Here is a 115,343-nt window from a genome sequence, read left to right as displayed (position 1 = left end):
GCGTAGGCATTGCCGAGATCGGCGAGGGACTGGATGTCGGCGGCGCCCAGCAGGGCTTCGCCATCCCGGTCTTGACTGCGCAGCCAGCGACGCTCGAAATCGCGGGTGTATTCGGCCGCCAGGGCGCCGTATTCACGCATCCCCTGGCGTTTGGTGCGCATGATCTGACCTGCGAAAACGGTGAGCGGGGCGAGTACCAGCAACAGCCCCACGACCACCAGCAGGGCAATTTCCGGCTTGTAGGCGGTGAGCACGGCGCCATCGTGCAGGATGCGGTTGGCCACATAACCGGCCAGCTGGGCTCCGAAGGCGGTCAACAGTGGCGAGTAGGCATAGGCCGAGGCCCCGAGAAAGCCGAGGCCGGCATTGCGATCGGGATGGGTCGGGATCAGCGCGAGGGGCAGGCAGGAGAGCTGCCACAACAGCCGGCTCCAGATCAGGATGCGGTAGAGCCAGCGCAGCACCAGAAACTGGGTGATGGGGATGCTGATCCAGAAAAACCAGATGCCGGCGAAGGAGAGCTGATCCTGACCGCCACTCTGGGTGACGTACCAGGTGGATGCATCGAGTACGAAGGTGCTGGTGCGAATGAAGTAGCCGCTGGAGAAGACAAACAGCAGCAGGGCGAGCTCGACGGCCACCGAGTTGCGCCATGCCATGGCGCTGCCTATGGCCTGATTGAAGCGTGGCAGCGAAGCGTCTGGCACCAGCCGGCGCTCCAGAAACTGGGCGATGATGCCCCGGATCCGCTGATGGACGATCAGCTCGGCAAAGACCAGCAGGGGCACGCAGATCAGAAAGCGGGCCTGGGACTCGATGTCCAGCAGGAAAGGGACGGCGACCCCTTCAAGCAGGGTGCCTTCCCAGGCGCTGAGCAGCAGCAAGGGCAGCCAGCACAGGGCACTCAGGGTGACGATGCGCAGCCTCAGGTGGGATGACACATTGCCGAGATGGGCGCGGCTCCACAGCTGGTAGAGCGGGCCGCCCAGCACCAGAGAGAAGTTCTCCAGCGGCAGTGGGGAGGTGCTTTTGCCCCCGGTGGGTTGGTGTGATGACATGATGGCTCACCTTGCAGCAGAGACGGCGGGCGGGGCCGTGATCCTCCCTGCGCGGACGGCAAGCCGGGGCAGAGATGCCTGTGCGGGGTCTCGCCGGCCTCGCACTGTTAGGTATAGTGCCGGCGCCGCTGAAGGGGCAATGTGCCTTAAGCAAGGGGCTGCCGCCGGTCATGGGCTGCGCGAGAGGGGGCGGTTTGGCTCAGGATTGCCGCGGGGGCGTGATACCCATGCTGGCCAATACCCGGGCGGCGTTCTCTTCACACGGCATCTCGTCGGGTTTGGATTCCACCAGCCGGATCAGGGCCTGCAATTGCTGCTTGCTGTGGGCAAGCCTTGCCTCCAGCGCCTCGATGTCGCTCACCTTGGCCTTGAGCGCCGCCAGCAGCGGGGCATGTTGCCAGGTGCTGATATCCGTCGGCACCAGCTGCTTGATCTCGTCGAGGGAGAAGCCTGCCTGCTGCGCCTGGCCGATGATGGTCAGCAAGGGTACTGTCTCGAGCGGGTAGTCGCGATAGCCGTTGGTACCCCGCCGTACCTTGCTGAGCAGGCCTCTGGCTTCGTAGAAACGGATGGCCGAGGCCGCCATGCCGGTCTGTCTGGCCAGTTCACCGATCTTCATCTTGCCTCCTGGGCTGTGGGTTGGCGGCTCCGCCCACTGTCATGGACGAAGGGCGGGATCAAGGGGGATTCTAAGATTAAAGCCGACTTGAATGTCAACGGCCCTGAGCAAGGGGGGTCGGGTGGATAGCATTTCCCCTATCGCAACGGCATCCCGACAAAGGGGCTTGACCTTCAAGTCAGCTTCAAACTTATGGTGGGGCCCTCACTATGAGGAGATCGCCATGAATCCATTTACTCCCCTGACCCTGCCCAATGGCAGCCAGCTTATCAACCGCCTCGCCAAGGCGGCCATGGAAGAGAACATGGCCGACCATGACCATGCCCCCTCAGAGGCGCTGATCCGGCTCTATCGTACCTGGGCAGAGGGTGGCGCCGGCCTGCTCATCACCGGCAATGTGATGGTGGACGGCCACGCCATGACGGGGCCGGGGGGCGTGGTACTCGACTCCCACTATCTCTCCCCGGCGCTGGCCGGGCGTTTCAGTGCCTGGGCCGAGGCGGCCAAGAGCGGTGGCGCCCAGACCTGGATGCAGATCAACCACCCCGGTCGCCAGATGCCGGCGGCGCTGGGGAAGCCCACCCTGGCCCCTTCCGCCGTACCCATGGCGCTCGGCAGTTTCTCGAGGCAGTTCTCTCCGCCCAGAGCCATGAGCGAGGCCGACATTGCCGAGGTGAAGGCGCGCTTCATCAACACGGCGCTGCTGGCACAGCGTGTCGGTTTTGACGGGGTACAGATCCATGCCGCGCACGGCTATCTGCTGAGCCAGTTCCTCTCGCCACTCACCAACCTGCGCCGCGATCGTTGGGGTGGTAGCCTTGAGAATCGCACCCGCTTGCTGCTGGAGATAGTTGAAGGGATCCGCCAGCAGGCGGGCAGCGGCTTCGCACTGTCGGTCAAGCTCAACTCCGCCGACTTTCAGCGTGGCGGCTTCAGCACCGAGGATGCAAAGGCGGTGGTGGAGATGCTCAACCCGCTCGGGGTGGATCTGGTGGAGCTCTCCGGCGGCAGTTACGAGGCGCCCGCCATGCACGGCCAGGCCCGCGATGGTCGGACTCTGGCGCGGGAGGCCTATTTTCTGGCGTTCGCTCGGGAGATCGTCTCTGTTGCCCATATGCCCGTGATGGTGACCGGGGGAATTCGCCGCTACCCGGTGGTGGAGCAGGTGCTCGGCAGCGGGGTGGCGGTCGCCGGCATGGCCACTGCGCTGGCCATCGCCCCGGATCTGCCTGCCAGATGGCACCGTGAGCAGGCGGCAAGTGCCGAGCTCAGGCCCATCCCCTGGCGCAACAAGGTGCTGGCCTCGGTAGGTTATATGGCGATGGTGAAATACCAGCTGCGGCGGCTGGGGCGCGGCCAGCCGAGCCGCCCCAAGATCGCTCCCGCCCTGGCGCTGGCCTGCCAGCAGTGGCAGACCCTGCTTGGCAACGCCCGCTATCGACGCTGGATCAAGGCGCAGGAAAAGTGAAGGGGGCGCTTGCCACCCAGCCAGCTCAGGCCGATGCCCGCTTTTGCAGGCTGGGGATGATGAGATGGCGGGTGGGGGCGAGCTCGGGTTGCTGCAATCGGGTCAGCAGGCGCAGGGCGGCCTGGCGGCCGATGTCGCGGGCCGGAGAGCTGACGAAGGTGAGAGCGGGGAAGGTGAGCTCGGCCTCTGCCACGTCGTCAAAGCCGAGCAGGGCAACTTGCTGGCCGACGTAGTTGTCCTTGCCCACGCTGCGCCCGCTCGCCTCGACGCCGTAGATGGCGCCGAGGGCTACCTCCGGGTAGTGGCAGAGCACGGCGGTCACCTTGGGGTGCCGGTGCAACAGCTGGGCGATGGTGTCGGCGGCGCTGCGCTGGGTGCGCTCGCACTCCAGTACCCACTCCGGTTTGAAGGGGAGGCCGTATTGTAGCAGGCTGGCGCAGTAGCCACCGATGCGCTCGGCGCGGGTGAGGGAATCCGCCCGCCCGCCGACGTAGGCGATATGGCGGTGGCCCTGCTCGATGAGATAGGTGGTGGCCTGCTGGGCGGCGTGGGTGTTGTCCGGGCCGATAAAGTCCACGTCGTCCCGATAGTAGGAGCGGGCGGCGCACACCAGCGGCAGCGCCGAGCCGAGCAGGTTTTCCAGCGGCTTGGCGGCGGCACCGCGCACCGGGTTGAAGATGATGCCCGCCACCCCCTGGCGCGACAGGGACTGGATGCTCTGCTGCAACCGCTCGGGGCTGTGGCCACACTGGGTCAGAAACAGCAAATAGCCCTGCTGCTCCAGCACCTCGCTCACCCCGGCGGTCACCTCGGTGTAGAAGGGGTCGGTGATGTCGCGCAGGATCAGCCCCACCAGGTTGGACTGTTGGCTGCGCAGGTTGGCGGCGGCGCTGTTGGGCACGTAGTCGAGCTCTGTTATCGCCTGCTGCACCCGCTCGGCGGTGGCCGGCGAGATACGCCCCTTGCCGCGCAGCACCATGGAGACGGTGGTGACCGAGACCCCGGCCAGCCGGGCCACGTCGGTGATCTTGGGGTTGTTGGCGAGCAGCGGTTTGGGCGACATAGGCAGGCGGTGGCGATCAAGGCGAAGAGACGAGGTGCACAGCATACCCGCTTGGATTGCCGAGTGAAACGTTACATCCCGCGCTCATGGATCTGCCTCACAAATTTGATGAACAGTGTCCAGCGGGGCGGTTGAACTGTGATCCTGTAGGCACTTGTGAGCTGATAAAACGTTTTATCATCCAGCAAAACCAGATACGGCTCGCCGTCGCCATCCGTCAGGGAGGCTACCGGGCAGGCGTATCGAATGACCCTCACCTCACAAGGATCTGACACATGGCCAAGTCCCCCGCCAAATCCACCATCTGGGAGTTTCTGCAGAGCCTCGGCAAGACCTTCATGCTGCCGGTCGCCCTGCTGGCCTTCTCGGGCATTCTGCTCGGTGTCGGCAGCTCGCTCACCAGCGATGCGGTCAAGCAGAGCATGCCCTTCCTCGACAATACCGTGCTGCAACTGCTGTTCCTCTGGATGACCAAGGTCGGGCTGGTGGCCTTTATCTACCTGCCGGTGATGTTCGCGGTGGCCATTCCGTTGGGTCTGGCGCGCGAAGAGAAGGGGGTGGCGGCCTTTGCCGGTTTCGTCGGTTATGCGGCGCTCAACCTCTCCATCAACTTCTACCTGACCGTGGCGAATGTCATCGGTGATGGGGCGGCGGAGAAGGCCTACGGGGTGAAATCCATCCTCGGCATCAGCTCTATCGACACCGGTATTCTGGGGGCCATCATCGTCGGGGTGATCGTCGCCAAGTTGCACGCCCGTTTCTACACCTACCAGATGCCCGATGCGCTCGCCTTCTTCGGCGGCGCCCGCTTCGTGCCCATCATTACCGCCATCGTGCTGGGGGTGGTGGGTCTGGTGGTGCCTCTGGTCTGGCCCTGGTTTGCCGCCGGCATCAACGGCATCGGGACGCTTATCTCCCACGCCGGCCCCTTCGGCCCCTTCCTGTTCGGTACCGGCGAGCGGCTGCTGCTGCCGCTCGGCCTGCACCACATACTGGTGGCGCTCATCCGCTTTACCGAGGCGGGCGGCACGTCGCTGGTGTGCGGCAACGAGGTGAGCGGCGCGCTCAACATCTTCTACGCCGAGCTCTCCTGCGCCGACACCACCCAGTTCTCGGTGTCGGCCACCTCTTTCCTCTCTCAGGGCAAAATGCCGGCCTTCCTCGGCGGCCTGCCGGGAGCGGCGCTCGCCATGTATCACTGCGCCCGCCCGGAAAATCGCGGCAAGATCAAGGCGCTGCTGGTCTCCGGTGTGGTGGCCTGCGTCATCGGTGGCATCACGGAGCCGCTGGAGTTCCTGTTCCTGTTCGTGGCGCCGGTGCTCTACGTCATTCACGCCATCCTGACCGGGCTCGGCTTTATGACCATGGGGCTGCTCGGCGTCACCATCGGCAACACCGACGGCAACCTCATCGATTTTCTGGTGTTCGGCGTGCTGCAGGGCACCACCACCAAGTGGTATCTGGTACCGGTCGCAGCCGCTATCTGGTTTGCCATCTACTACGGGGTGTTTCGCTTTGCCATCGTGCGCTTCAACCTCAAAACCCCTGGCCGTGAAAAAGAGAGCCGCGAGATTGAAGCCAGCGAGGCTGCCCAGCCCGCGGGCAAGAAGGCCGGCAACAGTGGTTACAACGGCGAGGTGATCCTGAACGCCCTGGGTGGCGCCGACAATATCCTGGCGCTCGATAACTGCATCACCCGCCTGCGGATGTCGGTGCAGGACATGAGCCGGGTCGATGACAAGGTATTGAAGGCGAACGGCGCCATCGGGGTGATCAAGCTCGACGAGCACAACCTGCAGGTGGTGATCGGGCCCCAGGTCCATCTGGTGAAAAACCAGCTGCAGAGCCTGATGGGGGCCTGAGTCGGCCCCCTGTTACCCTACCTCGGGGGGCGCCATGCCCCCTTGTTCATTGCTGTTTTACTGGTGAGAAAGAGATGCCCAATACCGACTTCTTTGATTTTGATCGCGTCGTCGATCGCCACGGCACCTACTGCACCCAGTGGGACTATGTGGCCGACCGCTTCGGCCACGCCGACCTGCTCCCCTTTACCATCTCCGACATGGATGTCGAGACAGCCCCCTGCATTCGCGCGGCCCTGGCCAAGCGCCTTGAGCACGGGGTCTTTGGCTACAGCCGCTGGAATCACGACGACTTCAAGGGGGCGGTGAGTGACTGGTTCGCCAGCCGTTACGGAGCGCAGCTCGACCCTGACACTCTGGTCTACGGCCCCTCGGTCATCTACATCATCGCCCAGCTGGTGAGCCTTTGGTCTGAGCCCGGCGAAGGTGTGCTGGTGCATACCCCCGCCTACGACGCCTTCGGCAATATGCTGGCCGCCAACGACAGGGTGCTGCTGCCTTGCCCGCTCAAAAAAACAGAGGGGAGTTACCAGATCGACTGGCAATGCTTCGAGCAGCAAGCCGCTCGCCTCGATTGCCGCATCCTGCTGCTGTGCAGCCCCCACAACCCCACCGGCCGGGTCTGGACGCGGGATGAGCTGGGCCGGATGGCCGCCATCTGCCAGCGCCACGGAGTCAAGGTTATCTCGGACGACATCCATATGGATGTGAGCTTTGCCCGCTACCTGCCGTGGAGCGAGGTGGCAGAGGATGAGAGCTGGGCGCTGGTGAGCTCGGGTTCGAAATCCTTCAATATTCCGGCCCTTGGCGGCGCCTACGCCTTTATTGCCAAGGCCGAGGCGCGGGCCGGCTATCTGCAGCGACTCAAGGCGGCCCATGGCCTCTCATCGCCCCCCATTCTCGGGGTGCTGGCCCATATCAGCGCCTATCGGGACGGCGGCGCCTGGCTTGATGCGCTCAAATCCTATCTGCACGGCAACCTCACCCAGGTGGCGGTGCGGCTCAACGCCGCCTTCCCCGCCATCGACTATCGGGTGCCCGAGGGGACCTATCTTGCCTGGATTGATCTGCGCGGCCTTGGCATCGACACCACCGAGCGGATGGATGCGCTGCAAACCTTGCTGGTGGAGAAATACCGGGTCGCCATCATGCGCGGCGACACCTACGGCGCCGAAGGAAAAGGCTATCTTCGCCTCAACGTTGGCTGCCCTCGCTCAAAAGTAGAGAAAGGCCTCGACGCCCTGATAAGTGCACTGCAAGAGCTGCTGGCCGGATAGCGCGCCGCCGCCCGAGGGCGGCGGTTGCTATTTCGAGGCGGCCTTGTCAGGCCGATAGCGGGTCTCTTCTATCTGATCAAAGCGCAGGATCAGGGTATCACCCCCCTTGAGGCGATAGGCGCAGTGGGAAGCGTTGCAGGCGATGCGGATATGGGGCTCATCCCCGAGCATAAGCCACTGACTATGGGCCTCTGTCTGCGGCCACTTGTTTTGCTGGAGGCGGGTGATTTGGAGATTGGCCTCCTTTTCTCCCATTGGTTTAGTGTATTCGGATGCCCAAACAACCAGCAGGAGGGGAAGAATAAAAAGTGCAAATTTTAGATAGGCGCCTTTTAACCAAGTCAGGCAATTAAAAGTAAAAGGTGCTGGATAGTTGTGAGCAATTTTCACTCCCTTCAGCACGATCGGTTGTAGAGCAAAAAAACGGATCGCCCACCAGGAAAGCGTTAGTCGCCACTTAACCTTGAAAAATAGGGCTGAGAGTATGACGAACAGTATCCCCACGGTCATAACCAGAGGAAGTACGTAAGGTAAAAACAGCTTGAGTAGTAGAACGAATCCGTGGAAGAGAGTGACATCTGCGGGTTGAGAGAACTCGGTATACTCCAACCCGAATTGTCCCAGATAACCGTGGTAATAACGCATTCCTACAAAGTACACAGCCGCCGTCATTAAGGGGATAAGAGCGCATAGAATACCGACGAATCCCAGTATGCCTCCTTTCTCTTCTTCCTCATTTTTTGCTGCCCGCAGTTCTTGCAAATGTTTTTTAAGCCAGCGTCTGCGCAGGGTGTTCAGATCCAGATTTGGTGTCATCAAATCCCTTCGTGCTGTTTGGGCTTGGTTGTGATGAAGGTTAAGCCGTCAAGGAGGAGGCGTACAGTAATGGCATGGCGGTGGCATCCTGTCAGAGAATGGCGCGGCTGCGAAACAGCACCTTGCCGCAGGCCAGGCAGGTGTGGCGCAAACGGTAATCGCCGGCGCCGGTCAGCGGCTGAAACAGCACCTTGTGCGAACCGCAGGCACAGCAACTGGCGTTTTCACTGTCGTCGGTGGCGCATTCGGGATGGCGGGCGAGATACTCGGGCAGGGTAGGTAGTTTGTCCCAGTCCGGTTGGGTCACCGCGCGATTCTTGAGAATGATGCCGGCGGTCACCAGACCCGCCAGGGTGAGCAGTACGTCCGTCAATTCCATGTTTTGCAAGGCTCCATCCAGGTGCGGTCGCCAGGCCGGCTGGCAGGCGAAGGCACAATATGGCTCCTATCTTATCGATCCTGAGGGGGAGGGCGCTATCCCCGTTCGGGCGGCTGACGAAGGGGGGGGGCTGCTGCCTGATAGCGGGATAAAAGAAGGGGCCCAGGGCCCCTTTTGTCATATATCTCTCAACTGCTGTTGTCAGGCCACCTGGCGCCCTGGCTAGGTGCGGGCCAGCAGCCCTTCCGGGTTGTGGATGGCCTCCCGGGTCTTGACGTCGATGACCTCGATATTGGCGAAGCGCTCCTTGTTCTTGATGGCCACATCGTGGGCAAAGATCACGCAGCGGGCGTTGGCCACGTCCTTGGCGCTGATGCGGTTGATGATGCCGTTGGCGCCCTGGGTTTCCACTTTGAGCTTGATGCCGGCCTTGGCGGCCGCTTTTTGCAGGCTCTTGGCGGCCAGGAAGGTGTGGGCCACGCCGGAGGGGCAGGCGGTGATGGCCAGCACCTCGGCTTCCCCTTCCGCCTCGATGATCTGGTACTCCTCCAGGCGCTCGTTGCTCTCTTCGGTGTCGCTGACCGGCTTTTTCAGCAGGTTGACGATAAGGGCCGTGGTGAGGGCGCCGAGCAGGGTGCCGAGGATATAGCCCATCTTGCCCTCCACCACCGGCAGCACGATCCAGCCGCCCCATGGGGCGTGGTTGATGCTGTGCATCATGAAACCGGTGATGTTGCCGACGATACCGCCTGCGACGATGGCCGGGATGACGCGCACCGGGTCGGCGGCGGCAAACGGAATGGCCCCCTCGCTGATGCCGATCATGCCCATGATGGCGGCTGCCTTGCCCGCTTCACGCTCCTCTTTCTTGTAGCGCTTGGGCGAGAGCAGGGTGGCCAGCGCCATGCCGAGCGGCGGCACGCAGATGGCGATGCCAACCCCGCCCATCAGCCAGGGCTGGGTGTTGACCTGGGTCTGGGCGAACAGGGTGGCCACCTTGTTGATGGGGCCGCCCATGTCAAAGGCGGTCATGCCACCGAGGATGGCCCCCAGCATCACCTTGCCTGAGCCCGCCATGCCGGAGAGCCAGTGGTTCATCCCCTCCATCATGGCCGCGATGGGGGCGCCGATCACCCACATCACGATGCCGCACACCAGGAAGGTGCCGATGAGCGGATAGATGAAGATGGAGCCGAGCGAACTCATGGAATCCGGCAGCTTGATGCGTTTGAGCTGGTTGACGATGAGGCCGGCGATAAAGCCCACCAGGATGGCGCCGAGAAAACCGGTATGAAACTGCTGCACTGCAATCCAGGAGCCGATCATGCCGGGGGCCAGGCCCGGTTTGTCCGCCATGGAGTAGGCGATGTAGCCGCCCAGCACGGCGGTAAACAGGGTGAGCCCGGCAATCCCCATGTCGGCCATGTCCTTGAGCACGCCCGCCTCGGGCACGGCGCCCTTGCCGCTGATCATCACCGACAGCGACAGCAAGACGCCCCCCGCGACGATAAAGGGGATCATGTGGGAGGTACCGAACAGCAAATGCTGCTTGAGAGTGTTGAGCTGGGCCTTGATGCCGCGCTCCTGCGGCTCCGCCGGCTGGGCGGGTTGCACCCGGGTGGGGGAGGCTGGGGCAGCGGATGGCCCTGGTGCGGCCAGCAAGGCGAGTACTTCGGCGCGGCTGGTGGCCGCCTGCATGTTGGCGATGAAACCGGGTTCCAGCAGCTTGGTGGAGAGCTCGGCCAGCACCTCGATATGGTGGTTGGCGCCGCCCGCCGGGGAGGCAATCATGAAGAACAGCCTGGAAGGCTCGCCATCTTCGGCGCCGTAGTCGATGCCCTGGCGGCTGATACCGACCACGATGGCAGGCTCTCGCACCGCCTCGCTCTTGGCGTGGGGCAGGGCGACCCCCTGCTCGAAGCCGGTGTTGTCCAGCTCCTCTCGCGCCCAGAGGTCGCGAACAAACTGCTCCTGACTGGCTATCTTGCCGCTGGCCTTGAGCCTGGCGGCCAGTTCGACAAACAGCGCCTGCTTGTCGCGGGCCGCAAGATCGAGGCAGATCAATCCTTCATCTATCAGGGTGGTGAGCATGGTTCTCTCCTGGCTGGTGCCGTCCGAATGGAAGTGGTCCTGTTGAAAACGGTGGTGCAACGGGTTGACCTGCCTATTGTTTCTCCCAGAGGGCTTGGCCGAAATCGGAGATATGTGCCCTTTACTGGATTTTTGTGTCTATGGTACCTGCCTGTGACCCTGCTCGCATTTTGTCCTGCCTGAATGAATGATCTCGTTTTTATAGAAATACATTTTAAAACAGAAGGTTATTTTTAATCTGCGTACGACTGATGACCAATAAGTGGTGAGCCTGAATGCTGTCGGCAGGCGACGGGATGGAGATTTGTGCGCTCTAGCTGGCGGAAAAATTGTGAGCCGGTCGGCAAAAGCGGCGGCCTGGCTTTGGGGGATGCTCGTGGTGGCGGGGTGGCAGGAAACGCAAGAAGGGGGGATGAAAAATCAGTGCATAATTGGCCGATTGAAAAGGGTGTGCGAATTTGCAGTGATGTGCATTTAACTATTTGATAATTAATATGTTGTATTTTCTTGGTCAGAGTGGAAAGAGGCGGTTTTGACCTCATTTTGATGGCCTGCCGGGAGACGTTTAATCATTTTTTAGATTGCTTTTTGCATATCCAATCGTTTATTTAGTTGGACAGTTTTGGCAAACCGGAAGTCAAACCTGATGAACCGACAGGCCAACGCCCTTGATGCGGAGTGTGCCGTCAACCCGTTTTACTTGTCATGTTCACCCAGATGTAAGGAGACATCCCGATGGAAAAACTGGTCCAAGAGATCGACACCATGCGCGAAGAGTTCAAGCAACAGGAGCGCAAACAGGCCCACGACAAATGGCAGGCCAGGATCGAAGAGCTGCAGCAGATCCGCGCTGAAGAGCCTCAGCCGGAGGCCGTGGAGGAGTGACCCCGTGGCCAGCCCGGCGCTGAGGCGCACGCGGCCCGGCAGAATGCAAAACCCCCGCCAGCACGGCGGGGGTTTTTTATTGCGGTTCGATGGCGTTGTGACTCTGCCACTGGCGCAGGCGCTGCTTGAGCGAGCCGTCGCCGGGGGGGATGAAGTCATCCATCAGGTAGCAGCGGTTGTCGCCGCTCTTTTGAAAGTGGAGGTTGACCGTCTGCGGCTCTTTCTGGGTGTCGGAGAGGGCGAACAGATACTGCATCCTGACCGTTACCCCTTGCTCTTGCTCGTTGGCCAGGGTGAAGCTGACGGGTTCGCTGACCTCGCCATCCTGGGCGTTGATCCAGGGATCGGCATCGATGGCGCACACCTCGCCGTCGGCGTTGCAGGCGGCCTCGCTGCTCAGCACGGCGAAGAAGTCGGGGGTGAGCAGCGCCTTGAGCGGCGCCGGGTCGGCGTAATAGAAATCCTTGTGCTCGTTCCAGAACGCCTTGGCCAGCCTGAGCGCCACCCCCTTGTCACAGGCGGCATGCACCGGGCTGCCCAGCAGCGCCAGCAGTAAAACGGATAGTCCGCAGTAGCCTTTCATGATGTTCTTCCTGAACTGGTGCCGGGTGACTGTGGTGGCTCCGGCGAGGGTCAAGGCGCAGTGATAGCCAGACGGGCATGATAGCCAACCCGGCAGAGGACGACAGCAGGATCTGATGAATTTATGCCGCACATCAAGAAATTTGTCGGCAAAGGGCAAAGGAGCGCGGGGGCTGAGACCGCCAAAAAACAAGGGCCATCCTGGATGGCCCTTGTGGTCGTGGGTCGATGCAGACCGGTTTAGCTGCGGTTGCCGGCGCGGGCGACCCGGCCCTCGGCCAGCAGCTGGTAGCGGCCGGTGGCGGCCGGGATGAAGGCGGACTGCCCCTTCTCGAGGCGCAGAGTGTCGTCACCGCGCTTGAGGATCACGGCCTCGTCGATGGCAAACAGGATCTCGGCGCTGGCGGTGGTGAGCTGGTGCTCGCCCGCCGGGTAGACGCTGAAGGTGAAGTCCGGCACCGGCACCTCGAAGTGCTGCACCGCCCCTTCCATGCGGGGGGCCAGCAGGATCTGGTCGTCCGGCTTGGGCAAGCAGCGGGTGCAATCCAGCAGCTCGGCCACGTCTATGTACTTGGGAGTGAGCCCGGCACGCAGCACGTTGTCGGAGTTGGCCATGATCTCAAGGCCAGTGCCGCGCACATAGGCGTGCGGGGTGCAGGCGTCCAGATACATCGCCTGACCGGGCTGCAGGGTTACCACGTTGAGCAAGAGCGGCGAGAAGAGCCCCACATCCCCCGGATACTGGGCGGCCAGGCTGGTGATCAGCGCAAAGGTCTCTTCATCCTGATGCTGGCCTGCATAGGCCAGCAGGCCCGCCAGTGCCTCCTCCTTGCGCACCCCTTCCAGCACCAGCAACTGGTGGAAGAAGTGCTGCAGGCCCGCTTCATTCTGGCTGGCGGCGAGGGTGGCAACCAGCTCGGCAAGGGCGGGCAGCTTGACCCGCTCGAACAGCGCCAGGATGGCCGGGATGGCGCGAAAGCCGTTCATCGCCTGATAGGGGGTGAGGGCAAACACCAGCTCGGGCTTGTGGTTGGGATCCTTGTAATTGCGATTGGTGGCCTTGGGCGAGATGCCAGCGGCCTCTTCCTTGGCAAAGCCCGCTTCGGCCTGCGCCTTGCTCGGGTGCACCTGAATGGAGAGGGCCTTCTCGGCGCACAGCACCTTGAACAGGAACGGCAGGCTGCCGAAACGGGCCTGGGTGGCCTCGCCCAGCACGGCGGCGGGGGCGTTCTCTATCAGGGTCGAGAGCTTTTGCGCCTGCCCGGCCAGCACTACCTCGGAGCAGCCATTGGGGTGGGCACCCATCCACAGTTCGGCCTGGGGCTTGCCCGCCGGATTGGGGATGCCGAACAGGGTGGTGAGGGCGTCATGGCTGCCCCAGTCGTAGCCTTGAATCGGATTTTGCATTGACAAAAAAGAGGGCAGATCGCGACTGCTCATAAGGGATGCCTCATTTGGTGTGCAGAAAATCGGGTGCAGAAAAGGGTGGCATTGCTGCCGTGGACCGGACTATAACATGGGCGGTCGCGGGCACCGCAACCGCTTGCCTCTCTCTTGATCAGGATCAGCATGTCTCTTGTCTTCAGCCAGTTGCTCGATGGCGCCCTCCACGAGCAGGCCCCCTTTGACCAGATCTGGTTTGCCCAGGATCAGGGGGTACCGCCCGGTTTCAGCTATCAGGTCAACTTTCCCCGCCTCGAGCTGGTGTTCAGCGGTGAGTATTGCAACCAGATCTGGGACAGGGAGCAGGGCTGCCAGGAGATCTGCATCGCCCCGGGGCAGGCGCTCTACATCCCCCCCAACGGCTGGAACAAGCCGCTCTGGACCACCGACTGCTCGGTGCTGAGCCTGCTGTTCGGCAAGCGCCAGCTCGGCTTCAGTCTGGTGAGCAAGCGGCAGGAAGACCCCGATTTCTTTGACGTACAAAAGCACAGCATCATGGCCCGGGCCGGCCATGTGAACGAACACATACTGGCGGCGCTCAACGTGCTGACCGAGGATCCCGCGCGCTCCCCCACCGACAATCACCTGCTGCAGGCGCTGCTCACCAGCGTGCGCCAGCTGCTGGCCGAGTCCACCTTCGAGCGGCCGCGGGGGGCCGAGCTGTTTCACGGGATCTGCATCTATATCCAGGAGAACTTTCACCGCCCCATCAGCCGGGATTCGATCGCCCATCGCTTCAACGTCTCGGCCAGCCACCTGTCGCACCTGTTTCGCGAGCAGGGGCACATGCGCCTGGCCGATTACATCAGCTGGGTGCGCATCGATAGGGCCAAGTTCATGCTCAAGAAATACCGCTTTCGCCTCGAAGAGGTGGCCAGCCGCTGTGGTTACAGCGATGTGAACTATTTTTGCCGGGTGTTCAAGCAGAAGACCGGGCTGACCCCCTCCCAGTACCGGGCACTCAGCCAGCCGCAGGGGCAGGCCGAGGGGCTGGCGGGATAAGCAGGGATGCTGCTGGAGCCTGTCCGAGTCAGGCGCCGGCGGGGCTGCTTCGGATCCGGAGCAGGCAGAAGGGACGCATTGTGATCCAGTGCGCGACTATGGTCTGACATGCGTGCTCGCCATTTGATTCTGCAAATGGATGGGCTTAAGATGGCCGCGCGCAACTTACAGATTGATAACAAACGGAAGTTAGGAGATGCCGATGGAAAGCAAAGTAGTTATCCCGACCCAGGGCCAGAAAATCACAGTCGATGCCAACGGCAAGCTGCAGGTTCCCAACCATCCGATCATTCCGTTTATCGAAGGGGATGGCATCGGTGTGGACGTGACCCCGGCCATGTTGAATGTGGTGAATGCCGCGGTCGAGAAAGCCTACAAAGGCGAGCGCAAGATCGCCTGGATGGAGATCTACACCGGCGAGAAGTCGACTCATGTCTATGGCGAAGGTGCCTGGCTGCCGGCCGAAACCCTGGATTTCATTCGTGAATACTGCGTGGCCATCAAGGGCCCGCTGACCACCCCGGTCGGCGGCGGTATTCGCTCCCTCAACGTGGCCCTGCGCCAGGAGCTGGATCTCTACATCTGCCTGCGTCCGGTCCGTTACTACGAGGGCACCCCGAGCCCGGTCAAGCGTCCTGATCTGACCGACATGGTGATCTTCCGCGAGAACGCCGAAGACATCTACGCTGGCATCGAGTGGAAAGCAGACAGCGACGAAGCCAAGAAGGTGATCGCCTTCCTGCAAAACGAGATGGGCGTGAAGAAAATTCGCTTCCCCGAGACTTGCGGCATCGGCATCAAGCCCATGTCCAAGGCCGGTACCGAGCGTCTGGTCCGTGCCGCCATCGAGTATGCCATCGACAACGATCGCGACTCGGTGACCCTGGTGCACAAGGGCAACATCATGAAGTTCACCGAAGGTGCCTTCAAGGATTGGGGCTATGCCCTGGCCCAGAAAGAGTACGATGCCCAGCTCATCGACGGCGGCCCCTGGTGCTCCTTCAAGAACCCGAAAACCGGCAAGACCATCGTGGTCAAGGACGTCATCGCCGACGCCTTCCTGCAACAGATCCTGCTGCGCCCGGCCGAGTATGACGTCATCGCCTGCATGAACTTGAACGGCGACTACATCTCCGACGCGCTGGCGGCCCAGGTGGGCGGCATCGGCATCGCGCCGGGTGCCAACATCGGCGACGGCGTGGCCCTGTTCGAAGCAACCCACGGCACCGCGCCGAAATACGCCGGTCAGGACAAGGTCAACCCGGGCTCCCTCATCCTCTCTGCCGAGATGATGCTGCGCCACATGGGCTGGGTTGAGGCGGCCGACCTCATCATCAAGGGGATGGAAGCGGCGATCCGCAACAAGACCGTCACCTATGACTTCGAGCGTCTGATGGAAGGCGCCACCTTGCGCTCCTGCTCCCAGTTCGCCCAGGACATGGTCGACCAGATGTGATCTGGGTCACTGAAATGCAAAACCGGCGCCATGAGCGCCGGTTTTTTTATGGGTGATGGGCGAGTGCCGATGGGGGCACCCAATGGGTCAGGTGGTCTTTTCCACGTGCTGCTGGTAGATCTGCTGCCATTTGCTGAATTCGGCCTCGTCTCCCTGGGCCTGCCAGAACTCGCAGATGGAGCTGGCGAGTTCGGATGCCATGGCGTGATCCCCATCGCGGCGACTCATCAGATATTGTCCCAGCCAGCTTTGATATTGTTTCATTGCCCGATCTCCTTATCTCGTGTGTCTTGCTGACCGCCGCCAGGCTTTGTGCCGGACGGGGCCATCAGGCCACGGTTTTTCTGCATGCCCGTGATGGTTGTGATCAACGGATTGGGTCGCGATCTCGCCGGATCAGGGCGCCAACGTGGGTGCAGATGTCAAAAAACGGCCACTATCGTATCACAAAATAACCAGCTTGGGGGGATTGTCGGCAATTCAAGGTGTCCAGCTGTCTGGCCGTCTGATGTGTGGGATGGTGAGAAGGGGCGCCATCTTGCTGATCCCACACGAGAAAAACCCGCCAGTCTGGCGGGTTTTATGGCTGAAAAAAAGATCAGCGGCGGGCGCTGGCCAGGTACTTTTCCATCTCCTCGGCAGGCACCATGCCGCCACCGGTGGCCCACACCAGGTGGGTGGCCCGAGCCATTTTTGCTGCATCCAGCCCCTGACCGGCCTGCCACGCAAGGTTGGCCGCTACGCGCCACGGACCTGCCATGCCGGCCAGCGCAGAAGGTTCGAGCTTTATCTGCTCAGCGCGGGCCAAGAGTCCCAGCAGGTCGTACATCTCCTGATCGCTCAGGGTGTAGAAACCTGCCAGCAGCCGCTCCATGGCGCGGCCGACAAAACCGGAGGCGCGCCCCACGGCGAGGCCGTCGGCCGCAGTGAGGTTGTCGATGCCAAGGTCTTGCACCGCAATGGCATCGTGCAAGCCGGTGTGCACCCCGAGCAGCATGCAGGGGGAGTGGGTCGGCTCGGCGAACAGGCAATGAACGTTGTCACCGAAGGCGAGCTTGAGGCCAAAGGCCACCCCGCCGGGGCCGCCACCGACGCCGCAAGGCAGGTAGACAAACAGCGGATGGTCGGCGTCCACCACAATCCCCATGTCATCAAACTGCTTTTTCACCCGCTCACCGGCCACCGCGTAGCCGAGGAACAGGGTGCGGGAGTTCTCGTCGTCGATGAAGAAGCAGGCGGGATCGCGCTCGGCCTCCTTGCGTCCCTGCTCCACCGCCACCCCGTAATCCTCGGCGTATTCCACCACGATGGCGCCATGTTCGCGCAATTTGCGCTTCTTCCACTCCCGCGCATCGGCCGACATGTGGACGGTGACGCGAAAGCCGAGGCGGGCGCTCATGATGCCGATGGACATGCCGAGGTTGCCGGTGGAGCCCACCGCGATGCTGTACTGGCTGAAGAAGTGGCGGAACTCGTCTGTGAACAGCTTGCGATAGTCGTCCTCTTCGCAGAGCAGACCGGCCTTGATCGCCAGCTGCTCGGCGTGGGCCAGCACCTCGTAGATGCCGCCGCGCGCCTTGATGGAGCCGGAGATGGGCAGATGGCTGTCTTTTTTCAGCAGCAATCGACCGCTGACCTCAAGGCCGTAACGCTGGTTGAGAGTGGCCTGCATCGCGGGAATGGTTGCGATCTCGGACTCCAGAATGCCCTTGCTGGCACGGGTCTCGGGGAAGGCTTCGCACAGGTAGGGGGCGAAGCGGGTCAGGCGGGCGGAGGCATCCGCCACATCGCTGCCATCGAGCCCCACATAGGGAAGACCTTCCACCAGGGTGGTGGCCTTGGGGTTGAACCAGCTGACCGGTTCCAGCGCGATCAGGGATTGCAGCAGCGGAAACTGCTGGGTGAGTTGTGATACATCGATGTTTTTCATGGTGTTCTCGGCCTCGTTACACGATACAGGAGAGCAGGAAAGTGCCGGCCAGCGCCATCAGGGAGGCGACAAAGGTGGCGGTAGTGTAGTACTTGAGCGTTTCGTTCAGGGTGGCGCCGCAATACTGCTTGACCAGCCAGAACAGGGAGTCGGTCACCATGGTGCAGCCAATGGCACCGGAGCCGATGGCGAGCGTCATGATCTCCGGGCTGATGTTCGGGTAGTGCACCATGATGGGGGAGATGATGGCGGTAGCCCCCATCATGGCGACGGTGGCGGAGCCCACGGCGGCGTGCAGCACGATGGCCACCAGCCAGGCCAGCAGGATGGGATGCATGTCGAGCTGGGAGAGAATGGTGGCCAGGCCGTCCCCAAGGCCACTGGCCTTGAGTACCCCGTTGAAGGCGCCGCCGGCACCGATGATCAGCAGTATGTTGGCGATGGAGGAGAAACACTGCTCGGTCTGGTCCAGCAGCCCTTCCATCTGCATGCGCCGGCGGATCCCCAGCACGTAGTAGGCGGTGAAGGCGGCGATGAACATGGCGGTGATGGGGTTGCCGATAAACTCCAGCAGGGTATAGAGGTGGCTGGCGTGATCCATGTTGAGCTCGGCCACCGTCTTGACCAGCATCAGCAGAATGGGCAGCAGCACGGTAAAGAGCGAGGCGCTCAAGGTCGGCAGCTCGTCCTCGTTGCGGGCCTGGATGTCGGCAAAGGCGGCAGGCACCTCCTTGAACGGTACCCGCTTGCCCAGCAGCTTCAGAAACAGTGGGCCACCCACCAGCGAGGCAAACAGCCCGACGGCGAGGCCATAGACGATGACGGATCCCACATCGGCACCCAGCTGGTTGGTGACATAGAGAGCGGCGGGGTGGGGCGGCACTATGCAGTGCACGGCCATCAGGGCGGTACAGAGCGGAATGGCCAGGGTCAACAGCGAAGTGTTGGTCTTGCGGGCGATGGAGAAGGCCAGCGGAATGAGCAGCACCACACCCACCTCCACAAACAGGGTGATACCGCACACCAGACCGACCAGCACCATGGTCACCTGGGGTGACAGCCAGCGGCACTGCTGCAGGGCGAGGCCGATGCGCTCGGCGGCGCCCGACACCTCCATCATCTTGCCGAGTATGGTGCCAAGACCGATGACGGCGGCCAGAAAGCCCAGGGTGCCGCCTATGCCTTCCTCCATGGCATTGACCATCTTGAGCGGGTTCATCCCCATCAGGGCGCCCACATAGAAGCTCGCCAGCAGCAGGGCGAGGAAGGGGTGGACCTTGCCTTTCATTATGGTGACGACGATCAGCAGTATGCTGGTCAGCAGGGTTCCGACGATCCACATTTCTGAATTCATGGCGTGCCTCTGTCATGGGAATGATGTTGGCGCTATTGAATGAAAATGCAGGTTCCCTGACAAATGATGAAATCGGCAGCTTGGATGATCTGGGTTGATGCAAAGGTGCCACATTCATCACATTTATGGTGTGAAGGTGGTTTTGCATGGTGTGAGCTGATGCAGCGGGCCGCTTTTTCGGTATCATCGGTGCCGGTTTCGCAAGGGGAGGCATATGTACGGCGAAGAGAACTATGTGGCGAGAAGCAGTGTTGCGGGAAACAAACTGCTCAACGGCTATCAGCTGGCCAGACTGCACACCTTCGAGGCGGCAGCCAGACACGGCTCCTTTGCGCTGGCGGCCGACGAGCTGGCGCTCAGCCCGAGTGCGGTGAGCCACCGCATCAGCGCGCTGGAGGAGGATCTCGGCTTCAAGCTGTTCCAGCGCTTTCACCGCAAGGTGGCGCTGACGGCAGACGGGCAGCGGGTGTTCTGGGCGCTCAAGTCATCGCTGGAGTTCATCAACCAGGAGATCCTGGAGATCCGCCATCAGGAGCTGTCGGGCATCCTGACCGTCTACTCGCGCCCCTCCATCGCCCAGTGCTGGCTGGTGCCTCGGCTGGCGGATTTCTCCCGCCTGCATCCCCAGATCGAGCTCAACATCATGACCGGCAACGAGAACATCAACCTGCACGGTTACGGCATCGATCTCACCCTCTATTTCGACGACAAGACGCCTGCGCGGCTCGCCATCCATCCGCTGATGGACGAGTACATGGTGCCGGTGTGCAGCCCTGAGTATGCCGAACAGCACGGGCTGCTCGGCAACCCGGCCAACCTGGCGCACTGCCGCCTGCTCCATGATCGGCAAGCCTGGGGCCATGACTCCGACGGCGACGAGTGGTCCAGTTGGGCCGAGCAGTCCGGCGTGTCGCTTTCGGCATGCAGGGCCAGCATGGGGTTTGATCGCTCCGATCTTGCCATCATCGCCGCCATGAATCACGCCGGGATCGCCATGGGACGGCAGAACCTGGTGAGCAAGCGGCTGGCACGGCGCGAGCTGGTGGCCCCCTTCCCGGACATGGCGGTGCGCTGTGCCCAGCGCTACTACATCGCCACCCTGCCCAATTGCCAGAACCCCAAGGCGCAAGCCTTCATCGACTGGGCCTGCCAGCAGGCGGGGGAGGGGGATTGAGCTCCCTTCTGTATATGAAGGAATAGCCAACTCACTGATCCTGTGAGATTATTTTTATTCCTTTCCCGATTGGAACGCATCGTGTCTCTTGCTTACTACCAGTATCATGCCCACGAACTGGCGGCCCGCTATCAACAGATCCCTGCCCGTGCCGTTCATGGTGATTGGCTCAGATTGCTGGAACCCTGGCTGGTGGTGGCCCCACGCAGATTGCTTGACGTAGGGGCGGGCAGTGGACGGGATACAGCCTTTTTGGCTGGCCTTAACCCCGGCCACCATGTGGTGGCGGTCGAACCTTGCCACGCCTTCAGTGCGTTGGGTCAACACCATACTCGCACGCTAGCGGTGACGTGGGTCAATGATTCCATGCCAGCACTCTCTCATGTAATCGGCCCTTTTGATCTGATCCTGCTCAGTGCGGTCTGGATGCATTTGTCTTTGGCGGATCGCCCGCTGGCCTTGGCTCGTCTTGGTGAGCTGCTGTCGCCACAGGGTTATCTGGTGTTGAGCCTTCGCTTCTCCGTATCGGAGCAGGAGGCGCGGGAGCGGGCTATGTTCCCGGTGAGCCTCGAGGAAGTTGAGTGTCTGGCACGGAAGGAGGGGCTGACGATCCTCCATGCCTCGGCCCTACAACAGGATGTCATGGCTCGTGGTGAGTTAAGTTGGCAGAGCCTGATCCTGGGGGGAACACATGCACGCCTCCCCTGAGCAACAACTTGCTTTCATCGCTTATCTGCAGCGTATTTTCACCGAAGGCGACTTTGTGGCTACTTACAAGTGCGCCTTGCTTCACGGAATTGCAGATATCGCCATCGGGCGTAATGCCGATAGCCATGAACTGGCAGCTGCCCGTACCATCACGCTGGATGAGCTTGCAGCCAAGTTTGTTGAGCTTTACTGGCAGCACTCTCTACCTTACTCGGCAACGGAAGAGAGTGCTGCTTTGCTTAAGCAGAGCAGCGGACGTCAGGCAATCATGCTGACAGAGTTGTCTCGGCTGCGTGAAGAGGGTGTGAGTTCGGTGACCGCTTTGCGGGGCCATTCTGCTTGGCGGCCTCTCATTGCCCGAGTGCGGCGTATCTTGATTGAAGGCCCGTTATGGCGTTTGCAGATCCTGGGAGGGCAGGAGGTGTGCCACCTCTATCCTCATCACAAGGGGGCGGATCACATTTGCCTTAACCCCGGTATTCTCTACTGTCTTCATCGCTTTTACGATCTGGTGGTTTCCCTCTCCCGACAACATTGGTTGCAACTTATCTGCGACATAAAGGGGAATCAGGGGCTGATTGGTCCCAGTGTGGGGCTGGAAGATTTTCTCTTTGGTTCACGCCGGCAGGAGCTGGGACGGGTTGGGAAAGTACTGAGAGAGTTGCAGGGGGGAATCTGCTTTTACTGCCGCAAGGCGATACAGGGGGCTGGCGAGGTGGATCACTTCATCCCTTGGCGCCGTTATCCTCTTGATCTGGGTCACAACTTCGTGCTGGCACATGCTAACTGCAATCGCAGCAAGCGAGACTTCCTCGCAGCGCCAGAACACAGGGATGCTTGGTATGAGCAGAATATTGTGACGCACGGAACACTCCTCACCGACGAGCTCAGGCTTTTGGTGGGGGTTGATGCCGAACGTTCTACCGCTATAGTGACTTGGGCCTATCAGCAGGCCGTTCGTGAGCAGGCTCGGTTGTGGCGGGGCATTGACGAGTTTGTTGACGTTACAGTGCCTGGGTTGGATATCTCCCTGCCTTCTTGGTAGGCGTGAATCTTTTCTAAGTGTCAGGATGCCGGATATAAAAAGGGCCAGCTCTTGCGAGGTGGCCCTTTCCAAACGTTTGGCTGGGGGAGTCTGAATTGTGCTATTAAGCCATTGATTTTAAGTGATTAAATTTTTCATGTTAAGCTTTGGTGGTACATGCAGTGGTACATGCTGTAAAACCATCTTGTCTCAAGGAAAATCCAGAATATTTGGTTGACGTGTGATTGTTTCCCAAATCGGCGTTTGAATTGAACTAACTGAGGGAGTGGTGATCATCACCATTCCCTTCATGTTTGCATCAAGTCGCGTCACCCCATCACCAACTGGTCTCAATACATCAAGTTTCTGATCCACTGTGGCTCCCTCGCCTTCTGGGTTGATGCAGATGCAATGGACAATTGGTTCCACCCCGACCATCACGGGCGACGGGGACGTAGCCAGTTTTCACTGGCCAGACCATCTCTACCTTCTGGATTCTCAAGGGGATTTTCAGCCTCTCCCAGCGAGTGACCCAAGGACTACTCGACTCTCTGATTTAGTTGATGAATGTTTCCTCTGTGCGCCCCCGATTACAGCTGTGCCAGCAAGCGAACCCGTACGGTGAAGGTGGCCTATAGGCAGCCATCTAAAGGGACGATTACCGACCTGGTTATCGATTTAATTGGCCTGAAGGTGCTTGACGAAGGCGAGTGGAAAGTCAGAAAACACGGCGCCAATTTGGAATCGAACGATTTGTATTGATTTCGGATACGATGTTAATCGTAAACTGACAGGAGCGGAGTTATTTATAAAATCATATAAAATACTAGCGGTTATTTATAAGAAGTAATATTTTTCTGTCATTTTAACGGGGTTATTTATGAAGTCTAATAATGTCAATGTTTTTTTATTGTTTTTATGATTTTTCTCTTGTGTATTTTATTATATGTGATTTAATCCTTCTCAAGTTGGAAGGTGAGGTATATATGGTATACGAGCAAGATATTCGTTTGATAAAGATGACTGAGGTGTTAAAAAAAACAGGAATGTCTAAGTCCACAGTTTACAGCTTAATAAGCCACGGAATGTTTCCACAACAAGTAAGCTTGGGTATTCGCTCCGTTGCATTTGTAGAGGCGGAAGTTGATGCTTGGATTAGAAATAAAATCGCCAATAGAAATCGTTGAAACACTTATAGATATACAGATAAAACCTAACTATAAGGGTCATCTATGTATTGATAGAATAGAATGTTGAGCCACAATTTGAATGACTTGTGGTTCCTATGATGAGTAACAGTGTTCATTTATTTTATGACCATATGTTTTAAATTATTTTAATATAATAATGCCTTGAATTTCATCATCAAATTTTTGAATTTTTAAAGTGAAATCGAACCACTCAAATTTCATCATGGGACAATCTGTCCACAAAATATTTGGAGGTGGTTTGTTATCTCTAACAAAATGCTATTTGTTAACTAACTCGTCTGAGAATTCGATACAACCGTAACTGTACAGTCTAAGCCCTGCATTTCAGATCATGTTGATGGTTCATTTTTGAACTGTTGTTAGTGTGCACTGATGTCGATGACTGTTTAGATGCGTTGTCAGCCGACAATCGAAGTCAGTCAGAGGTCGGAATTCCATTTCACGCTACCTGTAGCGGTTCGGGTCAGCGGGGACTCTGGTGCAGATCAGCCCGTTGTCAGCCGACAATCGATGTTTGCCAGGGTCAGAATTCCATTTCACGATACCTGTAGCGGTTCCGCGCTCGGGTGATTAGGTGTAGATAGGCCCGTTGTCAGCCGACAATCGAGTTCGCTGGGGCAAGAGTTCCATTTCACGATACCTGTAGCGGTTCCACGCTCGGGGGCTCAGGCGTAGATTGGCCCGTTGTCAGCCGACAATAAGATCGATATCTAGTTAAACGGCAAACGAGATCTGCGCTCCGTTTGGCATCATTACGTTGATCTCTAGTTTTCCCCCAGCAGCCTCGACCCAGCGTTTAAGGTCCATCAATGTAACGTCCTGTATTGATGGATCTTGATCGCAAATCATGGGTTCGTTGCCAGCCTGGGCCAGCATTTCACGCAGTTGGGAGAGATGAATCTCCAGCCGCATTAGATCTGCTTTTTCCCTGGCCTGAGTGACAACGTCGGGCATTTCTGTGGTCAATATTTCATCAAGCTTGCGTGCCATGGCTACCTCAAAAGAACACTCGCTGGAGTGGGTCCTGAAAAAGTCATTTTGCGCTGAACGTAAGTGGCTAAGTTCTGTGCAAGATATGAGCAGTATCACCGGTGTGGGTTGAGGTGTCTACGAACGGGCTCCAATGGAGTTTTTTCGTGTTTGCTGCGGCTATGCCGCCAGCAGCTATACCAGTTGTAGGAGAGCTGCGTTGTTCCATTTCTCACTACCGATAATGGTGTGAGATTGATGTGGTGATAGGTATATGGTCGCGGAATCAGGTATTGCTGTTGAATCTTGAAGCTATCGATGAATTGTTACTGTTGGATCACAGAAGTGGGGCGGTGAAAACAGTCAGTAAAACAATGTCAGCCAAGCTGAGCTGACTGACATTAGGTTATCGTATAGCTCTTTTCTTTGTTAACGACATAGACAGTGGAAACTCCACCTTGTCCTAGAACTTGGTGGCGATTTTAGTTGACCACGAGATTGATCAAATCCGCATTCTTGAGCTTGAAGGTACAGCCTTGCTCAATTAGCTCCTCCCGGTTGGCCAGTACCAGCGGGTAGAGCAGGGGATGTTGTTGGTGTTCACCGCTATAGCTCACTTGCATCCGCTCTAATGCGTAATGGACCAAGGGGATCCGTTGACTGATCAACAGCTGGTTCCCAGTCATGGCATAGTCTCTGGCAATGATGGCCTGCTGTCCCTCGCTGAGGCCTGGGTTGGGAACGACTACAGCGGTCACTTGGGTGTTCCACTCCAGATCTTGATCCCGGCCGTGAGGGGAGGCATCCAGCAGATCCGGTTCGCCCCGAAAACGACTCATCACAAAGTCCAGATATTCCCCCTTCTTCTCGCAGTAGGCGCGTACGTGCCAGCGGATCCCGTCATAGACCAGAGTGTGGGGCACGATATTACGGCCACTCTGCTCCTCTGAACTGAGGGATACGTAGTCGACATCGACCCGCAACTGGCCACGGGCCGCCTGCACCAAACCGCGCACAATCCTGGGGTCGATATGGCGGTTTGGCACATCCAGGATCTCGATATGGCCGTAGCGCAGATCCATCAGCGGCAGTGTCAACAGGCCCGCTTCATGTTGTCGCTGGTGCTGCTTTTCACGGTGTAGCAGCATCAAGTACTCATCCACTTTTCCCTCACTAAAGCGCGGGAAAAAGTGCTCTGTGGGTTTGTATCCCTTCAGGCTTCTGTCATAGACCAACCCTTCCGGTGAGTAGTGTGTCAGGTAGTGGTTGATATCCCGTGACGCCTGTTGGCGACCGATATTGAAGGCGGTCATCAAATGATTGGTGGTCAGCCGTCCTTCCCACTGCAACACGATTTCCAGCAGACGAAAACGCAGGGTTTGATCCCAGGTGAGCTCTTTGGGTGCCATACGTGCTCCAAAATGCGACATGTTTATGTAACCAGTATCGGCATGAGTATACAGGCTACATATAATGAGTCCATATAAAGCGGTGTCAGGGGAGTAGGTCATGCATGGCAAGCTGGTTATCACCTGCCAATTCCAAGTCTTTTGCCATTGGGAGGGAATGGCGTCACAGCCAACGGCACCTTGCTCATATCTAGCAACTCCAATTATTACCAAAGCGACAAGTGGCTAATTTAGAGCACACAGTGCTAGGTGGGCTGCAAGCAGGGGTGATCTGATACCCAAAAATGCAAATGCCAGCATTGCCACTACCAGACCTGCCGGAGGGGGCGATCGTTACCGTCAGCAACAGCATTACTCATTTCAAACGCCATCGTTACTGAGGTTCTATGAATTCAACGCTGATATTGGGTCAGGCGGCAATGCCACTGATCAAGGGGATCTGTTGCCTGTTGCCGGCCAAGCACGTCGGCGAACTTGTAGCCGTGATTGCAGAAGAACAGAACAGGTATGATGCTGTGTTATTAAAGGAAACCGGGGGATCGCTTCCTTGTACTGAGTTGCGCAGATTAGTACGTTTGGCTTTGCATATTGATCGGTATCGGTTGGATCGTACTGTTCTGCCCATCTATCAAGGGCGGGAGCAACTAATGTCAGGCGCAGCTGCATTACTGGATGACGATACTACTCTTGCATGTGGTGATGCTATGCGGTTATTGGCATTGTTACTCGACAAGCTGTTGAGGGGAAGCCGTGGTAGTGCACAGGCCAAGTTTGACGGACTCACCCTTAGTGCTATGGAGCAGAGAGCACTGGCCGCCAAGTCCCCCAACACCGGCGCTGTGATGAGGGGGAGCTGGCGCCGAAAATCACGTAATCAACTTGGCCGAAGTAATTGGCTCGATGTGGTCGAAGCTGCGCTCTGGTGTTTCTGGCATAGCGACACATTGCGAGATGGAGAAGCCCTGCTTGGTGTGTTACTAGGCGCAGATATCCGGATTTGCATTGTCTATGGCATGTTGGCGGGAGCCTTTTACCTAGCTGATCAAGATGAGATCCATAACCCCTTAGTGACGAATTAACCTGTCATTTCCACCACCGGATAACAGGCATCCCCCCACAGGGTATCGGGATGGGCCATCATCAACTCGATGATCACCGGCACCAGTTTACCGAGCAGGTTGGCGCAATCCTTCAGTTGTTTGCGATTGACCGAACTGTTCCAGGTCGCACCGCCATGGATCAACTGGTTGCGCAAGGTATAGAGGCGATTAAACACCACACCCAGCAACTGCGGGGTATTGCTGCTGGCGAGCGCAAGGGTCGCCATCTTCTTGCCCTGTGCCAGCCGATCTTTCCACTGGGCTTCACTAATCTTGCCGCTGTGATAATCCCAGAAGCTTTGCAGCACAAAAGGGGTGTCCAGCAGCATGCGGATACTGCCCGAGAACTCCTGCCAGACCAGTTGCTCGATCTGCTTGTGCTCATCCAGTTCGCACAGTTTCTCCAGAAAGCCTTTGAAGGTCTCCTGTTCGGAGAGGCGACGATCGTCATCGATTTCAGTGGCATAAGCCGCATTGAACGCAATCCAGAGAAAGATAAAGCGGCCATCTTCATCTTCGGCCATTTCAGCGCGTTGCAGCCAGCTTAAGGCACGATGAACTCGCAGGTTGAGGTTGCTGGGAGAGTGTTCACGCAGCGTCCGGTGACGGGTTTTCAACTGTTCAAAATTCAACGATGATCTCCTTCTCAATCAGATGAATAGCCAGCTTCTGTAACCATGCCCCCTGCACACGGAATTACTGCGACCTCAACAGGCTTGTTACGAACTGGCTGGAATAGCAAAGGGTAATAACAGCGGTTACTTTCGGAGGACATCCTTCAGCTTAGCGATGGCCAGCTCCACCATTGTGGCCGACGATTTTTCCAGTGGGGCATGGTGGCACTCGGGACAGGCCTCAAACCAGGTATGGCCACGCACCATAACGTCGCTCTTGGGAGCAACCGTCTTGTGCCAGCCGCAGTGGGGGCAATGAAAGGTAAATGGATGTGGTGGTACAGGCATGACGTTCCCCAAGAAAGTTCCATTTGGCTTAGCCTACCATTGTTAGATATTGATGGGCGCAGCATCGATCACAGACTTTCTGCCATATCTGCATTCGGCTGAAAATACTACATGTGCAAAACACCAGTATCGAAGCTCCACGCCAGGCTCGGTATAGTTGTGAACCAACTCAGCTTCGCGAGCTGCAAGTTCAGTGGCAAACCCGGGGCGACTTATGATGCCAAGTTGGGTTGAGCGTCGAACAGTGCTGTTCTCAAGGTACAGAGCTGTAAGCCTTCTGAGGGGTTATCGTCGGGCTTATATATTCGCACCTTCTCTATGGAAGGTGCGAACAGATCACTTGGCATGTATATGCCGCTAATATTGAACAAATGACTAGGTTAATTAGATGGAGGGGCTGTTCTTATCATCTAAGGTTTCAACCAGAAACCTCACTTCCACTCTGCGATTTCTAGGGTCCGCAGGGTCGATGTTGCTGAGGGGTCTTGAGTCGCCGTAACCGGCCACAACAATCCGCTTAGCCGAGGTATCATCAAGCTCACCAATAATGGCTTTCCTCACCTCCCTGGCTCTTGCCGCTGACAACGTAAAATTGTCGTCATAGACGGTGCAAAATCGCTGGAAGTCCGTCACGGGCCGGTTGACGGGTAGATTATCGGTGTACCCCTCCACAAAGATCTGAGCTTTGGGATTTTCCCTCAAAAAACTCACCAATTTTGCCTGCACAGAGCCGACAGCGGTTTTTACCTCATCATGCAAACACGCGCTCCCTCGCTCAAACACACTGTCCGCCAGGGTCAGACGATTAGACTTAGAATCCAGCACCATCAGGCTTGATGTGCCTTCGTCGTTCATCATTGCCTTGAGGGCTTGCTTGAGCTGCGCCGTTGGGTCCTTCCTTTGACTGCGCTCCAGTTCTGCCTCCTCTGCCGCTTTCGCCAACTCCTGTTGGTAATGCAGTTCACTGACACTCTTTTGCAGAACGGCGACCACCAGTAGCAGCATAACGACAGCAGTGACTCCTGCCATCAAGTCAGAGATGGCGATCCATTCACTTGGTTTATCCTTCATGGTCGTGCCTTCTCGTTAGTTGGCCATCTCTGGGGCTGCCTCATGACTAGTCGCGACATGGATATCGTTCCGCAGTTCTTTCAGCACATGCAGCATTGCATGAGTGTTATCTGACACAGTTGCAATTATTTGCGTGTTGGATGCAGCTTTACCGGTGTTGTCTGCCAACAAATGTATGGGCTCCAGGTCAGTTCGCAACTCATTCAATGAGGACAAGATGGCCTTGAATTGAGGTAATACATCATCGAGTTGTTTAAGAGGTTTGAGATTGCCCGGCAATTGCTTTAGATTTGTCTCAATATGTTGCAGCAGTGTCGCAATAGTGTCGAACTGTTCCGGGGTGTCCGTGAGATGTCTCAGTGGTTCAAAAGTGCTTGGTAATTGCACCAGACTTGTCACCACACCTTCAAGATTACTATTGGATTTATCGATAGCCTTCCCAACTGCCGCCATATTTCTGTTGGAAGAAGAAATGGAGTCTAGGCCTTCTGATATTTTGTTTGCCAGCTCCTGAACCGTGCTGATAGTCTCCACAATCCCCTCATTCAAAGTATCGGTAGATGAGGTGAACGCAATCGATGCAGCCTTTTGAATATTCAAGGCCTCGGTAATGGATCCTTGGACGTTGGCCATCGTCACTTTAACATCCTGCGACAGTTGGCCGAGGGCTGCGGAGATCTCTTTTGTCGCCTCGCCAAGTTGCTGGCTGCCTCGCTCTAGTGTTTCAGACGCTTGAATGCTCATGTTTGTGATTGCAGCACCTAAATCATGACGCACGTTATCCAAGACATCTGTAAACTGGGTCTTAAAGAGACCAACAGCATCGACCAATTCCACAGATGCGTCGCCAACCTTGTCTGCACCCACCGCCATCTTATCAGCCGCATCGGCCATGTTGTTGACGATGACCTCGGTGCTTTGGGTGAAGTGATTCATGGATTCCATGGTATCAGCCGTGTTGGATTTAATACACTGCAAGTACTCACAAAGTATCGATGTCTGAGAATCAACGGAATTAGCTTGCTTAGCACACTGTTCGTTATAGTCGGCCCGATACTCAGCAAAATTTTTGTCAATTGCTTGCAGCTCATTTTTCATGACATTTATGTTATCCAAAGCACAGTTCTGGATACCTTGCAGATACTTACCAAGCATCAATGTTTGAGCATCTATGGCTTTATTTACTGAGGAGCCAATATCCTGGTTACAGGATTTTAACTCCACAATGTGCGTATTGACTAATTTCAGTTCCCTTTCATACGTCACATAATTATTATTATTTTTTTCAAGCAGTAGGGCCATATTCTTAGTAAGAGCGTCCGCGACACCATTAGTGATGTGTTGCATCTGATCAAATAACTGTTGCTGCTTGCGTTCCTCAGTATCAAAACAGTGTTGCTTACGCTGGTTTATCTGCTTTTTCACTTTATTGATCACCCAAGCGAGCCGCTTCTCATCAAAACGGGTCAACTCTGACGTGATTTTGAGGAGCACGAAACCACAGATCCCCCACGTAGACGTCTTGAACTTTGTTCCCAAGCCTTGGAGCAGACCAAGCAGATCATGCATGCTACTGGCTGCACTACTGGCATTCATGGCATCCGGCTGGCCCAGAATGTTTGAGGCATGATTAAGCGCCATACCAAGTCCGAGAAAGGTGCCCAACAGGCCCACAACCAACAGCATGCCTGGCATGATATCAGCCACTTTTTCCGGGGCAGTGGCCACCGCATGCCACAGGTCGGTTACGGAACCATGCTCGATATCCAGATCGTCGCTGTCATCATCTGGGGTTCCCTTGTTCCATTTCTTTTCCCATGACGATGGCTTTGCCACTAACTGGGTACTGATGATGGTCGATGAGATCATCAGCAGCAAAATGCACATAAAAGCAACTTGAATGGGATCAGCAAAATCAGGCAAAAGGAAGTCGACAATTTCCTGAGTTATCATGCTGTTACCTCCAGCACTTTCTCCATCCGTATATCAGCTTCCTTCTTGTAAATATTGGCGTAATCGGTAATTAACTCTTGTTCTTCAGGATTCAAATCCTTGAATGCAATGTCTTCTTGAGCGCAACGCATCAGGATCATGCCGACGGTTGCTCCCTCCTCGATGAGATAACTCCGGTCTTCAGCTTCAATCTCTTCGGATGTTTTTTCGAGCAGTTGCAGGAATCCTTCTATCGCACCCACGTAGCGTTCAATGTCTCTGCGCTTGATTGCAATAGCCTCCATTTGGCCTTTGGCGATGGGAACCTCTTTTTGCAATCGTGCCAACTCGAGCTCTTCATCTTTGGAAAGATCACCCTCCAAATTTTTGTTCAGAGTGAGGCGCTTAAGTACAACAGTATCCTTTGCAAACTGGCGATTGAGATTATTCCATTGCGCCGACAAGTCTTTGGCGATAAGGGCCCAGGAGGCAACCATCTCCTCAAAAACAAAGGGCATTAATGTAGTTCTGTATTTCTCCACCAGTATCCGATCAAGCCGCATAGCTGCATCAATGCTCAACTCTGGGTCTGCCTTGACCAAGTTGGCGGCGATACGCACCAGGAAAAGATCGTCCATACTTAAATCATCAATGGATTTGGCATGGATGAACATTTTCTCTGACAAGTTCAATAATTTTTGAGTTGCCCGCAGCCGCAAGAAGTGCTCAAAGTTCGCTGGCTCACCAGCCAGTGCTCTGACCAATTCTGCCTTGGCGACTTTAAAATCGTTTATTGCGGATGCCAACTCGCATGTCTCTCGCTCAGGACCGTCACCCACTTCACGCTCGACAGTACGGAATGTCTCCTGATGTTTCTTAGCTGTGGCCAATTCCTCATCAGTCAGTTCCTCATCTAGTTCAGTCGTATTGTCCTGTTGTGATCCATGCGCTTTTTGCCGCGATGCATGCCAGCGTTTAGCGAGATCAATGGCCCATTTGATGGCTGCATCGATCTTTTTTGCAATAGGTGAGTTTTCAAATGCGAAAAGAGCAGTTATCCCTTTATCTAATGCCAAAAGGGCTGTCTTAAGCCAGGGATAGGGTGCTGCATTTGCTGCTGCTTTTATGAATGCTTGGGCTTTTGCCACATAAGGTTTAACGGTTTGCCATACGTTTTTGACAGTTGAAACAAATCCTTCGGCTTTTTCTGCCATCCAGCCGATAGCTTTTCCCGCCACCTCTTTAGCTTTGTTAAATACAGCGCTGGCAGTACGAGTGATCGAGCTTCCAACCGAACTGCAAAAATTGCCAACTCTACTCCAGAATCCCATATTTTTTCCTTAAGTTATATTGAGATATTATTAATTGTCCAGACCAAGCATCTTTATGGCCGGTTTAACTGATTCATCAGAGCCGTGATATGTATGTTGTTGATGTTTTCCAACATTCCGTTGGGCAACATGGACATCCTGGATAGCGGACGATAAATGCTCCCATGACACCTTAGGTTCGGCATCGCCGGCCATTAGAGCTTTAGGAAATGCTGTACGCAGTACATTTCGAATTTCGCGCCCTGAGAGGCCGTGGGATTCTTCGGCACAGCGTTTGACAAGGGTATCCCGGTCTTCTGCTAACGGAACACCCGGTACCAGCAATCGCTGCCACAGTTGTTTGCGGCAATCGAGGTCTGGGAGTTGGAATTCAATGTGATAGCGAATACGACTGACAAACGCATGGTCATAGTTTTTGGCAAAATTGGTGGCAAAGATGGCCACGCCATCGAAGCGTTCTAACTCCATCAGCAGAGTAGAACGCATGGCATTGATTTCGTTGTCGATGCCTTGGGTTACCGAAGAAAGCCGAGCACCTAACAAGGTATCAGCTTCATCAAAGAAGAGCACTGCTGATTCGGTACGAGCAGTCTCGAAAGCGGCAGCGATGTTCTTTGCTGTGTCTCCAACGTATTTGCTTTCTAGCTCCGCGATGCCAATATGTATGAATTCACGTCCTAGCGTTCCAGCCAACGCCTCTGCGGCAAGTGTCTTTCCCGTCCCTGGGGGACCATAAAGGTTGAGCACCATGTTTCGCCCCATCGGGTCAACGGCACCGAAACCCCAGTCATGGTAGATGGTTGTGTGAAACTTCATTGCACCAATCGCTTCATCTAACTTACGTCTTGTCAGGGATGTCAAAATCACATCCTTATCAAGGGTCAGTCGTGGTTTACGGATTTGGAATAATGATGCCGGGGATTGACTGTGTTGAGTGGGTGATTCATTCATGTGAGTCAAAGCGCCCTCAATAAGAAATGTTAAAACGAGCAACTGTAGGATCGTGCACTCACGCCAAAACAGCTCATTTATTACTCGCTGGATTAAATGCAGTTTGTTTCTGGTCGAACTGGACCCTCGATGAGGGAGACAGAAACCAAACTGCTCTGAGTCATCAGGATGCCTATCTCAAGATAACCACTTGTTGATGATCTCGAAAACAAGATTCCAGTTGCGCAAATATACAGTTAAACAATGGCATCCTGAATAGGTGTATAAATTCACATGTCACATTTTCAGGCAGAAGTTGGCTCAACTTCCAGTTTTTACCGAGCCCGCTCCCTCTTGATGTTGATTTGCCTCACACTCGGCGCTGACTGCTACATTTCTGACCAATATCACAAGTAGGTGCAGAGTTGCTTATGATGGGCTTCTTTTGAGTTCTTATTCGTGTTTGCTGAGACTCTGCCGCCAGCAGTTGCTCCAGTAGTTATGGGGTTGCGTTATTCATTTTCACACTAGCGATAATGGAGAGCATCTCGTCGGCTGAACACAGAACCCTCTCGTTGTCAGCCGACAATGGCTTCCGCTGAACCGTCAGCATTCCATTTCACGATATCGATAACTGTGTGCTAGGCCGAGCTAGGTGGTAGGTGTTGAACTCGATACACTGTCAGCTATTTCATTTCATGCTACCGATAACGGTTGAGGTGATCCGCATCCGGCTGCTGGGTGTCTCGTTGTCAGCTGATAACAGTGTCCAGGTGATGGCCTGAGTTCTATTTCACACTACTGATAATGGAGTTGAGATCGACTTGGTGTTACAGCTGTGTCTCTCGGCAGGCCAGATAATACGTGGCCTACAACTCTCTAGCGGGCCGTCCATGCACTTTAATGCCGATATCTAGCAACAACAGCTCCCACTGCCGTGTATCGCGAAAAGCCATTTCACGAGCCTGTTCGATGCTATGGGCAGAATAGGCTCGGAGCAATTTGTCTGATGTCGTCGAAAACAACCGTTCAAAAAAAGCTAGATCTTTCGCTGCCATAACCTGTGAGCGCAGTGTTGTTAGATGCTCGTTATCCATTTGTGAATGCCGAACTGCATCATCAATCAATGCATCACAAACCTCATATGCCATCTCATGGGACCTCCCATGAGTACTGAGGGCAACGATTAGTAGAATGAGTTGAGTCATCACAAGATCTCTGCCAGCATGAATAAACAAGTCTAGCAGTAACTAATGGAACCTGTGGGGTCTGAGCTCAAGTTAGGGTCGGCGTTGAGCGGTTACCCATAGCTTCCCTATGTGGCTATATAAGGATCAATTATTTTGATGATAAATATTGGCACCAAACTACAGCTAGGTGATAATGCTAGGCGATAAACAAATAACTTTTTAGGCGTGATATCCATGAACGATTTTATCAAAACACTGTTGAATATTCGTAGTCTCCGGGCTGCTCTGCGTGAACTACCATTCGAACAGTTGGTCGAGATTAAGGCCAAATTTGATGAGGTGTTTACAGAGCGTGAGGCTGCTGAGCTCCGATATCAGGAGGAAAATGCCGAGCGTCTGCGTAAGCTCGAGGAATTCAGCGAGATGCTGAAAAACGCAGGGATTGACCCCAGCGAACTGGTTGGTAGTGCAGCTCCGTCGAAAGCTGAAGGAAAGGAAAAGACCAAGCGTGCGCCGCGTCCCGCAAAGTACAAGTATCACGAAGATGGCCAGGAAAAAACCTGGACTGGTCAGGGCCGTATGCCGAAAGCCATCGCTGAGGGCGTTGCTAGCGGAAAGTCCTTAGAGGATTATCTGATCTAATCCACAATTATAGTGGTATTGAAAGCAGCCGTAAGGCTGCTTTTTTATTCATTCGACTATAATAAATTTTGTTTAGGGTGGCATGAGAAATTTTTGTTCATGCTATCCGTCCATTACTCTACATGTATAGCGAGTTTTCGATGAAAATAATGACCACAAAAGAGGTTGAGGTTATAGCTGATATTCAGTGTGACGTATGCCATAAAAGCACAACCCCACATATGAACCCAAATTTGTATAATCCTCAGTTTGGAGCCCTGACTGCAAAATGGGGTTATGGTTCGAAACATGATGGTACGGCATATGAGGTGCATCTATGTGAGGAGTGCTTTTTTACTGTGCTGAGTCAGATAAAAAATATGCGTAGAAATGATCATGCGGGTTATGTTGATGATCAATCATTTGGGAAGCTTTTATCTCATAGCCTTGAGCTTATATGACATCATTGGTTCGGCTATATCTATAAAAGGTATGTCTGTCATAGGATGAGAGCATACCTTTTTATATGACTTTAATCAGCCAATGTCATAGTTTTAATTTCACGGAAGAAAATCAAATTCACCATGTAAGTCTAGTTAATTTCATATTTTAAATATTAACTTTCGCCAATGCCATAGATAACGTTAGTTGTTAAGTTAATAATTTATCTCAAAAAATTGTTGATATTATATTTAGTGTTTGCAATACTATAATTAGAGTGAGCATTAAATATCACCGAATAATTTAGCTCACTTCTGAATGTGACTTCGTATAAATTTATTGTATATTTGTTGAAAAAACGCTAAACCAGCTATTTTTTAATGTCTATTAAATAGGTTGGTTTGAAAAATAAAACGCATAACACTACTAATAATTATTATAAAGGTGCACGCAATGAACATAAAACCACGCTCAGGTAGACCCCAAAAATCAGCTGACGAAAAACGCAGCTTAATACTCCGAATCTCATTTAATGCTGCTGAGCAACGTGTTTTAACTAAGCATAGTAAAACCTATGGCATTCCCAAAAAATCTAGCCTGATTCGGTTTTTGGCTCTCAGGGAACCAGACAGTAATATCTCACCAGATTTTTCATATGATGATCGTGTGAGATTGCTCGAGGGGGTATACAATATATCATCGAATTTAAATCAAATCATTTTGTTGATTAGACAAGCTGAAGTCGGTAGTGACGTTTATAAATTTATTACTGACAGTAGTGATAACTCTCCAGTGATGCAGGCTTTCTCATCTATAAATTCTCTGTTTATAGGAATTGAAAAAGCTCTGATTGGAGTGAAGTTGAAATGAATTTTGAAAAACACAGGTTCGGCCAAAACTTCCAGTACAGACTGTCTTATATTTACCGAGCTATACATATTGGTAGGAAACGAAAATCCATGCCATCACAGGTTTATCATCTCGGTGGTGGTGTAATTAATAGACCAAATATTACATTGAATGAAAGAGGTGAGGTCTCTGATTATGACATCGGGCCACTACTCATGGAGTTGAATATGCAGGCATCATTGTATGCAGGCACAGGAAACCAACTATGTGCACATTATTCACTATCATTAAGCCCCGATGAATCATTAACGCCATATCAATGTCTAGTTGCAGCTAGGCTGCTAATGATTGAACTGGGATATGGTAGCGATACTCGGTGGACATCTGTTATACACCGCGATACAAGGTCTCTACATGTACATGTTGTGGCATGTAGAGTAAAACTAGACAGAACCTTAGTTGATGATAGTAATGACTACGCTCGTGGAGTTGGCGCTGCTCGAAAAATTGAAATGGAATTGGGATTGTCGATCTGTAAAAGCCCTGAAAAAAATTTCGGTCATGAGTATAGCATAGTAAATATTAAAAATGACCGTGGTAGAGGGAGCTTTCATGCTATGCATGATCCCGCTTGTATTATCAGGGATGCAATGGACGTGGTTTTTAAAAAACAGCCGAACAACATGACTGAATTTGTCACTGGGTTGCGTGAGCATAATGTAATGGTCAGGGTGAGGAGAGCAGATAATCACGAGCCAAAAGGTATTTGTTATAGTGTAGACGGTAAGAAATGGATATCAGGGTCTAAGGTTAAGAGATTGCGGGCTACTTGGTTTAATCTGCTCGAGCAGGGCATTGAATATTCACCTCGTCGAGATGATTTAAATTTTCAATTAGGTGAATCAAATCAGTTAAGCGAGCTTAAGGTTATACTATTTACTGCATTGATTCGTTGCACTAAAAAACAATATGCCAAGATGAAAAAATCAGTGCCGTCATTTGTGGATAAAAAAACATTCGGCACATCGTCACTTTCTTTCCGACTTCTAAGACTGGATTTTGTTTTGCTATCAATCGAAGAGCCGTCAAATAGTTTTATATCAAATGCTCGAGCACTGTTGGAAGGCGTTTTGGCTACAATTTTTAGGAAAGGGCTGGAGAGCGTTCATGTAGGATCAAACGCATTGATTCCTGATGGATATGTCCAAGATATTAACTCAGAAAAAGATACTATTGATAAGCCAAACATGTTTTTCTTAGATAGAGACAAACTTAAGAATGAAATTTTGAAGAACAATGAATGGATTGCTGATTGGTATGGGGATCCCATATCACACGAACAAACCAAAGAAAAAAACATAAAATAACAATAATAATGAGAGGTGTGGCATGGCTAACATGAGGTTGAATGCAAATCTTAGAACAGTATCATTTAGCAAAACCGTAAGTGTACTGGAAGATCTAGAGCTCAGTTCAGGTAAATGTGTTCGTAGGTATAGGGCTGTAAATGTTCACCTAGGTACAGTTGATGTAAATTCTGATTTTTCTCTTATAAAAGAGTTAACCGAGGCTGACGCAAAAAATGCAAAGCTTTGGGTCCAGGAGCAGCAACGACTGGTCCAGTATGCCTATATGGAAAATATGAGGCGTGGGTTCCTTGGTGGTTCTCCTGTGATTAAGCGTAGTAAAGGCGACGATGAGCAGTATAGTGATTGCTATGGTTTTATACCGGGTCGGAAAGTCGGTGAGTTTATTGGTGTGATTATTGATGCTATTCCTATGGTTGAGGAATGTAGCGTAGAGAAGGATGAGTATGAAAGAGAGTATGAGAAAGTGGAGCGTTTTCGTAAGAAAGGATGTCTATCTGAGATACTTGATCTGCTATTATATGCCCTGAAAGAAAGTAATGAAAAACTACCTTTTTCAGAAAAAGAGAAATGTGACCTATACTGTACTGAGAGAGTTCTTTTTTACTTTTGCACTGAAGGTATGAATGTTAAACAAAGTAAGTTAGAAAGAGCCTCTCGAGATAAAGCTAAAGGTAAATATAAAGTTTTGTTACGAGCAAAAAACTTACATATTCGAAAAAAATTATTATAGATATGACACCGGTTTGACCGGTGTCATTTTTGGCTTCGATTCTCTAATGAAGCAAGTCGTCATATAAGAGCTTTAGAGATCTCACGCTTAATTATATTCATTGCAGGTTGACATGCTGGACGACATAAATATTTTGTATGTTGACAAATGGGGGAGGCGTACAAGCAAGGAAACTTGATCCCCCCTTTCGTAACGCTGAATTTGGTATCTGACTCTCCCCCAGCCAATCTGTTCATTGATTTTATCAACCATCTGGAAACCATGCTTGGTTAAATGGCCATCTAGTTCATCAAATACGATTTTCGAAATCGCGATATAGAGTTTACAGTGGACCTGTTTTATACGCTCATCCCATATTTGACGTGCATGTTCAAGCCACTCACCCTTTCCTTTTAATGAATGCCAATTTCGTGAGCGGGCAGGAATATAGTTTGTCATCAGAGAGCCATCCATGAGCTGCGTGTATGATACACCCAGTTCATCGCCAATCATTGTATATAAGTGTTTCATCTGCTGTTGTAGTGGAGCGTTTCCTTTCTTACAGCCCTTCCATCGTTCGTTGTAATATGCGCATTCTGACTCTACTGAAACTGCATTGGTATCACATGGTCCACCACCTGGATTTATACCAAAGAATGCGACAGGATACTGAGGGGATAGCATATTCTCATACCTACAGAAAAGCAGGTCCCACCCCATATCATTCTTTAAGATATCATATTTGTTTTGGATGAACGCAAACAGACTCTCTTTACACAAGAAATTGATATCCGTACTCATACATTGTCCATTATATCGTCAAAGTGGAAGTTAGATTGTCATTCTGAATTAAATAAAAGTCAACAAGATAGCGTTTTTACCATTTATATTTTAAAAGGAAAGGTTCATAACTCGTACTTATCGATTTTAGAATCCTTTTTATTTTCCAGGGGATGATTTTTAACAGTTGAGAGACTATTGCAGATATCAGAACTTTCCCAAGAACCAGAGAAATTTATACATAGTGACATGATTTACTATCTCTGGAGTTTAGCCACAGCTCTGGACTTGTCATGTTGAATTCCCTAAAAAGCTATTTATGGCCATAATGCGCAGTTCCATTTTTCTTCTTGCGGAGACATTTGCTGAGTGAATATGAATTTGGGGCGGGATGAAGTTATTTGTCATTACCTCATTTTCTATCCAGAGAATAACGTCGTAGCCGGTTCCTCTATCATCATCACCGAGGTCATGATCAAGACTAATTTCAGTCACCATCTCTGTTTTTAGCCATGCAATCGCCTCCTCCGGCCAAAAGACACGAACCCACCCTACCGGAGTTTTTCTTTCATCATCCAGATATAACTTCATGCCATTTTTTCTAGGTTCAGTTCCAATACGTGAGCAATCCCGCGATTGGCCCCATCAACAATCAACTCACCGGGAAACGGTAGTCTGGATGACAAACCAAGATCGGGATCGATGTAGTAGACACATGCGCCAGGGTTGATGTTTTGTAACAGAGAGCTCGCAGGCTCAACAAGCAAACTGGTGCCGACAACTACTACGGTATCAGCCTCGCAGAGCCAGCGACGAGCTTGTTGATATTCATAAATCTTTTCACCAAACAGCACGATATCTGGACGCAATTGTGAGCCAGTGGATGGGCTGCGATCACCGACCTTCACATCTTCATGCCAGGGCTGGCGATATTTTTTGCTACGGAAACCTATGGGGACCAAAAACTGGATTGAACCATGCAGATGAAGGACATCACGGCTACCTGCTCTCTCATGTAAGTCATCAATATTTTGGGTTATGACCCTAACAGTACATTTCTGTTGTAGCAGGGCTATCAGATAATGCGCTTGTGAGGGGGCGGCTTCTAACATGGTTTGACGCCGTTTGTTGTGAAAGTCCAAGAAGCCAGCCAGATCCGTACTCATGCTACTAGCGTGGGAATAGCGCCAGTTCTTATGATTACGCCAAATACCTTCACTTCTAAACGTGGGCACACCGCTTTCCGCTGACAAACCCGCCCCGGTAAAGAAGAGGATTGTGGGATGGTAGTGTTGGCCCGTTATCGCGGCTTGTACTTTTTTTTCTCTATGACGGCGCTGATGTCTACGTGCTCGGGAAGATATTGGTTGCATACGACCACCTTTCGGTATGGCACGAGTGGCCCACCCGATTGATTTGTTTCTGAACCTGGGGGGTTGGGGTCACACCTCATTGCTATGTTTCTGCTCACCTCATCGAGGTAAGAATGAGGAGGAGCGGCAGTTACCAGTTGAGATCAAACAAGCTGCGACTAATGGATGTAATTGCACTAGCAGACCTGGCACTTGGTTTACTGATGGGCTCGCTATGCATGAAAAACCAGTAGCGGTACTCCTGAGCAAAATGGTCACTTGCCTGCAAAACCGGTTCCCGGTAATCGCGTCTTATGCGCTCCGTTATGACCCGCTGTTCATCCAAATGCAGATCTTTGAGGCCAAAGCCATGTTGTCGGACACACCAGTCGAAAACACACAAAGCGGTTAACTGGTTGTATCGCCTAAACGGTCGGATTGAACTAATCAGATAAAACAGTTCAGCCCCTCTGGCAAAGATACAGGGATAGGCCTCCTCCCTGATTTGGTTTCGCTGCACGCGCATGATGGTCCAGTCCAGGATTTGAACCATACCCTGGGTGGTCATGGAGGGGGGTTGATCAATGGCACGACTGACGAAACGATGGATTTGCAGGACTTTTCTTGTGGAAATCATGGTTGCTTACTCACACATTATTTAGCGCAAAGCACACTCGTGTAAGGAAGGTTTAGAAGCCTTTACTCAGCAAAAATTTAGGAAGTGGACATTGGAAGGCGGGACACAGAGTCATTAACTGTATCCCTACAAATTGGTCTCAACGTGCTCAATTAGCTTTAATGGGTCTCCGCCTAATTCAATATATACTTTCTCTAGTGCACGCCCTTGTTCTTCAGTGAGATGGTCAGACTGTAAAGCGTTCTCCAAAAGTTTTAAACGCTCTTTTCGCATTTCTTTCCGGTCAATTTTGGCCCAAATGGCCATGTTGTCTGTGTGACGACCTTCACGTTTTTGCAGAGCCATTAATTCACGTTTAAGTCTGCCAAGCTCAATGCGCTGATAAGCTGATAAACTAGCATCAACCAACCCAGCCTCTACCAAGGCTAACAAATTTACAGTTGTCGCACCTGTCCGCTTTATTTCCTGTAGCCTGTATAGATATTCACTTTGATGCTCTTTTTTATATGCTTTTTGTTCATTGTCTGTGATGGAGTCAGTCCATTGGTTCAGTGGTTGCATAACAAATCCAATTTGTTAGAAAGTTTTAATTTTATCGTGCATAAAGTTTATAAATTAAACATATGGACAATAAAGTCAATGCTGTTATGCATGATTTTGTTAGATGTGGGAAATACAAATGTCTAAGTGAAATTTCTGGTTATCACTTTGCAATAGGTAATTCATCCAATGCGGTTGTATAGCGGGGACTGAGTCTTTCACGCTTCATCATCCAATCACTGTTGTCTCTCCCACAAGATCCAAAATGAATTTTTCCTAATCATCCCTGGTTGATTCGGTCGATCATCTGCATTAGGTCCTGACTGCGGGGCTTATGTTGATGATGGTCGAACAAATCTCCCTGCTGGCTGCCGATAGGAGTGAAGTCGGCTAGCATCACGCCCCCTTTTTGGTAGCGGTGCCCATCCCGCCAGATATGAGAGAGCAGTGAGTGGATCACTCCCAGCAGCTCCCTGGTATCGTTTGTAGGCACAGCCAGCGTGGTGCTCACTTGGTTGCCGTAGTAGGGCTCTTTGTCATTGAAGGGACTGGTACGAATGAATAGGGTGACATGGCGACAGCATATTCCTTCTGCCCGGAGTTTTTCAGCTGCACGTTCCATATATCCTGCGAGTGCTTGATGCATGGAATTCATGTGTGTGATCCGTTCACCGAATGATCGGGAGCAGATGATCTGCTGTTTGGCTTGTGTGTCCTGCTCCAGGCTGGCGCATGGGTAGCCGCGTAGCTCTAGCACGGTTCGCTCAACAACGACCCCATAACGATGCCGTAGGTTTTTACCATCGACAGCGACTAGGTCCGCCACACTATTGATCCCGTGCGCTTCGAGCCTGGTGGTCAGTTTTCTACCTATTCCCCATATTTCCCCGACCGGAGTGATAGCCATCAAACGCGCTCGACGTGCCTCATCACGCAAATCAACCACTCCACCAGTCGCAGGCCACTTCTTCGCGGCGTAGTTTGCCAGTTTGGCGAGTGTTTTGGTTGGCCCGATCCCAACGCCGACTGTGAGTCCAGTCCATTGCTGTATTCGTTCACGGATCTGACGACCATATGCTGTTAGGTCTCCCGCCCATGATTCGTTCAGTTCAACAAACGCCTCATCAACACTGTACACCTCGACAGTTGGCACCATGCCTTCCAGCGTGGTCATTACGCGCTGTGACATATCACCATAGAGGGCGTAGTTGCTCGAGAACCAAACACCGCCTACGGCCTCGAAGAACTGACGGGTCTGGAAGTAGGGAATACCCATCTTGATGCCAAGCGCCTTGGCTTCTGCCGAGCGAGCCACAACGCAGCCGTCGTTGTTCGATAGCACCACGATCGGGCGCCCCTTGAGGTCTGGCCTAAACAGGCGCTCGCAGGACGCATAGAAGTTGTTCACATCGACGAGAGCAATGGCGTTGGGCATGGTTTACCCCAGTTTGGTCTTGTGGAGCACATAGGTTACGACGCCAAAAATTTCTAGTTCCTGCCCGTCCAATAGATGGATGGGCTGGAAATCCGGATTGGCGGGTAGCAGGGCAGGGAACGGGCGTTCTTGCAGCTGTTTGACAGTGAATTCTCCATCAAGGCAGGCTAGAACGATAGCGCCGTGGCGGGCCTTGAGCGCCCTATCTACGATCAAAAGATCCCCGTCATTGATGCCCTTTTCCACCATGCTGTGGCCACTGGCCCTGACATAGTAGGTTGCTGCGGGGTGCTCAATGCAGATCTGGTTCAGATCTATGGTGTGCTCTATATAGTCCTGTGCTGGGCTAGGAAAGCCGCAAACCACAGGGGACAGAAAAAGTGGCAGCTCTAGAGCGTCCGGGGTTGGATGTGGGATGGCGAACATGGTGGCTCACTAGTTACTGTTTTTATATACAGTGTAGCCGTATTGCATAACGTGTGCATCCGGTGTCAGTTGACATACCGGGCCCATTAGCTATGTTCGGTTCACATGGTATCTGGCTTCATAGGACGCGTGATGGAATCAACAGTTTTTAAGTGTGGTCGTGGCCAGGGGGTTTACCTGCCCGAGGCAGTGGCTCTGCCAGATGAGGTCACGCATGTTGAGATCGTCGTGGTTGGTCGTACTCGCATAATCACACCTGTAGGTGAGTCCTGGGATAGGTGGTTTGATGAGCCTGGTATGAGCGCCGACGTCATGGCCGAACGTGAGCAGCCAACTGCCCAGGAGCGAGAGAAACTCTGAGGTCCAGCAGGGTAACTGAGTTGCGTAGCTGAGAGGGATTGTTTTTATATTTATAGATAAAGCGTATCCCTCTCACCTGAAAAGGTGAATAGCTATGGCTATCATTCTCGCGTAGCGAGGATTGTTCATAGATCTGTCGGTACTCGCTCCCCAGGCAGGATAGCTCAGTAGCCATTTTTTCTAGGTTGCACCACTGGTCGTGGTGCATGTGATCCAGTTATCTACCCGTGGTTTCCATTGGACCATTCGTTGAAGGTGTTTTGGAGGCACTAGAGCTGAGGTGCACAGCTGAGAGGGATTGTTTTTATATATATAGATAAAGCGCACCCCTCTCACCTAACAGGTAACGATGTGGCTACATCATTCTCGCATAGCGAGGATTGTCCATAGATCTTTCGGCGCTGGCTCTCCCAGGTAGACAGGATAGCTCGATAGCAATTTTCAATGTTGCACCACTGGCGTGGTGCATCTGATCCAGTTATCTATCTGGCCAAGTATTCCACCAGGAACTTGTCAAATGGGGTATTCCACTTGTTGTAATCCCCGGACTACCTGGCACATGTCGAGCACCATCATGGCTGTGTCCCTGCATAGGAGCAACCTCAACACTGGCTGACGAAAACTGTACTAGCATCTTTCGTTTCCATTTCATAAGGTCTTATAGCCGTAGCTCCACAACAAAGACCTATCTGTATCATGGAAGTAACAATGGAAAGAATTTCACTGCATTCGTTAATTCAGAGAACTATGTGTATGTTGGGGTTCTCATTAGAAAGTATGGCTGATCGGGTATCAGCACTAATCTGGCTTGGTGATAATATCGGTGAACAATGGCCATATTATATTGATGACTCAACAATAGGGTTTAACGATTGGAAATTCATACGCGATGCTGACTCAGGAGAAATCGTATTTAGTAATATGCAAGTTCCTGCTATTAGTAAACATGAGCTGGTAGAAGTCTTTCAGGATGATTTTTCTGCAAACAATAATACAACTATGGAATAGTTGATATGAATGTATACCTCAAAAATGATTCATTGGAAATGGAACCACTAGCAGATGAAGAGCGGATAGGGGCAGCTCGAGATCCATTGACTACGCCTGAGCAGTTAAACAAGCTATCCATGGACGATGATTCATGTGTTCGTTACTACGTCGCTGGAAATCCTGCAACTCCTATTGAGGCCATTACTCGACTAGCTCATGATGATGACGAGGATGTGAGTGAATTAGCTATCAGTAGTGCTGTCATTCAACCTGGCACTCTCAGCGAATTATCGAATCATACTAATGTTGTACAAAGAGCTGCCGTATCTAGAAATCCGTTAACTCCCATAATAGTGCTCATTTCATTATCCACAGATGCTGATAGACATGTCCGTGCAAATGTGGCTCGTAATCCCATAACCCCCTTATCCGTATTAAACGTGTTATCTCTGGATGAAGCAGAAGATGTCCGTGTCGGTATTGCTGGTAATCCGAAGGTTTCTCAAGCGTTATTGATACAATTGCTTGAGCGGACAAACCACGATGATATAAGAGTTTTGGCTGCGGCAGCCGGTAATCGAGCCTTGCCATCAAGGATGTTGATTCAATTTGTTTCTGATGACCGTCCTTTAATCCGTATGTCAGCGGCGAGTAATCCGCTACTAAAACCTGAACAGATGAACGAGTTACTTTTTGATAGTGATGAGTATGTGCGCAAGGCTTTGATGCGAAACCCTGCCTTGCCAGGTTCATTAAGCATGTGTTGCGTGGATGATCTGGTATAAATCTACGATAAGTGTTACAGAGCTCATACTTATGCTGAAATGTAATTAAAGAATATTCTGAAGATGATAGATTGAGATCAAGTTGACTAAATGGATACGTGGAGGTTGTCATGACATATAGGGAATACACTGGCGATGATGCTGCACATGATATGATAAATAAAGAACAGTTCATGAAGCAGAAATATCAAGAGGCAGTTTCTTACGAATTTGGGATCGGCGTAGATGCTGACTATCTAAAAGCGATTGAAATATATGAGATCACGGCGTCACGCGGCCATCCTCAATCAAATTTAAAACTTGGTATGTGCTATTTTCATGGGTATGGAGTGACTCAAAATATAAATAAAGCAATTAAGAATTTTAGGAAAGCAGGGGAGAGTGGGTGTGCCCTGTCCTGCTTTACACTAGGATGGATTTATGATGAAGGGATTTTAATATCTAAGGATGATGATAAAGCCGAATACTGGTATACAAAATCAGCTGAAAATGGTAATAGCAATGCACAGTATAATTTATCTCAGCTGTGTTTGAAAATAAGTGAAAAAACGGCCAAGAAAAGCTATGAAAAAAAGTCAATTGAATGGCTTGAGTTGGCAGTGAAAAATGGCCATCCACTGGCCCAATTGAAAATGGGCATTCATTTAGTCAATAAAAATGAAGGGCCAGAGGTTGATGTACATGCAAATCAGCTATTTACACTCTCAGCCGAACAGGGAAATATTGATGCGTTATATCAATTAGGGTTAATGCATCTAAAAAGCTACAAAAAAAATAATGTTGAGCATGACATCAATATGGCATTTGAGTTTTTAAATAAAGCAAAAGATGCCGGACATATCCAGGCACAAGTAAAAATTGGAGACATGTGCTGTTGGCTGGAATACGACCTTGATAATACTCAGTTTGAAAAAAATAAGATTGGTGGACGTGAATATGAAATTGGGCCAGGTTGGGGGCATTATCTCGAAGCAGCAAAAAAAGGCAATATGGAAGCTAAATATAAGGCCGGCATCATACTGTTAAATGAAGATGCGAGCTGTAGCGATGGATTAGAGATGCTAGCATCTGCTGCATATGGAAACTATCCTGCCGCGAAATATTTACTATCTGTGAAAGAGATTTGTGATCTTTGGCCATTGCTGAATGACCATGAAAATTTTGAATTGTATAAAGATATATTTTTTAATGATATTGAAGATATAAGAAGTCAGCTTGATTATGCGTCTAAGCATGGAATAAAAAATGCCAATCTGCAATTGGCAAAATTGTATTGGAGTTGCTACCGGGCTGGTAAAATAGACATTGAACTTTGTGAGATATCTAGCCTGCTGTATTCTTGGGTTAGCGACTATACGTTATTGAAGTACACAGAAGTTCCTTATTGCACTTATTTAGATGACATATCTTTAGATGAGCTTATTTCGCTTGCTAAATCAGGTGATAGCAAGGCTCAATTTGTACTGGGGACTCACTATGCACAAGGGCGCATAGTTTCTCAAGATCTTGAAAAAACTGAATTTTGGTATAGCCAATGTCTTGGTTCGGGAGAACCAGAAATGTTATGTCGTCTAGCTTATATCTATCACAACGGTGATGGGGTAAATGCAGACCTAAATAAATGCATGGAAATTATTAACGCCTATAGCAATAGTTATTTATCAAGTTCTTATAACGATGATATAAATTACCGTCGAGGTTGTATCGCGTTATATAATGATAAGGATCCGGATAATGCAATCAAGCTTTTTGAGTTGGCTTCATCCAATGGTCGTTTACATTTAGGTGCGGCATTTAAACTTGCACAAATATACTTAAAGGATAACGAGAGGCATGAGGAAGGTATTCATATATTACTTTCAATTTTAAACGGTGGCGTGGGGCAACCTGGTGAGTGTAGTGTACTTGCTCTTGTTGAAGTTTATTTAGATAACAAAATGAAAGGCATTCGTGAAGATATAAATGAAAATCTCATTGCGCCAGCTTTAGATGATGTGCTCGGTCATTATTCTATGAGCTTTGAAAGTGCAGTTAATCACGCGCTAAAATTTGATATCATATAAATCCTCGAATCCATATTTATTGATTTATTAAGTGGGTGCCATATTAAATACCCACTTAATAACTCTACCATCTCTTAGTGTATAACTAGGATGAAGCATTTCAGTGTGGGCGAAGTGTTATTTTTAAATGCTAATATCAGACTTACTAACTTGTATAATCTTCAGGGGACTCCAGCCGAACGGAATGTGATGTCGCCCATAGAAGCCTTGAATCGGTTTCATAGAAGGTCTGGGATATGTTGAGCACTGTGGTCGACGAATGATACCCACGTTCGAGAGTTACCGATAGGCCACTTTCACCATGAAGAAATACTTGCTGATAGAGCGATAGTTCGGCGTACACAGTTTCACGTGCATTAAGATGTGTGGGGGCGGGGGGGGGGGAAATGGATCCTTTGCTCCTTGCGGAATCTGATGAGAAATTACCCATGAGCAACATGAAGCTGTAAAGGGTCTGGCCGGTGTAGAGCTGCCAGAGGCCAATGATAGCAATGTGAGAACAGGGGGCATCACAGTGGTCTCAACTTAGAAGGTGATAGAAAGACAGTTAATCAGAAACCCGTTAATACCTTAGTATGACGGGTCGTAACCATGATACTGATTTGAAGAAGATAGGGCTCTATACGAGCCACATCCGTTTGAGCAGTAACATATCCCCCATGGTAAAGTGGCTCCATTGTGAGAGTTTGCTCTCTATCCTTTTGGTACAAAGAGATTTTTTCATGTTAACAGGCAAAATACGCAATCAAATCGACCAAGTGTGGACCATGTTCTGGACTGGCGGGGTTACCAATCCCATCTCGGTCATTGAGCAAATCTCTTATCTGCTGTTTATTCGCCGCTTAGACGAGCTGCAACGCACTGCCGAGCGTCGCGCACAAGCCACCGGCATTGCTGTGGCTAACCCAACCTTTGGCGCTCATGAGCAAGCGCTGCGCTGGAGTAATTTTAAAGATAAAGACCCCGACGTGATGATGGAAATCGTGCGTGACAAGGTGTTTCCCAAAATCAAAACCTTGCACCATGAAGGCAGCTTTGCAGAACACATGAAAGACGCCATCTTCATTATCCCTTCCGCCAAGTTGCTGTCACAAGTGGTCGATTTGCTCAACGCCATCAACATGGACGACAAAGATACCAAGGGTGACTTGTACGAATATCTGCTTAGCAAATTGCAGCAGTCGGGTGTCAACGGTCAGTTCCGAACGCCACACCATATTATTCAAATGATGGTTGAGCTTATGGAACCAAAACTGGGGGATACCATCTGTGATCCAGCGTCAGGTACATGCGGATTTTTGATGGCAGCGCTAGAATACGTTGAAAAGCACTATAAGCAAGAAGTCAACAAGCCCGAAAACCGCAAGCATTTTAATATTTTAATATTTTAATAATGCAATGTTCACCGGTTTTGACTTTGACAAAAGTATGCTGCGCATAGGCGCGATGAACATGTTGTTACATGGTATTGAAAACCCTAGTGTCTTCTATCGTGATAGCTTACAAGACCAAGGCGATGCCAATATTCGCGAGGCCTACAGCCTGATCTTGGCCAACCCACCGTTTAAAGGCTCGGTGGACTTCGACATCGTAGCCCCCGATCTATTGCGTGCCTTGGGTAAAAACCCTGCTGCCAAAAAAGTTGCGCCAAAGTATAAAACCGAAATCGATGAAAATGGTAATGAGATCCAGGTTGAAGTGAAAACCAAAGGGCCTACCGAAAAGTCTGAACTGCTGTTTTTAGCGTTGATTTTACGCATGCTCAAAGTCGGTGGCCGCGCCGCTGTGATCGTGCCAGACGGAGTATTGTTTGGCTCAACCAAGTCCCATAAAAGTATTCGCGAAAAAATCGTTAATGAGCAAAAGCTAGAGGCCGTTATTTCTCTGCCATCCGGGGTCTTTAAACCTTACGCTGGCGTTAGCACTGCGATTTTAATCTTTACCAAAACCAACTCCGGTGGCACGGACAAGGTGTGGTATTACGACATGCAGGCCGATGGTTTTTCCCTGGATGATAAGCGAACCCGGTTGGCAAAAGCGGGTGAACAACCAACTCATGAACAAAGTAACATTGCCGATATCATTACCCGCTTTACCAGCTTGACCCACCCCGATGGGACCCCTTACCTCGGCAGCCCGGAATACAAGCGCAGCCGGACCGACCAAAGCTTTATGGTGCCTGTTGCCGATATTATTGCCAGTCAGTACGATTTAAGTCTCAATAAATATAAAAAAGTGGTGTACGAAGACGTGCAGTACGACTCGCCAAAAATAATTTTAGCGCGAATTAAAACCCTGCAAGAGAAGATGACAAAGGGTGTAAGTGAGCTAGAAGGGTTACTGAAATGAGTTGGAATGTAGTCAAGCTATCAACCGTTTGCAACATTGATATGGGGTCAGCACCAAAAGGCTCAACATATGTTGAGCTTGGTGAAGGTGTGCCATTAATTGCAGGGGCTGCGGATTATGGTGAGGTATTTCCACAACCTAAAAAATCAACTTTAGATCCCACAAAGTTATGTGAAAAAGGCGATATTATATTATGTGTCCGTGCCACAATAGGGGACTTGAATTGGGCTGACAAAACGTATTGTTTAGGTCGAGGTGTTGCTGGATTGAGAGCTCATGATGAGAAACTTGATGCTAAATATTTATGGTACTTCATCCGTTCAATAGAAAATGAATTGTATCTGAACTCTACAGGCTCTACTTTTCCTCAGATAAATAAAAAGGTTATAGAGTCAATTCAAATACCACTACCACAACTCGAAACCCAAAAGAAAATAGCTGCGGTATTAGAGAAAGCTGACCAACTTCGCAAAGACTGCCTGCAAATGGAGCAAGATCTTAACAGTCTCGCCCAATCAGTGTTTATTGAGATGTTTGGCGATCCTATTACCAATCCAAAAGGGTTGGAGTTAAAATGTATTTCTTATGTGGCAAATGTCATTACTGGTAATACGCCATCACGAGCTAAATCTGAATATTATGGTTCTGATATAGAATGGATTAAATCTGGGAATATTAATACGCCTTCAGATTACCTTACTATGGCAGAAGAGTACTTATCAGAAAAAGGGAAGGCTGTTGGAAGAACTGTTGGTGCAGGTTCAGTCTTGATGACTTGCATTGCAGGTAGTCCTGAATGTATAGGGAATATAGCGATTACAGATCGTAATGTTGCATTTAATCAGCAAATCAATGCGTTGGTCCCCAAAAAAAATATTCTAAACACCGAATTTTTATATGTTCTTTTGAAGGTTGGGAAGAAAATTATTCAAGCAGCCTCAACTAACTCCATGAAAGGAATGATAAGTAAAAGTAAGCTTGAGGCGATTCGATTACCATTTCCTAACTATATAAAGCAGTGTGAGTTTTCTGACATTTATTGCAAGTTACAAAAAATAGTAAAAGAGCAAGAACAGCAAGTATTTGAAACTGAACTGATGTTTAATGCTCTCATGCAAAAAACCTTTAACGGCGAACATGACCTTAATACGTTAAAAAACAATCAGATGTAAAAGGAAGTTACATGTCAGATACGGTCACAAAGCTAGCAACAGCTAGCACATCAAGCGTGGCGCTCGGTAGCAGCAACTTTACCTTTATCCGCACCACACTTGCTGGACAAGGCGGTGCGGACAATCAGTTTAGCTCTTGCGCTGCACCGAGATACTGGCTCGCGCCCAAAGCGCTGAGGCCAATATTAAAAGCGACCCGAGGATTGCGGGGTTTTATGCCCGCAATGCCTTGGAGCTGATGGTTGAAACCGTCTTTGACATCGACAACTGGCTGACGCGGCCACGTCATGATGTGACCTTGATGTCGCTGATCCACGATAAAGGCTTTAAAGAGAATCTGGCCAGTAACCTGTTTCCCAAGCTGAAACTCGTTATCAAGATTGGTAACGAGGCCGTACATGGCAAGAGTGCGCTGCCAGAGCGCGATGCACTGCAAGCGGTGAAAGAGTTGCACCATGTGCTCTATTGGTTTATCCGTACTTATACTCCGCAACTTGATAAAAACCACTTTAGCGTCGAGCCCTTTGATGAAGCGTTAGTTCCGCAAAAGCTCGCCATTGATGCTGGTCTAGTGACCAAAGCTATCAGCAGCATCAAGCGGGTACAAGAGCTTGAAAAACAGCTGGCCGAGAGCGACAGCATCAAGCGTGAAGCATATCAGCAACAGCTCAATGAAAATGCGGCGCTAAAGGCAGAAAACGAAGCCTTGCTTGAGCAAATTGCACAAGCCAAGCAAGCGTCCGATAGCTCGCAAGATAGCCACGACTATAACGAAACCGAAACTCGTAATTACCTTATCAATGCGCTGCTCAATGAAGCGGGTTGGCCACTTAAGGATAAGCGGGATCGCGAATACCCTGTAACCAACATGCCGATTTCACCGGCAAACCCGCAGGGCAATGGCTTGGTCGATTATGTGCTGTGGGGAGATGACGGCACAGCGCTGGCGGTAGTGGAAGCGAAACGCACCAGTCGCCGCCCAGAAGATGGCCAACAGCAAGCCAAACTCTATGCCGATTGTCTAGAAAAGCAATGCGGTGTGCGGCCCATTATTTTTTACACTAACGGTTACGAAACTCGCCTGTGGGATGATGCCTTCTACCCGCCTCGTACCGTACAAGGCTTTTATACCAAAGACGAACTGGCACTAATGATAAGTCGGCGCCACGACAGGATATCGTTTTTTAACTGTGATTCTGGGGAAGCTAACAAGCTCACCGCTCAAATTGATGAAAATATTACTAATCGCCATTATCAAAAAGCCGCCATTACCCATATTTTACAGCATTTTGAGTTAGACCATCAGCGAAAAGCTCTGCTAGTGATGGCCACCGGCACAGGTAAAACCCGAACCGTGATAAGTTTGGTCGATTTGCTGGTCAAAAATAACTGGGTGAAAAACGTGTTATTTTTGGCTGACCGCAATGCCCTGTTAACTCAAGCAAAAAAGCATTTTGTTAAGTTATTGCCTCGGGTGAGTTGCTCACTATTGAGCTCAGGACAAAGCAAAGACAGTATCGACAGCCGCTTGTATTTTTCGACTTACCCGACCATGAAAAACTTGCTGGACCGGGGGGCTGACGAGCACCCGTTTGGAGTGGGGCATTTCGATCTAATCGTGGTAGATGAAGCACACCGCTCGGTGTATTCGAAGTATCGGCAGATTTTTGAGTATTTTGATGGTTACCTTCTGGGGCTCACAGCCACTCCAAAAGACGAAGTAGAAAAAGATACCTACAGCATTTTCGATTTGCAAAAAGGCATGCCTACTTATGCTTATGAAGACGCCAGTGCCTATGCAGAAAAATATTTGGTGCCGCCAACAAAAATATCAGTTGCTACTAAGTTTATTCGTGAAGGAATCAAGTATCAAGAGTTGTCTGATGAAGAAAAACAAGAGTGGGAAAACAAGGCCGAGCTGACCGATCGCGAGGAGGTGTTACCTTCTGAGGTGAATAAATTCTTATTCAATGAAGACACCGCCGAGAAGATGTTTGCTCAATTAATGAGTAAAACTGAGCTGGGGGGAATTCATGTAGAAGGCGGTGATGTGATTGGAAAAAAAATAATCTTTGCCGCTAACAACGACCATGCTGTATTCCTCGAAAAAATGTTTAACAAAAACTACCCCAAATGGGCAGGCAAGTTAGCGCGAGTGATCACTTTTAAAGAAACCTACGCTCAAAGCCTGATTGATGAATTTGGGGGGGGATGAAAACGAGCGCAAAGACTTCGACCCGAACAACCCCACCTGCCGTATTGCGATCTCGGTAGACATGCTCGATACCGGTATCGACGTGCCTGAAGTGGTGAACTTGGTATTTTTTAAAGTGATCAGATCTAAAGTAAAATTTACACAAATGATCGGTCGCGGCACGCGTCTGTGTGATGATTTATTTGGCCCTGGACAGCATAAGACAACCTTTAAGGTGTTTGATTATTGCCAAAATTTTGAGTACTTCGATGCTAATCCAGAAGGTTTACCTGTTGGCATTGCTAAACCATTGATGCAACAAGTATTTGAAAAAAGGGTTAATTTAAGCATCTTGCTCAGTAAACGCTTGGCTGATGAAGGCTATATCAAGCAACACCCTGAAGATGCGGAGCGGTTACGGGAATTAAAGCATTACCAGTTAGACATGCTACATCACCAAGTCACAGGGATGAACTTAGATAACTTTATTGTCCGTCCGAAACGCCAAGCTGTTGAACCATTTCTAGTTCGCGAGCACTGGGACTGCATCGACGACACCAAGCACACTGAGCTAGAAAGCCATATTGCAGCTCTGCCTACAGAGGCTGAGCCCTTCAACCCAGTGGAGCAAGTGAATAACTTGGCCAACCGCTTTGATAACTTACTGTTGACAATGCAGTTAGCTTTGCTGGAAAAGGGCATAGTGCCTGAGCCAAGTCGGATTCGCGTGATGGAAATCGCCCAGCAATTGGAAGGGAAGTCGGTTATTCCGGCGATACAAGCGCAGTTGCTGTTGTTGCAAGACCTGCAAACCGTTGAGTTTTGGCAGCACATTCATTTGGTTACACTTGAAGACATTCGCCAGCGTTTACGTAATTTGATGTTCGCCTTAGACAAAGAGCATAAAGAGAGGGTGTACACCAACTTTGAAGATGAGATTCAAGGGGTACACGATGTGACGACAGTGTATACCAGCCCGGCAGTCGACTTGGTCCAATACCGTAAAAAGATTGAGTTGTATATTCAAGATCACCAAGACCAACTCACCATTCAAAAACTGAAAAGAAACAAACCTATCACTCAAGCCGATTTGGACGTGCTAGAAGGGTTGTTGCTCGATGCCAGTGGCATGAGTGATGTGGCGACATACCGTGAGCAGATCTTGCAAGACAAGCCATTAGGCACCTTTATTCGAGAATTGGTGGGCCTTGACCTGAACGCAGCCAAAGAGGCTTTTAGCGCCTTTCTTGATGAGGGCGCTTACAACGCCGAACAAATCAACTTTGTTGATCAAGTGATTGATTACCTTGTGCACAACGGCGTGCTAGACATGGCGCACATCTTCGAGCCACCGTTTACCGACAACCACGGCGAAAGCGCCTACGGCTTTTTTGATGAAGGCAAAGTGGTCGAGTTATTTGGGGTGATTCGTAAGGTGAATGCCAATGCGGTGGTTGAAATGAGTCAATCTGCATAAGGAGTTAGAATTACCTTTCTTGGGAAGGTACGACCCACTCTAGCGTACCTTCTCACCCTTAAGTTTAAAAATGGCCACCTTCTCGCAGAGCGAGGAATGCTCCGACATATTGCCTACCTATGACTCAATCGCGAATCGAGCTATAATTTTTGAGTTTTGCACCACTATGGTGCATCCACACCAGTTACAATAAATCGCCTCAAAGATCGTTCTTGTCACTAGCTCCTCATACTACATCGCTGTGTAGTGGCCTTTGTATCGCATTGACTATTCAGATAGAGCTCTTGCACACCCCTCAAAATTATTAGAGTTTATAGATAGTTTTGCCATTTCAGGGCTCAATTATAATGTTTGACTAATAATTCAAGAAAAAGTCAAGATATTTTTCTTTACCCTATTGCAAACGCTTTGGAATAAGAATATCGTTCTTTTCGTACATACCAGTCAGTGTATGTAGATACATAATTTATATTTATGAATTCTTCCAAGAGATTAAAAAATCTCTAAGTAGCATGCCTACGCCAAATTTTTGGTGTGAATGCTAGAGAAGTCTTTAAATATTTAATAACTATAATAAAAGTGTAGCGTTGGAAAACGCCACCATATTATTATAAAAACTAAATGAGGTGGGTATGTTTGTGCTGAGTTATGGCGATAACTGCCATGTAAAATTTAGGGTTAATGAATCTGACGCGCTAAAAATAAAAATTGTAGAAATTATTAGCGATGGTGAGCCAAGGAATTCAATTAAAATTATAATTGATAAGGATTCAATTTTTCCTGCGGTGAAAATTGCATTCGATTATAAGATCACAGTCGTGCTTGATGATCATGAGTTTAAGCCAGGTTCGAACAGGTTCAATCTAGGGGTGACGCTACTCCCATTTGCTAAAAATGAGGTGGAGGAGAAATAAGCAATTGATTTAGTGGTGACCAGTTCTCATCATTTGTGCCCAGAGAGAATGTCCGAGGTGTCTCTAATTGATGAAGTTAGGTCTCGAACTTGTAATCAATTCCATACTAGAATCGCTGAGGCTATAAAAAACCACCTAAATGCTAAAAAAAATGCAGTATCTTTAGCGCACAATTTCTATACTAAGAATGATAATATTACTGAAACTAATATCGATCTTTGTCACGAAAGATTATCTCTAGATCGTTTCCCTGGGATTCACATAGTTGTTACCCCACCAGGCACGGGTAAAACAACTAATTGCCTAATACCCACATTTGACGAGGCTGGGAATAATGGTATGCATCCTATTTTTTTAAATCCATCTCGAGCTTTCACGAATTCACTGTATCCTGATCAGGATGAACGACACTATCATACAGATATCACCAAAAATGAAACCGGTGTCTATGGTGTTAGTCTGAGCATTTTATATAGTAAAAAATATAAGCATATCCGGGATAAGTGCCAAATTTTGATTATAGATGAATTTGAGGATGTTTTAAATTTAATGCACTCAGAATTGGGCATGAGAATCTCAGTTGATGAATACATTGAAAGGATGGATAATTTCAAAAAAATTATTACTGATGCCAGCACGGTTGTTATTGCCGATGCGTTTTTAAGTCAGGACTCATTTGATTTTATGGTTGGTTTGGCTGAGTTCAGTAATAAGAAGGTGTTCGTATATAGGTCATCCAAACCTAAAGTGATGCCAGAAATATATTTAACAACTAAATCAGATCTTATAAACAAGATCAATGAGCGTGCATCAAGTGACAAAAAATGTATTGTATTTAGCGACGAGGCACACAATGCAAAAAAATCAAATGTTAACGTATTGGTAAATGCAATAAATACACCAGATAAAATATTAATCGATGCTGACACTGCTCGTAAATTCCCTAATGGTGCTATAAAAAAATGTGTTAGCAGTAAACTGGTATCAATTTTTACACCGGTTGTGAAAAATGGATTTAGTTTCACAGATAAGGACCTAACATTTACTGCAATTATTTCAAATGGGCTCGTTCAGCCTAATGATATTATGCAGTTTCTCCACCGAGCGAGGAATGCTAATAATGCATTTTTAGCGCTCCTTGGTGGCAAAAATAGGGTATATAAAAATAGCGATCATATCATTACAGAGCTGGTGATGTCAGCGTTGGGGTGTGATTATTCTATTGAACGTTTGCATGAGTATTGCAACAACCCCACATTAATGCATATGGTTAACCGATTGTTTATTCAACATAAATTGTGTTTGGATTATAATTTCACCCTACTAACAATGCTTGAACAACAGGGTTATAAAATTAGCTATCTTTCACCTGAGCTGAAAAATTCAGATAAAAAATGCTTGAGTTGGCTGAGCTGAAAACTGAGGAAGATCGAATTTACGGGTTATTAAATAGAAGTGAGTTTTATGCTAATGAGGCTTTTGATATTGAGCAATTTTACGGTGAGAAATTAAGTGAGGCGTTGATAAAATTTGATGATAGAGGAAATACTCGCAGAATAATTACAAATAACATTCCATTATATAAATGTACTGACGACTATAATAGTCAAGAGTCCATAACATTTGCAATGATAAGATCGCTAGCCAATGAGTTAAAACTCAGTGACAATTATTGCTACAGTAGTGATGAGGCTGGTAAATTCCTAGCGTGGATTGAGAATGGAAAATTTAAGTTTTGTCATGAACTCATTGCAGTAAAAAAATTCTTTAATAAAGACTATTTTATCATTTCATCTAATATGGGAATTCCAATTAAGTTTTTAGAGTCATTTATCAATAAGAATTTTGGCTATGAAACGTATTCAAGTCAGCCCAAAAATTACTATCGAGATGGACCGGTGCCGGAACGTTCAAAAAGGACTATGAAAACAGCACGTCTGTCAAATGATATTAAAGAGTGGGTTACTAAAATTTTGAGCCGTTACTAAAATAGATCTCTATTGGTATTGCTGTGACTATCAAAAACACCGGTCTTAAGCCGGTGTTTTGTACGCTTATCCAGTCAATTTGTTAGATATTAGTGTCATTCATATCAACTAGGCTGGAATCGTGATCTGGTTAACATTAAAAATTCTGAATGAATGATAATAATGCCGCTTAAATATCTGTATGTAACAGATATTGGGGATGCCTTGCAGGATATAAGTATGAAATATATTGTTGTTGAAGATCATGTTGTACCTCAGCTTTTCACTACTGAAATTGAGGCTTACGAGTTTGAGCACAGAGCGCACCTAAAAGGAAAGGGGGCTATTAACCTTGAAACATTTGGCCTTTTGTGGGGGTATTCAATTCCTCAGAAAGGTGAAAATCCCGCTCGAATTGTATCTACAATGGCTACTGTTGAAACATCTGCATTAAGGCATCAAGACTGGGTACGGCCAGATCTTAATTCGATAATAGCAAAAAAGGAGTTTTTTACGAAATACTGGCCTAATATAGAGCTGGTTGGCACATTTCACTCTCATCCATATGCGGATTTAGATACAGTGAATGAAATTAAGGGGTGGCGTGCATCGGATGGTGATAAGGATTTCTGGCCGTGGTTTCATGAGTATGTCTCACCAGAGCAACCCCTATTGGCGCATATAATTGTAACCATTACTAAGCTTGAGCGGAAAGGATGGGCGTATCCGGATCGATTAAGGGGTAATGAGAGGAAAATGGGCTATGCACTGTCAGCTGATAATAGAAAACTGTGGCTGCGTTCATATGGAAGTCAAAGTGGTGTTGATGATAATGGAGACGAGACGTTTCTTTTCAAGGATGATCTACAAATTGAGATTCCCTCCCTTCAAAACAGATTTTGGGGAAATTCTTAATTGATTTTTTAGTTTATTGCAATTAGTGAATAATCATGTGCAGCTAATTTTGTCATCAGGCACCGGCCATGACCGGTGTCTAATTGCTGAATAATAACTTATCTGAAATGTATTGACATAATCTAATGATAGGCGAACCAATAATGATGCCTATCATGGCCGCCAAATGTAATAATCTACTACATCATAAATCTATCCTATTGTTACAACTTAATAGAATGGGAGGATCATGTGTCGCAAATTTTTGTTGACTAGAAGATACCGAATAGCTTCACCTTGTTACTTGTTAAAACTCCGGGTGGAAACAGGTATAAGGCAAAGAAGTTGTCTTGTTCAGCATATTTAACAAACAAGTGGTCAAGTTCGACATCAACTTTATTAACGCCTTCATCGAGCCAACCAATCATAGTAGACTTCAGGGTAAGGATAATTTTTGCTGCCTCATAAATAGCTCCCACCTTGCTCATCAGATTATCGGAATCAATTCCATCTTCGATCTCTTTAAAACGAACTTCAATATTGCTTTGAAACTCTTCGAAGGCTTGAGTTACAGTGTTTTCTAACTCATAACTGGTCTCCCAGCCTCCATCGAAACCAAAGGATGACAGGTAGTCATCAAAACTCTTTAAGTCGGAAAATACCTCATCCAAGTCGGGGAGCTTGATTTCCTTATCAAGGTCCAAGTCTGCGAGTTTGAAAATACTGAGATCTGCACTTTCAATCTTGCTAACTACTGTATTACGCATTTCCTTTAGAATTCTCTTGATATTCAAACAACTCATAGCGGCCAGACGTTTGCTCAAGAAGGTGCGTGATTGCTCTAGGTATAATGAAAGTACCTCCTCCCTACCAAAGGGCTGGGTTGAGTGCCCACCGCGCTTGCGGACAGACACTGAACACAGGGGGGTGACCGGAACACCTGGGCAGTACTTCTTAATTTCCTGCGTCAAGGCTTCTACTTTTTCCCCTGCGACATCGGCATTGGTAAGGATGACTTGCAGGGGAATATGGGTATCTTGGGCGATATCTTTGATGAGGTTAAGATCGACTGGTTCTAGTCGGGCTGAACTAGCATTGATGACATAGAAAGCCCCATGTATCCATGTTTCAGGCTCCATGGGGCGTTCCCGCCGTTGCCGCATAAAACGATCGAACTGGTCTCTCCAACGTCCATAGTTGTCAGCCTCCAAACCCACACTGTCGAACACATTTAGCAGGTGCCCTCTGTGTTCAAAAGTGTACGACTGGAAGTTTTTTTCCCAAGAAGTGACAGGTTTACCACTTCCGACTTCAAACATATCTTTTTTGTCGAAGAGATAATTGCAGAAACTACTTTTTCCTACACCGCTTTTTCCCAAAACAATTAGATTGATTGCGAATTTGTCCATGCGTTCCATAACCCTGAACAGCTTTATTAAGAAGGAAGGCTTAGGATAAAGGACAGTGGCTTGCCTCTCACTAGGACCTTCCTGTGTCATTAGTGAGTATCAGGCCTTGTTAGCTTTCCATTTGGCTAGGCCACTGTTGAATGCTTGCATAAATAGTTCACTTGAAAGTAATTTGGTCCAATCAGGTGCCCTTCCTGTTTTTAGATAGCCCTCGATGGCTCGTTCATATACCTCGATCAAGGCTAGCCCAAGCCCACCAGTGATGACACCGGCTACCCCAGCGTTAATGAACTGCCCCAATACCGGGATGAGTTTGGTCAGGCTGGCTGCCAATTGGCGTCCCATCAAGGAGATGATTTGACCCTTGAGCATACTGACTGCGATTTCACCAATTGAATCGATACCATAGATCTTGGCCAATGATGCGGCCATTGCTATCTGCTGAGGTACGATGAGTAGCGCGTCTGACATTGGGATCGGGTTGAGCCCTGCGCTTGCTGCGGTGGTGGCGCTATAAGTCATGATGATGTTCATCGCTTCGCTGCGCTTGGCTTGCAGAGAGGCAATCTGTGCAGCCACAAACGACTGACGCAGAGAGTCATTACTGAGTGATGTGCTTGACCAATCGATCAGTTTTTCAAGATCCAGTTTTAGTTCTAGGTCATGGTTAGGATTGTTGGCACAGGTCTCAAATACCTCACAGGTCATACCGTTTTCCCGTAGTACCTGGCGGAATATCTGAGAGGTCTCACCATTGCCTTGGTCATCGACTGGTTCGGCATCACATTGGGTAAGAACTACAGCCACTGGTATATCTAGCTGGTCTGTAATCAAACGAAGGTTATCAAGGTCGAAATCAGTAATCCGGTGGTTGGCTACCGACAAGCAGTACCAAATGAGATGGATCTGCTCATTTAGTGCTTTGTTTTTGCGTTGTTTGATCTCTGGAATGATTTTTTCACGAAAGTTGCCCGCTGAAATTTTACCTTCAGATACCTCATATCCCTCGGTATCGAAAATCACCAATGGTATCTTAGGGTCCTCGTAGCGCTCACAACCACGAGTAACGGGTTGTCCTGTTCCTACCTTTGCGATGGACTTGCCGAAGATTAGGTTGATGAGGCTGCTTTTACCGACCCCTGTCCCACCGACGATCATGAGATTTGGTCGTGAAACCTGAGCCATCTCATTGTCAAACTGTTCTTCCAATCGATCTTCAATACTGGCCATCAACTTCATCTCCGTAACAAGTGCGCCCTATAGCGCGTAGAGGTTATTAGTCTTAAACCTGCAATAATTCTAATTGCTTAGCGTCACTATCATAACCAAGATGATTCGAATGATGCCAGTTTCATCATCAGATTCAATGGAGTTCTGAGCCGTTGGATGGGCTCTCTACCTTGTAGGGTCTGCTGGTTGTCAAGTACAGCGGGAAACACCATGGGGATAGGCGATATTTCAGCCTCTTGGATGTGAGCGGACTAACCAGATAATGGTCATGGTGTTTGAATCAAGTGGTTGCTAGAGGAGGGGAGATTGATGCCCTGGAGCAAGCACTTTTCTTTCACATACCTGCCTTGTCCTACCAACTCACGCTCCGTGCTCAGGCTACAACAAACATGAGCATGAATTGTGCCGACTCCTGCATGAGATCTGGACACAAAAATCAGATCTATCACACGGTAACGTCTACTCCTTCTACGTCTGTTACTAATCGATTTTTTGCTCATGTAGGTTCATAGAAACCTCAGTTTAAGCACGTAAAAATGCCACGATTATTTTCCAAAACACCTAAGCATTTTTTTCATAATCGCATCATTTTTTGCGAGAGTTTCATGCCGTTTTTTTTACTTTTTCTGGTGGGATTATTCTGTGGAAATCTATTGTTTTTTTCACGAGAAAAAAACTTTTTCTGTGAGTGTTTTTTTTTGATTTTCATCGTTTTAAATTCCTCATTTAGACAATAAAAAGAGAGCAAAAAAACAATTTAAATTTCAGAATAAAATATTTTAGATGTTTTTTTGTTTGCTATTGCCATTTATATGAAATCAACCTAAATTAACTGCAACTAGGTACATGCTATACATTCACATCTGCAAATGATGAATAGGTGTACTTTAACCTAAAAATCATATTTGGTAATAAGCTCCTCGCTATTGACGGAGCTTCAACTACCAATAGATAAGCACAAGTGCTGAAATATCCCATGTTAACACGTAAGGTTGTATTGTAATGAGAAAAGTAAACGATGATGTTTGTGCGATTGATATCGTTGTGAATAATAAAGCTCTCGGCGTTTTGAGGGATAGCGTTAACCTGAATGAAACTACCCGTTCCCATGATGGGCATGTGGTGCTCAAAAACTTTAATTATATTCATGAACCCCATAATTTCCCTGCATTTGTAATTTTAAATAATGACATTGCTGAGCTCGTTGCACGTGCATTAGATAATGCATCTATTAAGGTATATCATGATGTTCTTGCCGATACATTTTACAATGATGAGAATGATAGGGTTGTTACTTATGACCAAGTGCTTTCAGATTGGGCCCAAAGCAACATGCCAAGTTACTATAGACCAGGTAGTGACTACCAATCTGCTGAGGAGTTCCTTGCAGATATGGGGACTGACTATGTGAATGACTCTATTATTCTAGCAAATTATAAAATGGCTATAGATGTGCTGTTAAGAGCAGAAGCAAAGCTATGATTGATGTGAGTTTAGTTTCAATGCTGAACAATTAAAGGTTGGTCTTGCTTGTTTCAACGTATTAATGGTAATTCTGAAATTTAAATTGCTGTATGTAAGTGCTTAAAACACCCATGCCAAAAACGTAAACTTCAAATTCGATGAAAATAGCATTCTCAACGTATGTGGGGCTGTAAACACCGCAGCTTGTTTACAGTCCCCCTGTAGTGGTCTAATCATCCCGGACACCATTTTAGGTGGTACAGTCGCCACCATGACCTGAGGTGTTCAATGACAAGATTACGTCGCTCGTTTACTGCCGAATTCAAACTTGAAGCTGCATCCCTGGTGCTTGACCAGGGCTATTCGGTCCCCGAAGCAAGCCGTTCACTGAATGTCGGCGAAACCGTGCTTCGTCGCTGGGTTCAGCAACTCCAATCCGAACGAGCTGGCACAACCCCAATCGGCAAAGCATTGACTCCGGAGCAGCAAAAAATTCAGGAGTTGGAAGCCCGTATCAATCGGCTCAAACGTGAAAAGGACATTCTAAAAAAGGCTACTGCTCTCTTGATGGCGGACGAGTTCACACGTACGCGCTGATAGACCGATTGAGGGAGCAAGCCCCCATCACCCTGGTCTGCCGCGCTTTCGATGTTCCCACCTCCTGTTTTTACGATTATCTGGCTCGCAGGCGGACGATTAACCGTGAGCGCATGCAGCAGCGCTGTGAGTTGCGTCGATTGTTCAAAGCGAGCAGGGACTCGGCAGGCAGCCGCACCTTAATGTCGATGATGCGGGAGTTGGGGTATCAGATTGGCCGATTCAAAGTACGTAACCTGATGAAGGAAGCCGGGCTGGCATCCAAACAGCCGGGCGCACACCGTTATAAGGCGGCACAGTCTGAACGACCGGACATTCCCAATCTGCTGGCCCGCGAATTTGATGTCCAGCAACCCAATCAGGTGTGGTGTGGCGACATCACCTACGTCTGGGCAGGCGGTCGTTGGCATTACCTGGCGGCGGTGCTTGACCTGTACACCCGGCGGGTTGTGGGATGGGCTATGTCAGATAAACCAGATGCAGAACTGGCCATCAACGCACTGGAGATGGCCTATCAACAACGAGGTTGCCCATCAGGCGTACTGTTTCACTCTGACCAGGGCAGCCAATATGGCAGCCGGGCATTTCGGCAACGACTGTGGCGCTATCGCATGACCCAGAGCATGAGCCGACGTGGTAACTGCTGGGATAACGCCCCGATGGAGCGGTTGTTCAGGAGCCTGAAGTCAGAGTGGCTCCCGGTAACGGGATACCTGAGCCTGCGGGAGGCGAAACGGGATATCAGTTATTACCTGATGGATTACTACAACTGGCGGCGTCCACATCACCACAATAACGGGATACCGCCAGCAACAGCCGAAGAACGGCCTAACCAAGTGTCCGGATTTAGTTGACCACTACACCCTGTGTCTATTACCACATAGCCTGAAGTCAATTCTCCCTCTCTCCTTCTGGTATATTTGCATCTAATCATTTTCGAGTTAATGGTTAGATATCGTGTTGTCGTGGCATAGCTGAAATGAGTGGATATAGAGCTGGATCCTGAATACTGGCAAGCATAGCCCCTCAGAACCGCTTAAAAACTCTTTATACTGGTGCTGCGAGGCGTTGCTATGCGGATCGTTGTGCTGAAGCTTGCTTCCGAGCAATAGACCTCCATTGAACTCGATAATTAGCACGAAGCGGAAATCGGCAAGTATCTTGTCCGTGCTCCCTAGACTTTTAATCGCTGAAGATCTCTTAGATACCATTGGTGAAACTTGCTAAGGTCACTCTCCAGTTCCTTAAACGTGTTGTTATAGATCGCATCACTGGTAACAGCGCAAGCAGACAAGCCAGCCTCATAGACGAAGCGAGTGGCTATCGGTGGCTTCTTCGGGGTGCTGTCCCAGTGGTTTCTCAGCCACAGTGTGAGCCCTTCATCAAGAGGGGCAACCAGATTAAGCTGTTGTTTTGTGCGAGTAATTCCGACATAAAACAACCGACGTTCTTCCTCGATGTTCTCGTTGGTCGAGGGGGGGCTCATCGATGTGCGCGCGCTATAAAGATCATCGGTTTTGCCGCCAGGAAATTCTTGCTCATTTAAGCCTATCAGTATCACTTTATCCCACTCTAGTCCCTTGGAACCATGCAGTGTGGAAAGGATGAAGGGTTCGCAGTCAGTCGCAGCCTCTTCCGGGTTAAGGATAAGTTTTAAAAACGTCCGGGAATCGATCTTACTAGAGTCAAGTAGTTCCACGATCCTCACGACTCCTCGTTGCCGATCGTTTGAGCCAGTGCGTGTTACGCCGTCTGAGCCAACATTATCAATAAAACCCTCCATGCCAAGACGGCGTAACACATCAATAGCTGGCGTTTCCTCTCCGTCCTTTTGGCATATAGTGGCTAGTCTTCCTAGCCGGTCTTTTTGGTATTGTGCGCCGTCGAATATCTGACCAAGAACAGTCCATAGATCGGCATGTGGAGCCATCAATCCACTGAGCGCTGCTTTTAATTGCCCTGTCTGCCAGTTAAAACCAGCTTCCTTCAGAAAGCCGTAGATAATCGCTTTTTTGTTGGGGTGGTTTTCAAGTAGCCGCAGATCGCCGTACACAGACAGCAATACGCCGACTACCAGTATTCCGATTTCAGTACGGGTATGTAATGCGCTTGAACCATTGAGGTAGCGATAGGGTAGCCCACACAGGCGTAATGCAATTTCCGCCTCGGCAAGGTTCGCCTTAGTGCGGGACAATATGGCTTGTGTTCCGCTGCTCACCGAAAGGTTTGATAGCACCTTGGATAAGCTGTTATCAAAGTGCAATCTGACCTCCGTTTTTGGGGTGCTAGGATGACTGACACAAAGCTTGGTCAGTTTAGTGGAATTACGCCGAATTACCGAGTTTGCCATCAAGGAAAGCTCATGGCCAAACCTGAACGTGCATGAAAGTTGAAATACCTTCGTATTCTGGTAATGCTGTTCAAACAGGCCACCGATAAAATCTGGTCGAGCACCTCGCCACTCGTAAATACACTGGTTAACATCACCCACAGCCATAACTGACGTATCCTGCTTGGATAGCAAGCGGGTCATTTCATGCTGTATCCAGTTAACATCCTGATATTCATCAACAATGATGTGTTTGAAGTGGGCACCAAGGCTGCTGTCTTTACGCAACAGTGCAACAGCCTCAACCAAACAGTCATCAAAGGTTCGCAGACAGTTTTCCTCCAACAGCTCACAATAGCGGCTATAAGCGCGAATAAATTCTCGTTTGATGTTGTTGAATGTTGGATCATTAGCTGCATCAACAGGAGTTACTGCCGCAGCGCGCCAACAAGAGATAAACAACTCGAAGGTTTCAATTTCATTGGGGTCGATGTAACTCGCCTCATAGTCAAAACCATAGCGATAGGCTTGCTTAATCAGTTGCTCATATCGGTAGTCGTCGGGTGTGATGAGGTTTTTCTTCTTGATTAGCTGTCGGCGCTCCCCGTAACCAACAATCGTTAAGGCCAAACTGTGGAACGTGCGGATTTCTGGTATCACTCTCGACTTCAGTGCTGTTTTCAATTTATCAGTGAAGTTCTCCTGGGCAGATTTGTTGTACATCAAAACCAGGATGGAACGAGGGTCCGTCCCCGTTTTTACTAACCTTTCAATGCGCTTGACGAGAGTGGTTGTTTTTCCACTACCCGGTACGGCTTTTACCAACGCATGTCCGGTATCATGGCCAACAATGCATTTTTGCTCCCAAGTCAGTCTTTTTTTCATGCCTTAACCTTGTAACTGGCGCACTGACGGGCCTCTGTGTAAGGAACTATTTTTGCCTTACTTCGACATTGCAGATAGCCATCCTCCCAGCGGTTTGCTTGCTCGCACATAATGCAGTTAGAAAATAACGAATGAGGATCGGCTTGACGGAGAAAAGTTCTTAAGTTATCGGCCAACTCGACACCTCCTAACGATTTCGGCCATGTGTTGACGTCAGAGTTGATTGTTAGATCCACTTCAGCGAGCCGCATCGTTTGTTCGTTGAGTCGGCCGGAATCGCTTAAGCTCCAAACAGACATAACCACGTTACCTGCGGAGCAGACTCCAGTGCACGTATCAACGGTTTGCGAGGGAGGGGCCCAGTTGAACACTCTCAGAGAAGTATCCTTGATTGAATATGACCCGGTAAGCAACATCTGAATATCGGCGGCAGAGTGAACCTTAAACTCAAGAATCGGGATGCCGGTTTCGATCTTCTCTTGAGAGCAGGGGTGCGTAACAAAAATCTCGACATAACAACGCCTTTCGCCAGCAGCATCACACAACATTATGTCTGGGCGCAGTCCTGTAACCTTATCGTACTTTTCCAACTCCGCCTGATCGAAGAATTGAGTCAAGTTGTAGCGCGCAGGTACGAATTTTAGGCAGTGAAGTGTTTCGTCCCTAACTAATGCCAAACGAGAACCATTACAGGAAACCCGGCGCTCTAGCTCAAGGCTAATAGGTACTTCGTGGCTGAGAGCTTGTTGGTAGCGATAGAAGAATGCTTCTTTGGCGCACTTGTGCAGGTAGGTTTCAACGGCGCAACATTCTTCAGAATGACGGAAGTGCTTAGCATAGTTTTCGCCTAATACTGGCGTGAGGTTTTTTTTACAGCCTGGACAGGTGTAGATACTCGAGCGCAGAGCATCGCTAATGTGCGTGAGTGCGCCTTGGCTGTCTAAGGCGAAGGCGTACTGTATTGAGCTGGATTGACTTGTCATGACTGCAAAGGGTCCCAGAAAATCGCCGCTAAGAACAGGTCTGTGAAACTCATCCTATTTTGAGTCCCTTTATCAGTGATTTGTCAATTTGAGCCTATAACGGGTATTTCTACCGCCTCCACCAGGTTCTTTTTCTAGGCAGTTTTTTTCCAGTAGATCAGTAAGGTGGCGCGTGGCTGTAGATTTGCTCACCTGAGCAATTTTTTGATACTGGCTGGCACTAATGTACGGAAGGCTGTCCTGTGTGTAACCGTCGAGCAAATGGTTCAGTATCATCACCTGTTCAGGGCACAATTGGTCACTAGCGTGTAGCAGCCAGAAGCGGTTTCGAGCAAGCGCATGGGTACATGATTGTTGGGTCTGTTCCAGCGTGACGTTGAGTGTGTCCAAAAACCAAACCAGCCAAGGGGTGATATCCAGACCACCTCTCTGGGTCTGCTCCAGAGTGCGATAGTAATCGGCTTGCTGCTCAAATATTACTACCGACATGGCATACAGACTGATGCTCTGGTTGTCGGCCTGAGAGAGTGCAAGATCGGTGAGGGTTCGGGTAATCCGTCCGTTACCGTCATCAAACGGATGCAAAGTGACAAACCATATGTGGCAGATGGCCGCCCTAAGTAATGGGTCTAGGCAGGGGTCATCGAGACTGGTTCTGAACCATTCGATGAAAGTGGCCAATTCCTGCTCCAGCCCCTCTCGTGGTGGGGCTTCGAAATGCACGATGAGTCGATCACGTGCTCCGGATATCACCTGCATCGGCTCATCACCACGCAGCTGGCCAACGCGTATCTGATGCAATCTCCGGTCATCTGCGGGAAAAAGCCAGCGGTGCCATTGCAGCAAGCGTTCCAGCGTCAACTGCTCATCGGTGCTATAGATTGCATCCACAATCATGGCGGCCAATCCATCAGATCGATCTGAGGTGGGGTAAGGTGTCTGCTCCGATATGCCGAGGTGACGAGCCAGTGATGTACGTACCGATTGCGTATTAAGTCGTTGATTCTCGATGGCCGATGAAGCAATAACATTGGCCAGCAGCGTATCTAGGGCATGTGTCTGATGCGCCAGTGTTGTGTTGTGAGCTGATAAGTGAAGGCCCTGGAGCAACCCCAGATTACGGTGCACTTGGCGTAGCTTTGGCAGTAACTGCCGGTCTTGCCAGCAAAAATTGGGCCACTCATCGTGTTGCCAGATCCAGTCTACGGTCATCGATAATCTCGCTGATTTTGTGTCGCGGGCAAGCAGTGCAATGCCAAAAATGAGCCGAATTGACACCACATTCGGCTCGCGATATGAGCCGATAATAGCCCTCATTCGGCTCATTCCACAACTCACAGGGCTGGTCTACTGGGTGTCGGAGAGGCTCGGGGCGAGAATGGACTCTTGGACAGTGCCACTTACTAGGTTATGATTTGTCTCGGCTGACCAGCCAGACTTTCGCACGAGTCAAAATGGTTACTACTCTCAAGCCACATGATCTCAACCTCAAATCCTCACCTTGGATGGATTAAACGTGCGATGTATACCCCAGGGTAGGACTAGGAGATTGGATCATGACCATCAAAGCGTTCGTCCACACAACCCAACTTGAGCTCAAAGATGTACTAGGCATCTCCCTCAAACGTAGTCATATCTACGAGATGATTGCTGCGGCCTATGGCTACAGTACTTACGCGTCATTGCAAGCTGATGCGATTCTGCTCAGTAATACGAAATGGCAGGTTGCGTTGGATGTAAGTGCAATTGAGGCTAGAGCTGTTATTCTGGGTATTAGTATTCCTGAGCTTGTCGCTCAGAAGTTGGCCACATTGTTAGTGCAAGCTGGTATTATAAGCCTACGCGTAAAAGAGATTTTGAGGAATCGCCTAAACGACGATTACATTACTCAGCTTTATATTCAGAGTAATCAACTTCATCCTAATTCGACTACTGCTAGCCGCTTTAGCTCCTCAGACCATTATGCTGGGGAGTTAATGAGTATGTTTAAACAGAATGAATTTAACTCGCCATTAGTACACCAGGGGTTGGTCCAGTTAAGTGCATTTGCAGACCGAAATGCCTCGTCATTTACCGATTTTGAACTTCATCAGAAATTGTACAGAATAGCCAGTGGCTTTAATGGTGCTGATATTAATGCATTAGTTGACACAGATAAAGAACGATACATTTATTGGTATCATCACTTGAAAAAAGCTGCAATGTCATTTGATATGGATGCTGTTTTCGAGTTGGCATCACATGGACTTGATTCCTCTTTATATATTGGCTATATGGGCAGCAGTAAACGTAGTGAATCTATTGCAATCGAATGTGAAACTCGTGGCATGGTGGTGAATGCTTATTATTGGTGGATTGTTAGTGCAATCAATGGTTCTGTTGACGCAATATATAAGCTGGTTAGTGATTATGATAAGGAAAACTCATTCCGGTGTTGGGTATGGATATTTCTTGCTAAAGAGTTAGGGTTTGATTTACTGACGTCGACAGATACAACTACAAGTTATGATATGCACAGTGGCGATGAAAGTTATACTTTCTCATTACCAGGTAAAATTCTTCCTGCATTGACTCCCCCTGACGTGGATACAAGTATATCCAATATGGCTCAACAGTTAGCATATAAGTTGTATGCTAAATATTTAGAAGATGACATTTTTTTTGAAGAGTATACTCATAATGAGTAACAATGATTTTTATAGATGTTTTTACGGAATGCAGGGGGGGGACACCCCCCCTTTAGTTATAATAAGTCTGGATCTTTTCTCGCAACGCGAGGAAAAACTAAAATTATGGCAGCCAGATGTGTTGTCTTATATTAGTAGACACCATGTTCAATTCGTCCTACTAAGTCTACCACTGCTTGAACTCCTACTGATGTACTCAACAGTTCAGCTGGCATTTTCCCGCCAAGTCCCTTAGCTGGTTGATGTAGCCATGCTATGGATTTGGTATTATCATTTTCATTTAGGGCGCGAGCCGCATCCAGAGCCAATATAACACCATAAACCCTAGAACCTTGTTGAATAGTCAGAGGTGTATTTGTTCTGAGTTTGCGTGAAATAGTATTCTTGCTAATGCCGGTGAGGCGGCATATCGTGCCAACATCTGTCATAACCATTTTAGCGAGCTGAGGAATAGTCTCTGGTGCTACGCCAGCAACAATCCATAGGTGAACTCTCAATAGCTCGCTCGGAATGTTAAGGGCATGTGCAAGTGATCTACTTGTGGTGATGTGAGGACTCATACCATCGTCTGCATAGGTTATCACGTAGCTCTCCTATTTCTATGAGCGATTCTACACCAAGATTTCACCTAGAATAGTTTTGTCGTCTAGAGTGGTGGCAGTCACAGTCAATACAATGTGTCGGTCTGCAAATCTCCATATCTTTGACTTTTGTGAGCTGAATATCGGTAGGTGGATAGGGCCTTCAATATTTCTTTACGTCAAAATTCCATATAGTCCGGGCAATTAGTCAGATGTGGGCTACTCGCCCACAACTGTCAATGCTCTAAAACCGCTAGCCAGAGAGAGGTTCCCTTGGCTAGCCTGTTCAATGTGGTTGCTCCACCACATCATCATTATCACTCGTTGCTCAAAGTAATCTGCACGATTATAGGCACGGCGGATCTCGTTCTCGTCTGCGTGAGACAGTGCTGCCTCGATGGCATCAGGGTTGAATCCCTGTTCGTTTAGAGTGGTGCTACCCAGCGAGCGCAAACCGTGGGCCACCAGTCGTCCGCCATAGCCCAGTCGCTTGAGGGCGGCATTCGCGCTCTGGTCGTTGATGTGGCCGAGTGGATCACGGTAGCCAGGGAACACGAAGGGGCGGTGGCCACTAATCGGTTTCATCCGTTCCAGCAGGGATATTGCTTGTGGTGTCAGAGGGACTCGGTGCGGGCGTTCCTTCTTCATCCGATCTTCAGGGATGTTCCAGACTTTGGCATCGATATCGATCTCATCCCAGCGAGTACCTGCGGATTCGCCTGGGCGAACCAAGGTATGCAAGCTCCATTCAATTTGGCAGCGTGTTGTGAGGTCTAACCTCCCATTTGCAATGTCTGCCATCAGATGTGGCAACTCGGCTGGCTTGAGGGTCGGCATGTGCTTTTTGGTGGGTTTCTTGAATACCTTACGAATGGCAGAGCAAGGATTAGCCTGGAGAAGGCCATGATTGACGCTATAGTCGAGAATTTCGTTAATCCTCTGGCAGAGGCGACGTACAGTCTCATGTTTGCCATCTGCTTCAATTGGGCGAAGAATTTCAATAACTTTAGGCGCACGTATCTGGTCTATGGGCATTGAGCCAATGAAGGGCAACACATAGAGTTCAAGGGAGCGCCACGAATCGGTGGCATAGGCGTCTGTCACATTGTGGCGTTTCAATTCCAGCCATTTGCACGCCATGCGTTCGAACGTGTTGGCACTAGCTTCTTGCTTGGCTTGAGCTGTGGCGATCTGTTCTTCTTTATGGAGCTTGGGATCAATGCCTTGGGCCAGTAGGGTGCGGACTTCTCGCCGCCGCTCTCTAGCAGCGGCAAGGGAGACTTCTGGATAAGTACCAAATCCCATGTTGGTGCGCTTTTTATCGGCTGGTTTTTGGTACTTGAAAACCCATCTTTTCCCTCCGTTAGGCTTAACTCTCAGCTCTAACCCTTCCCCATCAGGTAAGGTTAACTCTTTGATGTCTGCTTTGGCTGTTTTCACTTTAGTGTCAGAAAGCCGGTTTGTTCCTGTCTTACGCGTCTTCTTGTCCATGCCGCCTCTTAGTACCACTGAATTTAGTACCATCGCCCTTGTGGTACTAGTAATGGTACTAAATGAGCTGGTTTCTGGCGACTTCCTCGGACTACTGAGGACAACAAAAAACCCGCAAAGCCTTATGCTATGCGGGTTTCTTGGACTTCGTTGGTCACTGTTGGACCGGTATTTGGTGGAGCTGGGGGGATTTGAACCCCCGTCCAAAATTACTACATCCTTGGCACTACATGCTTAGTCACTCTTTACATTCGCCAACCCGCTGCGGAGAGACACGCCACGAATTGACTAGCTCGATTGGTTTTAATGCTTCCGCCCCGAGCAGGACTTCCACACGATCCTGTGAAGGATGACCTTCCGATTCCCTAGGACACAGGCAAGCTAGGGTAGAAGGGCTCAGCGCAGGTTATTAAGCTGCGAGTGCGTAGTTTTCGTCGTTTGCGACTATTTTTTTGCGGTTTATTAACGAGGCCTACCGCACCTCGGCATGCACCTTGGGTTTCGTGAATCTTGTCGAATCCAGAATCAGCCCCAAGTTGTTAAGAGCGATTGTACGCAAAAATCCTGTCATGGCAAGGCGTTGATGGCAATCGACCGGCCTTGGCCGGTCGATTGCTGGTTTATTGGGCGGCGCCCGGCAGGCGGCGCACCATCAACCGCGGTGCTTGTTCTTCATGATGCGCGCTTTTTCCCGATCCCATTCGCGGGCCTTGGTGTCTTCGCGCTTGTCGTGCTCTTTCTTGCCCTTCACCAGGCCGATCTCGACCTTGACCCAGCACTGTTTCCAGTAGAGGGCGAGGGGAACGACGGTGTAGCCCTGGCGGGCGATCAGGCTCTCGAGCTTGTCGAGTTCACGGCGGCTCAGCAGCAGTTTGCGGGTCCGGGTCGGGTCGCACACCACATGGCTGGAGGCCGCTTGCAGTGGCAGGAAGCTGGAGCCGAACAGGTAAGCCTCACCATCGCGGAAGATGACATAGGCTTCGCTGATGTTGGCCTTGCCCGCCCGCAGAGATTTGACTTCCCACCCTTGCAGGGACAGACCCGCCTCGATCTTCTCTTCGATGAAGTATTCGTGGCGCGCGCTTCTGTTGAGTGCAATGGTGTTGGACCCGGCTTTGTTTTTACTGTTTTTTTTGCTCATGACGGGCGATTTCCGGCAATGACTGGGAGGAGGGCATTATACGTGGGCAAGGGCGGCTGTAAAACGCGCAGCGGGTCAACTGATGGCTTTATGAGCAGTTTGACCGAGGTTTTACCTCCACAAGATGAAACATGATGATAAAATCGCGGCGATTGGATGAGGAAAAGCCATGCCCCGTATTACTCGCAGTGCCCTGGTGATGTTCAGCGCCGAACAGATGTTCAGGCTGGTCAATGATGTTCACGCTTATCCGGAGTTCCTGCCCGGTTGTGTCGGCAGCCGTGTCCACGAAACCGGCGATGACTATATGACGGCCTCGGTCGATGTGGCCAAGGCCGGGATTGCCAAGACCTTTACCACCCGCAATCTGCTCGATGCCAACCGGCAGATCAAGATGGAGCTGGTGGAGGGGCCTTTCAGCAAGCTGGCGGGCTGGTGGACCTTCACGCCGCTGGACGTGGATGCCTGCAAGGTAGAGTTCGATCTCGACTTCGAGTTCACCTCCAAACTCATCGAGCTGGCCTTCGGCCAGATCTTCCGCGATCTGGTGAGTTCCATGGTGCTCGCCTTCTCCAACCGCGCCAAGGTGGTGTACGGTGCCTGATCAACTCAACATCGAAGTGGTTTACGCCCTGCCCGAGCGGCAGACGGTGCTGCGGCTGCGGGTGCCTGCACAGACCTCGGTGCTGGCCGCCCTCGAGCAATCCGGCATTGTGCAAAAACACCCCGAGATCGATCTGACGGTCAACAAGTTCGGCATCTACAGCCGACCGGTCAAGGGCTCCGAGTTGCTGCAAGATGGCGATCGCATCGAGATCTACCGTCCGCTCATCGCCGATCCCAAGGAGATGCGCAAGAAGCGCGCCGAGAAGGCCAAGGAAGAGGGACGTGCCGACGTGGTCACGGGTGGCCGTCCCAATGCCAATCGCAAACATTCTGACTAAATGCCTGCATTGGCAGGCATGATCCTTCGTATAAAAGGTTCCAGCACTGGCACGACACCGCATATAAAAAAGGCGCCTTGGCGCCTTTTTTGATCCCGTCATCTACCCGCCAAGTCGAGGGGCTTCACTACAGCTGGAGCAGCCGCTCGTTCTCGACCACTTCGCAGCCGGCGGGCTGGCGGGAGAGGGCGATCATGGCGCGGGCTACCTGGCCGGCCTCGATGGCGCGCCAGCGGCGCAACCTGCCTATCAGGAGCGGCTTCAGCAACGGGTAGATGGCCTGGAAAAACTGCTCCGAGCGGCGCGGCGGCTGGCGATCTCCCAGCAACATGGCGGGGCGCACGATAGCGAGTCGTGTCCAGGACTGGGCCAGCAGAGCCTGCTCCATCTCCCCCTTGGTGCGCGGATAAAGGGCAGGGGAGTGCGGGTTGGCCCCCAGGCTCGAGACCACCACCAGCCGCTGGCAGCCGTGGCGGCGGGCCAGCTCGGCAAAGGCCAGCACATAGTCAAGGTCGACCCGGCGAAAGGCCTCGGGCGAGCCGGCCTCCTTGCGGGTAGTACCAAGGCAGCAGAAGGCGAGATCCACCGGTTCGGGCAGATTCACCGCGGCCAGCATATCTAAATTGACCGGCAGCCAGTGGCGGGCGGGTTGCGGCGGCCCGGGCTTGCGGCAGAGCAGGGTCAGTTGGTGCTCCGCGGGCAGTTGCCGCACCAGCTCACGGCCGATGAGGCCGGTGGCTCCGGCGATCAGGATCCGGCTCATGCTGCTCTCCCTGTGTGATGAAAGTGACGCCCGCATCCGCTGAGGGGCTGCCCTCTGCCAGCGGGTCGTCCGTGGCTGGCGGCGCTAAAACAAAACCGGCGCGAGGCCGGTTTTGTGGATGGGATCAGAGCGGGGTATGGAAGGCCGCTGGCAGCGGGAAATCGCCGGTGACCGTGGCCAATCTGTCGTTGGCAAAGGTCAGGGTGAGCTCCTTGCGCTCTTTCTCGCCGCGCCCCGGCTGGAATTCATAGAGGTAATACCAGGTGTTCGGGTCAAAGCCATCGCGCAGCATGGCGGAGCCCAGCACGAACTCGACCTGCTCGCGGGTCATGCCCTGGCGCAGTTTGTCGACCTGTTTTTGTTCCACATAGTTGCCCTGAGGAATATCGATGCGATAGACCAGGCTGCAACCGGACAGGGTGAGGGCGGTCAGGGCCGCGGCAATCAGGTGTTTCATCCGCATATCGAGTTCAGATCATCCATTCAAGTCTTTTTAAGCTCGGCAAATCATACCGGCTCCCTCTACGGAAGTAAAAAGCCATTGATCCATCAGCCAATAAAAAGGGCCGCCATGCGACCCTTTCTGCCGATTGCGCCCTTACATGGCGGCGCGGAAGATGGCGACGATCTCTTCGTGGCTCGCCTGTTTCGGGTTGGTGAAGCCGCAGGCGTCTTTCAGGGCGTTCTCGGCCAGCAGGTTGAAGTCATCGGCCTTGACGCCCAGCTGCTCCAGCCCGGCCGGGATCTTCACGTCCAGCGCCAGCTGCTGGATGGCGGCAATGGCGGCGGCGGCCCCTTGCTCGTCATTCATGGCGCTCACGTCCACCCCCATATGACGGGCTACATCCTTGAGCCGGCCGGCGCACACCTGGGCGTTATAGGCCTGTACGTGGGGCAGCAGCACGGCGTTGCACACCCCGTGCGGCAGGTCGTAGAAGCCGCCCAGCTGGTGGGCCATGGCGTGCACGTAGCCCAGGCTTGCGTTGTTGAAGGCCATGCCGGCCAGGAACTGGGCGTAGGCCATCTGCTCGCGGGCGTGCAGATCGTCGCCCTGATTGACCGCGGTGCGCAGGTGCTTGGCGATGAGCTGGATGGCCATGATGGCGCTGGCATCGGTCACCGGGGTGGCGATGGTGGAGACATACGCCTCGATGGCGTGGGTCAGCGCGTCCATGCCGGTGGCGGCGGTGAGGCCGGCGGGTTTCGCCAGCATCAGCTCGGGATCGTTGACCGACATCAGCGGGGTGACGTGCTTGTCGACGATGGCCATCTTCACGTGGCGAGCCTCGTCGGTGATGATGCAGAAGCGGGTCATCTCGGAGGCGGTGCCGGCGGTGGTGTTGATGGCGATGAGCGGCAGCTGCGGCTTGGCGGAGCGATCCACCCCTTCGTAATCCTTGATGCTGCCGCCGTTGGCGGCCACCAGGGCGATGCCCTTGGCGCAGTCGTGGGGGGAGCCGCCGCCTAGCGAGATGACGCAGTCACAGCCATTGGCCTTGAGCATGGCCAGACCCGCTTCCACGTTGGTCATGGTCGGGTTGGGTTTGGTCTCGTCGAAAACTGCGCTTTCAATGCCATGTTCTGCCAGCAGGCCGGCGACCTTGGCGACCACGCCGATCTGGTTGAGGATCTTGTCGGTGACGATCAGCGCCTTGCGATGGCCATAACCCTTGATATCGGCTGCCGCCTCTTGCAGACAGCCTGCTCCCATCAGGTTGATAGCGGGAATGTAGAACTTGAATGTCGCCATGATGGACTCCGTTTTATTAGCCATTAAGTGGTATGCGGGCGCCAACATAACATCGTCAGAGGGGATGAAAAGGGGTCAATGGTATCTGCTTTGCAACTTTATGGACTCGATCACGTACCGGAAACATGGGGCGCGACAGGGATTGACAAGGGCCCTTGCCCGTTCGCGGGAAGAAAAACGTTTTTCAATTAATTCATCAGGTTAGCAAACGTTTTGCGCCGAATTTGTCACTGTCAATGCAAGGAAGTGTGAGATGCTTCAAGGAATTGGAAAGCGCTTTCGACCATAGTTGGCGCCTCCCCGACGAGGGGAGTGAAGGCTTGAAAGTACCATAAAGAATCATCTTAACTTGCGCCCTGACCATGCTGGTGGGGAGCAACCAGGAGTCCACTATGTCTGATGTATTTCACTTGGGTTTGAAGAAAGCGGATCTGCAAGGCGCCACCCTGGCGATCGTCCCTGGTGATCCCGAGCGCGTGAAGCGCATCGCAGAGCTGTTGGATAACCCGGTGCACCTGGCCAGCCATCGTGAATTCACTACCTGGCGCGGCGAGATGGACGGCAAGGCCGTGATCATCTGCTCCACCGGTATCGGCGGCCCGTCCACTTCCATCGCGGTGGAAGAGCTGGCTCAGCTGGGCATCCGTACCTTCCTGCGCATCGGCACCACCGGCGCCATCCAGCCGCACCTGAACGTGGGCGACGTGATCGTCACCACCGGTTCCGTGCGCCTCGACGGTGCCAGCCTGCACTTCGCGCCGATGGAGTTCCCGGCCGTGGCCGACTTCGACTGCACCACCGCGCTGGTCAACACCGCCAAAGAGCTGGGTTCCAAGCTGCACATCGGTGTGACTGCCTCCTCCGATACCTTCTACCCGGGTCAGGAGCGTTACGACACTGTATCCGGCCGCGTCGTGAGCCGTTTCCAGGGTTCCATGAAAGAGTGGCAAGCCATGGGCGTGCTGAACTACGAGATGGAATCTGCCACCCTGCTGACCATGTGCACCAGCCAGGGCCTGCGTGCCGGTATGGTGGCTGGCGTCATCGTCAACCGTACCCAGCAGGAAATCCCGAACGCCGAGACCATGGCGAAAACCGAATCTGATGCCATCAAGATCGTACTGGGCGCTGCCCGCAAGCTGATCTGATAGCACCACCACGAGTGGGGGGTGGGGGCCGTTGCGAAAGCACGGCCCCTATCTTTATCCGCCGTTTACCGCTTTGCCCCTCTTCTGCTTGCCTGCCCCTTCATTTCTTCCCTGTTCCAGGTTACCCCGGTTGCCCCGTCATGGCGGCCAGCGCCTGCGCAAAGGGCGCCTCACAGCGGATCTGCATCGGCTCGCCGCTGACCGGGTGGACAAAATCGAGTTCACTGGCGTGCAGCATCAGCCGCGGCGCCAGCTCGCAGCCGGGCGGCAGCAGGCCGCCATAGAGATCGCAGCCGAGAATGGGATGGCCCAACAGCTGGCTGTGGATACGTAGCTGGTGGGTGCGACCGGTCTCCGGCACCAACCGCACCCGGGTCAGCGGCACTGTCTGTCCCTGCATCTGCTGTTCCAGCCGCTCAATCACTTGATAGCGGGAGCGGGCGGGTTTGCCGTTGACGGCGCAGATGCTCATCAGCGGAAACAGCGCCGGATCCTTGGCGATGGGGGCATCGATCACTCCCTCATCGTCGACCAGATGGCCACACAGCAGAGCGCTGTAGGCCTTGCTCACCGCCCGCTGGCTGAACTGGCGGCAGAGCAGGGCGTTGATGGCCTTGTTCCTGGCCACCAGCATGATGCCAGAGGTGCCAAAATCGAGGCGATGGACCAGGGCGCAACCGGGGTAAGCCTGCACCAGCCGATGGTGCACCGAGTCGAGGTTCTGCGGGTTCTTGCCCGACAGGCTCAGCAGGCCGCTCGGCTTGTTAATGAGCAGCAGGTGCTCATCCTCGAACAGGATCTCGATGGTGGCCGCACAGGGCGGGGCGATGAAGGTGTCGACGATGACGGACATGGGGCGCACGGTTAGAAAAGGGAGGGGGATCATACCCGAACCGGCGAAGCGCGGCGAACTGACTTGAGTGCCGCCGGCAAGTGATTGATCTGTTTGGCCAAGGCGTTTTGTGACTCCCTCCAGAGTTAATTCTGCCGCCGCTTGCTAAGGTATGGCTCCCTGTCATGTTGTAAGGAGTCCGTCCATGGCGTTGCCCGTTATTCTCGATTGCGATCCCGGCCACGATGATGCCATCGCCCTCATCCTGGCGCTGGCCAGCCCTGAACTCAAGGTGCTGGCGGTCACCACCAGCGCCGGCAACCAGACGCCGGACAAGACCCTCAACAATGCCCTGCGCATCCTCACCTTGTTGGGGCGTGACGACATTCCGGTGGCGGCGGGGGCTCCCAAGCCGCTGGCCCGCGAGCTTATCATCGCCGACAACGTCCACGGCGAATCGGGTCTCGATGGCCCCAAACTGCCGGATCCGGCCTTTGCCCCCGTGGCCATGACCGCCCTTGAGCTGATGGCCAAGTGCCTGCGCGAGAGCCCGGAGCCCGTGACCCTGGTGCCGACCGGCCCGCTCACCAATATCGCCCTGTTGCTGGCGGCCCACCCCGAGCTAAAGCAGAAGATCGCCCGTATCGTGTTGATGGGCGGCGCGGCGGGGCCAGGCAACTGGACCCCGGCGGCGGAATTCAATATTTATGTGGACCCGGAAGCGGCCGATATGGTGTTCAAGTCGGGGCTCCCCATCACCATGTGCGGGCTGGATGTGACCCATGAGGCGCAGGTGATGGACGAGGATATCGAACGGGTGCGCGCCATCACCAATCCGGTGGCCCAGTGCGTGGCCGGGCTGCTCGACTTTTTCATGATCTATCACCGGGATCCCAAGTGGGGATTTGCTGGCGCGCCGCTGCACGACCCCTGTACCATTGCCTGGTTGCTGGCCCCCGCGCTGTTTCACGGGGTTGAGTGCCGGGTCGATATCGAGACCGGCGGCACCCATACTAGCGGCATGACGGTGGTGGATCGCTACGGTCTGACCGGCAAAGCGGCCAATGCGCTGGTGTTGCTGGGGCTGGATCGGGCCGGTTTTATCGATCTGCTGGTCACGCGGCTGCGGGCCTTTGACTGAACGCAGTTCCACTCTTGCAAGAAGGGGCGAAGCGATGTGGAAGACAGGGCTGGCACTGCTGGCCGGGTTGCAACTGACGGGGTGTGCCACGCCGTTCGAGTCGATGTGGCAGGGGCTGGCGACCTGCGAGCTGGATGATCTCTATCTCGACAGCGAGACCGGCCAGCCGGTGCACCCGCAGCTCAAACAGTTCACCCCCTACAAGGTGACGGACGGCTTTGCCTGGTACAAGACCCGCCAGGATCTGCACGGTCTGCCCATCAGCGGCTTTCTCATCCCCTCGTCCACTTTCGAGGTGCATGCCCTGTTCGTGGATACCCCCATCGCCAATGCGCGGCGTCTGACCCACAACGCCTATGGCAGCGAGTTTTCCGACGAGCAGCAGCACGACGCCGGGCTGGCGCCCCTGCTGTTGCGTGACCCCAACAACCCCAAGCGCTCCATCATCGACTGCACCAAGGGGGAGACCCAGGATCCATTGCCGGAGGAGCCGTTCCCCGAATGAGGACTCTGTCGGCCGGGCCACTCCTGGCTGACAAGATACAAGAAGGGCCAGCCTTGTCGGCTGGCCCTTCTTTATTTGGCGGATTGGATCCTGTTGCAGGCTGGCTTGCTCAGCCTGCCCCAGTCACAGACGATCAAGTCCGTGGCTTCAGGGGTAACCCAATGTCATCCTTGATGGCCGGCAGTTGGGCCTTTATCCAGGCAGGATTGCTCGGATTGTCCCCCAGTCACAGACGACCTCAGGGGTAACCCAGCGTCTCCTTGATGGCAGGCAATTGCGCCGCGATCCAGGCGGGATTGATGGGCCCCCAGTCACTGATGCGATAGTGCCCCTGCAGATGACGAGCCCCCTCGGTCTGCTCGAAGCCGCAGCTGATGTCCAGCTCGGCCAGGGCGCTGAGCGTATCCTGCGCGGTGCGGCGCGGCATGCCGGTCGCCTCCATGATGGCCGGCACCGTATCCGTGCCCTGGCTGATGAGCCAGGCCACGTAGAGCCGGCGATAGAAGCTGGTGCGCGTCTTGCTCGGCTCACTCATTGTCCGTTCCTCCGGCAAGCGGCGTCGCTCATATCTCGTCCTCGAGCCGATCGAAGTAGCGCCAGGTGGCGATGGCAGCCTTGCCCATCACCAGAGCCCAGATGCCGAACCAGAACCAGCGGAAGAAGCTCCAGGTGGAGGCGTCGGGCTCGGTGCTCTCAATCTTGGTGACGTTGGGGAACATGGAGAACATGTTGATGCGCCAGCCGTAGGAGGTAATGATGGCGAGCCGCTTTTCGAACTCCATCGACTTGGCCTTGGCCTGCACGTCGGCGGCGTTGAACTTGAAGTAGAAGGGCCAGCCCCACTCGGTGTCTTCGTTGCGGAACACGCGGATCTTCTCACCGGGTCGCTCGGTATAGATGTAGTAGACGTCGGTGGTGGGACCGTCGGCCGGGTTCTTCTGGCTGATGGGGCCATCCTTGTCGGTGCGTTTCACCTCGACCCCGGTGATGGTGGCGATGGTGTGCTCCGGCAGATAGAAATCGAGCCAGATGGCGGAGACGAGGGCGATGAGCCCGAGGCCGATGAAGGCCGGTTTCTTGAAGGACAGCTTCATGATGATCTCGCATGAGGGGGAGTGACGTGCCTCTACCATACCCACATTTGGTGAGGTAGCCCAGCCCCCAATGAAGCCATGTTATAAAAAAGAGCGTTTAAAACAACAACAAGCCGTCAGCTTCATTAACAGCAAGGCCCCGGATCCGGGGCCTTGTCTGTACTCACGAGGGCGTGGTTACAGCTGGAACTGGGCCAGCTGCTTGCGCTGCTGCTCGGCGAGCTGTGACAGTTCGTGACTGGCGGCGGCACTCTGGCTGATGCCGGCCGCGTTCTGGTTGACGATCTCGTGGATGTTGGTGATGTTGCGGTTGATGTCGGCGGTGACACAGGACTGCTCCTCGGCAGCGGTGGCCACCTGGGCGTTGGCGCCGTTGATCTGGTTGACCGCTTCGGTGATGCAGCCCAGCAGCGCCTGCACCTCGCCGGAGAGCTGCTGGTTGTGGGCCAGGATGGCGAGGGTCTCCTGCACGCCGCTGTTGGCCGACTGGGACTGGCTCTGCAACTGCTCGATGATGGCCTGGATCTCCTTGGTGGAGTCCTGGGTGCGGGCCGCCAGCATGCGCACCTCGTCGGCCACCACCGCAAAGCCGCGGCCGGTTTCGCCGGCGCGGGCGGCCTCGATGGCGGCGTTAAGCGCCAGCAGGTTGGTCTGCTCCGAAATCCCCTGAATGACCTCGATCACCTTGCCGATCTGCTCGGACTGGGACTTGAGTTGGGCCACCTGCGCGGCGGCGCTCTCGAGGCTGCCCGCCATGCGGCTGTTGGCCTGGATGCTCTCGGCAAACAGCGTCAGCCCCTGCTCGACCCTGTCGTTGGCATCGCGCGCCAGTTCATCGGCCAGGGCGGCGTTGTGGTTGACGTTGTCGGCGGTGCTGGCCAGCTCGGTGACGGCGGAGGCGACCTGCTCGGTCTCGCTGCGCTGCTGCTGGGCGTTGGCTTCGGACTGGGTCATCACGGCGGCGAGCTCGGTGGCGGCGGAGGCCACGTTGCCGCTGATGCCGGTCAGGGTCTGGATGGTGTTGCCAAGCTGGGTCAGGGTCTGGTTGATGTCGGCGGCCAGCTGGCTTAGCTCGTTGTCGCCGTCGGCAGCGGCGCGCACGTTGAAGCGGCCCTGGGCCACGGCGCGCATCACCTGCTGCAGCTGGCCGATGGGGCGCACTATCTGGCCGGACAGCCACCAGCCGCCAAACAGGGCAGCCAGCAGGGCCGCCCCCATCAGCAGCAGGGTGCGCAGCAGGGTTGAGTGGTAGTGGGCCTGCTCCTGGGCGATCTCATCCTGGATCAGCTGGTTGATGTGGGCGGACATGGCATCAATCTGCTTGATGAGATCTTCCCCCAGCTCGCGAAAGCGCAGGCGGGCCTGCTCGTAGGCGGCGGGATCGCCGCTGCCCTGGTGCTTGGCGGCCAGCAGCGGCAGCATGTTGTTGCGGGTGTGGCCGAGGTAGGCCTGCAGGGCGGCCGCCACCCGGCTGTTGTCCTGCTCGGCGCCGGTGATGACCAGTCTGGCCAGGATGGAGCCGATCTCCTGCTCGGCGGCGGTGAGGTCACCGGGCAGCGTGGCAAAGCGTTCGGGGTCGTAGAGGCCATAGATGGCGGTGGTGCGCAGCCGGTAGGTGGCGTGGATCAGGGTAGCGATGTCGTCCTTGTGACGGGTCACGCTGACGGTGGTGTCGTTCATGTCGCCGATGGCGCTGTCGATGTCCTGCTTGCCGATCCCGATCATCAGGATCATCAGCAGGCTGGCGAGCAGGAGAGGAATGAGTACTTGCAGACGGATAGAGAGATTATTCAATGACATGAAAGATCCTGACCCAGAAGAGGAACAAGGCGGCATCTTACACAGGCGCGACAAACCTTGTCACAGGTTTTTATGGCTGAAATCATGCTGAACGAAAAGGTTTTTTCTTGTGTTAAATGAATGTGATAGGCAAGATCGTCGGTCTGTTACCATGGAGGTGTAGTGTGTCCGACTGGATCGATCCCGCCATTCTGGCGCTGTTTATTCCCACGTTCTTTTTTGTCTCCGTGACTCCCGGCATGTGCATGACCCTGGCGATGACCCTCGGCATGAGCCTGGGGGTACGCCGCACCCTGCACATGATGTGGGGCGAGCTTATCGGGGTCGGCCTGGTGTCGGTGCTGTCGGTGATCGGGGTGGCGGCCGTCATGCTCAACTACCCGGCGCTGTTTGCCGCCTTCAAATACGTGGGCGGCGCCTATCTCATCTGGCTCGGCATCCAGATGTGGCAGGCCAAAGGCAAGCTGGCCATTCCGGCGGATCTGTCGGCGGCCCAGGAGACCCGTCCCCTGGCGCTGGCCATGCAGGGTTTCGTCACCGCCATCGCCAACCCCAAGGGGTGGGCTTTCATGGTCTCCCTGCTGCCCCCTTTCATCAACGCGGCCAAGCCGATGGCGCCGCAGATCAGCGCCCTGGTGGCCCTGATCCTGGTCATCGAGTTCTCCTGCCTGCTGCTCTACGCCAGCGGTGGCCGCACCTTGCGCCACTTCCTCGCCAAGAGCGGCAACGTCACCCTGATGAACCGGATCGCCGGCTCCCTGATGTTTGGCGTAGGGGTCTGGCTGGCACTGGGTTGATGCCATCGCTTGCCAGCTGGCCTGACTCTGCCGAAAAGCCCCGCCCCGCGGGGCTTTTTCGTGATGCCTGCGGATACAAGGACCGACCATGGATGTGCTGATCGGGGCGGGATGGGGGAGGCTGGCCACATTTGCTTACATTTATCCGGTTTGCAAACGGTCGCAACATCGTCAGTCTCGAATGGCATTTGCTTGCGGCCGCAAGAGGATGCAAACGGTCCGTTTTTAACATTCTGAGCAAGGAGAATTAAGGATGATGAGGCTAACCAGCGTTGCATTGCTGCTCTTTGCCGGCGCGGCGGTCGCCGGCAAAGAGAGGAACCTCGATTTTTACAACATCGAGGAGCCGCAGCTTATCGAGCTGTTTGCCCGGCCGCAGGGCTCGCCGGGTCAGTCGATCAGGGATTTTTCCGGGCTCTTTCTGGGCAATCCCTACGTCGCCAACCGGCTGGTCGGCTCGAACGATACCCAGGAGCAGCTGGTGGTGGATTTTGGCGAACTCGATTGCTTCACCTATCTGGATTATGTCGAGTCGCTGCGTCGCGCAACGAGTGTGCATCACTTCATCGAGAACGTGATGCACACTCGTTACGTGAACGGTGAGGTCAACTACCTGACCAGAAAGCACTTCTTCTCTGACTGGGTGCATGGCGACAACCGGGTGAGCGACGTGACCCATCTGGTGGGCGGCGCCGTGGTGACCACGGCCAAGCAGCTCAACCAGAAGGCGGACGGTGGCCACTACATTCCTGGGTTGGGGGTGACGGCACGGGACATCACCTACATTCCCTCCGCCAGCATCGATGAGAACACCCTGAGCCTGCTGGAAGAGGGCGACTACATCGGCATCTATACCGATCTCGCCGGGCTCGACGTCACCCACACCGGCATCTTCATCCGTGGCGAGAACGGCCCCGTGCTGCGCAATGCCTCCTCCCTCTCGAGCAACATGCAGGTGGTGGACTCCCCCTTCCTGGAGTATGTGCAGAACAAGCCGGGGATCCTGGTCTACCGGGCTCAGGCTGAGGGGGAGAGCTCCTAGGGCTGGTTTGGCTATGGCCGGCACGTGCCTGACAAAAGAAAAGCCCCGGGGTAATCCCGGGGCTTTTTTGTTGGCGGCGTATCCCCTTAATAGGTCAATGGGGCTTGAAGCGGGCGACCCAGGGGTTGGCGCTGATGCCGTGCAGGATGACGCTCAGGATGATGGTGCAGAGCACGGTGGCGATGATGGGTCGCTGGCCGAGGAGGGCCGGCTCGTGCTGCAGCACCATCACCGCAAAGACGATGCTGGCCAGCCCCCGTGGCCCGAACCAGCCGATGAAGAGCTTGAGCTCGGGCTTGAGGCCGGTGCCGATGAGGCTCAGCCAGACCGGCAGCATGCGCAGCAGGGTGAGGCTGGCGGCGGCATAAAGCCAGTATTGCCAGTGCAGCAGCGCCGTCAGCATGGGCATCAGGGTGGCGCCGAACACCATCCAGATCACCACCGAGAGCAGATCACCGTACCCCTCGCAGCTGTCCATATAGGCGTGCTTGTGCTCCCCCAGTTTGCGGCCGATCAGCAGTCCGCCCACGAAGGCGGCGATGAAGCCGCTGCCGCCCAGGGTCTGGGCCAGCGCGAAGCAGAGCAGGGCCAGCCCGGGCATGGTGAGCTGGCGCCAGAGCGGCAGCTGCCAGCCGTTGAGGTAGGAGGTCTTGAGCAGGCGCAGGGTGAGGCTGGTCAGCCCCCAGGCTACCAGTAGGCCGATGCCAATCTCCTCCAGCAGCAAGGTGAGAGCCAGCAGGCCGGTGCCGCTGTGCTCCTCGGTGGGGGCGATGAGGGCGAGCAGCAGGAGCAGCACGGGTACGCAGATGCCGTCGTTGAGGCCGCTCTCCTGATTGAGCCCCTCCCGGATGGGGGCGGGTACTGCCGGGTTGCTCACCACCGCCTTGCCGAGTGCCGCATCGGTGGGGGCGAGTATGGTGGAGAGGATCGCCATCTCCAGCAGCGGCAAGTCGGGGAAGAGCCAGTGACCGAACAGGGCGCCGGCCGCCAGGGTGAGCGGCAGCCCGATCAGCAGCAGCCGGATGGGCAGGGCGCGGTTGGCCAGCAGCACCTGCCAGTTGGTGTTGGCCGCGTCGCTGAACAGCACTATGACCAGGGTCAGCTCTGCCAACAGCTTGATGCCGTCGCTGTCGATGGAGAGGGAGAGCAGCTCGATGCCGCCCGGCCCAAGCAGCCAGCCCATCAGCAGAAACAGCAAGGGGCCGTTGACGAGGCGGGATTCAAAGCGCCCGGCGATCAGGCTGTAGACCAGCAGAAAGGCGGCGATCACCGCCAGGTTCTGGTAAATCAGGGACGCATCCATGCAGCCTCCTGTGGCAGGGTCTCTGTGGTGGGGGTCAGTCGGTCAGGCAGTCCGGGTCGAACACGTATTCGCCATCCAGCCAGCGCAGGATCTCGCCGACGCAGGATTGGTCGCGAAACGGCAGGTAGCGGGCCTTGAGATGGGCCACCTGCTCAGGGGTCAGCTGGGCCAGCCCTATGTCCTGAAACAGCGGCAGATCGGCCTGGATCATGGCGGAGATCTGCGGGCCGCAGGTGGCATTGAGGGAGGCGTGCAGCGCTTTGTCCGGATCGTACTGCTTGCCGAGCTTGTAGCTCATCGGCAGGGTGGCCAGTGGCAGCACCGACAGCGCCGCCTGCTTCATGGGGTTGACCGCGTGGCCCGAGGTCAGCTCGGCGAGTTCCGCCGGGCGGTTCTCGAAAGCGCGCAGGTGCAGGAAGCTGCTGGCCTTGCTGCCATCGTTGACCGGGTAGTTGTCCCACAGGAACGGCTTGCGATGCAGCCACTCGGCCACCTGCTTGAGGTGGGCTGCCGGATAGTCGCTGGAGCAGACTTTGGGGCCGGTCCAGAAGATCTCGAAGCGCTTGTCCAGCCCCTGCCCCAGATCCTGCAGATAGTGGGGCGGCATGGCGCCGAACACCTTCTCCAGCACGGGGTCCGTGCTGTAGTAGCTCGGGCAGAAGAGCAAGCGGCCTGCGCGGGTGTGGGCCGCGATGTCGTGGGCGATGGTGAGCTGCCAGTGGGCGAGATCCGGGGTATCCCCCTTCATGTCGTCAAACAGCACGGCCAGGATGTCGGGTTTGAGCTCCTCTTCGATGAGCCGCACCTTTTCCAGCAGGGCCGGCCGCTGGCGGGCATAGTCGTGGTGCGCGCCCATGGGGCTCAGGCCCACCCCGAAGGCGAGGCCGTTGTCGCGGCACTGGCGGGCGAGCTGGCGCAGCGCCTCGAGCTGGGCGGCAGGCCAGGGCTTGGCCCAGTGCTTGCGCAGGTAGCCATCTTCCTTGGGGGCATAGAGATAGAAGCCGTAACCGTGGCGGGGCAGCCACTGGGCATAGCGGGCACGGGCTTCCCAGCTCCAGCCCTTGCCAAAGAAGCCCTCGATCACCCCCAGCTGGGGCGAAGGGGGTTGCAAGCCGGACAACAGGGTTTGGTAAGGCATAGGTAACTCCCTTCTCGCAGAGGACGAGGCAGACAACGACGATCAGACCGGATCTTCTTCCAGAAAGCGCACCCCGATCTTGCGGGGCTCACCCTCGTCCATTTCGGCCACGGTCCAGATCAGTCCCTGCCATTCGACGTGGTCGCCGACCACCAGATTATCGCCCAACTGGTGGGCAATGAAATGGCCAAGGGTCTGATCCGCCACCTCGCTCACATCCAGCCCGTAGAGCGGGGCGAGATCCACCAGGTTGGCGGCCGCCTCCAGTAGGAAGTCGCCGAAGAAGCGCGGGCCCAGATCCTGCTCTGGCGCCTGGCTGAACAGCTGGCCGAGGGCGGGCAGGTCGCGCTCGTGGCCGATGACGCAGAGGATGTCATCGGATTGCAGACAGGTACTGCCCGAGGGGTGCAGCAGCTCCTGATCCCGGAACAGGGCGCAGATGCGGGTACCCTTGGGCATGCGCAGATCCCGCAGCGGCGAGCCGATGCACCACTTCTCGTCGCTCAGGCGGTAGACAAAGGTCTCCCACTGGCTGTCGAGATCGATCTCGAGCCCGGAGCGGTTGATGGGCGAGGGGGGCGCCGGCACTTCCACCCGCGCCAGCCTGGAGGCCAGCGGCAGTGAGCTGCCCTGCAAGATGAGCGAGACCAGCACCACGAAGAAGGCGACATTGAAGTAGAGCTGGGCGTTGGGCAGCCCCGCCATCATGGGGAACACCGCCAAGATGATCGGCACCGCGCCGCGCAGGCCGACCCAGGAGATGAACCAGCGCTCGCGGGGGGCGAAGTTCTTGAACGGCAGCAGCCCGATCCAGACCGAGATGGGGCGGGCGAACAGGATCATCCACATGGCCAGCGCCAGCGCCGGCAGGGCGATGGGCAGCAGCTTGTGGGGGGAGGCGAGCAGCCCCAGCACCAGGAACATGCCGATCTGGCTGAGCCAGGTCAGGCCGTCCAGCACCGACAAAGTGGTGCTGCGACTGCGCAGGGAGAGGTTGCCGAGCAAGAGGCCGGTGAGATAGATGGCGAGGATGCCGCTGCCGCCCACCGCCGTGGTGAGGGCGAAGATGAGCAGGCCGCCGCTGACGGTGAGCAGCGGGTAGAGGCCGGGGGCCAGCTTGGCGCTGTTGATGAGCTTCCACAGCAGCCAGCCGCCGCCAAGGCCGATGCCGGCGCCCAGCCCGAACTGCTTGAGCAGTTGCAGCAGCAGAAAGCCGGCGTTGAGGTCTTGCTGGGCGCTGGCCAGCACCTCGATCAGGGTGACGGTGAGAAACACCGCCATGGGGTCGTTGCTGCCCGACTCTATCTCCAGGGTGGCGCTGACCCGCTCGTTGAGGCTGCGCCCGCCGAGCAGGGAGAACACCGCCGCCGCATCGGTGGAGCCGACGATGGCGCCGATCAGCATCCCCTGCATCAGGTTGAGGTCAAACAGCCAGGCGGCGGCCAGGCCCGTGAGGCCGGTGGTGATGGCCACCCCGACCGTGGCCAGCGACAGCGCGGGCCAGAGCGCCACCCGAAACGAGGAGACCCGGGTGCGCATGCCGCCGTCGAGCAGGATGATGGCGAGCGCCAGGTTGCCCACCAGATAGGCGATGGAGTAGTCGGCGAAGTGGATGCCGCCGGGGCCATCTTCACCGGCCAGCATGCCGACAGCGAGGAAGATCACCAGGATGGGGATACCGAGACGGGAGGAGAGCGCGCTCAACAGGACACTGGCGCCCACCAACAAGGCCGCGACGAGGAAAAAACTGTTGATGGTGACGGCATCCAATGGCGAACTCCTTCTGTCAAAATGCAAATCAGGCACATTATATGCAGTTTGTTGGGCTCGGTGTGGCTTAATTGTGCATTTATTTGCAGTTTTTTACATTTTCGGTGTCATGGCTGCGAAGGGTTCTGGCCATCAAAAGGGGGTCGCCGGCGTCGCCAGCGCGATGAGCAACGTGACCATGTTCACAAAGTGGACAGATAGCGACAGGGGCACCCGTGGGTGCCCCTGTCGGCGGACTCGAGTCAGTCGTCCTCGTCGTCCTTCACTTCCCGGATCTTGTCCTTGTAGCGGGGCAGCTCTTTCTCCAGTCGCTTCATGTCCTTGATGGCGTTGAGAAACAGGCCGAGCAGGAAGAGCAGTGGCAAGCCTATCCAGAGCCAGAGGTTCATGTGCTACTCCTTTCGTCGGTGGCCAGGGTGACATAGCGGGTCAGGATCTCGTCGAGGTTGGCCAGTATGGTCCCCTTGCCTTCAATATCCGCCTGTTGCAGGCAAAGTGCCAGCGCGGCCGGGTCGAGCCGCTGCTCGCGGGACTCAGGCGCAAAGCTGATGTGCCAGGGCTCGTAGGCAACCCCGCTGCCGGCACCGGCCGGTTTGGCGTAGGGCAGGAAGAAGCCGAAGTCGTTCATGCGATCCTCAAGCCACTCGCTCAGGTCGGCGAACCAGCCCCCGGCTTCATACTCCCAGGGCTCCAGCGCCAGCCTGGTGCCGGCGGGCAGGCAGTCCGGATCGTAGATGTCGAGATCGGTGCCCCAGTGGTGGCGGCTGGTGCCGGGCAGGGCGCTCCAGCGCAGGATGGCGTGGAGGCGCTCCTCGTCGCTCAGTTGCAGGGCGTCGATGGGCTGGCTGTGGGCATCGAGCAGCGGCCGCTCGCCGCGCCACTTGCCATTCCAGATGGCGAGCTGGCGATCAAAGCCCCGCCAGCTGGAGGCGGGCTGCAGGTTGAAGCCGGCGTGGGCGGCGGCCACCTGCATGTCGTTGAAGGCCGCCGCGGTGGCGGCCGTCAGCCGGTGCGGGCCTTGCCCCACCAGAATGAGGTGACCTTCATCCAACCCCAGCAGTTGCTCCTGGGTCATGCCAGCAACCTCGCGAGCACCCCTTGGTACATGTCGGCCAGCAGATCCAGATCGTCCGCCTTCACGCACTCGTTCACCTTGTGGATGGTGGCGTTGACCGGGCCCAGCTCGATCACTTCGGCGCCGGTGGGGGCGATAAAGCGCCCATCGGACGTTCCCCCCGTGGTGAGCAGGGCCGGCTGCTGGCCGTTCACCGCCTCGATGGCAGAGACCGCCGCCGCCAGCAGCTTGCCGGTGTCGGTGAGGAAGGGCTGGCCGGAGAGGGTCCAGTCGATCTGGTAATCGAGACCGTGCCTGTCCAGCAGGGCTTCGACCCGCTCACGGATATCCAGGTCGGTCAGCTGGGTGCTGAAGCGGAAGTTGAACTGGACGTGCAATTCGCCGGGAATGACGTTGGAGGCGCCGGTGCCGGCCGAGATGTTGGCTATCTGGAAGCTGGTGGGCGGGAAGTAGGCGTTGCCCTCATCCCACACGGTGGCGGCGAGCTCGGCCAGTGCCGGCGCGGTTTTGTGAATGGGATTGTCCGCCAGATGGGGGTAGGCGACGTGGCCCTGCACCCCGCGCACCAGCAGATCGCCGGTGATGGAGCCGCGCCGGCCGTTCTTCACCACGTCCCCCACCACGGCAGTGGAGGAGGGCTCGCCGACGATGCACCAGGTGATCTTCTCGTGGCGCGCTTCCAGGGTATCGATCACCCGGGTGGTGCCGTTGATGAAGGGCCCCTCTTCATCGGAGGTGATAAGAAAGGCAATCGACCCGGTGTGATCCGGATGCTCGGCCACAAAGCGTTCGACCGCCACCACCATGGCGGCCAGCGAGCCCTTCATGTCGGCGGCGCCGCGGCCGTACAGCACGCCATCCTGGATGGTCGGCTCGAACGGCGGGGTGTGCCATTTTTCCAGCGGGCCGGCGGGCACCACGTCGGTGTGGCCGGCGAAGCAGAACAGCGGCCCCTCGCTACCACGGCGGGCCCAGAGGTTGGTGGTGTCTTCGAACACCATGGGCTCGATGACGAAGCCGAGCTTGGCGAGGCGCTCCGCCATCAGGGTCTGGCACCCTTCATCCAGCGGGGTAACGGAGGGGCGGCGGATCAGATCCTTGGCCAGTGCGATGACATCCGACATCAGCGTTCCTTAGCAAAAAAGCTTAACGAGAGAAGAGGGATTGGTAGTGATCGGCCTTGAAGCCCAGGGTCAGCTCGCCGTCTCGATCCAGCAGCGGGCGCTTGATCATGGCCGGATGCTCCAGCAACAGGGCACGCGCCTTGGCGGTGTCGAGCCCCTGTTTGACCTCGTCCGGCAGGGCGCGAAAGGTGGTGCCGCGGCTGTTGAGCAGCGCCTCCCAGCCGAGCTGGCTCAGCCAGCGGTCGAGATCGGCCGGATTCAGGCCGTCGGCACGGTGGTCGTGAAAGCGGTAGTCGATGCCGGCCTGCTCCAGCCACTTGCGGGCTTTCTTGATGGTGTCGCAGTTCTTGATGCCATAGAGGGTGGTGGCCATGGGGAGTCCTTGTCTGCGGGCATGGGCCCGGAAAGCTGAAACTTGAGTCCTGAAACGGGAAATCAAGAAGAGGCCCGATTCTGGCATTGTGGCGATCTCAAGGCAACGCCGATGCGCATGGGGGAGGTGGGGCGAGGCGCTGGTCGGGCCTGGGGGGAGGGGAAAAGTGCCCGGCGCTGGACGCGCCGGCGGGCATCAGAGTTCGCTCTGGGTGCGACACCAGAGGTGCAGTTCGGATTCGAACCAGTTGAGCATGGCGTTGTTATCGTCGCGACGATGACGAATGAGGCTCACCTCGAAGGTGGGCAGGGCGAAGCGGGTCTCGTACTCCACCAGATCCAGCAGCGGCATCAGCGGACGCAGCACCCGGGCAGGGGAGGTGAGCAGCAGAGGCGCGCACGGCAGGATGAAGGGGGCAGCCAGAAAGCTTTGCACTATCAAGGGGGTGTGCCGGGTCATGCCGTGGGCGGCCAGCAGATCATCGACGATGCCCCCTTCGCTGCCGCGGGGAGCGACCAGCAGGTGCTGGGCCTGGGCGAAGGATTCGATGCACAGCACCTGGCCCTGCAGCGGGTGGCTGCGGTGGGCGGCGCAGATCAGCTTGTCCTCGAACAGCGGGATGCGGCGAAAACGGCCGGGCACCTCGTCTTGCTTGCTGATCACCATGCTGATGACCCCTTCATCGAGCTGGCTTTCGTAGTCCGCATTGAGCGGCACCATGTGGATGCGCAGGTTGGGCGCCTGCTGCTGCAGCCGGGCCAGCAGGCTCGGCATCATCACGTACTCCACATAGGTGTGGGCCCCGATGCGCAGCACTCCCTCGAACTGGGCGGGGTCGAGCTGCTCGGGGGGGCTGAAGGTCTGCTCGATGTCGTGCAGGATCTCCCGCAGCGGCAGCAGCAAGGCCTCCGCCCGGGCGGTGGGTTCCATGCCCTGGGGAGTGCGGATCAGCAGGGGATCGTCATAGAGCAGACGCAAGCGGGCCAGTGCGCGGCTGACGGCCGGCTGGCTCATGGCGAGCCGTTCGGCGGCCTTGGTGGTGTTGCGCTCCTCCAGCAGTGCCTTGAGCACCACCAGCAGGTTGAGGTCGACGCCTCGTAAATTCATTCTGTGCATAATGGAATACTAATAAATCATTTCCTTAAGCAGGGCCTTCACTTTAGTCTCATTTCCCGTCGATGGTCAGCATGAAGCTTGGATAAATCAGCGATTTATGCAAACCCATGTTGTCCTGTTACCTCTTTCGCGTGGTGCCGGAGGTGGCAAGATTCGACAGCCTGAACTCTTTACTCTGGTCATCCAGAGCGTTGCTTGCTTAGTACCCGCCGTCTCGGCGGGTTTTTTTTGCCTGCGGTTCAGGAAAAGGGGGCCCAAAGAAGTACAAAACGCGCCGGCGGGCGCGTTATTGTGAGGGGTGGATGACTCAGGGCGCAACCGGCCACTGGTAGTCAAACACCTTGGCACGCTCCCAGGGGGCGTCCGGCAGACTGGAGGAGAGGCCGGTATATTTGCCCACATCGTCCACCACGATGGCGGAGAGGATCGGCAACTGGTGCTCGGTGCAGTACATGCGGATGCGTTGCAGCAGCGTGCGCAGCTCATCCTGGCAATTCTCCAGCCCGGCCTGCCTGGCCAGCTTGGAGTAACGAATGGTGGTGCGTTCCTTTGCAGACTCGACGAGGATGTCCCATAGCTTGTAGTCGCAGGTCGTCATGCCTGCGTTGGCTCGGTCTGTCATAACTCTCTCCGGCGCGAATGGTCGCTGTGTGTCGATGCGCATCTTGGCCAGTTCACTGGCCCCTGACGTTGATCCAAAGCAAAAAAGCCTGAGGTTATTCGCCAGAACGCGTGGCAAAGGGATTCTAAAGGTTTGCCTTTAGTTTAAATTGCTGTTTTTTGTTATATGTGTAGCATTTTGTTTCATTGGGGTGCGGTCAAGCCATCTTTCTTGACGGGGATCAATGGGAAAGCGCGGTCAGACCACTAGATTCCGCTCCTCGATAACTTTATCAGGAGTGAATATTTGGAACTCGTCTTCGTCTTGCTCGTACTGCTGGCCGTGGTCTACGGCATCGTCAAGGATTACAACCCGCAGGCGGTGCTGGCACTGGCCGGCATGGCCATCTTCACCGTCGCCTACTGGCTGGGACTGCACCCCATTCTGCCCGCCGACAAGAGCACCGGCTTCGCCCTGTTCGACCTGTTCGAGGTGTTCAAGGGGATCTTCTCCTACCGTGCGGCGGGCCTCGGCCTCACCATCATGGCGGTGGCCGGCTTTGCCACCTACATGTCCCATATCGGTGCCTCCCAGGCGCTGGTGCGGGTGGCGGTCAAACCGGTGGCGGGCATCCAGTCCAGCTACCTGATGCTGGCCATCTGCTACCTGGTGGCGGTCTTCGTCTCCCTGTTCGTCACCTCCGCCACCGGCCTTGGCCTGCTGTTGATGGTCACCATGTACCCGGTGATGCGCAACCTCGGCATCAGCCCGGCTTCCGCCTGCGGCGTCATCGCCACCTCCCAGGCGTTCGAAATCGGCCCGACCCAGACCAACGCCATCTTCTCCGCCGGCCAATCCGGCATGGATCCCACCAGCTATTTCGTCGACTACCAGATCTGGCTGGTGGCCCCCATGCTGCTGGTGACCATGGTGCTGCATTTCTTCTGGCAGCGGCACTGTGACCGTCAGGATGGCTGGGATCCGGCCCTGCATCGCGGCGAGCACGCCGAGCTGGACGAGCAGGGTACCGAGGCGGTGGCGGCGCCCACCTGGTATGCTCTGCTGCCCATCATTCCTTTCGTGTTGATGATGACCTTCTCGAAACTGCTGGTGACCACCATCAGCGTCAGCGTGGAGGTGGCCATGCTGCTGTCGGTCTTTATCGGCATGCTGTGCGAGCTGCTGCGCACCCGCTCGGTGCGCACCGCCTTCGCCGGGCTCTCCAGCTTCCTCGACGGCATGGGCAAGGTGTTCGGCCCCGTGGTGGCGCTCATCGTCTGTGCCGAGCTGTTTGCCGAGTCCCTCAAGGCCATTGGCGCCATCGATACCCTGCTGCACTCTGCCAGCAATGCCGGTATCGGCAGCGGTCTGATGACCCTGGTGATGGTGGGTCTCATCATGGTGGCGGCGGTCATCATGGGCTCGGGCAACGCGGCATTCTTGAGCTTCTCGACCCTGGCGCCGGCGGTGGCTGCCAAGTTCGGCGTACCGGCGGTGACCATGCTGCTGCCGATGCAGCTCGCCTCCAGCATCGGCCGCACCGTCTCCCCCATCGCGGCGGTGCTGATCGCCTGTGCGGGCATCGCCAAGGTCTCCCCCTTCGTGGTGGTCAAGCGCACCTGCGTGCCCATGGCCGGCGCCCTGGTGACCGCGCTCCCCCTCAACTATCTGCTGTTTATGTAACCGGGCGGCGGACGGCCCGGGTCGTCCGCCCCTTTCATTCGGCCGTCGGGCGGGAGGTGTGTCCTCCCGCCTCAGGAGATGACAATGACAGACTCTCGCAACGCTTTTTCCCTGGACGCCTACCTAGCGGATCTGGCCCCGCTCATCAACCTCGATTGCGGTACCCGCACCCCGGCCGGGGTGGCTCGGGTCGCCGATATCATGGCCGAGAAATATGAGGCCATCGGCTGGCAGGTGACCCGCCACCAGTTTGCCGCCGAGTGCGGCCCCTGCCTCGAGGCAACCAATGCCCCCGGCGCCAGCCACTACGATGTGATGCTGGTGGGCCACATGGACACCGTATTCCCCGTGGGGACAGCCGCCAAGCGGCCGCTGAAAGTGGAAGGCAATCAGGCCTTTGGTCCCGGTGTGTCGGACATGAAGAGCGGATTGCTCTCCATCTGGTATGCCTTGAAAGGGATGGATCCCGCCGTGCTGGCCAAGCTCAAGGTGCTGGTCTGCTGCAACTGCGACGAGGAGATTGGCTCCCCCTGGTCCAAAGAGTGGCTGGTGGAAAAAGCCAAGCAGAGCGGCTGCGTGCTGGTGGCTGAGGCGGCGCGCCCCAACGGCGATCTCATCAGCGCTCGCAAGGGTAATGCCAAGTACCGCATTACCTTCCACGGCAAGGCCTCCCACGCTGGCTCGGCCCTCACCGAAGGGGTCTCAGCTATCACCGAGCTGGCCCATTGGGTGCTCGCCATCAACGAGCAGGTCAACCTCGATACCGGCACCACCATGAACGTGGGGGTGGTGCAGGGGGGGACCGGCGTCAACGTGGTGCCGGATTTTGCCGAGGCGATCGTCGACTTGCGCTTCTGGAGCAATGACGAAGCGGCCGCCGTGCACGAGCGGCTCACCTTCATGGCCAACAACCCCTTCCTCGCCGGTTGCCGGGTCGAGGTGGATCGCCAGAGCTTCAAGCCGGCGATGCGCCCGAGTGGCGACACCGAGGCGCTGATGGCGCTGGTGGCTGCGGCAGCCAAGGAGGAGGGGATCACCTTCAACTGGCTGGAGGCTGGTGGCGGCTCGGATGCCAACTTCACCGCCGCCGCCGGGGTGCCGTCGCTGGATGGCTTCGGCCCCATGGGGGGCGGTTTCCACTCGGAGGCGGAGTTCCTGCTGCTGGAGAGCATCGAGCCACGCATCCGCCTGCTGCAGCGGGTGCTGGGCAAGCTGGCCAACTAGGTCAGCGTCAAAGAAAAGCAAAACGGGAGGCCATCGCCTCCCGTTTTTTTATCTGACATGCCGGTGCAGACGAGCTGTCCTGCTACCCCTCATCCTCCAGCAGGTAGGCGAGCTGCTCCTGACGGGCAACCTGCCAGCGGCCGAGCACCAGCGGCGCCGCAAAGCCCGGGCCGTCGGTCACCATGGTGTGGTACTCCCCCTGCTCGCCGCAGGCATCGAAGCCCCGGCTTGCCGCCAGCTGCTGCAACTCGGCCAGGGTGGCGGTATCGAGGGTGCGCCCCACCCACTCGGGGGCCAGCACCCGGGTGTCGACGCAGGAGAGGTGGGCGACGATGCCGCGGGTCAGCAGGTCTGCCAGCAGCGCCTCGCGGCTTTGCTGCCAGAGCGGGGTGTGAACGGCCAGATCGAGCGGGCGGCAGCGCTCGCGGATCCAGTTCGGCGCGCCCCCCACGCTGTCGATATCGCCGGTGACCACCCCATCCAGGCGCCACTCCTCTTTCAATGCCGCCAGCGCCCGCTCATAACCGAGATCGAACGGCGCTTCGATGGTGATCAGCAGATGGGGCAGCCCGAGGGCCGCCGCCTGCCGACGCACCTGTGATAGGGGATGGGCCAGAAAGCGGGGTTCGGGCGGTGCAAAGGTGGCCAGTGCCACTACCTGATGACCCGCTTCGCGGGCATGGCAGAGGGCCTGCATGGCATCCTTGCCGCCGCTCCAGAGCACGATGACGCGAGACATGGGGGAGATTCCGCAAAGAAAAGAGGGGTCATGCTACCCAGAGTGCGGGCGGTTGGCAAAACGGGATGGGGCAGGGCACAAAACAGCAGGCCCCCGGGGGGGCCTGCTGGACTGGCTAAGCGGTGTGTTGCTTAGAGCAGTATGCTGGTCAGCAGATAACCCAGGGTACAGGAGGTGGCGACCCCGATCAGACCCGGAATGATGAAGCTGTGGTTGATGATGAACTTGCCGATGCGGGTGGTACCGGAGCGGTCGAAACCGATACAGGCCAGATCGCTCGGGTAGGTCGGCAGCACGAAGTAGCCGTAGCTCGCCGGCAGGAAGGCGATCAGTAGCTTGGGCTCCACACCCAGCGCCAGCCCCATGGGAGCGATGGCGGTCAGGGCGGCGGCCTGGCTGTTCACCAGCTTGGAGATGAGGAACAGCACCAGGGCATAGGTCCAGGGCTGGGCCTGCACCACATGGGCCAGGGTTTCTTTCAGCAGCGGCATGTGGGCCTGGAAGAAGGTTTCGCTCATCCAGGCGACCCCGAATACCGAGAAGATCGCCACCATGCCGGCCTTGAACACGGCGCCGTTGGAGATGTCACCCGGTTTGACCTTGCAGCGCATCAGGATGATGGCGCCGGCGATCAGCATCATCATCTGGATCACCAGGTTCATGGAGAGCGGGCCGGTCTTGCCACCCATTTCGAACACCGGGCGCAGGGAGGCGTCGGCCCCCAGCACCACCACGGCGGCGATGGCTGCGAAGAAGATCCAGGTCGACCAGTAGGCCTCTTTCGGGAACTTGGTGTTGAGCAGGGTCTCACCACCGCCGTAGACGAAGGCTCGCTGCTCCGGATCCTTGATCTTGGCCTGGAACTCTTCGTCCTTGTCCAGATCCTTGCCGCGACGCAGGCTCCAGAGGGCCGCGACTATGACCCCGGTGAGCGAGGAGGGGATGGCTACCATCAGGATGTCGAGCAGGCTGTAGGCCTGACCGATGCCGTGACCGGCCGCCAGGATGGAGACCATGGAGACCACGGCCACCGACACCGGCGAGGCGCAGATCGCCATCTGGGAGGCGACGGAAGCGACCGCCATCGGCCGTTCCGGGCGGATGTTCTTCTGCAGTGCGATGTCGGCGATGATGGGGAACATGGTGTAGACCACGTGGCCGGTACCGCACAGGAAGGTGAGGGTCCAGGTGGTGAGCGGCGCCAGCAGGGTGATGTACTGGGGGTGGCGGCGCAGCAGACGCTCGGCCACCTGCATCATCAGGTTGAGACCGCCGGCGGTCTGCAGGGTGGCGGCGCAGCCGATCACCGCCAGTATGGTCAGCATCACCTGCACCGGCGGTTCGCCCGGGGTGAGACCGAACACGAAGGTCAGCAGGAACAGACCGATGCCGCTGATGAGACCCAGCCCCATGCCCCCAAACCGGGTACCCAGCAGCAAGCAGCCGAGTACCACCAAAAATTCCATCAAGATCATTCCATTACCTCGCGTTATTTAATCCATGTCTGTGCTGTGTTGGGCTCATGGACCGGGATTGTCTGTTTTTTATTTAGCCCTAAAGGGTTAGTGGTTATTGTGCCTGCCAAAAAAGGGCAAAAATTTGAGGTACTTCAATAACTCATCGCTTTTTGATTTAACGTCATAAAAACCACGTATTAACGTTTTTGTTATTTTGCGGGCAATAAGTGGCTGCGTATGGGGCTCAACGGCTGGCGCGGGGCGGGTGTGTCAGCAAGGGGGCGTGACGGAGGGCGGCAAGAATGATTAATTGTGGTGCCGGCAAGGCCGTCCGGCCGCCGGACGGGCAACAAAAAGCCGACCCTGAGGTCGGCTTTTAAGGGAAAGTCCTGTAATCAGAACTCGGCGGTGCGCGGGGTGCGCGGGAAGGGGATCACGTCGCGCACGTTGCCCATGCCGGTCACGTAAACCACCAGACGCTCGAAGCCCAGACCGAAACCGGAGTGCGGCACGGTACCGTAGCGGCGCAGGTCGCGATACCACCAGTAGTCTTCCTTGTTCAGGCCCATCTCGGCAAGACGGGCATCCAGCACGTCCAGACGCTCTTCACGCTGGGAGCCGCCGATGATCTCGCCGATGCCCGGGGCCAGTACGTCCATGGCGGCGACGGTCTTGCCGTCGTCGTTGAGGCGCATGTAGAAGGCCTTGATGTCTTTCGGGTAGTTCTTCACCACCACCGGGGACTTGAAGTGCTCTTCGGCCAGGTAGCGCTCGTGCTCGGAGGAGAGGTCGATACCCCAGGAGACCGGGAACTCGAACTTCTTGCCGCAGTTTTTCAGCACTTCGATGGCATCTGTGTAGTCAATCTGGGCGAAGTCGGAGGCAACGAAGCGCTCCAGACGACCGATGGCGTCCTTGTCCACGTGCTGGGCGAAGAACTCCAGATCGTCGCGGCGCTCACTCAGCACGGCGTTGAAGACATACTTCAGCATGGCTTCGGCCAGGGCGGCGTTGTCTTCCAGATCGGCGAAGGCCACTTCCGGCTCAACCATCCAGAACTCGGCCAAGTGGCGGCTGGTGTTGGAGTTTTCGGCGCGGAAGGTCGGCCCGAAGGTGTAGACCTTGGACAGCGCGCAGGCGTAGGTTTCGACGTTGAGCTGGCCGGATACGGTCAGGAAGGTCTCTTTGCCGAAGAAGTCCTTGTCATAGTCCACCTTGCCTTGCGGGGTGCGCGGCAGGTTTTCCATATCCAGGGTGGAGACGCGGAACATCTCGCCGGCGCCTTCGGTGTCGGAGGCGGTGATGAGCGGCGCGGCGATCCACAGATAGCCCTGCTCGTGGAAGAAGCGGTGAATGGCCTGGGAGAGGCAGTTGCGTACCCGGGTCACGGCGCCGACCACGTTGGTACGAGCGCGCAGGTGGCCCTGCTCGCGCAGGTATTCGATGCTGTGACGCTTGGCAGACATGGGGTAGGTGTCCGGATCTTCGACCCAGCCCACCACCTTGACGTCGGTGGCCTGCAGTTCGAACGCCTGGCCGCAGCCCTGAGACTCGACCACCAGGCCGGTCACTTCCACCGAGCAAGCCGTGGTCAGACGCAGCACTTCATTCTCGTAATTGGCCAAGGTATTGGGGACGACTGCCTGTACCGGATGGAAACAGGAGCCATCGGAAATGGCCAAAAATGAGATCCCCGCCTTGGAATCGCGGCGGGTCCGGATCCACCCTTTGACTGTCTGGGTGGTGCCGACCGCATACTTACCGGTCAGCACATCTACTACGGATGCGTGCGTCATCGAAATATTGTCTCCAGCTTGTTCTTGCAGCGCTATTTGCAACACTTGGGGTCTGGCCCGGGCAATCTTGGCCCATCATGGCAGACTAAGCCGTCAATCTTACCCGCGCAGGTTTGATAAACAAGCAAAAATGTCGGACTCTGGGGGGGATTTCGGCGCCTATCGGCGGATTGGCGCGCCAATGGAACGGGGGATGGACGTGAAAGAGCGGCGACGGGGGCCGGACCGGCTGACACGGGTGTTGCAGGGGCTGGTGATGCTCTGCTGGGGCGGCTTCATCGTCCTGCTCTCCCTCTACCACTTCGCCAGACCGCAGACGGCCTACGGTTTTCTGGTCTATGGCGGGGTCAGGGTACGCCAGAGCTGGGATCCCCTGCTTACCCCCTGGCTGCTGCACGGGCTCTGGGGTTGCTGCCTGCTGACCCTGGCGGTGCTGCTGGCGGAGCGCCGACGCTGCCGGCGGCAGGAGGACACGGGGCGGGTGCACCTGACCATCTTGCTGCTGATCCTGATCGCCAGTCTGCTGTTCTACTACCTGGGCTAGCCCTCTTTTCTTCTCTCTGTCGCCTTCTGCTCGCTCCCTTCCATCGGCGCGGCGGGCCGTTTGCCGAGCTGACGCTCCACGCTGTCGAGCATCTGGTTGTAGGCGAGTGCCACCCGGCCAATCTCGTCCCCTTCATCTCCTTCCAGCCGGTGGCCGAAGTCGTGCAGGTCGGTGGCCTCCTCCATGGAGCGGGTCAGCTGGTTGAGGGGGCGGACGATCCAGGTGCGAATGACCCAGAGGGTCAGCAGCAGCCCCAGGCCGAAGATGACGGTGAGGCTCAGCGCCGAGGTGAGGATGTTCTGCTCGACCCGGGTAAACAGGGTGTCGAGGGAGTAGTCAAAGCGCACCGCCCCCAGCACGGTATTCTCCGGCACCAGGTGGCAGCTGGTGCAGTCGGTGCCGCGAAAATCCTTCTTGGCCAACAGCGGGCGGGTTACCACCAGCTTGCTGTGCATGCCGTCGTGTACCACCTCCAGGCTGCCCTTGCCGGCCAGTGCCAGCTCATCGAACCTGTCTTTGGGCTGCTCGCTCTGGTGGCCGACCCCGTACTGCTTGCTCACCGCCTCGCTGCGCACGATGCGGGCATCCTCCACGTGGGCGTGCTCGAGAAACTTGCCGCGCAGGGTGTCGCGAGCATCCATCTTGCCGGTCAGCATCAGCATGTTGAGGCCGTCGAAGTAGGCCTCGGTCTGCTCGCGGCTCTGCTCCTTGATGAGGGTCAGGATCAGGTCGCGTTCGCGCACCGCCTGATAGGCGGCGGAGAACACCAGCACCATGGAGAAGATGAACAGCAGGAAGAAGTTGATTTTGGCAGCAATGGAGAGGCGCATGGGAACGGTACATCTGTTGGGTAAAACCCGCGCAGTCTACGCGTCTTGGCCGCCCGGGTCTGGTGTCTCGCTCACATTCTGATGAAAAAGAGTCAAAAGACCCTGCCTGGTCGGGCAGGGCCTGCCACGTCTGACTCAGAACTCGCCGCTGTGGATGGCGGCGGTGATGGCGTTGGTCAGCACGGTTAATTGTGCCGGGCTGATGACAAAGGGGGGCATCAGATAGACCAGCTTGCCAAACGGGCGGATCCAGGCTCCCAGTTCGATGAACTTGCGCTGGATGCGCGCCACGTCCACCCGCTCCTTCATCTCCACCACCCCGATGGCGCCGAGCACCCGCACATCCGCCACCGCCGGGTGCAGGGTCAGCGCCACCAGTTCGGTTTTGAGTTGGTGTTCGATGGCGCGGACCCGCTCCTGCCACGGCGAGGCGAGCAGCAATTCGATGGAGGCGTTGGCCACGGCGCAGGCCAAGGGGTTGCCCATGAAGGTGGGGCCGTGCATGAAGACGCCCGCCTTGCCGTCACAGATGGTGCGAGCCACATGCTCGGTCGTGAGCGTGGCCGACAGCGTCAGATAGCCACCGGTGAGCGCCTTGCCCAGACACATGATGTCGGGGCTGATGCCGGCCCAGTCACAGGCAAACAGCTGGCCGGTGCGGCCAAAGCCGGTGGCGATCTCGTCGGCAATCAGCAGCAGGCCGAACTCGTCGCACAGGGCGCGTACCCACTGCAGGTAGCGGGGATGGTAGAAGCGCATGCCGCCGGCGCCCTGCACGATAGGTTCGAGCACGATGGCGGCGATTTCCTCGTGATGATCGGCTACCTGGGTGGCGAGCTCCACCACGCACTGCTCGTCCCACTCGGCGTGGAAGCGGCAGCTGGGCGCTTCGACAAAATGGTGCTCGGGCAGGAAGCCCTTGTAGAGCTCGTGCATGCCGCCATCCGGATCGCAGACGCTCATGGCGCCGAAGGTGTCACCGTGATAGCCGCCGCGCAGGGCGACAAACTTGGCCCTGGGCGTCCCCTTGGCGTGCCAGTACTGCTGCGCCATCTTGAGTGCCACCTCTACCGCCACCGAACCGGAGTCCGCCAGAAATACCCGATCCAGCCCAGCCGGGGTGATCTCCACCAGCTTGCGGCACAGATCGACGGCGGGGGCGTGGGTGAGGCCGCCAAACATCACGTGGGACATCTTGCCGAGCTGGGCGGTGGCGGCCGCATCGAGCTCCGGTACCTGATAGCCGTGCACGCAAGCCCACCAGGAGCTCATGCCATCCACCAGCTCGCGGCCGTCGCTGAGGGTGAGGGTCACTCCCCTGGCACTGGCCACTTCATAGCAGGGCAGGGGATGGGTAAGGGAGGTATAGGGGTGCCAGACGTGGTGCAGGTCGAATTCTTGGTTGGTCATTTTGTGTTCTGTTGTCAATTGGTTTGATCTGGTCGGTGTTGACAGTCTACGCGCGCTCTCTACACTAGCCAACAATTTCAGCCACTTGGCTGCGTGCAACCCGGCTCGGGTGCAGGCCGGGTGGCGGCTTCTGTGTTTGCCCATGCAAGCTGGCGGCGCAGGATCCCACTTATAACAATTGGAAGCCATGTATGAATGCTGTCACCGCGGGCGCTCACGCCCTTCGTCACGACTGGACCCTCGCCGAGGTTCAGGCCCTGTTTGCCCTGCCATTCAACGACCTGCTGTTCCGGGCCCAGACCGTCCACCGCGCCCATTTCGATCCGAACGAAGTGCAGGTGAGCACCCTGCTCTCCATCAAGACCGGTGCCTGCCCGGAGGATTGCAAGTACTGCCCCCAGAGTGCCCGTTATCACACCGGCCTTGAGGCCGAGCGGCTGATGGAGGTGGAGAAAGTGCTGGAGCGGGCCCGCGAAGCCAAGGCCAACGGCTCGTCCCGCTTCTGCATGGGGGCCGCCTGGCGCAACCCCAAAGAGAAGGACATGCCCTACATCCTGCGAATGATTGAAGAGGTGCGCGGGCTCGGCATGGAGACCTGCATGACGCTCGGGATGCTCACCGCCGATCAGGCGGCGCGCCTCGGTGCAGCCGGCCTTGACTACTACAACCACAACCTCGACACCTCGCCGGAGTTTTACGGCGACATCATCACCACCCGCACCTATCAGGACCGGCTCGATACCCTGGAGCATGTGCGCGGCGCCGGCATGAAGGTCTGCTCCGGCGGCATCGTCGGCATGGGCGAGCAGGCAAAAGATCGGGCGGGCCTCTTGATGGCGCTGGCCAATCTGCCGCGCCACCCGGAGAGCGTGCCCATCAACATGCTGGTCAAGGTGAAGGGGACGCCGCTGGAGAACCAGGAGAACCTCGATCCGTTCGAATTCATCCGCACCATCGCCGTGGCACGGATCATGATGCCGGCCTCCCACGTGCGCCTCTCCGCCGGGCGGGAGAAGATGAACGAGCAGATGCAGGCCATGTGCTTTATGGCGGGGGCAAATTCGATTTTTTATGGCTGCAAGTTGCTGACCACCCCCAACCCGGACGAAAACAGCGACATGCAGCTGTTCAAGCGGCTCGGCATTCGCCCCGCCCAGCGGGCCCAGAAGCCGGATCAAGTACAAGAAGAGGAGCTGCTGGCCGAGGTGAGTCGCCAGAGCGAGCCCGCCGAAATGTTTTATGACGCCACCCGCCCCCGTGCAGGGGCCGCGCGGTCATGAACGGCCCTGCAGTCACGGGCCCTTTTGGGTTGAGCGCGGCGCTCTCCGAACGCGAGCAGGCAGGCCTGCTGCGCAGCCGCATCGCGACCGACGGCGCGAGTGGCGGACGGCTCAGGGTGGCCGGGCGCGATTACCTCAACTTTTCCGCCAACGACTATCTGGGGCTTGCCGATCACCCCGCCATCAAGACCGCCTTCCAGGAGGGAGTCGACCACTATGGTGCGGGTGCCGGCGCCTCGCCGCTGGTAACCGGTTACAGCCGGGCCCACCAACAGCTGGAAGAGGCCCTTGCTGACTGGTTGGGGCTGGAGGCCGTGCTGCTGTTCAACTGCGGCTTTTCCGCCAATCAGGCGGTGCTCAAGGCCCTGCTCGGAAAGGAGCACCTGCTGTGGCAGGACAAGCTCAATCACGCCTCCCTGCAGGAGATGGGCAGCCAGCTGCCCTGCAAGATGAAGCGCTTCGGTCACAACGACATGGCGGCTCTTGAGCGGCAGCTTGAGCCAAACCGAGGCTTGATCGTCTCGGAGGGGGTATTCAGCATGGACGGTGATCAGGGCCCCTGGCGCGAGCTCGCAGCCCTGGCCGCCCAGAGCGGCAACTGGCTGATGATCGACGATGCCCACGGCCTCGGCGTGCTGGGGCCACAAGGGCGCGGCACCCTGGCGGCGCAGGGGGTTGCTCCTGCCAGCGTGCACATCCAGATGGGCACCTTTGGCAAGGCGCTCGGGGTGGCTGGCGCGTTTGTGGGCGGCAGTCGCGAGCTGGTGGCGTATCTGGTCAACTTCGCCCGCCACTATGTCTACAGCACCCATATGCCGGCTGCCCAGGCCTGCGCCGTGCGCCAGAGCATCGCGCTGGTGCGCGCCGCCGACGAGGCCCGCGCCCAGCTTGGCCAGCTGATCATCCGTTTTCGGCAAGGGGCGCAGGCGCTGGGTTGGCAACTCGGTGCCAGCGCTACCCCCATCCAGCCGCTGCTGGTGGGGGAAAGCATCGCTGCCCTGCAACTGGCCGAGCGGCTGCGCGAATGCGGCGTCTGGGCTGGCGCCATCCGCCCGCCCACGGTGCCGGTCGGCACGGCGCGGCTGCGCATCACCTTGAGCGCGGCCCACCGTGAACAGGATGTGGATCGGCTGCTCGATGCCCTCGGTCCCTGCCCGGCGGACGACGAGAGAGGGGGCACCCATGCTCCATGAGCGTTTTCAGGCGGTCGACAAGGCTCAGCTTGCCCGCCGTTTCGGCGCCGCCGCCCGTCACTACGACGCCCACGCCCGCTTCCAGCAGGAGGTGGGGCAGGCGCTGCTTGAGCGGATGCCGGACAGGCAAGTTGGCACAGATCTGACAGTGAGCGGGCTGGATCTGGGCTGTGGCACCGGCTTCTTCCTGCCGGCGTTGGCCGGGCGCTGCAGCGAGCTGACCGGGCTGGATCTGGCTCCCGGCATGCTGGCGCAAGCGGCCCTTCGCGGCAGCGGCGCCCGCCTGCTGTGCGGCGATGCCGAGCAGCTTCCCTTTGCCGACGAGACGTTTGACTGGGTCTTCTCCAGCCTGGCCCTGCAGTGGTGCGAGCGACCGGCCCAGGCCTTTGCCGAGCTGCACCGGGTGCTCAAACCCGGCGGCCGGCTGCTGTTCTCCACCCTGCTGGCCGAGTCGCTCTGGCAATTGCGTGAGGCCTGGCGCACGGTTGACGAGTGTGATCATGTCAATCGCTTCCTCAGCCTGCCACAATTGCAGCATGCCATCGCCGCTGGCGGTTTTGCCGCCCCGGCGCTGGAGAGCCTGACCTGGTCGCTCGGCTACCCCGAGCTCAACGGCTTGCTGCGTGATCTCAAGGGGATCGGCGCCAGCCAGGTCAATGACGAGCGTCATACCGGACTGAGCAGTCGCCAGCGTCTGCAGCGCCTGAGCCAGGCCTATGAAGCCCATCGCCAACCGGACGGCCTGCTGGCCGCCAGCTATCAGGTGTGCCTCGGCCAGCTGATCCGCCGCTAACCGGTCTCATGGGCCGAGAGAATTGAGAAGCCGCTGCCCGCCATCGCGAGCCCGGGCAGCGGCCCCGTATTGAGGAGTCATCATGGTTAAATCCTTCTTTGTCACCGGCACCGATACCGATGTGGGCAAGACGCTGGTCGCCCGCACCCTGTTGCTGGAGTTCGCCGCGCACGGTCTGCGCTGCGCCGGCTACAAGCCCATCTCCGCCGGCTGTGCCCGCACCCCGGACGGGCTGCGCAATCTTGATGCCGTGCTGCTGCAGGAGGCGGCGAGCCTGTCGCTGCCCTACGATCTGGTCAATCCCTACGCCTACGAGCCGCCCATCGCGCCCCATATCGCCGCCAGCGAAGCGCGCGATGCCATTACCCTGAAGGGGTTGTCGGACGGGCTGCGCCAGATTGAACAGGCGGGGGCCGAGCTGGTGGTGGTGGAGGGGGCGGGGGGCTGGTTCCTGCCACTCGATCGCAAACATCTGCTGTCGGACTGGGTCAAGCAGGAGAACATGCCGGTCATCATGGTAGTGGGGGCCAAACTAGGCTGTCTCAACCATGCCCTGCTCACCTTCGCCGCCATTCGCAACAACAACCTGCCGGTGGCGGGTTGGGTCATCAACCGGCTGCACGGCTCCATGAGCCACTATCAGGAAAACCTGGACACCCTGCGGGGCTTGCTGCCGGCCCCATTTTTGGGTGAAATACCCTTTGTAAACAATCCGCTCGAGGCTGATCTGCGCGGGCGACTCGACATTTCGCCCCTGCTCTGAATCTGACATTCAGCGAACATTCATAGAAACTGTCTATTATGCGTGACAGGTGTGGCCCGACCGGCAGCGAACTGGTGACGGGCCACGCGTCCATATCTCACAAGGAGTCAATATGAAGCGAATTATGCTATTCCTGGTGACCAACCTGGCCGTCATGCTGGTGCTGGGGGTGGTACTCAATATCCTGTTCTCGGTTCTGGGGATCAACAAGTCCAGCATTTCCGGGCTGTTGGTGTTCTGCGCCGTGTTCGGTTTTGGGGGTTCCTTTATCTCCTTGCTGATGTCCAAGTGGATGGCCAAGCGCAGCTATGGCGTCCAGGTCATCGAGCAACCCCGCAACGAGACCGAGCACTGGCTGGTCAGTACCGTGGCCCGTCAGGCCCGTGAAGCGGGCATCAAGATGCCGGAAGTGGGGATCTACGACTCCCCCGAGATGAACGCCTTCGCCACCGGCGCCCGCCGTGACGACTCGCTGGTCGCCGTGTCGTCCGGTCTGCTCTACAGCATGAGCCGTGACGAGGCGGAAGCCGTGCTGGCCCACGAGGTGAGCCACGTGGCCAACGGCGACATGGTGACCCTGACCCTGATCCAGGGGGTGGTGAACACCTTCGTGATGTTCTTCGCCCGCATCGTGGCCGGCGTCATCAGCAACTTCTTCAGCTCCAACAACGACGAAGAGAGCAGCAGCACCGGTGGTTTTGCCTACATGATCACCGTGTTCGTGCTGGAGATGCTGTTCGGCGTGCTGGCCTCCATCATCGTCATGTGGTTCAGCCGTCAGCGTGAATTCCGCGCCGACGCCGGTGCAGCCAAGCTGGCCGGTCGCGACAAGATGATTGCCGCGCTCCAGCGCCTCTCCCGCGGTGCCGAGCCGCAGTTGGAAGGCTCCATGATGGCGTTCGGCATCAACGGCAAGCGCTCCATGAGCGAGCTGTTCATGAGCCACCCGCCCATCGAGCAGCGCATCGCCGCCCTGCGCGGTTAAGCGTTCCGTACCAATGAAAACGGCTGCCCTCGGGCAGCCGTTTTGCTTTGTGCGCGCAGCTACAGCTTGAAGTGGGCCATCTCCTGGCGCAGCAGCCGTGACAGCTGCTTGAGCTTGGCGGCCTCCTGCGAGACATGGCGGGCTGCGTCACCCGACTGCTCGGAGAGGGAGGTGATGTTGCCGACGGTGGAGACCACCTCGTTGGCGGCGGTGGACTGCTCGCGCAGGGTGTGGCTGATCTCCCCCATCAGGCCGGTCAGGTTGGATGCGTGGTTCTGGATGCTGGCGATGGCCTCGCCGGTCTGGCTGGCCAGGCTCACCCCGCGGGAGACGTTGTTGACCGTGTTCTCCATGCTGCGGATGGAGGCATCCGCCCCGCTCTGGATCTTGCCGATCATGCCGGTGATCTGCTGGGTGGAGGCGGCCGAGCGGCTGGCGAGGTTGCGCACCTCGTCGGCCACCACCGCGAAGCCGCGTCCCTGCTCGCCAGCCCGGGCCGCCTCGATGGCGGCGTTGAGCGCCAGCAGGTTGGTCTGATCGGCGATGCCGCGGATCACCTCGATGATCTCAGAGATCTGCTGGGTATGGCTGTTGAGATCCGCGATGCTGCTGGCGGCGTTGGAGACGGTATCCGAGATGCTCTGGATGCTGTCGAGGGTCTGCTTGATGACCCCGGAGCCTTCGGCCAGGGTGTTGGCGGAGACCTTGCTCAGCTCGTCGGCGTGGGTGGCGTTGTCAGAGAGATGGCTGATGCTCACCACCAGCTCCTCGATGGCGGCCGCCATGGTCTGGGTGCTGGTCTGCTGGGAGGTGGCGAACTGGGCGGTCTGCTCCGCTATCTGGGCGATGCTGTCGGCCGAGCCGGAGAGCTCCTCGCTGGAGTGGGAGACCTGGGCGATGATCCCCTTGAGGGTGCCCTGCATGGTGGCGAGCAGGCCGATCAGGCTCTCCTTGGCACCGGCTGGCACCTTGATCGGCTGGGAGAAGTCCCCCTCGGCCAGGTGATTGAGATCGCTTCTGAGCTGGTCGACCGAGGTGCCGACCAGGTCGAGCAGCGCCTTGTAGGTGCGCCAGAGGAAAAACATCAACACCAGACCCAGCGCGATGAACAGGTAGCGCAGCATGGCGGACTGGCTGGCGGCGTCGTCCACCGCCTGCTGGGTGCGGTGTTCCATCAGGACGTAGAAGTCGTCGATGGGGGACATGATGCGCCCCTTGTTCTGGTGATAGGCTTTGTCATGCATCATGGCGATGGCCTTTTGCTGGTTGGCGACCAGATCGCCGTCTGTCTGCTGCACCAGCTTGAAGGCGGCCACCTCGGTGTTGACCAGGGCATCCGAGTTGTTCTTGGCCTCGTTGAGCTTGGCCAGCTCCTCTTCGGTAAAGCCGGTGTCCTTCATCAGGTCGATGAGGCCACGGCGCACCTGGCTGTCGGGCCGCGGGTTCTGGCCGTTGGCGGCGACGAAGTCCCAGTAGATGCGGTTGTAGCCCTGCGGCCGGTTTTGCTCCCCGTTGCGAATGGCCAGGATCCGCATGTACTGCTGTTCGTAGGCCGGATCCTTGGTGATCACGTAGGTGCGGCCGAGGCGGGTCAGGTCGTCGGAGGATTGCCGCAGTTCATCGGCCAGCAGATAGGATTGATAGCGTTGCTGATAGCTCTGCTCGAGTTGCGTTCCTGACCAGCTGTAGGCAAAAAATACCAGCGACAGCAGGATCAGGGTGACGACGGAGAGCAGCAGGTTGAGCTGAAAGGCGGGTCTGTTCTGTTCCATGGTTTGAGCGTCCTTATTCTCACCGGATAACCCCCTTGGTCAGACGGCAAAGGCCGCTACGTCGGAGGGGTTTTGTTGTTGTTGCTGTGAGTATAGGAGCGGGGCCCGGCAAGGTTGCGGTGGTTTGGAGAAAAGGTGGGGGCGAGGGAGAGCGTACCGAAACAGGGAGAAAACGGCCAGGAGCGGGCACCCGGCCGGTGGGGTTATCGCTGCTCGATCACCTTATTTGATGACAAGGTCGGTGAGCGGCACGGCGCAGCAGGTGAGGATCTTGCCCTCGGCCCGTTCGGCGGCGGTGATGGCTGGGGCGTCGGGATGATCCACCTCACCTGCGAGCAGGGTCTGCTTGCAGCTGCCGCAGATGCCGGCGCGGCAGCTCCAGGGCAGATCCACCCCTTGCTTGTGGGCCTGATCCAGCACGGTGCCCTGATTGTTGCCGGCAAAACTCTGCTTGCCGATGCGCAGTTGCACCGCCTGGTGGGGGCGCGCCACCGAGAGGATGGCGCCGCCAAAGCTCTCCTGGCGGATCCGCTCGGCGGGCACGCCAAGGGCGGCCAGTCTGGCGGCCGCATCGGCCATAAAGCCGTGAGGGCCGCAGATAAACACCTCCCGTTCGGCGAGCTGCTTGACCTGTTTGAGGTGCTCATCGCCGAGCCGTCCCTTGAGCCCCTGCCAGTGCGCCTCGGGCTGGCTCAGGATCAGGGTGAGGGTCATCCCCTGCTGCGCCAGGGCGTGCAGTTCGGCGGCGGCGGGAATATCCGCCTCGCTGCGACACAGGTGCATAAAGTGCACATCGCCAAGCTCCCCACGCAAGGCCAGAGTGCGGGCAATGGAGAGCATGGGTGTGACCCCCGAGCCTGCCGAGAGCAGCAGCAGGGTGCGCCCGGTGCCTAGGTGAAACTCGCCGGCCGGCGCTGCGGCCAGCAATCGGTCGCCGGGTTGCAGCTGCTGGTGCAGCCAGTGGGAGATGCGACCGCCCCCCACTTTCTTGACGCTGATGCTGTAACGCTCGGGCCGCTCCGGCGTGGAGCTCAGGGTATAGCGGCGCTGCAGACGCTCGCGCCGCAGACCCAGGCCAATGTCCAGGCTGATGGGCAGATGCTGGCCCGGCAGATAGTCGGGCAGGGGCTCGCCATCGGCCGCCTCGAACCAGAAGGTCTCCAGATCCCGCGCCAGCGGCTCGCGGGCCACGCACACCAGCTCCCGTTTTTTCGGGGCCGCGTTGGGGTAGACGGGGGCGCGGGCGCGCTCCAGCACCTCTATCTCGCTGCCCGCCTCAATCCAACCCTCGTTGAGGGCCACCAGGTTCTGGCCGAAGTAGACCTCGCCATCCTCGCCGCGCCGGTAGCGGGTGAGGGTGGCCAGCGGCTCCTTGAGGGCATTGAAGCGATCCGTGCCCGGCTCCACCGTGGTCATGATGCAGCGGCTGCAGGGCTTGGCGACCCGAAACTCCACCTCGCCGATGCGGATCCGTTTCCAGCTGTCCTCCTCGAAGGGGAGGGTGCCGCTCGCCACCAGGTTGGTGCGAAACTGGCTCATCTGGTGCAGCGCGTCGGATCTCAGGTTGAGATCCTCCAAAGAAGCCTGGCTTATCAGCAGCAGCGGATAGCCGTCGGCAAAGCTGACCCGGGTGCCGGTCTTCTCCCGAAAGCGGGCGGACTCTTCACCGAGCCAGAGCAGCTGAACCGGCTCCCCCGCCACCTGGCTCAGCCACTGATCGGCCTGGGGCTGGGTCTGCAGGGCGCTGAAGCTGTCGCTCCAGACCCCGGTGGCCCGAGGGGTGCGGGAAAACTCCCGCTCTTGCAGGATGAGGGGGTCAAGGCCCGGATAGCGTAGCTGCAGACCACCCTCGATGGGGGTGGCCACTACCTGCTGCAACTGGGGATGGGTGCGGGCGGTGATGAAGCTGCCGTCCGGCTTGACCACCATGTAGCGGCGATCCCCCTGCAGCCCCTCTTCGGTGACCAGGGCGCGGGTCAGTGGCATGCCTGCCGTGGACTTGATGGGATAGAGATGAATGCTGGCGAGCTTGGGCATGGCCGGGTCCTTGTGCTGTGGTGGTTCCAGTGCAGGAGACAAGATAACGGGAGCTGTTCCGTGCAGCAATCGTTGCAGGAGGGGGGCCTGATGCGGCCAGCTCACGGGGCCGGAGAACGGCTTGGCGCTGCTTGCGGGGCGCGAGCCCGAGCGGTGACTCCTGCAGACGGGCAAGATGTTACACGGGTCACGTTGTGCACTCCATACCTCATAAAGTGCAACATTTTTTGATCCTGATCCGTCATTCGGTACACAAATCAGTCCATTATCGAGTCAGCTTCCAGTTTCTAACGCTTTCGCTTCTTCCCCCTCCGGCCACCGTCTGCCCAGGCAAAACGGTATCAAGCGCATTCGGATGGGGCCTGTCACACAAAAAGAAGAAAGCAATGTATGAGCAAACAACTGGATATGACCCCACAGCCGGATCTCTCCCAGAAAACGGGAACAGGCCCGGTCCGTACTCGGCTACCCGTTTGGCGGCCGGCCCTGCCACCTTGTAACCATGCCTGCCCGGCTGGCGAGAACATCCAGGCCTGGCTTGCCCTGGCCGAAGCGGGCCGCTTTGAGGCGGCCTGGCAACGACTGATCGAAGAAAATCCCCTGCCTGCAGTCCACGGGCGGGTCTGTTATCACCCCTGCGAAACGGCCTGCAACCGCGCTCAGGTGGATGATGCCGTCTCCATTCACGCCATCGAGCGCTTCCTCGGTGACGAGGCGCTGGCCCGTGGCTGGCAGCCTGCGCCCCCCGCACCCGCCAGCGGCAAGAAGGTGCTGGTGATCGGTGCCGGCCCCTCCGGTCTCTCCTGCGCCTGGCACCTCAATCGGCTCGGCCATCAGGTGGAGATCCGCGAGGCGGGCCCGCTCGCCGGCGGCATGCTGCGCTTCGGCATTCCCGCCTACCGCCTGCCCCGCGAGATGCTAGACAGGGAGGTGGCCCGCATCGTCGCTGCCGGGGTGACGCTGACTCTCAACCACAAGGTGGAGGATGTGTTGCGCGAGCGTGATGAGGGGGGCTTTGACGCCGTCTTCATGGCCATCGGCGCCCATCTGGCCAAGCGGGTCGACATTCCGGCCCGGGAAGCGGGCAAGATCCTCGATGCGGTGAGCTTCCTCGAGCAGGCGAGCCTGGCGGAGGAGAAAGGCTTGCCGCCGCCCAAGCTGGGACGACGAGTAGCCATCTACGGTGGCGGCAACACCGCCATGGACGCGGCCCGCACCGCCCGCCGCCTCGGGGTCGAGGAGGCGATGATCATCTACCGCCGCGACCGGGATCATATGCCGGCCCACGCCTTCGAAGCCGATGAGGCCGAGGAGGAGGGGATCAAGATCAACTGGCTGCGCACCATCCGCCAGCTCGACAGCACCAGTATTGAAGTGGAGGTGATGGCGCTGGATGCCGAGGGCAAGCCGGTGCCCACCGGCCAGTTTGAAACCCTCGAAGCGGACTCCCTCATTCTGGCGCTGGGTCAGGAAGTGGACTTGAGCGTGCTGGAGAGCATCCCCGGCGTGCGGGTCAACAAGGAGGGGGTGGTGCAGGTCGGCGAGAACCTGATGACGGACGTGCCGGGTCTGTTTGCCGGCGGTGACATGGTGCCCTCCGAGCGTACCGTCACCATCGCCACCGGCCATGGCAAGAAGGCGGCGCGCCACATGGATGCCTGGCTGCGCGGTCGCCTCTATCACAAGCCGCTCTCCTACCCGCTGGTGGGGCCCGAGCAGTTGCAGCTCTGGTTCCAGACCCATGCCCCCGCCAGCAGCCAGCCGGTCAAACCGCCCTCGGCGCGGGACGACTTTGGCGAGATCATCGGCGGACTGGACGAGACGGCGGCCCGCTACGAGGCGGCGCGCTGCTACTCCTGCGGCAACTGCTTCGAGTGTGACGGCTGTTATGGCAGCTGCCCCGAGCAGGCCATCGCCAAGCTGGGGCCGGGTCTGGGGTATCAGGTGGATGCCGAACTCTGCACCGGCTGCGGTGCCTGTCATGACCAGTGTCCCTGCCACGCCATCGAGTTGCGCCAACCGGAGGAGTCCCAATGAAACATGAATTGATCATGGTCGACGGCAACGAAGCCGCGGCCCGGGTGGCGTATCAGCTGAGCGAAGTGTGTGCCATCTACCCCATCACCCCGAGCTCGACCATGGCCGAACTGGCCGACGCCTGGGCGGCGGAGGGGCAGACCAACCTGTGGGGCAACATCCCCACGGTGGTGGAGATGCAGAGCGAAGGGGGAGCGGCCGGTACGGTACACGGCGCCCTGCAGGCGGGGGCGCTGGCCACCACCTTCACTGCCAGTCAGGGGCTGATGCTGATGCTGCCCAACATGTACAAGATCGCCGGCGAATTGACCTCGGCGGTGTTCCATGTGGCTGCCCGATCCTTGGCGGCGCAGGGGCTGTCGATTTTTGGCGACCATCAGGACGTGATGGCGGCGCGCAGCACCGGCTTTGCCATGCTCGCCTCCGGCTCGGTGCAGGAGGCGCAGGACCTGGCCCTGGTCGCCCACAGCGTCACCCTGCAGTGCCGGGTGCCCTTCATCCACTTCTTCGATGGCTTTCGCACCTCGCACGAGGTGAACAAGATCACTGCGCTGCACAAAGATGAAATTCGGGCGCTGATCGACAACGACTGGGTGCGCGCCCACCGCGCGCGGGCCCTCAACCCGGATCATCCGGTGATGCGCGGCACCGCCCAGAACCCCGACACCTATTTCCAGTCCCGCGAGAGCGTCAACCCCTTCTACGAGGCGGTGCCGGCGCGGGTGCAGCAGTGCATGGAGAGCCTCGGCGAGCTGACCGGCCGTCACTATCGGCTGGTGGAGTACCACGGCGCCCCGGATGCCACCGACGTCATCGTGCTGATGGGCTCGGGGGCGGCCACCGCTCGCACGACTGTGGATTGGCTCAACCGGCAGGATCGCAAGACCGGGGTGCTGGTCATTCGCCTCTATCGCCCCTTCCCGGTACAGGCGCTGCTCGATGCGCTGCCCGAGAGCGTGCGCCGCATGGCGGTGCTGGATCGCACCAAGGAGCCGGGCGCCGGCGGCGAGCCGCTGTTGCTGGATGTGCAGAGCGCCCTCATCGACGGCTTGCAGCGCGGCCTTAT

The 115,343-nt window shown here is 55.0% G+C and carries 106 protein-coding genes, 1 other RNA gene and 2 pseudogenes (2 of these 109 running past the window's edge); 50 read left to right on the top strand and 59 right to left on the bottom strand.

Annotated features, from left to right (window positions below; all coding sequences use genetic code 11):
* Together PG900_RS07085 and PG900_RS07080 are read right to left on the bottom strand one after the other, a co-directional pair.
* Window positions 1–1,058: the 5' portion of a hypothetical protein gene (locus PG900_RS07085; RefSeq protein ID WP_139706739.1), read on the bottom strand. 148 nt of this gene lie to the left of the window's left edge; the window shows 1,058 of its 1,206 coding nt (coding positions 1–1,058); its start codon is at window positions 1,056–1,058; its stop codon lies beyond the left edge, outside the window.
* Window positions 1,059–1,257: 199 nt separating this feature from the next.
* Window positions 1,258–1,677, bottom strand: coding sequence for a MerR family transcriptional regulator (locus PG900_RS07080; protein ID WP_139706737.1), 420 nt, complete (start codon window positions 1,675–1,677; stop codon window positions 1,258–1,260).
* 223 nt (window positions 1,678–1,900) lie between these two features.
* Between PG900_RS07080 and PG900_RS07075 the strand changes: the two genes are divergently transcribed.
* Window positions 1,901–3,145, top strand: coding sequence for an NADH:flavin oxidoreductase/NADH oxidase family protein (locus PG900_RS07075; RefSeq protein ID WP_270831166.1), 1,245 nt, complete (start codon window positions 1,901–1,903; stop codon window positions 3,143–3,145).
* A 25-nt stretch (window positions 3,146–3,170) separates the two neighbouring features.
* Here the strand turns inward: PG900_RS07075 and PG900_RS07070 are convergent, their stop codons facing one another.
* Window positions 3,171–4,208, bottom strand: a complete 1,038-nt coding sequence (locus tag PG900_RS07070) for a Mal regulon transcriptional regulator MalI (protein WP_270831165.1) — start codon at window positions 4,206–4,208, stop codon at window positions 3,171–3,173.
* Window positions 4,209–4,483: 275 nt separating this feature from the next.
* Here PG900_RS07070 and malX point away from each other — a divergent pair, with 275 nt between their 5' ends.
* Window positions 4,484–6,070, top strand: a complete 1,587-nt coding sequence (gene malX / locus PG900_RS07065) for a maltose/glucose-specific PTS transporter subunit IIBC (protein ID WP_270831164.1) — start codon at window positions 4,484–4,486, stop codon at window positions 6,068–6,070.
* Between the two features lie 74 nt (window positions 6,071–6,144).
* Window positions 6,145–7,347, top strand: coding sequence for a MalY/PatB family protein (locus PG900_RS07060; protein ID WP_270831163.1), 1,203 nt, complete (start codon window positions 6,145–6,147; stop codon window positions 7,345–7,347).
* A gap of 27 nt (window positions 7,348–7,374) precedes the next feature.
* Here the strand turns inward: PG900_RS07060 and PG900_RS07055 are convergent, their stop codons facing one another.
* From PG900_RS07055 to PG900_RS07045, 3 genes are all read right to left on the bottom strand, one after another.
* Entirely contained in the window at window positions 7,375–8,163 is a 789-nt protein-coding gene (locus PG900_RS07055; protein ID WP_270801855.1) for a hypothetical protein, read from the bottom strand.
* Between the two features lie 91 nt (window positions 8,164–8,254).
* Window positions 8,255–8,542, bottom strand: coding sequence for a hypothetical protein (locus tag PG900_RS07050; RefSeq protein WP_041217730.1), 288 nt, complete (start codon window positions 8,540–8,542; stop codon window positions 8,255–8,257).
* A gap of 222 nt (window positions 8,543–8,764) precedes the next feature.
* A complete protein-coding gene (locus PG900_RS07045) occupies window positions 8,765–10,633 on the bottom strand; it encodes a PTS fructose transporter subunit EIIC (protein WP_270831162.1) in 1,869 nt (622 codons plus the stop codon).
* 735 nt (window positions 10,634–11,368) lie between these two features.
* On the opposite strand from PG900_RS07045, the gene PG900_RS07040 reads away from it, so the two are divergent.
* Window positions 11,369–11,518, top strand: a complete 150-nt coding sequence (locus PG900_RS07040; RefSeq protein WP_270831161.1) for a hypothetical protein — start codon at window positions 11,369–11,371, stop codon at window positions 11,516–11,518.
* Between the two features lie 76 nt (window positions 11,519–11,594).
* Here the strand turns inward: PG900_RS07040 and PG900_RS07035 are convergent, their stop codons facing one another.
* Together PG900_RS07035 and manA are read right to left on the bottom strand one after the other, a co-directional pair.
* A complete protein-coding gene (locus PG900_RS07035) occupies window positions 11,595–12,101 on the bottom strand; it encodes a hypothetical protein (protein WP_139706726.1) in 507 nt (168 codons plus the stop codon).
* A 239-nt stretch (window positions 12,102–12,340) separates the two neighbouring features.
* The gene (gene manA / locus PG900_RS07030; RefSeq protein WP_270831160.1) at window positions 12,341–13,540 is read right to left on the bottom strand and encodes a mannose-6-phosphate isomerase, class I; all 1,200 of its coding nucleotides are present in this window, start codon (window positions 13,538–13,540) and stop codon (window positions 12,341–12,343) included.
* A gap of 129 nt (window positions 13,541–13,669) precedes the next feature.
* Between manA and PG900_RS07025 the strand changes: the two genes are divergently transcribed.
* Window positions 13,670–14,545: a helix-turn-helix transcriptional regulator gene (locus tag PG900_RS07025; protein ID WP_270831159.1), complete on the top strand. Its 876-nt coding sequence runs from the start codon at window positions 13,670–13,672 to the stop codon at window positions 14,543–14,545.
* Between the two features lie 202 nt (window positions 14,546–14,747).
* Complete coding sequence (gene icd, locus PG900_RS07020) at window positions 14,748–16,001, top strand: NADP-dependent isocitrate dehydrogenase (protein ID WP_017786499.1); 1,254 nt, start codon at window positions 14,748–14,750, stop codon at window positions 15,999–16,001.
* A gap of 87 nt (window positions 16,002–16,088) precedes the next feature.
* Here the strand turns inward: icd and PG900_RS07015 are convergent, their stop codons facing one another.
* The 3 genes from PG900_RS07015 to dsdX form a co-directional block, all read right to left on the bottom strand.
* Window positions 16,089–16,265, bottom strand: a complete 177-nt coding sequence (locus tag PG900_RS07015; RefSeq protein ID WP_011705338.1) for a hypothetical protein — start codon at window positions 16,263–16,265, stop codon at window positions 16,089–16,091.
* A gap of 334 nt (window positions 16,266–16,599) precedes the next feature.
* Window positions 16,600–17,931, bottom strand: coding sequence for a D-serine ammonia-lyase (locus PG900_RS07010; RefSeq protein WP_270831158.1), 1,332 nt, complete (start codon window positions 17,929–17,931; stop codon window positions 16,600–16,602).
* 16 nt (window positions 17,932–17,947) lie between these two features.
* Window positions 17,948–19,285, bottom strand: a complete 1,338-nt coding sequence (gene dsdX / locus PG900_RS07005; RefSeq protein ID WP_270831157.1) for a D-serine transporter DsdX — start codon at window positions 19,283–19,285, stop codon at window positions 17,948–17,950.
* 214 nt (window positions 19,286–19,499) lie between these two features.
* Here dsdX and dsdC point away from each other — a divergent pair, with 214 nt between their 5' ends.
* Genes dsdC through PG900_RS06990 form a run of 3 tightly spaced genes read left to right on the top strand, consistent with a single transcriptional unit; the run spans window position 19,500 to window position 22,212 of the window.
* Entirely contained in the window at window positions 19,500–20,459 is a 960-nt protein-coding gene (gene dsdC, locus PG900_RS07000) for a DNA-binding transcriptional regulator DsdC (RefSeq protein WP_270831156.1), read from the top strand.
* Between the two features lie 42 nt (window positions 20,460–20,501).
* The gene (locus tag PG900_RS06995) at window positions 20,502–21,167 is read left to right on the top strand and encodes a class I SAM-dependent methyltransferase (RefSeq protein ID WP_077097107.1); all 666 of its coding nucleotides are present in this window, start codon (window positions 20,502–20,504) and stop codon (window positions 21,165–21,167) included.
* Window positions 21,151–22,212 (top strand): HNH endonuclease, encoded by a 1,062-nt coding sequence (locus PG900_RS06990; RefSeq protein ID WP_270831155.1) that lies wholly within the window; start codon window positions 21,151–21,153, stop codon window positions 22,210–22,212. The genes PG900_RS06995 and PG900_RS06990 overlap by 17 nt, the downstream gene beginning before the upstream one ends.
* A 189-nt stretch (window positions 22,213–22,401) precedes the next feature.
* On the opposite strand, the gene PG900_RS06985 is transcribed toward PG900_RS06990, so the two are convergent.
* Window positions 22,402–22,566 (bottom strand): hypothetical protein, encoded by a 165-nt coding sequence (locus tag PG900_RS06985; RefSeq protein WP_270801832.1) that lies wholly within the window; start codon window positions 22,564–22,566, stop codon window positions 22,402–22,404.
* On the opposite strand from PG900_RS06985, the pseudogene PG900_RS06980 reads away from it, so the two are divergent.
* Both PG900_RS06980 and PG900_RS06975 read left to right on the top strand, forming a co-directional pair.
* Window positions 22,510–22,926: pseudogene (locus PG900_RS06980) on the top strand (transposase); the annotation flags it as partial. The gene PG900_RS06985 and the pseudogene PG900_RS06980 sit on opposite strands and share 57 nt — an antisense overlap.
* A gap of 251 nt (window positions 22,927–23,177) precedes the next feature.
* Window positions 23,178–23,378: a helix-turn-helix transcriptional regulator gene (locus PG900_RS06975; protein ID WP_041994882.1), complete on the top strand. Its 201-nt coding sequence runs from the start codon at window positions 23,178–23,180 to the stop codon at window positions 23,376–23,378.
* A 738-nt stretch (window positions 23,379–24,116) separates the two neighbouring features.
* Here PG900_RS06975 and PG900_RS06970 read toward each other — a convergent pair.
* Entirely contained in the window at window positions 24,117–24,392 is a 276-nt protein-coding gene (locus PG900_RS06970) for a transcriptional regulator (RefSeq protein ID WP_270831154.1), read from the bottom strand.
* A 461-nt stretch (window positions 24,393–24,853) separates the two neighbouring features.
* Entirely contained in the window at window positions 24,854–25,780 is a 927-nt protein-coding gene (locus PG900_RS06965; RefSeq protein WP_270831153.1) for a WYL domain-containing protein, read from the bottom strand.
* Between the two features lie 386 nt (window positions 25,781–26,166).
* On the opposite strand from PG900_RS06965, the gene PG900_RS06960 reads away from it, so the two are divergent.
* Window positions 26,167–26,859: an ADP-ribosylglycohydrolase gene (locus tag PG900_RS06960; RefSeq protein ID WP_270831152.1), complete on the top strand. Its 693-nt coding sequence runs from the start codon at window positions 26,167–26,169 to the stop codon at window positions 26,857–26,859.
* Here the strand turns inward: PG900_RS06960 and PG900_RS06955 are convergent.
* The 6 genes from PG900_RS06955 to PG900_RS06930 form a co-directional block, all read right to left on the bottom strand.
* A complete protein-coding gene (locus PG900_RS06955) occupies window positions 26,856–27,512 on the bottom strand; it encodes a HEPN domain-containing protein (protein ID WP_270831151.1) in 657 nt (218 codons plus the stop codon). The two genes, PG900_RS06960 and PG900_RS06955, sit on opposite strands and share 4 nt — an antisense overlap.
* Before the next feature lie 714 nt (window positions 27,513–28,226).
* Window positions 28,227–28,913 (bottom strand): OmpA/MotB family protein, encoded by a 687-nt coding sequence (locus PG900_RS06950; RefSeq protein ID WP_069785385.1) that lies wholly within the window; start codon window positions 28,911–28,913, stop codon window positions 28,227–28,229.
* A 15-nt stretch (window positions 28,914–28,928) separates the two neighbouring features.
* Window positions 28,929–30,866, bottom strand: coding sequence for a hypothetical protein (locus tag PG900_RS06945; protein ID WP_270831150.1), 1,938 nt, complete (start codon window positions 30,864–30,866; stop codon window positions 28,929–28,931).
* Complete coding sequence (locus PG900_RS06940) at window positions 30,863–32,176, bottom strand: hypothetical protein (protein WP_270831149.1); 1,314 nt, start codon at window positions 32,174–32,176, stop codon at window positions 30,863–30,865. Before PG900_RS06940 ends, PG900_RS06945 begins: the two co-directional genes overlap by 4 nt.
* Before the next feature lie 30 nt (window positions 32,177–32,206).
* Complete coding sequence (locus PG900_RS06935; protein WP_270831148.1) at window positions 32,207–33,127, bottom strand: ATP-binding protein; 921 nt, start codon at window positions 33,125–33,127, stop codon at window positions 32,207–32,209.
* A gap of 848 nt (window positions 33,128–33,975) precedes the next feature.
* Window positions 33,976–34,257 (bottom strand): hypothetical protein, encoded by a 282-nt coding sequence (locus tag PG900_RS06930; protein WP_270831147.1) that lies wholly within the window; start codon window positions 34,255–34,257, stop codon window positions 33,976–33,978.
* A 273-nt stretch (window positions 34,258–34,530) separates the two neighbouring features.
* Here PG900_RS06930 and PG900_RS06925 point away from each other — a divergent pair, with 273 nt between their 5' ends.
* The 5 genes from PG900_RS06925 (at window position 34,531) to PG900_RS06905 (ending at window position 38,307) form a co-directional block, all read left to right on the top strand.
* Window positions 34,531–34,938, top strand: a complete 408-nt coding sequence (locus PG900_RS06925; protein WP_270831146.1) for an H-NS family histone-like protein — start codon at window positions 34,531–34,533, stop codon at window positions 34,936–34,938.
* A gap of 140 nt (window positions 34,939–35,078) precedes the next feature.
* A complete protein-coding gene (locus PG900_RS06920) occupies window positions 35,079–35,378 on the top strand; it encodes a hypothetical protein (protein WP_185227618.1) in 300 nt (99 codons plus the stop codon).
* Between the two features lie 433 nt (window positions 35,379–35,811).
* Window positions 35,812–36,228, top strand: a complete 417-nt coding sequence (locus PG900_RS06915) for a hypothetical protein (RefSeq protein WP_134697309.1) — start codon at window positions 35,812–35,814, stop codon at window positions 36,226–36,228.
* Window positions 36,229–36,317: 89 nt separating this feature from the next.
* The gene (locus PG900_RS06910) at window positions 36,318–37,574 is read left to right on the top strand and encodes a relaxase/mobilization nuclease domain-containing protein (protein ID WP_270831145.1); all 1,257 of its coding nucleotides are present in this window, start codon (window positions 36,318–36,320) and stop codon (window positions 37,572–37,574) included.
* 22 nt (window positions 37,575–37,596) lie between these two features.
* Window positions 37,597–38,307, top strand: coding sequence for a hypothetical protein (locus PG900_RS06905; protein WP_270831144.1), 711 nt, complete (start codon window positions 37,597–37,599; stop codon window positions 38,305–38,307).
* A gap of 87 nt (window positions 38,308–38,394) precedes the next feature.
* Here PG900_RS06905 and PG900_RS06900 read toward each other — a convergent pair whose 3' ends face one another.
* The 7 genes and pseudogenes from PG900_RS06900 to umuD all read right to left on the bottom strand — a co-directional run bounded on the left by PG900_RS06900 (window position 38,395) and on the right by umuD (window position 43,456).
* Window positions 38,395–39,087, bottom strand: coding sequence for a hypothetical protein (locus PG900_RS06900; RefSeq protein WP_270831143.1), 693 nt, complete (start codon window positions 39,085–39,087; stop codon window positions 38,395–38,397).
* Window positions 39,088–39,357: 270 nt separating this feature from the next.
* Entirely contained in the window at window positions 39,358–39,657 is a 300-nt protein-coding gene (locus tag PG900_RS06895; protein WP_270831142.1) for a cyclic-phosphate processing receiver domain-containing protein, read from the bottom strand.
* Window positions 39,654–40,439, bottom strand: a complete 786-nt coding sequence (locus tag PG900_RS06890; protein ID WP_236358729.1) for an SIR2 family NAD-dependent protein deacylase — start codon at window positions 40,437–40,439, stop codon at window positions 39,654–39,656. Before PG900_RS06890 ends, PG900_RS06895 begins: the two co-directional genes overlap by 4 nt.
* 130 nt (window positions 40,440–40,569) lie before the next feature.
* Entirely contained in the window at window positions 40,570–41,055 is a 486-nt protein-coding gene (locus PG900_RS06885; RefSeq protein WP_270831141.1) for a hypothetical protein, read from the bottom strand.
* Between the two features lie 126 nt (window positions 41,056–41,181).
* On the bottom strand, window positions 41,182–41,616 hold the full coding sequence (locus PG900_RS06880) for a hypothetical protein (protein WP_270831140.1): 435 nt from the start codon (window positions 41,614–41,616) through the stop codon (window positions 41,182–41,184).
* A gap of 142 nt (window positions 41,617–41,758) precedes the next feature.
* Window positions 41,759–43,030 (bottom strand): annotated as a pseudogene (gene umuC / locus PG900_RS06875) (translesion error-prone DNA polymerase V subunit UmuC).
* A gap of 3 nt (window positions 43,031–43,033) precedes the next feature.
* Entirely contained in the window at window positions 43,034–43,456 is a 423-nt protein-coding gene (umuD, locus tag PG900_RS06870; RefSeq protein WP_139474409.1) for a translesion error-prone DNA polymerase V autoproteolytic subunit, read from the bottom strand.
* Between the two features lie 105 nt (window positions 43,457–43,561).
* On the opposite strand from umuD, the gene vapB reads away from it, so the two are divergent.
* The 13 genes from vapB (at window position 43,562) to PG900_RS06805 (ending at window position 58,642) form a co-directional block, all read left to right on the top strand.
* Window positions 43,562–43,816 (top strand): type II toxin-antitoxin system VapB family antitoxin, encoded by a 255-nt coding sequence (vapB, locus tag PG900_RS06865; protein ID WP_307773673.1) that lies wholly within the window; start codon window positions 43,562–43,564, stop codon window positions 43,814–43,816.
* A 708-nt stretch (window positions 43,817–44,524) separates the two neighbouring features.
* On the top strand, window positions 44,525–44,824 hold the full coding sequence (locus PG900_RS06860) for a hypothetical protein (protein WP_111901665.1): 300 nt from the start codon (window positions 44,525–44,527) through the stop codon (window positions 44,822–44,824).
* Window positions 44,825–44,829: 5 nt separating this feature from the next.
* The gene (locus tag PG900_RS06855; protein ID WP_270831139.1) at window positions 44,830–45,591 is read left to right on the top strand and encodes a hypothetical protein; all 762 of its coding nucleotides are present in this window, start codon (window positions 44,830–44,832) and stop codon (window positions 45,589–45,591) included.
* A gap of 110 nt (window positions 45,592–45,701) precedes the next feature.
* Window positions 45,702–47,654 carry a tetratricopeptide repeat protein gene (locus tag PG900_RS06850; protein WP_270831138.1) on the top strand — a complete coding sequence of 651 codons (1,953 nt, stop codon included), beginning with the start codon at window positions 45,702–45,704 and terminating at the stop codon, window positions 47,652–47,654.
* Between the two features lie 722 nt (window positions 47,655–48,376).
* Complete coding sequence (locus PG900_RS06845; RefSeq protein ID WP_270831137.1) at window positions 48,377–49,045, top strand: type I restriction-modification system subunit M; 669 nt, start codon at window positions 48,377–48,379, stop codon at window positions 49,043–49,045.
* 7 nt (window positions 49,046–49,052) lie between these two features.
* A complete protein-coding gene (locus PG900_RS06840; protein ID WP_270831136.1) occupies window positions 49,053–50,003 on the top strand; it encodes an HsdM family class I SAM-dependent methyltransferase in 951 nt (316 codons plus the stop codon).
* Window positions 50,000–51,175: a restriction endonuclease subunit S gene (locus tag PG900_RS06835; protein WP_270831135.1), complete on the top strand. Its 1,176-nt coding sequence runs from the start codon at window positions 50,000–50,002 to the stop codon at window positions 51,173–51,175. Before PG900_RS06840 ends, PG900_RS06835 begins: the two co-directional genes overlap by 4 nt.
* A 136-nt stretch (window positions 51,176–51,311) precedes the next feature.
* Window positions 51,312–53,390 (top strand): DEAD/DEAH box helicase family protein, encoded by a 2,079-nt coding sequence (locus tag PG900_RS06830; protein ID WP_270831134.1) that lies wholly within the window; start codon window positions 51,312–51,314, stop codon window positions 53,388–53,390.
* Complete coding sequence (locus PG900_RS06825) at window positions 53,371–54,846, top strand: type I restriction-modification enzyme R subunit C-terminal domain-containing protein (RefSeq protein WP_270831133.1); 1,476 nt, start codon at window positions 53,371–53,373, stop codon at window positions 54,844–54,846. The genes PG900_RS06830 and PG900_RS06825 overlap by 20 nt, the downstream gene beginning before the upstream one ends.
* A gap of 632 nt (window positions 54,847–55,478) precedes the next feature.
* Window positions 55,479–55,760, top strand: coding sequence for a hypothetical protein (locus PG900_RS06820; RefSeq protein WP_270831132.1), 282 nt, complete (start codon window positions 55,479–55,481; stop codon window positions 55,758–55,760).
* A 57-nt stretch (window positions 55,761–55,817) separates the two neighbouring features.
* Entirely contained in the window at window positions 55,818–57,176 is a 1,359-nt protein-coding gene (locus tag PG900_RS06815; protein WP_270831131.1) for a hypothetical protein, read from the top strand.
* A complete protein-coding gene (locus PG900_RS06810; RefSeq protein WP_270831130.1) occupies window positions 57,155–57,748 on the top strand; it encodes a hypothetical protein in 594 nt (197 codons plus the stop codon). Before PG900_RS06815 ends, PG900_RS06810 begins: the two co-directional genes overlap by 22 nt.
* Window positions 57,749–57,967: 219 nt before the next feature.
* Window positions 57,968–58,642 (top strand): hypothetical protein, encoded by a 675-nt coding sequence (locus PG900_RS06805; protein ID WP_270831129.1) that lies wholly within the window; start codon window positions 57,968–57,970, stop codon window positions 58,640–58,642.
* Window positions 58,643–58,893: 251 nt separating this feature from the next.
* Here the strand turns inward: PG900_RS06805 and PG900_RS06800 are convergent, their stop codons facing one another.
* Window positions 58,894–60,030, bottom strand: coding sequence for a GTPase (locus PG900_RS06800; protein ID WP_270831127.1), 1,137 nt, complete (start codon window positions 60,028–60,030; stop codon window positions 58,894–58,896).
* Between the two features lie 99 nt (window positions 60,031–60,129).
* Window positions 60,130–61,260 (bottom strand): GTPase, encoded by a 1,131-nt coding sequence (locus PG900_RS06795; RefSeq protein ID WP_270831126.1) that lies wholly within the window; start codon window positions 61,258–61,260, stop codon window positions 60,130–60,132.
* Between the two features lie 1,002 nt (window positions 61,261–62,262).
* Between PG900_RS06795 and PG900_RS06790 the strand changes: the two genes are divergently transcribed.
* Entirely contained in the window at window positions 62,263–62,742 is a 480-nt protein-coding gene (locus tag PG900_RS06790) for a hypothetical protein (RefSeq protein WP_270831125.1), read from the top strand.
* Window positions 62,743–63,012: 270 nt separating this feature from the next.
* Window positions 63,013–64,175 (top strand): IS3 family transposase gene (locus PG900_RS06785; RefSeq protein WP_270798676.1). Its coding sequence is split into 2 segments (ribosomal slippage): window positions 63,013–63,268 and window positions 63,268–64,175, totalling 1,164 coding nucleotides; the frame shifts between segments, so codons are not numbered across the junction.
* Between the two features lie 320 nt (window positions 64,176–64,495).
* Here PG900_RS06785 and PG900_RS06780 read toward each other — a convergent pair.
* The 3 genes from PG900_RS06780 to PG900_RS06770 form a co-directional block, all read right to left on the bottom strand.
* Window positions 64,496–66,535, bottom strand: coding sequence for an ATP-dependent helicase (locus tag PG900_RS06780; protein ID WP_270798674.1), 2,040 nt, complete (start codon window positions 66,533–66,535; stop codon window positions 64,496–64,498).
* Window positions 66,532–67,518, bottom strand: a complete 987-nt coding sequence (locus PG900_RS06775) for a hypothetical protein (protein WP_270798672.1) — start codon at window positions 67,516–67,518, stop codon at window positions 66,532–66,534. The genes PG900_RS06780 and PG900_RS06775 overlap by 4 nt, the downstream gene beginning before the upstream one ends.
* A 72-nt stretch (window positions 67,519–67,590) precedes the next feature.
* Complete coding sequence (locus PG900_RS06770; protein WP_270798670.1) at window positions 67,591–68,835, bottom strand: Fic family protein; 1,245 nt, start codon at window positions 68,833–68,835, stop codon at window positions 67,591–67,593.
* Window positions 68,836–69,074: 239 nt separating this feature from the next.
* Between PG900_RS06770 and PG900_RS06765 the strand changes: the two genes are divergently transcribed.
* The gene (locus PG900_RS06765; protein ID WP_270798668.1) at window positions 69,075–70,205 is read left to right on the top strand and encodes a hypothetical protein; all 1,131 of its coding nucleotides are present in this window, start codon (window positions 69,075–69,077) and stop codon (window positions 70,203–70,205) included.
* A 131-nt stretch (window positions 70,206–70,336) separates the two neighbouring features.
* Here PG900_RS06765 and PG900_RS06760 read toward each other — a convergent pair whose 3' ends face one another.
* From PG900_RS06760 to smpB, 4 genes are all read right to left on the bottom strand, one after another.
* Window positions 70,337–70,789 (bottom strand): antitoxin Xre/MbcA/ParS toxin-binding domain-containing protein, encoded by a 453-nt coding sequence (locus PG900_RS06760; protein ID WP_223931102.1) that lies wholly within the window; start codon window positions 70,787–70,789, stop codon window positions 70,337–70,339.
* A 216-nt stretch (window positions 70,790–71,005) separates the two neighbouring features.
* On the bottom strand, window positions 71,006–72,277 hold the full coding sequence (locus PG900_RS06755) for an integrase domain-containing protein (protein ID WP_104452560.1): 1,272 nt from the start codon (window positions 72,275–72,277) through the stop codon (window positions 71,006–71,008).
* Between the two features lie 173 nt (window positions 72,278–72,450).
* Window positions 72,451–72,810, bottom strand: a transfer-messenger RNA (tmRNA) gene (gene ssrA, locus PG900_RS06750).
* A 119-nt stretch (window positions 72,811–72,929) separates the two neighbouring features.
* Window positions 72,930–73,418: an SsrA-binding protein SmpB gene (gene smpB / locus PG900_RS06745; RefSeq protein WP_011705343.1), complete on the bottom strand. Its 489-nt coding sequence runs from the start codon at window positions 73,416–73,418 to the stop codon at window positions 72,930–72,932.
* A gap of 169 nt (window positions 73,419–73,587) precedes the next feature.
* Between smpB and PG900_RS06740 the strand changes: the two genes are divergently transcribed.
* Together PG900_RS06740 and PG900_RS06735 are read left to right on the top strand one after the other, a co-directional pair.
* Entirely contained in the window at window positions 73,588–74,022 is a 435-nt protein-coding gene (locus tag PG900_RS06740) for an SRPBCC family protein (protein WP_011705344.1), read from the top strand.
* Window positions 74,015–74,362, top strand: coding sequence for an RnfH family protein (locus tag PG900_RS06735; protein WP_016350142.1), 348 nt, complete (start codon window positions 74,015–74,017; stop codon window positions 74,360–74,362). Before PG900_RS06740 ends, PG900_RS06735 begins: the two co-directional genes overlap by 8 nt.
* 127 nt (window positions 74,363–74,489) lie before the next feature.
* Here PG900_RS06735 and PG900_RS06730 read toward each other — a convergent pair whose 3' ends face one another.
* The 3 genes from PG900_RS06730 to yiaY all read right to left on the bottom strand — a co-directional run bounded on the left by PG900_RS06730 (window position 74,490) and on the right by yiaY (window position 76,875).
* On the bottom strand, window positions 74,490–75,125 hold the full coding sequence (locus PG900_RS06730) for an NAD(P)H-binding protein (RefSeq protein WP_270831124.1): 636 nt from the start codon (window positions 75,123–75,125) through the stop codon (window positions 74,490–74,492).
* Window positions 75,126–75,249: 124 nt separating this feature from the next.
* On the bottom strand, window positions 75,250–75,588 hold the full coding sequence (locus tag PG900_RS06725) for an outer membrane protein assembly factor BamE (RefSeq protein WP_011705347.1): 339 nt from the start codon (window positions 75,586–75,588) through the stop codon (window positions 75,250–75,252).
* Between the two features lie 135 nt (window positions 75,589–75,723).
* A complete protein-coding gene (gene yiaY / locus PG900_RS06720; RefSeq protein WP_270798661.1) occupies window positions 75,724–76,875 on the bottom strand; it encodes an L-threonine dehydrogenase in 1,152 nt (383 codons plus the stop codon).
* 392 nt (window positions 76,876–77,267) lie between these two features.
* Between yiaY and udp the strand changes: the two genes are divergently transcribed.
* Window positions 77,268–78,023, top strand: coding sequence for a uridine phosphorylase (udp, locus tag PG900_RS06715; protein WP_011705364.1), 756 nt, complete (start codon window positions 77,268–77,270; stop codon window positions 78,021–78,023).
* Between the two features lie 121 nt (window positions 78,024–78,144).
* Here the strand turns inward: udp and PG900_RS06710 are convergent, their stop codons facing one another.
* Complete coding sequence (locus PG900_RS06710; RefSeq protein WP_270831123.1) at window positions 78,145–78,909, bottom strand: RluA family pseudouridine synthase; 765 nt, start codon at window positions 78,907–78,909, stop codon at window positions 78,145–78,147.
* 151 nt (window positions 78,910–79,060) lie between these two features.
* Between PG900_RS06710 and rihA the strand changes: the two genes are divergently transcribed.
* Both rihA and PG900_RS06700 read left to right on the top strand, forming a co-directional pair.
* The gene (gene rihA / locus PG900_RS06705) at window positions 79,061–79,996 is read left to right on the top strand and encodes a pyrimidine-specific ribonucleoside hydrolase RihA (protein WP_270798657.1); all 936 of its coding nucleotides are present in this window, start codon (window positions 79,061–79,063) and stop codon (window positions 79,994–79,996) included.
* A gap of 34 nt (window positions 79,997–80,030) precedes the next feature.
* Entirely contained in the window at window positions 80,031–80,501 is a 471-nt protein-coding gene (locus PG900_RS06700) for a hypothetical protein (protein ID WP_024943856.1), read from the top strand.
* 238 nt (window positions 80,502–80,739) lie between these two features.
* Here the strand turns inward: PG900_RS06700 and PG900_RS06695 are convergent, their stop codons facing one another.
* From PG900_RS06695 to PG900_RS06685, 3 genes are all read right to left on the bottom strand, one after another.
* Window positions 80,740–81,036, bottom strand: a complete 297-nt coding sequence (locus PG900_RS06695; RefSeq protein WP_029303501.1) for a winged helix-turn-helix domain-containing protein — start codon at window positions 81,034–81,036, stop codon at window positions 80,740–80,742.
* Between the two features lie 28 nt (window positions 81,037–81,064).
* Window positions 81,065–81,595 (bottom strand): DUF1523 family protein, encoded by a 531-nt coding sequence (locus tag PG900_RS06690; RefSeq protein WP_016350163.1) that lies wholly within the window; start codon window positions 81,593–81,595, stop codon window positions 81,065–81,067.
* A 177-nt stretch (window positions 81,596–81,772) separates the two neighbouring features.
* Window positions 81,773–83,395, bottom strand: a complete 1,623-nt coding sequence (locus PG900_RS06685; protein ID WP_270798654.1) for a methyl-accepting chemotaxis protein — start codon at window positions 83,393–83,395, stop codon at window positions 81,773–81,775.
* Between the two features lie 164 nt (window positions 83,396–83,559).
* On the opposite strand from PG900_RS06685, the gene PG900_RS06680 reads away from it, so the two are divergent.
* Together PG900_RS06680 and PG900_RS06675 are read left to right on the top strand one after the other, a co-directional pair.
* A complete protein-coding gene (locus tag PG900_RS06680; RefSeq protein ID WP_011705371.1) occupies window positions 83,560–84,192 on the top strand; it encodes a LysE family translocator in 633 nt (210 codons plus the stop codon).
* 253 nt (window positions 84,193–84,445) lie between these two features.
* Entirely contained in the window at window positions 84,446–85,234 is a 789-nt protein-coding gene (locus PG900_RS06675; protein WP_270798652.1) for a DUF1460 domain-containing protein, read from the top strand.
* 94 nt (window positions 85,235–85,328) lie between these two features.
* Here the strand turns inward: PG900_RS06675 and PG900_RS06670 are convergent, their stop codons facing one another.
* The 9 genes from PG900_RS06670 to PG900_RS06630 all read right to left on the bottom strand — a co-directional run bounded on the left by PG900_RS06670 (window position 85,329) and on the right by PG900_RS06630 (window position 93,755).
* Window positions 85,329–86,537 (bottom strand): cation:proton antiporter, encoded by a 1,209-nt coding sequence (locus PG900_RS06670; RefSeq protein ID WP_270831122.1) that lies wholly within the window; start codon window positions 86,535–86,537, stop codon window positions 85,329–85,331.
* Between the two features lie 34 nt (window positions 86,538–86,571).
* The gene (locus tag PG900_RS06665) at window positions 86,572–87,675 is read right to left on the bottom strand and encodes a beta-N-acetylglucosaminidase domain-containing protein (RefSeq protein ID WP_024943852.1); all 1,104 of its coding nucleotides are present in this window, start codon (window positions 87,673–87,675) and stop codon (window positions 86,572–86,574) included.
* 42 nt (window positions 87,676–87,717) lie between these two features.
* A complete protein-coding gene (locus PG900_RS06660; RefSeq protein WP_011705375.1) occupies window positions 87,718–89,445 on the bottom strand; it encodes a potassium/proton antiporter in 1,728 nt (575 codons plus the stop codon).
* Window positions 89,446–89,687: 242 nt separating this feature from the next.
* Window positions 89,688–89,834: a hypothetical protein gene (locus PG900_RS06655; RefSeq protein ID WP_005298986.1), complete on the bottom strand. Its 147-nt coding sequence runs from the start codon at window positions 89,832–89,834 to the stop codon at window positions 89,688–89,690.
* A complete protein-coding gene (locus tag PG900_RS06650) occupies window positions 89,831–90,520 on the bottom strand; it encodes a M15 family metallopeptidase (protein WP_270831121.1) in 690 nt (229 codons plus the stop codon). Before PG900_RS06650 ends, PG900_RS06655 begins: the two co-directional genes overlap by 4 nt.
* The gene (gene dapE / locus PG900_RS06645) at window positions 90,517–91,644 is read right to left on the bottom strand and encodes a succinyl-diaminopimelate desuccinylase (protein WP_270831120.1); all 1,128 of its coding nucleotides are present in this window, start codon (window positions 91,642–91,644) and stop codon (window positions 90,517–90,519) included. Before dapE ends, PG900_RS06650 begins: the two co-directional genes overlap by 4 nt.
* A 22-nt stretch (window positions 91,645–91,666) precedes the next feature.
* Entirely contained in the window at window positions 91,667–92,017 is a 351-nt protein-coding gene (locus PG900_RS06640; protein ID WP_270831119.1) for an ArsC family reductase, read from the bottom strand.
* Window positions 92,018–92,212: 195 nt separating this feature from the next.
* Window positions 92,213–93,124, bottom strand: a complete 912-nt coding sequence (locus PG900_RS06635) for a LysR family transcriptional regulator (RefSeq protein ID WP_005298997.1) — start codon at window positions 93,122–93,124, stop codon at window positions 92,213–92,215.
* 316 nt (window positions 93,125–93,440) lie between these two features.
* A complete protein-coding gene (locus tag PG900_RS06630) occupies window positions 93,441–93,755 on the bottom strand; it encodes a hypothetical protein (protein WP_024943845.1) in 315 nt (104 codons plus the stop codon).
* Between the two features lie 285 nt (window positions 93,756–94,040).
* Between PG900_RS06630 and dcuC the strand changes: the two genes are divergently transcribed.
* Window positions 94,041–95,417 carry a C4-dicarboxylate transporter DcuC gene (dcuC, locus tag PG900_RS06625; RefSeq protein WP_270798637.1) on the top strand — a complete coding sequence of 459 codons (1,377 nt, stop codon included), beginning with the start codon at window positions 94,041–94,043 and terminating at the stop codon, window positions 95,415–95,417.
* An 84-nt stretch (window positions 95,418–95,501) separates the two neighbouring features.
* Window positions 95,502–96,641 (top strand): M20 family metallopeptidase, encoded by a 1,140-nt coding sequence (locus PG900_RS06620; protein ID WP_270798635.1) that lies wholly within the window; start codon window positions 95,502–95,504, stop codon window positions 96,639–96,641.
* An 82-nt stretch (window positions 96,642–96,723) separates the two neighbouring features.
* Here PG900_RS06620 and PG900_RS06615 read toward each other — a convergent pair whose 3' ends face one another.
* The 3 genes from PG900_RS06615 to asnS all read right to left on the bottom strand — a co-directional run bounded on the left by PG900_RS06615 (window position 96,724) and on the right by asnS (window position 100,633).
* The gene (locus PG900_RS06615; protein WP_270798633.1) at window positions 96,724–97,380 is read right to left on the bottom strand and encodes an adenine nucleotide alpha hydrolase; all 657 of its coding nucleotides are present in this window, start codon (window positions 97,378–97,380) and stop codon (window positions 96,724–96,726) included.
* 131 nt (window positions 97,381–97,511) lie between these two features.
* A complete protein-coding gene (locus PG900_RS06610; protein ID WP_017410023.1) occupies window positions 97,512–98,855 on the bottom strand; it encodes an anaerobic C4-dicarboxylate transporter in 1,344 nt (447 codons plus the stop codon).
* A 377-nt stretch (window positions 98,856–99,232) separates the two neighbouring features.
* The gene (gene asnS, locus PG900_RS06605; protein WP_270831118.1) at window positions 99,233–100,633 is read right to left on the bottom strand and encodes an asparagine--tRNA ligase; all 1,401 of its coding nucleotides are present in this window, start codon (window positions 100,631–100,633) and stop codon (window positions 99,233–99,235) included.
* A 193-nt stretch (window positions 100,634–100,826) separates the two neighbouring features.
* Between asnS and PG900_RS06600 the strand changes: the two genes are divergently transcribed.
* Window positions 100,827–101,177 (top strand): hypothetical protein, encoded by a 351-nt coding sequence (locus PG900_RS06600; protein WP_026080362.1) that lies wholly within the window; start codon window positions 100,827–100,829, stop codon window positions 101,175–101,177.
* Here the strand turns inward: PG900_RS06600 and PG900_RS06595 are convergent.
* Together PG900_RS06595 and bioA are read right to left on the bottom strand one after the other, a co-directional pair.
* A complete protein-coding gene (locus PG900_RS06595) occupies window positions 101,174–102,007 on the bottom strand; it encodes a HAMP domain-containing protein (protein WP_039213141.1) in 834 nt (277 codons plus the stop codon). The genes PG900_RS06600 and PG900_RS06595 overlap by 4 nt on opposite strands.
* A 135-nt stretch (window positions 102,008–102,142) precedes the next feature.
* On the bottom strand, window positions 102,143–103,417 hold the full coding sequence (gene bioA / locus PG900_RS06590) for an adenosylmethionine--8-amino-7-oxononanoate transaminase (protein ID WP_270831117.1): 1,275 nt from the start codon (window positions 103,415–103,417) through the stop codon (window positions 102,143–102,145).
* A 191-nt stretch (window positions 103,418–103,608) separates the two neighbouring features.
* On the opposite strand from bioA, the gene bioB reads away from it, so the two are divergent.
* The 5 genes from bioB to htpX all read left to right on the top strand — a co-directional run bounded on the left by bioB (window position 103,609) and on the right by htpX (window position 108,431).
* Window positions 103,609–104,697, top strand: coding sequence for a biotin synthase BioB (gene bioB / locus PG900_RS06585; RefSeq protein WP_045529651.1), 1,089 nt, complete (start codon window positions 103,609–103,611; stop codon window positions 104,695–104,697).
* Window positions 104,694–105,890 carry an 8-amino-7-oxononanoate synthase gene (bioF, locus tag PG900_RS06580; protein WP_270798625.1) on the top strand — a complete coding sequence of 399 codons (1,197 nt, stop codon included), beginning with the start codon at window positions 104,694–104,696 and terminating at the stop codon, window positions 105,888–105,890. The genes bioB and bioF overlap by 4 nt, the downstream gene beginning before the upstream one ends.
* Window positions 105,880–106,683: a malonyl-ACP O-methyltransferase BioC gene (gene bioC, locus PG900_RS06575; protein WP_219252426.1), complete on the top strand. Its 804-nt coding sequence runs from the start codon at window positions 105,880–105,882 to the stop codon at window positions 106,681–106,683. The genes bioF and bioC overlap by 11 nt, the downstream gene beginning before the upstream one ends.
* Before the next feature lie 82 nt (window positions 106,684–106,765).
* On the top strand, window positions 106,766–107,446 hold the full coding sequence (gene bioD / locus PG900_RS06570; RefSeq protein ID WP_017410030.1) for a dethiobiotin synthase: 681 nt from the start codon (window positions 106,766–106,768) through the stop codon (window positions 107,444–107,446).
* A gap of 112 nt (window positions 107,447–107,558) precedes the next feature.
* The gene (htpX, locus tag PG900_RS06565; RefSeq protein ID WP_011705391.1) at window positions 107,559–108,431 is read left to right on the top strand and encodes a protease HtpX; all 873 of its coding nucleotides are present in this window, start codon (window positions 107,559–107,561) and stop codon (window positions 108,429–108,431) included.
* 59 nt (window positions 108,432–108,490) lie between these two features.
* Here the strand turns inward: htpX and PG900_RS06560 are convergent, their stop codons facing one another.
* Both PG900_RS06560 and PG900_RS06555 read right to left on the bottom strand, forming a co-directional pair.
* The gene (locus PG900_RS06560) at window positions 108,491–110,203 is read right to left on the bottom strand and encodes a methyl-accepting chemotaxis protein (RefSeq protein ID WP_101614151.1); all 1,713 of its coding nucleotides are present in this window, start codon (window positions 110,201–110,203) and stop codon (window positions 108,491–108,493) included.
* Between the two features lie 222 nt (window positions 110,204–110,425).
* Window positions 110,426–112,240: a hybrid-cluster NAD(P)-dependent oxidoreductase gene (locus tag PG900_RS06555; RefSeq protein WP_270798616.1), complete on the bottom strand. Its 1,815-nt coding sequence runs from the start codon at window positions 112,238–112,240 to the stop codon at window positions 110,426–110,428.
* Between the two features lie 390 nt (window positions 112,241–112,630).
* On the opposite strand from PG900_RS06555, the gene PG900_RS06550 reads away from it, so the two are divergent.
* Both PG900_RS06550 and nifJ read left to right on the top strand, forming a co-directional pair.
* Complete coding sequence (locus PG900_RS06550; RefSeq protein WP_270831116.1) at window positions 112,631–114,277, top strand: NAD(P)-binding protein; 1,647 nt, start codon at window positions 112,631–112,633, stop codon at window positions 114,275–114,277.
* Window positions 114,274–115,343, top strand: partial view of a pyruvate:ferredoxin (flavodoxin) oxidoreductase gene (nifJ, locus tag PG900_RS06545; protein ID WP_270831115.1) — the beginning only. The gene runs 2,506 nt beyond the window's last position; only the first 1,070 of its 3,576 coding nucleotides appear in the window; its start codon is at window positions 114,274–114,276; the stop codon falls past the right edge of the window. The genes PG900_RS06550 and nifJ overlap by 4 nt, the downstream gene beginning before the upstream one ends.

The sequence above is a fragment of the Aeromonas sp. QDB03 genome (assembly GCF_027707985.1).
GTDB lineage: Bacteria > Pseudomonadota > Gammaproteobacteria > Enterobacterales > Aeromonadaceae > Aeromonas > Aeromonas hydrophila.
The sequence above is the reverse complement of the archived record's forward strand: the minus strand, read 5'-3'. Positions and strand labels throughout refer to the sequence as shown.

Bases quoted from the DNA above. Each gene is read 5' to 3' on its own strand.
- PG900_RS06650 (WP_270831121.1), bottom strand. From the start codon at position 90,520: ATGACCCAGGAGCAACTGCTGGGGTTGGATGAAGGTCACCTCATTCTG.
- PG900_RS06730 (WP_270831124.1), bottom strand. From the start codon at position 75,125: ATGAGCCGGATCCTGATCGCCGGAGCCACCGGCCTCATCGGCCGTGAG.
- PG900_RS06935 (WP_270831148.1), bottom strand. From the start codon at position 33,127: ATGAATGAATCACCCACTCAACACAGTCAATCCCCGGCATCATTATTC.
- PG900_RS06845 (WP_270831137.1), top strand. From the start codon at position 48,377: ATGTTAACAGGCAAAATACGCAATCAAATCGACCAAGTGTGGACCATG.
- PG900_RS06920 (WP_185227618.1), top strand. From the start codon at position 35,079: ATGAAAATAATGACCACAAAAGAGGTTGAGGTTATAGCTGATATTCAG.
- PG900_RS06630 (WP_024943845.1), bottom strand. From the start codon at position 93,755: ATGACAGACCGAGCCAACGCAGGCATGACGACCTGCGACTACAAGCTA.
- PG900_RS06800 (WP_270831127.1), bottom strand. From the start codon at position 60,030: ATGGACAAATTCGCAATCAATCTAATTGTTTTGGGAAAAAGCGGTGTA.
- PG900_RS06895 (WP_270831142.1), bottom strand. From the start codon at position 39,657: ATGAAGTTATATCTGGATGATGAAAGAAAAACTCCGGTAGGGTGGGTT.
- PG900_RS06965 (WP_270831153.1), bottom strand. From the start codon at position 25,780: ATGGCACCCAAAGAGCTCACCTGGGATCAAACCCTGCGTTTTCGTCTG.
- PG900_RS06915 (WP_134697309.1), top strand. From the start codon at position 35,812: ATGAACATAAAACCACGCTCAGGTAGACCCCAAAAATCAGCTGACGAA.
- PG900_RS06820 (WP_270831132.1), top strand. From the start codon at position 55,479: ATGTTTGTGCTGAGTTATGGCGATAACTGCCATGTAAAATTTAGGGTT.
- PG900_RS07010 (WP_270831158.1), bottom strand. From the start codon at position 17,931: ATGAAAAACATCGATGTATCACAACTCACCCAGCAGTTTCCGCTGCTG.
- PG900_RS06990 (WP_270831155.1), top strand. From the start codon at position 21,151: ATGCACGCCTCCCCTGAGCAACAACTTGCTTTCATCGCTTATCTGCAG.
- PG900_RS06860 (WP_111901665.1), top strand. From the start codon at position 44,525: ATGGAAAGAATTTCACTGCATTCGTTAATTCAGAGAACTATGTGTATG.
- PG900_RS07050 (WP_041217730.1), bottom strand. From the start codon at position 8,542: ATGGAATTGACGGACGTACTGCTCACCCTGGCGGGTCTGGTGACCGCC.
- htpX (WP_011705391.1), top strand. From the start codon at position 107,559: ATGAAGCGAATTATGCTATTCCTGGTGACCAACCTGGCCGTCATGCTG.
- bioC (WP_219252426.1), top strand. From the start codon at position 105,880: ATGCTCCATGAGCGTTTTCAGGCGGTCGACAAGGCTCAGCTTGCCCGC.
- asnS (WP_270831118.1), bottom strand. From the start codon at position 100,633: ATGACGCACGCATCCGTAGTAGATGTGCTGACCGGTAAGTATGCGGTC.
- PG900_RS06795 (WP_270831126.1), bottom strand. From the start codon at position 61,260: ATGGCCAGTATTGAAGATCGATTGGAAGAACAGTTTGACAATGAGATG.
- PG900_RS07080 (WP_139706737.1), bottom strand. From the start codon at position 1,677: ATGAAGATCGGTGAACTGGCCAGACAGACCGGCATGGCGGCCTCGGCC.
- PG900_RS06685 (WP_270798654.1), bottom strand. From the start codon at position 83,395: ATGTCATTGAATAATCTCTCTATCCGTCTGCAAGTACTCATTCCTCTC.
- PG900_RS06755 (WP_104452560.1), bottom strand. From the start codon at position 72,277: ATGGACAAGAAGACGCGTAAGACAGGAACAAACCGGCTTTCTGACACT.
- PG900_RS06765 (WP_270798668.1), top strand. From the start codon at position 69,075: ATGACCATCAAAGCGTTCGTCCACACAACCCAACTTGAGCTCAAAGAT.
- PG900_RS06675 (WP_270798652.1), top strand. From the start codon at position 84,446: ATGATGAGGCTAACCAGCGTTGCATTGCTGCTCTTTGCCGGCGCGGCG.
- bioF (WP_270798625.1), top strand. From the start codon at position 104,694: ATGAACGGCCCTGCAGTCACGGGCCCTTTTGGGTTGAGCGCGGCGCTC.
- PG900_RS06655 (WP_005298986.1), bottom strand. From the start codon at position 89,834: ATGAACCTCTGGCTCTGGATAGGCTTGCCACTGCTCTTCCTGCTCGGC.
- PG900_RS07025 (WP_270831159.1), top strand. From the start codon at position 13,670: ATGTCTCTTGTCTTCAGCCAGTTGCTCGATGGCGCCCTCCACGAGCAG.
- PG900_RS06555 (WP_270798616.1), bottom strand. From the start codon at position 112,240: ATGCCCAAGCTCGCCAGCATTCATCTCTATCCCATCAAGTCCACGGCA.
- PG900_RS07035 (WP_139706726.1), bottom strand. From the start codon at position 12,101: ATGAAAGGCTACTGCGGACTATCCGTTTTACTGCTGGCGCTGCTGGGC.
- PG900_RS07060 (WP_270831163.1), top strand. From the start codon at position 6,145: ATGCCCAATACCGACTTCTTTGATTTTGATCGCGTCGTCGATCGCCAC.
- PG900_RS06635 (WP_005298997.1), bottom strand. From the start codon at position 93,124: ATGAATTTACGAGGCGTCGACCTCAACCTGCTGGTGGTGCTCAAGGCA.
- PG900_RS06940 (WP_270831149.1), bottom strand. From the start codon at position 32,176: ATGGGATTCTGGAGTAGAGTTGGCAATTTTTGCAGTTCGGTTGGAAGC.
- PG900_RS06840 (WP_270831136.1), top strand. From the start codon at position 49,053: ATGTTCACCGGTTTTGACTTTGACAAAAGTATGCTGCGCATAGGCGCG.
- PG900_RS06970 (WP_270831154.1), bottom strand. From the start codon at position 24,392: ATGGCACGCAAGCTTGATGAAATATTGACCACAGAAATGCCCGACGTT.
- PG900_RS06810 (WP_270831130.1), top strand. From the start codon at position 57,155: ATGCTTGAGTTGGCTGAGCTGAAAACTGAGGAAGATCGAATTTACGGG.
- umuD (WP_139474409.1), bottom strand. From the start codon at position 43,456: ATGTTCGCCATCCCACATCCAACCCCGGACGCTCTAGAGCTGCCACTT.
- PG900_RS06950 (WP_069785385.1), bottom strand. From the start codon at position 28,913: ATGAAGGATAAACCAAGTGAATGGATCGCCATCTCTGACTTGATGGCA.
- PG900_RS06620 (WP_270798635.1), top strand. From the start codon at position 95,502: ATGACAGACTCTCGCAACGCTTTTTCCCTGGACGCCTACCTAGCGGAT.
- dsdX (WP_270831157.1), bottom strand. From the start codon at position 19,285: ATGAATTCAGAAATGTGGATCGTCGGAACCCTGCTGACCAGCATACTG.
- PG900_RS06740 (WP_011705344.1), top strand. From the start codon at position 73,588: ATGCCCCGTATTACTCGCAGTGCCCTGGTGATGTTCAGCGCCGAACAG.
- PG900_RS06700 (WP_024943856.1), top strand. From the start codon at position 80,031: ATGTGGAAGACAGGGCTGGCACTGCTGGCCGGGTTGCAACTGACGGGG.
- PG900_RS06905 (WP_270831144.1), top strand. From the start codon at position 37,597: ATGGCTAACATGAGGTTGAATGCAAATCTTAGAACAGTATCATTTAGC.
- PG900_RS06960 (WP_270831152.1), top strand. From the start codon at position 26,167: ATGAATTCAACGCTGATATTGGGTCAGGCGGCAATGCCACTGATCAAG.
- PG900_RS07015 (WP_011705338.1), bottom strand. From the start codon at position 16,265: ATGAAACAATATCAAAGCTGGCTGGGACAATATCTGATGAGTCGCCGC.
- PG900_RS07045 (WP_270831162.1), bottom strand. From the start codon at position 10,633: ATGCTCACCACCCTGATAGATGAAGGATTGATCTGCCTCGATCTTGCG.
- yiaY (WP_270798661.1), bottom strand. From the start codon at position 76,875: ATGGCGACATTCAAGTTCTACATTCCCGCTATCAACCTGATGGGAGCA.
- PG900_RS06595 (WP_039213141.1), bottom strand. From the start codon at position 102,007: ATGCGCCTCTCCATTGCTGCCAAAATCAACTTCTTCCTGCTGTTCATC.
- PG900_RS06610 (WP_017410023.1), bottom strand. From the start codon at position 98,855: ATGATCTTGATGGAATTTTTGGTGGTACTCGGCTGCTTGCTGCTGGGT.
- PG900_RS06885 (WP_270831141.1), bottom strand. From the start codon at position 41,055: ATGATTTCCACAAGAAAAGTCCTGCAAATCCATCGTTTCGTCAGTCGT.
- PG900_RS07075 (WP_270831166.1), top strand. From the start codon at position 1,901: ATGAATCCATTTACTCCCCTGACCCTGCCCAATGGCAGCCAGCTTATC.
- PG900_RS06695 (WP_029303501.1), bottom strand. From the start codon at position 81,036: ATGAGTGAGCCGAGCAAGACGCGCACCAGCTTCTATCGCCGGCTCTAC.
- bioA (WP_270831117.1), bottom strand. From the start codon at position 103,417: ATGACCAACCAAGAATTCGACCTGCACCACGTCTGGCACCCCTATACC.
- malX (WP_270831164.1), top strand. From the start codon at position 4,484: ATGGCCAAGTCCCCCGCCAAATCCACCATCTGGGAGTTTCTGCAGAGC.
- PG900_RS06910 (WP_270831145.1), top strand. From the start codon at position 36,318: ATGCCATCACAGGTTTATCATCTCGGTGGTGGTGTAATTAATAGACCA.
- udp (WP_011705364.1), top strand. From the start codon at position 77,268: ATGTCTGATGTATTTCACTTGGGTTTGAAGAAAGCGGATCTGCAAGGC.
- PG900_RS06640 (WP_270831119.1), bottom strand. From the start codon at position 92,017: ATGGCCACCACCCTCTATGGCATCAAGAACTGCGACACCATCAAGAAA.
- PG900_RS06930 (WP_270831147.1), bottom strand. From the start codon at position 34,257: ATGGCATATGAGGTTTGTGATGCATTGATTGATGATGCAGTTCGGCAT.
- PG900_RS06790 (WP_270831125.1), top strand. From the start codon at position 62,263: ATGAGAAAAGTAAACGATGATGTTTGTGCGATTGATATCGTTGTGAAT.
- PG900_RS06835 (WP_270831135.1), top strand. From the start codon at position 50,000: ATGAGTTGGAATGTAGTCAAGCTATCAACCGTTTGCAACATTGATATG.
- PG900_RS06925 (WP_270831146.1), top strand. From the start codon at position 34,531: ATGAACGATTTTATCAAAACACTGTTGAATATTCGTAGTCTCCGGGCT.
- PG900_RS06945 (WP_270831150.1), bottom strand. From the start codon at position 30,866: ATGATAACTCAGGAAATTGTCGACTTCCTTTTGCCTGATTTTGCTGAT.
- dsdC (WP_270831156.1), top strand. From the start codon at position 19,500: ATGTACGGCGAAGAGAACTATGTGGCGAGAAGCAGTGTTGCGGGAAAC.
- PG900_RS07070 (WP_270831165.1), bottom strand. From the start codon at position 4,208: ATGTCGCCCAAACCGCTGCTCGCCAACAACCCCAAGATCACCGACGTG.
- PG900_RS06780 (WP_270798674.1), bottom strand. From the start codon at position 66,535: ATGAAAAAAAGACTGACTTGGGAGCAAAAATGCATTGTTGGCCATGAT.
- PG900_RS06975 (WP_041994882.1), top strand. From the start codon at position 23,178: ATGGTATACGAGCAAGATATTCGTTTGATAAAGATGACTGAGGTGTTA.
- manA (WP_270831160.1), bottom strand. From the start codon at position 13,540: ATGAGCAGTCGCGATCTGCCCTCTTTTTTGTCAATGCAAAATCCGATT.
- smpB (WP_011705343.1), bottom strand. From the start codon at position 73,418: ATGAGCAAAAAAAACAGTAAAAACAAAGCCGGGTCCAACACCATTGCA.
- PG900_RS06805 (WP_270831129.1), top strand. From the start codon at position 57,968: ATGAAATATATTGTTGTTGAAGATCATGTTGTACCTCAGCTTTTCACT.
- PG900_RS06690 (WP_016350163.1), bottom strand. From the start codon at position 81,595: ATGAAGCTGTCCTTCAAGAAACCGGCCTTCATCGGCCTCGGGCTCATC.
- PG900_RS06725 (WP_011705347.1), bottom strand. From the start codon at position 75,588: ATGCGGATGAAACACCTGATTGCCGCGGCCCTGACCGCCCTCACCCTG.
- bioD (WP_017410030.1), top strand. From the start codon at position 106,766: ATGGTTAAATCCTTCTTTGTCACCGGCACCGATACCGATGTGGGCAAG.
- bioB (WP_045529651.1), top strand. From the start codon at position 103,609: ATGAATGCTGTCACCGCGGGCGCTCACGCCCTTCGTCACGACTGGACC.
- PG900_RS06665 (WP_024943852.1), bottom strand. From the start codon at position 87,675: ATGCCTTACCAAACCCTGTTGTCCGGCTTGCAACCCCCTTCGCCCCAG.
- PG900_RS06670 (WP_270831122.1), bottom strand. From the start codon at position 86,537: ATGGATGCGTCCCTGATTTACCAGAACCTGGCGGTGATCGCCGCCTTT.
- PG900_RS06770 (WP_270798670.1), bottom strand. From the start codon at position 68,835: ATGAGGGCTATTATCGGCTCATATCGCGAGCCGAATGTGGTGTCAATT.
- PG900_RS06600 (WP_026080362.1), top strand. From the start codon at position 100,827: ATGGACGTGAAAGAGCGGCGACGGGGGCCGGACCGGCTGACACGGGTG.
- PG900_RS06550 (WP_270831116.1), top strand. From the start codon at position 112,631: ATGAGCAAACAACTGGATATGACCCCACAGCCGGATCTCTCCCAGAAA.
- rihA (WP_270798657.1), top strand. From the start codon at position 79,061: ATGGCGTTGCCCGTTATTCTCGATTGCGATCCCGGCCACGATGATGCC.
- PG900_RS07040 (WP_270831161.1), top strand. From the start codon at position 11,369: ATGGAAAAACTGGTCCAAGAGATCGACACCATGCGCGAAGAGTTCAAG.
- PG900_RS06890 (WP_236358729.1), bottom strand. From the start codon at position 40,439: ATGCAACCAATATCTTCCCGAGCACGTAGACATCAGCGCCGTCATAGA.
- PG900_RS06710 (WP_270831123.1), bottom strand. From the start codon at position 78,909: ATGATCCCCCTCCCTTTTCTAACCGTGCGCCCCATGTCCGTCATCGTC.
- PG900_RS06615 (WP_270798633.1), bottom strand. From the start codon at position 97,380: ATGTCTCGCGTCATCGTGCTCTGGAGCGGCGGCAAGGATGCCATGCAG.
- PG900_RS06850 (WP_270831138.1), top strand. From the start codon at position 45,702: ATGACATATAGGGAATACACTGGCGATGATGCTGCACATGATATGATA.
- PG900_RS06900 (WP_270831143.1), bottom strand. From the start codon at position 39,087: ATGAGTACGGATATCAATTTCTTGTGTAAAGAGAGTCTGTTTGCGTTC.
- PG900_RS06775 (WP_270798672.1), bottom strand. From the start codon at position 67,518: ATGACAAGTCAATCCAGCTCAATACAGTACGCCTTCGCCTTAGACAGC.
- icd (WP_017786499.1), top strand. From the start codon at position 14,748: ATGGAAAGCAAAGTAGTTATCCCGACCCAGGGCCAGAAAATCACAGTC.
- PG900_RS07055 (WP_270801855.1), bottom strand. From the start codon at position 8,163: ATGACACCAAATCTGGATCTGAACACCCTGCGCAGACGCTGGCTTAAA.
- PG900_RS06880 (WP_270831140.1), bottom strand. From the start codon at position 41,616: ATGCAACCACTGAACCAATGGACTGACTCCATCACAGACAATGAACAA.
- dapE (WP_270831120.1), bottom strand. From the start codon at position 91,644: ATGTCGGATGTCATCGCACTGGCCAAGGATCTGATCCGCCGCCCCTCC.
- vapB (WP_307773673.1), top strand. From the start codon at position 43,562: ATGGTATCTGGCTTCATAGGACGCGTGATGGAATCAACAGTTTTTAAG.
- PG900_RS06825 (WP_270831133.1), top strand. From the start codon at position 53,371: ATGAATTTGGGGGGGGATGAAAACGAGCGCAAAGACTTCGACCCGAAC.
- PG900_RS06560 (WP_101614151.1), bottom strand. From the start codon at position 110,203: ATGGAACAGAACAGACCCGCCTTTCAGCTCAACCTGCTGCTCTCCGTC.
- PG900_RS06855 (WP_270831139.1), top strand. From the start codon at position 44,830: ATGAATGTATACCTCAAAAATGATTCATTGGAAATGGAACCACTAGCA.